This is a genomic window from Streptomyces verrucosisporus (assembly GCF_017114865.1).
In the GTDB taxonomy this organism is placed as follows: domain Bacteria; phylum Actinomycetota; class Actinomycetes; order Streptomycetales; family Streptomycetaceae; genus Streptomyces; species Streptomyces fenghuangensis.
Map to the genome: position 1 here is coordinate 1 of NZ_JADEYH010000013.1, position 113860 is coordinate 113860.

102 protein-coding genes and 3 pseudogenes (1 of these 105 cut by a window edge) are annotated in these 113860 nt (G+C 73.4%); 51 read left to right on the forward strand and 54 right to left on the reverse strand.

What is annotated here, in order from left to right; translation table 11 throughout:
• Nucleotides 1-323: 323 nt before the first annotated feature.
• A complete protein-coding gene (locus IQ279_RS15555) occupies nucleotides 324-620 on the forward strand; it encodes a YrhB domain-containing protein (protein WP_206349127.1) in 297 nt (98 codons plus the stop codon).
• A gap of 92 nt (nucleotides 621-712) precedes the next feature.
• Here the strand turns inward: IQ279_RS15555 and IQ279_RS15560 are convergent, their stop codons facing one another.
• From IQ279_RS15560 to IQ279_RS15580, 5 genes are all read right to left on the reverse strand, one after another.
• The gene (locus IQ279_RS15560; protein ID WP_206349256.1) at nucleotides 713-1255 is read right to left on the reverse strand and encodes a type 1 glutamine amidotransferase domain-containing protein; all 543 of its coding nucleotides are present in this window, start codon (nucleotides 1253-1255) and stop codon (nucleotides 713-715) included.
• A 311-nt stretch (nucleotides 1256-1566) separates the two neighbouring features.
• A complete protein-coding gene (locus IQ279_RS15565) occupies nucleotides 1567-4944 on the reverse strand; it encodes a S8 family peptidase (RefSeq protein WP_307792371.1) in 3378 nt (1125 codons plus the stop codon).
• 212 nt (nucleotides 4945-5156) lie between these two features.
• Nucleotides 5157-5894, reverse strand: a complete 738-nt coding sequence (locus IQ279_RS15570) for an ABC transporter ATP-binding protein (protein ID WP_206349129.1) — start codon at nucleotides 5892-5894, stop codon at nucleotides 5157-5159.
• A 172-nt stretch (nucleotides 5895-6066) separates the two neighbouring features.
• Nucleotides 6067-7494 carry an ABC transporter permease gene (locus tag IQ279_RS15575; RefSeq protein ID WP_206349130.1) on the reverse strand — a complete coding sequence of 476 codons (1428 nt, stop codon included), beginning with the start codon at nucleotides 7492-7494 and terminating at the stop codon, nucleotides 6067-6069.
• A gap of 225 nt (nucleotides 7495-7719) precedes the next feature.
• Nucleotides 7720-9003, reverse strand: a complete 1284-nt coding sequence (locus IQ279_RS15580; protein WP_206349131.1) for a L,D-transpeptidase — start codon at nucleotides 9001-9003, stop codon at nucleotides 7720-7722.
• A 408-nt stretch (nucleotides 9004-9411) separates the two neighbouring features.
• Between IQ279_RS15580 and IQ279_RS15585 the strand changes: the two genes are divergently transcribed.
• Nucleotides 9412-9732, forward strand: coding sequence for a hypothetical protein (locus IQ279_RS15585; RefSeq protein WP_206349132.1), 321 nt, complete (start codon nucleotides 9412-9414; stop codon nucleotides 9730-9732).
• On the opposite strand, the gene hutH is transcribed toward IQ279_RS15585, so the two are convergent.
• The 5 genes from hutH to IQ279_RS15610 form a co-directional block, all read right to left on the reverse strand.
• Nucleotides 9713-11269, reverse strand: a complete 1557-nt coding sequence (gene hutH, locus IQ279_RS15590; RefSeq protein WP_206349133.1) for a histidine ammonia-lyase — start codon at nucleotides 11267-11269, stop codon at nucleotides 9713-9715. The genes IQ279_RS15585 and hutH overlap by 20 nt on opposite strands.
• Nucleotides 11270-11384: 115 nt before the next feature.
• Nucleotides 11385-12593 (reverse strand): GGDEF domain-containing protein, encoded by a 1209-nt coding sequence (locus tag IQ279_RS15595; protein ID WP_206349134.1) that lies wholly within the window; start codon nucleotides 12591-12593, stop codon nucleotides 11385-11387.
• A 108-nt stretch (nucleotides 12594-12701) separates the two neighbouring features.
• On the reverse strand, nucleotides 12702-13502 hold the full coding sequence (locus IQ279_RS15600; RefSeq protein ID WP_206349257.1) for an enoyl-CoA hydratase/isomerase family protein: 801 nt from the start codon (nucleotides 13500-13502) through the stop codon (nucleotides 12702-12704).
• A 154-nt stretch (nucleotides 13503-13656) separates the two neighbouring features.
• Nucleotides 13657-14763: an adenylate/guanylate cyclase domain-containing protein gene (locus tag IQ279_RS15605; protein WP_307792372.1), complete on the reverse strand. Its 1107-nt coding sequence runs from the start codon at nucleotides 14761-14763 to the stop codon at nucleotides 13657-13659.
• Nucleotides 14764-14883: 120 nt separating this feature from the next.
• Nucleotides 14884-15762 carry a biotin--[acetyl-CoA-carboxylase] ligase gene (locus IQ279_RS15610; protein WP_206349135.1) on the reverse strand — a complete coding sequence of 293 codons (879 nt, stop codon included), beginning with the start codon at nucleotides 15760-15762 and terminating at the stop codon, nucleotides 14884-14886.
• A gap of 124 nt (nucleotides 15763-15886) precedes the next feature.
• Between IQ279_RS15610 and IQ279_RS15615 the strand changes: the two genes are divergently transcribed.
• From IQ279_RS15615 to IQ279_RS15625, 4 genes are all read left to right on the forward strand, one after another.
• The gene (locus tag IQ279_RS15615) at nucleotides 15887-17494 is read left to right on the forward strand and encodes an acyl-CoA carboxylase subunit beta (protein WP_206349136.1); all 1608 of its coding nucleotides are present in this window, start codon (nucleotides 15887-15889) and stop codon (nucleotides 17492-17494) included.
• A 50-nt stretch (nucleotides 17495-17544) separates the two neighbouring features.
• Nucleotides 17545-17760, forward strand: coding sequence for an acyl-CoA carboxylase subunit epsilon (locus IQ279_RS15620; RefSeq protein WP_206349137.1), 216 nt, complete (start codon nucleotides 17545-17547; stop codon nucleotides 17758-17760).
• 90 nt (nucleotides 17761-17850) lie between these two features.
• Nucleotides 17851-17970, forward strand: coding sequence for a morphogenic membrane protein MmpB (gene mmpB, locus IQ279_RS28815; protein ID WP_369126572.1), 120 nt, complete (start codon nucleotides 17851-17853; stop codon nucleotides 17968-17970).
• An 82-nt stretch (nucleotides 17971-18052) separates the two neighbouring features.
• Entirely contained in the window at nucleotides 18053-18667 is a 615-nt protein-coding gene (locus tag IQ279_RS15625; RefSeq protein ID WP_372445149.1) for a Maf family protein, read from the forward strand.
• On the opposite strand, the gene IQ279_RS15630 is transcribed toward IQ279_RS15625, so the two are convergent.
• Nucleotides 18648-19148, reverse strand: a complete 501-nt coding sequence (locus IQ279_RS15630) for a hypothetical protein (RefSeq protein ID WP_206349139.1) — start codon at nucleotides 19146-19148, stop codon at nucleotides 18648-18650. The genes IQ279_RS15625 and IQ279_RS15630 overlap by 20 nt on opposite strands.
• A gap of 380 nt (nucleotides 19149-19528) precedes the next feature.
• Between IQ279_RS15630 and IQ279_RS15635 the strand changes: the two genes are divergently transcribed.
• Entirely contained in the window at nucleotides 19529-21304 is a 1776-nt protein-coding gene (locus IQ279_RS15635; protein WP_206349140.1) for an acetyl/propionyl/methylcrotonyl-CoA carboxylase subunit alpha, read from the forward strand.
• Nucleotides 21305-21412: 108 nt separating this feature from the next.
• On the opposite strand, the gene IQ279_RS15640 is transcribed toward IQ279_RS15635, so the two are convergent.
• Both IQ279_RS15640 and IQ279_RS15645 read right to left on the reverse strand, forming a co-directional pair.
• The gene (locus IQ279_RS15640; protein WP_241028201.1) at nucleotides 21413-22417 is read right to left on the reverse strand and encodes a DeoR/GlpR family DNA-binding transcription regulator; all 1005 of its coding nucleotides are present in this window, start codon (nucleotides 22415-22417) and stop codon (nucleotides 21413-21415) included.
• Between the two features lie 158 nt (nucleotides 22418-22575).
• Complete coding sequence (locus tag IQ279_RS15645; protein WP_206349259.1) at nucleotides 22576-24024, reverse strand: NAD(P)H-quinone dehydrogenase; 1449 nt, start codon at nucleotides 24022-24024, stop codon at nucleotides 22576-22578.
• 106 nt (nucleotides 24025-24130) lie between these two features.
• On the opposite strand from IQ279_RS15645, the gene IQ279_RS15650 reads away from it, so the two are divergent.
• From IQ279_RS15650 to IQ279_RS15660, 3 genes are all read left to right on the forward strand, one after another.
• Nucleotides 24131-24568 carry a gamma-glutamylcyclotransferase family protein gene (locus tag IQ279_RS15650; protein ID WP_101256430.1) on the forward strand — a complete coding sequence of 146 codons (438 nt, stop codon included), beginning with the start codon at nucleotides 24131-24133 and terminating at the stop codon, nucleotides 24566-24568.
• Nucleotides 24569-24739: 171 nt separating this feature from the next.
• Complete coding sequence (locus IQ279_RS15655) at nucleotides 24740-25561, forward strand: purine-nucleoside phosphorylase (protein ID WP_206349142.1); 822 nt, start codon at nucleotides 24740-24742, stop codon at nucleotides 25559-25561.
• 205 nt (nucleotides 25562-25766) lie between these two features.
• Nucleotides 25767-27440 carry a phospho-sugar mutase gene (locus IQ279_RS15660; protein ID WP_443742661.1) on the forward strand — a complete coding sequence of 558 codons (1674 nt, stop codon included), beginning with the start codon at nucleotides 25767-25769 and terminating at the stop codon, nucleotides 27438-27440.
• 49 nt (nucleotides 27441-27489) lie between these two features.
• Here IQ279_RS15660 and IQ279_RS15665 read toward each other — a convergent pair whose 3' ends face one another.
• A complete protein-coding gene (locus tag IQ279_RS15665) occupies nucleotides 27490-28116 on the reverse strand; it encodes a PH domain-containing protein (protein ID WP_206349143.1) in 627 nt (208 codons plus the stop codon).
• A 169-nt stretch (nucleotides 28117-28285) separates the two neighbouring features.
• Here IQ279_RS15665 and deoC point away from each other — a divergent pair, with 169 nt between their 5' ends.
• The 3 genes from deoC to IQ279_RS15680 are packed head-to-tail and all read left to right on the forward strand — an operon-like array spanning nucleotide 28286 to nucleotide 31627.
• The gene (gene deoC, locus IQ279_RS15670; protein WP_241028204.1) at nucleotides 28286-29293 is read left to right on the forward strand and encodes a deoxyribose-phosphate aldolase; all 1008 of its coding nucleotides are present in this window, start codon (nucleotides 28286-28288) and stop codon (nucleotides 29291-29293) included.
• Nucleotides 29294-29298: 5 nt separating this feature from the next.
• On the forward strand, nucleotides 29299-30735 hold the full coding sequence (locus tag IQ279_RS15675; protein WP_206349145.1) for an aldehyde dehydrogenase family protein: 1437 nt from the start codon (nucleotides 29299-29301) through the stop codon (nucleotides 30733-30735).
• On the forward strand, nucleotides 30728-31627 hold the full coding sequence (locus IQ279_RS15680) for an aldehyde dehydrogenase family protein (protein WP_206349146.1): 900 nt from the start codon (nucleotides 30728-30730) through the stop codon (nucleotides 31625-31627). The genes IQ279_RS15675 and IQ279_RS15680 overlap by 8 nt, the downstream gene beginning before the upstream one ends.
• A 95-nt stretch (nucleotides 31628-31722) precedes the next feature.
• On the opposite strand, the gene IQ279_RS15685 is transcribed toward IQ279_RS15680, so the two are convergent.
• Nucleotides 31723-32190 (reverse strand): hypothetical protein, encoded by a 468-nt coding sequence (locus IQ279_RS15685; protein ID WP_206349147.1) that lies wholly within the window; start codon nucleotides 32188-32190, stop codon nucleotides 31723-31725.
• Nucleotides 32191-32311: 121 nt separating this feature from the next.
• Between IQ279_RS15685 and IQ279_RS15690 the strand changes: the two genes are divergently transcribed.
• Nucleotides 32312-32959, forward strand: a complete 648-nt coding sequence (locus IQ279_RS15690) for a uridine kinase family protein (protein ID WP_206349148.1) — start codon at nucleotides 32312-32314, stop codon at nucleotides 32957-32959.
• A gap of 113 nt (nucleotides 32960-33072) precedes the next feature.
• Here IQ279_RS15690 and IQ279_RS15695 read toward each other — a convergent pair whose 3' ends face one another.
• Nucleotides 33073-33843, reverse strand: a complete 771-nt coding sequence (locus IQ279_RS15695; protein WP_206349149.1) for a SigE family RNA polymerase sigma factor — start codon at nucleotides 33841-33843, stop codon at nucleotides 33073-33075.
• Nucleotides 33844-34055: 212 nt separating this feature from the next.
• Between IQ279_RS15695 and afsQ1 the strand changes: the two genes are divergently transcribed.
• From afsQ1 to IQ279_RS15720, 5 genes are all read left to right on the forward strand, one after another.
• Complete coding sequence (gene afsQ1 / locus IQ279_RS15700; RefSeq protein ID WP_206349150.1) at nucleotides 34056-34733, forward strand: two-component system response regulator AfsQ1; 678 nt, start codon at nucleotides 34056-34058, stop codon at nucleotides 34731-34733.
• 94 nt (nucleotides 34734-34827) lie between these two features.
• Nucleotides 34828-36438: an ATP-binding protein gene (locus IQ279_RS15705; protein WP_206349151.1), complete on the forward strand. Its 1611-nt coding sequence runs from the start codon at nucleotides 34828-34830 to the stop codon at nucleotides 36436-36438.
• Entirely contained in the window at nucleotides 36435-37079 is a 645-nt protein-coding gene (locus tag IQ279_RS15710; RefSeq protein WP_206349152.1) for a hypothetical protein, read from the forward strand. The genes IQ279_RS15705 and IQ279_RS15710 overlap by 4 nt, the downstream gene beginning before the upstream one ends.
• 108 nt (nucleotides 37080-37187) lie before the next feature.
• Nucleotides 37188-37742, forward strand: coding sequence for a VanZ family protein (locus IQ279_RS15715; RefSeq protein WP_206349153.1), 555 nt, complete (start codon nucleotides 37188-37190; stop codon nucleotides 37740-37742).
• A gap of 86 nt (nucleotides 37743-37828) precedes the next feature.
• Complete coding sequence (locus IQ279_RS15720; protein ID WP_206349154.1) at nucleotides 37829-38032, forward strand: PspC domain-containing protein; 204 nt, start codon at nucleotides 37829-37831, stop codon at nucleotides 38030-38032.
• Nucleotides 38033-38170: 138 nt separating this feature from the next.
• Here IQ279_RS15720 and IQ279_RS28010 read toward each other — a convergent pair whose 3' ends face one another.
• Nucleotides 38171-38539 (reverse strand): ATP-binding protein, encoded by a 369-nt coding sequence (locus IQ279_RS28010; protein WP_241028188.1) that lies wholly within the window; start codon nucleotides 38537-38539, stop codon nucleotides 38171-38173.
• A 166-nt stretch (nucleotides 38540-38705) separates the two neighbouring features.
• A complete protein-coding gene (locus IQ279_RS15730) occupies nucleotides 38706-39845 on the reverse strand; it encodes an adenosine deaminase (RefSeq protein WP_206349155.1) in 1140 nt (379 codons plus the stop codon).
• A 153-nt stretch (nucleotides 39846-39998) separates the two neighbouring features.
• Here IQ279_RS15730 and IQ279_RS15735 point away from each other — a divergent pair, with 153 nt between their 5' ends.
• Entirely contained in the window at nucleotides 39999-40754 is a 756-nt protein-coding gene (locus IQ279_RS15735) for an alpha/beta hydrolase (RefSeq protein ID WP_206349156.1), read from the forward strand.
• Between the two features lie 46 nt (nucleotides 40755-40800).
• On the opposite strand, the gene IQ279_RS15740 is transcribed toward IQ279_RS15735, so the two are convergent.
• Nucleotides 40801-41748, reverse strand: a complete 948-nt coding sequence (locus tag IQ279_RS15740; protein ID WP_372445157.1) for a LysR family transcriptional regulator — start codon at nucleotides 41746-41748, stop codon at nucleotides 40801-40803.
• Between the two features lie 119 nt (nucleotides 41749-41867).
• Between IQ279_RS15740 and IQ279_RS15745 the strand changes: the two genes are divergently transcribed.
• On the forward strand, nucleotides 41868-43118 hold the full coding sequence (locus IQ279_RS15745; RefSeq protein ID WP_206349158.1) for an MFS transporter: 1251 nt from the start codon (nucleotides 41868-41870) through the stop codon (nucleotides 43116-43118).
• Nucleotides 43119-43140: 22 nt separating this feature from the next.
• Here the strand turns inward: IQ279_RS15745 and IQ279_RS15750 are convergent.
• The 4 genes and pseudogenes from IQ279_RS15750 to IQ279_RS15765 all read right to left on the reverse strand — a co-directional run.
• Nucleotides 43141-43371, reverse strand: a pseudogene (locus tag IQ279_RS15750) (Uma2 family endonuclease); the annotation flags it as partial.
• 33 nt (nucleotides 43372-43404) lie between these two features.
• Nucleotides 43405-44601 carry an RNA-guided endonuclease InsQ/TnpB family protein gene (locus IQ279_RS15755; protein ID WP_206349159.1) on the reverse strand — a complete coding sequence of 399 codons (1197 nt, stop codon included), beginning with the start codon at nucleotides 44599-44601 and terminating at the stop codon, nucleotides 43405-43407.
• Nucleotides 44602-44611: 10 nt separating this feature from the next.
• Nucleotides 44612-45178: a Uma2 family endonuclease gene (locus IQ279_RS15760; protein ID WP_241028189.1), complete on the reverse strand. Its 567-nt coding sequence runs from the start codon at nucleotides 45176-45178 to the stop codon at nucleotides 44612-44614.
• Nucleotides 45168-46292 (reverse strand): annotated as a pseudogene (locus IQ279_RS15765) (RNA-guided endonuclease InsQ/TnpB family protein); the annotation flags it as partial. The gene IQ279_RS15760 and the pseudogene IQ279_RS15765, both read right to left, overlap by 11 nt.
• A 20-nt stretch (nucleotides 46293-46312) precedes the next feature.
• Between IQ279_RS15765 and IQ279_RS15770 the strand changes: the two are divergent.
• The 3 genes from IQ279_RS15770 to IQ279_RS15780 all read left to right on the forward strand — a co-directional run bounded on the left by IQ279_RS15770 (nucleotide 46313) and on the right by IQ279_RS15780 (nucleotide 48311).
• Nucleotides 46313-47038 carry a DUF5753 domain-containing protein gene (locus IQ279_RS15770; RefSeq protein WP_206349160.1) on the forward strand — a complete coding sequence of 242 codons (726 nt, stop codon included), beginning with the start codon at nucleotides 46313-46315 and terminating at the stop codon, nucleotides 47036-47038.
• A 9-nt stretch (nucleotides 47039-47047) separates the two neighbouring features.
• Nucleotides 47048-47248, forward strand: coding sequence for a DUF397 domain-containing protein (locus IQ279_RS15775; protein ID WP_206349161.1), 201 nt, complete (start codon nucleotides 47048-47050; stop codon nucleotides 47246-47248).
• 523 nt (nucleotides 47249-47771) lie between these two features.
• Complete coding sequence (locus tag IQ279_RS15780; RefSeq protein WP_206349162.1) at nucleotides 47772-48311, forward strand: GNAT family N-acetyltransferase; 540 nt, start codon at nucleotides 47772-47774, stop codon at nucleotides 48309-48311.
• 116 nt (nucleotides 48312-48427) lie between these two features.
• Here the strand turns inward: IQ279_RS15780 and IQ279_RS15785 are convergent, their stop codons facing one another.
• Nucleotides 48428-49501 (reverse strand): alpha/beta hydrolase, encoded by a 1074-nt coding sequence (locus IQ279_RS15785; RefSeq protein WP_206349163.1) that lies wholly within the window; start codon nucleotides 49499-49501, stop codon nucleotides 48428-48430.
• 1089 nt (nucleotides 49502-50590) lie between these two features.
• On the opposite strand from IQ279_RS15785, the gene IQ279_RS15790 reads away from it, so the two are divergent.
• On the forward strand, nucleotides 50591-51301 hold the full coding sequence (locus tag IQ279_RS15790; protein ID WP_206349164.1) for a fascin domain-containing protein: 711 nt from the start codon (nucleotides 50591-50593) through the stop codon (nucleotides 51299-51301).
• A gap of 102 nt (nucleotides 51302-51403) precedes the next feature.
• On the opposite strand, the gene IQ279_RS15795 is transcribed toward IQ279_RS15790, so the two are convergent.
• From IQ279_RS15795 to IQ279_RS15840, 11 genes are all read right to left on the reverse strand, one after another.
• On the reverse strand, nucleotides 51404-52690 hold the full coding sequence (locus IQ279_RS15795) for a thymidine phosphorylase (protein WP_206349165.1): 1287 nt from the start codon (nucleotides 52688-52690) through the stop codon (nucleotides 51404-51406).
• 43 nt (nucleotides 52691-52733) lie between these two features.
• Nucleotides 52734-53180, reverse strand: a complete 447-nt coding sequence (locus IQ279_RS28015; RefSeq protein ID WP_307792374.1) for a cytidine deaminase — start codon at nucleotides 53178-53180, stop codon at nucleotides 52734-52736.
• The gene (locus IQ279_RS28020; protein ID WP_241028190.1) at nucleotides 53180-54445 is read right to left on the reverse strand and encodes an ABC transporter permease; all 1266 of its coding nucleotides are present in this window, start codon (nucleotides 54443-54445) and stop codon (nucleotides 53180-53182) included. The genes IQ279_RS28015 and IQ279_RS28020 overlap by 1 nt, the downstream gene beginning before the upstream one ends.
• Nucleotides 54442-55578 carry an ABC transporter permease gene (locus tag IQ279_RS15805; RefSeq protein ID WP_206349166.1) on the reverse strand — a complete coding sequence of 379 codons (1137 nt, stop codon included), beginning with the start codon at nucleotides 55576-55578 and terminating at the stop codon, nucleotides 54442-54444. The genes IQ279_RS28020 and IQ279_RS15805 overlap by 4 nt, the downstream gene beginning before the upstream one ends.
• Entirely contained in the window at nucleotides 55575-57101 is a 1527-nt protein-coding gene (locus IQ279_RS15810; protein ID WP_241028211.1) for an ABC transporter ATP-binding protein, read from the reverse strand. The genes IQ279_RS15805 and IQ279_RS15810 overlap by 4 nt, the downstream gene beginning before the upstream one ends.
• Nucleotides 57102-57486: 385 nt before the next feature.
• A complete protein-coding gene (locus IQ279_RS15815; RefSeq protein ID WP_206349167.1) occupies nucleotides 57487-58551 on the reverse strand; it encodes a BMP family lipoprotein in 1065 nt (354 codons plus the stop codon).
• 482 nt (nucleotides 58552-59033) lie between these two features.
• Nucleotides 59034-60281: an amidohydrolase gene (locus IQ279_RS15820; RefSeq protein WP_206349168.1), complete on the reverse strand. Its 1248-nt coding sequence runs from the start codon at nucleotides 60279-60281 to the stop codon at nucleotides 59034-59036.
• Between the two features lie 179 nt (nucleotides 60282-60460).
• Complete coding sequence (locus tag IQ279_RS15825) at nucleotides 60461-61519, reverse strand: hypothetical protein (protein WP_206349169.1); 1059 nt, start codon at nucleotides 61517-61519, stop codon at nucleotides 60461-60463.
• A gap of 238 nt (nucleotides 61520-61757) precedes the next feature.
• Nucleotides 61758-62693 (reverse strand): N-acetylneuraminate synthase family protein, encoded by a 936-nt coding sequence (locus IQ279_RS15830; protein WP_206349170.1) that lies wholly within the window; start codon nucleotides 62691-62693, stop codon nucleotides 61758-61760.
• Nucleotides 62694-62695: 2 nt separating this feature from the next.
• Nucleotides 62696-63931, reverse strand: a complete 1236-nt coding sequence (locus IQ279_RS15835) for a cytidylyltransferase domain-containing protein (RefSeq protein ID WP_307792375.1) — start codon at nucleotides 63929-63931, stop codon at nucleotides 62696-62698.
• Between the two features lie 47 nt (nucleotides 63932-63978).
• Nucleotides 63979-65337: a DUF6716 putative glycosyltransferase gene (locus IQ279_RS15840; protein WP_206349172.1), complete on the reverse strand. Its 1359-nt coding sequence runs from the start codon at nucleotides 65335-65337 to the stop codon at nucleotides 63979-63981.
• Nucleotides 65338-65524: 187 nt separating this feature from the next.
• On the opposite strand from IQ279_RS15840, the gene IQ279_RS15845 reads away from it, so the two are divergent.
• The 3 genes from IQ279_RS15845 to IQ279_RS15855 all read left to right on the forward strand — a co-directional run bounded on the left by IQ279_RS15845 (nucleotide 65525) and on the right by IQ279_RS15855 (nucleotide 68351).
• On the forward strand, nucleotides 65525-66541 hold the full coding sequence (locus IQ279_RS15845) for a glycosyltransferase family 2 protein (RefSeq protein WP_206349173.1): 1017 nt from the start codon (nucleotides 65525-65527) through the stop codon (nucleotides 66539-66541).
• Nucleotides 66538-67908, forward strand: coding sequence for a hypothetical protein (locus IQ279_RS15850; protein WP_206349174.1), 1371 nt, complete (start codon nucleotides 66538-66540; stop codon nucleotides 67906-67908). The genes IQ279_RS15845 and IQ279_RS15850 overlap by 4 nt, the downstream gene beginning before the upstream one ends.
• A gap of 266 nt (nucleotides 67909-68174) precedes the next feature.
• Nucleotides 68175-68351: an SCO1431 family membrane protein gene (locus IQ279_RS15855; RefSeq protein WP_206349175.1), complete on the forward strand. Its 177-nt coding sequence runs from the start codon at nucleotides 68175-68177 to the stop codon at nucleotides 68349-68351.
• A gap of 139 nt (nucleotides 68352-68490) precedes the next feature.
• Here IQ279_RS15855 and IQ279_RS15860 read toward each other — a convergent pair.
• Nucleotides 68491-68655: pseudogene (locus IQ279_RS15860) on the reverse strand (4a-hydroxytetrahydrobiopterin dehydratase); the annotation flags it as partial.
• Nucleotides 68656-68758: 103 nt separating this feature from the next.
• The gene (locus tag IQ279_RS15865; protein ID WP_206349177.1) at nucleotides 68759-70369 is read right to left on the reverse strand and encodes an acyl-CoA mutase large subunit family protein; all 1611 of its coding nucleotides are present in this window, start codon (nucleotides 70367-70369) and stop codon (nucleotides 68759-68761) included.
• A 586-nt stretch (nucleotides 70370-70955) separates the two neighbouring features.
• Here IQ279_RS15865 and IQ279_RS15870 point away from each other — a divergent pair.
• The gene (locus IQ279_RS15870; protein WP_372445153.1) at nucleotides 70956-71576 is read left to right on the forward strand and encodes a L,D-transpeptidase family protein; all 621 of its coding nucleotides are present in this window, start codon (nucleotides 70956-70958) and stop codon (nucleotides 71574-71576) included.
• A gap of 296 nt (nucleotides 71577-71872) precedes the next feature.
• On the opposite strand, the gene IQ279_RS15875 is transcribed toward IQ279_RS15870, so the two are convergent.
• Both IQ279_RS15875 and IQ279_RS15880 read right to left on the reverse strand, forming a co-directional pair.
• On the reverse strand, nucleotides 71873-73021 hold the full coding sequence (locus IQ279_RS15875) for a hypothetical protein (protein ID WP_206349179.1): 1149 nt from the start codon (nucleotides 73019-73021) through the stop codon (nucleotides 71873-71875).
• Nucleotides 73018-73662: an RNA polymerase sigma factor gene (locus IQ279_RS15880; RefSeq protein ID WP_206349180.1), complete on the reverse strand. Its 645-nt coding sequence runs from the start codon at nucleotides 73660-73662 to the stop codon at nucleotides 73018-73020. The genes IQ279_RS15875 and IQ279_RS15880 overlap by 4 nt, the downstream gene beginning before the upstream one ends.
• A 620-nt stretch (nucleotides 73663-74282) precedes the next feature.
• On the opposite strand from IQ279_RS15880, the gene IQ279_RS15885 reads away from it, so the two are divergent.
• From IQ279_RS15885 to IQ279_RS15905, 5 genes are all read left to right on the forward strand, one after another.
• Complete coding sequence (locus IQ279_RS15885) at nucleotides 74283-76970, forward strand: FG-GAP-like repeat-containing protein (protein WP_505011410.1); 2688 nt, start codon at nucleotides 74283-74285, stop codon at nucleotides 76968-76970.
• Between the two features lie 238 nt (nucleotides 76971-77208).
• Entirely contained in the window at nucleotides 77209-77838 is a 630-nt protein-coding gene (locus IQ279_RS15890) for an RNA polymerase sigma factor (protein ID WP_206349182.1), read from the forward strand.
• Entirely contained in the window at nucleotides 77835-79046 is a 1212-nt protein-coding gene (locus tag IQ279_RS15895; RefSeq protein ID WP_206349183.1) for a hypothetical protein, read from the forward strand. The genes IQ279_RS15890 and IQ279_RS15895 overlap by 4 nt, the downstream gene beginning before the upstream one ends.
• Nucleotides 79047-79099: 53 nt before the next feature.
• Nucleotides 79100-81898, forward strand: a complete 2799-nt coding sequence (locus IQ279_RS15900; protein WP_206349184.1) for an alpha/beta fold hydrolase — start codon at nucleotides 79100-79102, stop codon at nucleotides 81896-81898.
• Complete coding sequence (locus IQ279_RS15905) at nucleotides 81895-82815, forward strand: ABC transporter permease (RefSeq protein WP_206349185.1); 921 nt, start codon at nucleotides 81895-81897, stop codon at nucleotides 82813-82815. The genes IQ279_RS15900 and IQ279_RS15905 overlap by 4 nt, the downstream gene beginning before the upstream one ends.
• A 71-nt stretch (nucleotides 82816-82886) precedes the next feature.
• Here the strand turns inward: IQ279_RS15905 and IQ279_RS15910 are convergent, their stop codons facing one another.
• Nucleotides 82887-84515: a beta-N-acetylhexosaminidase gene (locus tag IQ279_RS15910; protein ID WP_206349186.1), complete on the reverse strand. Its 1629-nt coding sequence runs from the start codon at nucleotides 84513-84515 to the stop codon at nucleotides 82887-82889.
• Between the two features lie 242 nt (nucleotides 84516-84757).
• On the opposite strand from IQ279_RS15910, the gene IQ279_RS15915 reads away from it, so the two are divergent.
• The 5 genes from IQ279_RS15915 to IQ279_RS15935 all read left to right on the forward strand — a co-directional run bounded on the left by IQ279_RS15915 (nucleotide 84758) and on the right by IQ279_RS15935 (nucleotide 88907).
• Entirely contained in the window at nucleotides 84758-85402 is a 645-nt protein-coding gene (locus tag IQ279_RS15915; protein ID WP_206349187.1) for a 2-oxo-4-hydroxy-4-carboxy-5-ureidoimidazoline decarboxylase, read from the forward strand.
• Between the two features lie 136 nt (nucleotides 85403-85538).
• Nucleotides 85539-85919 (forward strand): succinate dehydrogenase, cytochrome b556 subunit, encoded by a 381-nt coding sequence (gene sdhC / locus IQ279_RS15920; protein WP_206349188.1) that lies wholly within the window; start codon nucleotides 85539-85541, stop codon nucleotides 85917-85919.
• 4 nt (nucleotides 85920-85923) lie between these two features.
• A complete protein-coding gene (locus tag IQ279_RS15925; protein WP_206349189.1) occupies nucleotides 85924-86358 on the forward strand; it encodes a succinate dehydrogenase hydrophobic membrane anchor subunit in 435 nt (144 codons plus the stop codon).
• A gap of 24 nt (nucleotides 86359-86382) precedes the next feature.
• Nucleotides 86383-88137: a succinate dehydrogenase flavoprotein subunit gene (gene sdhA, locus IQ279_RS15930; RefSeq protein ID WP_206349190.1), complete on the forward strand. Its 1755-nt coding sequence runs from the start codon at nucleotides 86383-86385 to the stop codon at nucleotides 88135-88137.
• The gene (locus IQ279_RS15935) at nucleotides 88137-88907 is read left to right on the forward strand and encodes a succinate dehydrogenase iron-sulfur subunit (RefSeq protein ID WP_206349191.1); all 771 of its coding nucleotides are present in this window, start codon (nucleotides 88137-88139) and stop codon (nucleotides 88905-88907) included. Before sdhA ends, IQ279_RS15935 begins: the two co-directional genes overlap by 1 nt.
• 102 nt (nucleotides 88908-89009) lie before the next feature.
• Here the strand turns inward: IQ279_RS15935 and IQ279_RS15940 are convergent, their stop codons facing one another.
• The gene (locus tag IQ279_RS15940) at nucleotides 89010-90368 is read right to left on the reverse strand and encodes a metallophosphoesterase (protein WP_206349192.1); all 1359 of its coding nucleotides are present in this window, start codon (nucleotides 90366-90368) and stop codon (nucleotides 89010-89012) included.
• An 83-nt stretch (nucleotides 90369-90451) separates the two neighbouring features.
• Entirely contained in the window at nucleotides 90452-90700 is a 249-nt protein-coding gene (locus tag IQ279_RS28025) for an SCO4848 family membrane protein (RefSeq protein WP_307792377.1), read from the reverse strand.
• A 111-nt stretch (nucleotides 90701-90811) separates the two neighbouring features.
• Here IQ279_RS28025 and IQ279_RS15945 point away from each other — a divergent pair, with 111 nt between their 5' ends.
• Complete coding sequence (locus tag IQ279_RS15945) at nucleotides 90812-92374, forward strand: D-alanyl-D-alanine carboxypeptidase family protein (protein ID WP_372445154.1); 1563 nt, start codon at nucleotides 90812-90814, stop codon at nucleotides 92372-92374.
• Nucleotides 92375-92449: 75 nt separating this feature from the next.
• Here the strand turns inward: IQ279_RS15945 and IQ279_RS15950 are convergent, their stop codons facing one another.
• Nucleotides 92450-93034, reverse strand: coding sequence for a 2'-5' RNA ligase family protein (locus tag IQ279_RS15950; RefSeq protein ID WP_206349193.1), 585 nt, complete (start codon nucleotides 93032-93034; stop codon nucleotides 92450-92452).
• A gap of 58 nt (nucleotides 93035-93092) precedes the next feature.
• Nucleotides 93093-94106 (reverse strand): tryptophan--tRNA ligase, encoded by a 1014-nt coding sequence (gene trpS, locus IQ279_RS15955; RefSeq protein ID WP_206349194.1) that lies wholly within the window; start codon nucleotides 94104-94106, stop codon nucleotides 93093-93095.
• 272 nt (nucleotides 94107-94378) lie between these two features.
• Between trpS and rocD the strand changes: the two genes are divergently transcribed.
• Complete coding sequence (gene rocD, locus IQ279_RS15960; RefSeq protein WP_206349195.1) at nucleotides 94379-95662, forward strand: ornithine--oxo-acid transaminase; 1284 nt, start codon at nucleotides 94379-94381, stop codon at nucleotides 95660-95662.
• Between the two features lie 52 nt (nucleotides 95663-95714).
• On the opposite strand, the gene pdxR is transcribed toward rocD, so the two are convergent.
• Nucleotides 95715-97220 (reverse strand): MocR-like pyridoxine biosynthesis transcription factor PdxR, encoded by a 1506-nt coding sequence (gene pdxR, locus IQ279_RS15965; RefSeq protein WP_206349196.1) that lies wholly within the window; start codon nucleotides 97218-97220, stop codon nucleotides 95715-95717.
• Nucleotides 97221-97267: 47 nt separating this feature from the next.
• Here pdxR and IQ279_RS15970 point away from each other — a divergent pair, with 47 nt between their 5' ends.
• Both IQ279_RS15970 and IQ279_RS15975 read left to right on the forward strand, forming a co-directional pair.
• Nucleotides 97268-97762 (forward strand): carboxymuconolactone decarboxylase family protein, encoded by a 495-nt coding sequence (locus IQ279_RS15970; protein ID WP_241028192.1) that lies wholly within the window; start codon nucleotides 97268-97270, stop codon nucleotides 97760-97762.
• Nucleotides 97759-98496 carry an isocitrate lyase/PEP mutase family protein gene (locus tag IQ279_RS15975; RefSeq protein ID WP_206349197.1) on the forward strand — a complete coding sequence of 246 codons (738 nt, stop codon included), beginning with the start codon at nucleotides 97759-97761 and terminating at the stop codon, nucleotides 98494-98496. The genes IQ279_RS15970 and IQ279_RS15975 overlap by 4 nt, the downstream gene beginning before the upstream one ends.
• 7 nt (nucleotides 98497-98503) lie before the next feature.
• Here IQ279_RS15975 and IQ279_RS15980 read toward each other — a convergent pair whose 3' ends face one another.
• Nucleotides 98504-99721 (reverse strand): MFS transporter, encoded by a 1218-nt coding sequence (locus tag IQ279_RS15980; RefSeq protein ID WP_206349198.1) that lies wholly within the window; start codon nucleotides 99719-99721, stop codon nucleotides 98504-98506.
• 65 nt (nucleotides 99722-99786) lie between these two features.
• Between IQ279_RS15980 and IQ279_RS15985 the strand changes: the two genes are divergently transcribed.
• The 7 genes from IQ279_RS15985 (at nucleotide 99787) to IQ279_RS16015 (ending at nucleotide 105240) form a co-directional block, all read left to right on the forward strand.
• The gene (locus IQ279_RS15985) at nucleotides 99787-100188 is read left to right on the forward strand and encodes a MerR family transcriptional regulator (protein WP_206349199.1); all 402 of its coding nucleotides are present in this window, start codon (nucleotides 99787-99789) and stop codon (nucleotides 100186-100188) included.
• Between the two features lie 232 nt (nucleotides 100189-100420).
• Nucleotides 100421-101023, forward strand: coding sequence for a M48 family metalloprotease (locus IQ279_RS15990; protein ID WP_206349200.1), 603 nt, complete (start codon nucleotides 100421-100423; stop codon nucleotides 101021-101023).
• Nucleotides 101020-102273 carry an MAB_1171c family putative transporter gene (locus tag IQ279_RS15995; RefSeq protein ID WP_206349201.1) on the forward strand — a complete coding sequence of 418 codons (1254 nt, stop codon included), beginning with the start codon at nucleotides 101020-101022 and terminating at the stop codon, nucleotides 102271-102273. The genes IQ279_RS15990 and IQ279_RS15995 overlap by 4 nt, the downstream gene beginning before the upstream one ends.
• 31 nt (nucleotides 102274-102304) lie before the next feature.
• Complete coding sequence (locus tag IQ279_RS16000; protein WP_505011411.1) at nucleotides 102305-103279, forward strand: NsdA family TPR-like regulatory protein; 975 nt, start codon at nucleotides 102305-102307, stop codon at nucleotides 103277-103279.
• Between the two features lie 42 nt (nucleotides 103280-103321).
• Nucleotides 103322-103834, forward strand: coding sequence for a DUF3574 domain-containing protein (locus IQ279_RS16005; RefSeq protein ID WP_206349203.1), 513 nt, complete (start codon nucleotides 103322-103324; stop codon nucleotides 103832-103834).
• Nucleotides 103835-103999: 165 nt separating this feature from the next.
• A complete protein-coding gene (locus IQ279_RS16010; RefSeq protein ID WP_206349204.1) occupies nucleotides 104000-104590 on the forward strand; it encodes a Uma2 family endonuclease in 591 nt (196 codons plus the stop codon).
• 221 nt (nucleotides 104591-104811) lie between these two features.
• Nucleotides 104812-105240 (forward strand): VOC family protein, encoded by a 429-nt coding sequence (locus IQ279_RS16015; protein WP_206349205.1) that lies wholly within the window; start codon nucleotides 104812-104814, stop codon nucleotides 105238-105240.
• 28 nt (nucleotides 105241-105268) lie between these two features.
• Here the strand turns inward: IQ279_RS16015 and IQ279_RS16020 are convergent, their stop codons facing one another.
• From IQ279_RS16020 to IQ279_RS16030, 3 genes are all read right to left on the reverse strand, one after another.
• Entirely contained in the window at nucleotides 105269-105892 is a 624-nt protein-coding gene (locus IQ279_RS16020) for an AMIN-like domain-containing (lipo)protein (protein ID WP_206349206.1), read from the reverse strand.
• 271 nt (nucleotides 105893-106163) lie between these two features.
• Nucleotides 106164-106655 carry a hypothetical protein gene (locus tag IQ279_RS16025; RefSeq protein ID WP_206349207.1) on the reverse strand — a complete coding sequence of 164 codons (492 nt, stop codon included), beginning with the start codon at nucleotides 106653-106655 and terminating at the stop codon, nucleotides 106164-106166.
• Nucleotides 106652-107020 carry a hypothetical protein gene (locus IQ279_RS16030; RefSeq protein ID WP_307792378.1) on the reverse strand — a complete coding sequence of 123 codons (369 nt, stop codon included), beginning with the start codon at nucleotides 107018-107020 and terminating at the stop codon, nucleotides 106652-106654. The genes IQ279_RS16025 and IQ279_RS16030 overlap by 4 nt, the downstream gene beginning before the upstream one ends.
• A 165-nt stretch (nucleotides 107021-107185) precedes the next feature.
• Here IQ279_RS16030 and IQ279_RS16035 point away from each other — a divergent pair, with 165 nt between their 5' ends.
• Nucleotides 107186-107422: a GntR family transcriptional regulator gene (locus tag IQ279_RS16035; protein WP_206349208.1), complete on the forward strand. Its 237-nt coding sequence runs from the start codon at nucleotides 107186-107188 to the stop codon at nucleotides 107420-107422.
• A 168-nt stretch (nucleotides 107423-107590) separates the two neighbouring features.
• Here IQ279_RS16035 and IQ279_RS16040 read toward each other — a convergent pair whose 3' ends face one another.
• The 5 genes from IQ279_RS16040 to IQ279_RS16060 all read right to left on the reverse strand — a co-directional run.
• Nucleotides 107591-108562, reverse strand: a complete 972-nt coding sequence (locus tag IQ279_RS16040; RefSeq protein ID WP_206349209.1) for an ABC transporter substrate-binding protein — start codon at nucleotides 108560-108562, stop codon at nucleotides 107591-107593.
• Nucleotides 108563-108637: 75 nt separating this feature from the next.
• Nucleotides 108638-110722 carry an ABC transporter permease subunit gene (locus IQ279_RS16045; protein ID WP_206349210.1) on the reverse strand — a complete coding sequence of 695 codons (2085 nt, stop codon included), beginning with the start codon at nucleotides 110720-110722 and terminating at the stop codon, nucleotides 108638-108640.
• A complete protein-coding gene (locus tag IQ279_RS16050; RefSeq protein WP_307792384.1) occupies nucleotides 110719-111816 on the reverse strand; it encodes a quaternary amine ABC transporter ATP-binding protein in 1098 nt (365 codons plus the stop codon). Before IQ279_RS16050 ends, IQ279_RS16045 begins: the two co-directional genes overlap by 4 nt.
• 95 nt (nucleotides 111817-111911) lie before the next feature.
• Nucleotides 111912-113516, reverse strand: coding sequence for a GMC family oxidoreductase (locus IQ279_RS16055; RefSeq protein WP_206349212.1), 1605 nt, complete (start codon nucleotides 113514-113516; stop codon nucleotides 111912-111914).
• 111 nt (nucleotides 113517-113627) lie between these two features.
• Nucleotides 113628-113860 carry the 3' end of an aldehyde dehydrogenase family protein gene (locus tag IQ279_RS16060; protein WP_241028227.1) on the reverse strand. The gene runs 1252 nt beyond the window's last position, so the window shows 233 of its 1485 coding nt (coding positions 1253-1485); the start codon falls outside the window, past its right edge; its stop codon occupies nucleotides 113628-113630.

Here is a 113860-nt window from a genome sequence, read left to right on the forward strand (position 1 = left end):
CGGAGTTCGTTCGCGGCTCACCTTCCTCCACGACACGCCGGAGGTGTACGCCATGATGCGGTCATGCATCCCGCCTCCGAGGATCCCGGCCCGCTCCCCGAGCCAAGGTCCGTGCGCAGCCCCGCCCGTGGGCGGCCTTCGCCCGCGCCCTGCGGGAAGTGCCCGACGTGCTACGGGCCGGGCCGGGGGGCGCGGGCCGGTCGTATCGTCCTATGCTGCGCCCAGTCATGGCGGTGCGGTCGTCCGGAAGCGGGTTCACGCAGTCCGAGCGCCGGGGTCCGCCGGTTCCCCGAAGGTTCTGAGCGACACCAAGGAGACTTCCAGTGCTCTCACGGGATGAGGCCATCGACTCCGCCCGCCGGTTCCTCCACGAGGCTTTCCCCGAAGGGGAGTTCACGATCGTCGTGCAGGACGGGCTGACGCAGGAGCATCCGGTGGCGTGGGCGGTGCGGTTCGACTCGCAGGAGCACATCGACACCGGGAACATGGCGCTGGCGCCCTTCGTCCGCGTGGTGGTCGTGCCCAAGGACGGCAGCGGGCCGCACTTCCCCCCGACCCACCAGCCGCTGGGCGAGTACCTGGGCGAGCTGGCCAGGGACGCCTACACCACCGGCGCCTGACCGCCGGGCACCCGGCGCCGGGACGCGTGTGTGGGCCGCCCGCGCGCGGCGGGCGGCCCACAGTGGGTCGGTCGGGGAGCGGTGTGGCGGGGTCAGGCCGAGACGGTCTGGAACTCCCGCAGGAACGCCTGGTTGAACGCCTTGAGGTCGTCCGGCTTGCGGCTGCTGACCAGGGTGTTCGGGCCTTCGGTGCAGACGGAGACCTGCTCGTCGACCCAGTTGGCGCCGGCGTTGCGCAGATCCGTCTCCAGGCTCGGCCAGGAGGTGATCTTCCTGCCGCGCACCACGTCCGCCTCGATCAGCGTCCACGGGCCGTGGCAGATGACCGCCACCGGCTTGCCGGTCTGGAAGAACTCCCGGACGAAGGAGACGGCGCCCTCGTCCGTCCTCAGGAAGTCGGGGTTGGCTACGCCGCCGGGCAGCACCAGCCCGTCGTAGTCCTCGACCGCGGCCTGGCCGACCTGCTTGTCCACCTCGAAGGTGTCGGCCTTGTCGAGGTGGTTGAACGCCTGGATCCCCCCGCCGGTGGTGGACAGCAGGCTCGGGGTGCCCCCGGCGTCGATCACGGCCTGCCACGGTTCGGTCAGCTCTACCTGCTCCACACCCTCGGGGGCGACGAGAAAGGCGACCTTCACTTCTGCCACGTCCTTTCGGCAGCTCGGGTCCTCGGTACATGCTGCGTACTCCCCCGTACCTTGGTACGGGTTTCCACCGGGAGCGGTCCTATGCCGCTTTACGTGTCTTTCCGGGCGGAACGGTCGCGCGTCGCGGCACCGCGGGCATCTCCCGTCCCGTCCGCCCCGTCCGCCTCCCCCGTACACGGAGCGGCCCGCCGGAGCGGTTGCTCCGGCGGGCCGCTCTGTCACCGGTGGGTCATCGGTGGCCCCGGTGACTTCTGTGGCTTCTGTGGCTCATTGGCACGGTTTCGCCCGTGTGACCGCGGGTGTCACCTGGTGCGGTAGGCGTCGACGATCGTCTGGGAAAGGGTGTTGCCCTTGGTGTCCTTCACGTTCGCCCTGAAGGAGACCGTGCCGTTCCTGCCGGGGTTCCTGAAGACGAGATTCCCCTTCTTGACGGAGGTCTTCCTCCAGCTCCTGCCGCCGTCGAAGGAGACGTGGACGGTCAGCGACCTCAGGTTCCCGCCGGCGGCCGATCCCTGGACGGTGACCGGTACCCGCATGACGGCCCTGGCCCCGGCCGTGCCGTCCAGGGCCAGCTCCGGCGCGAAACGCACGGCCGTCGCCGGCAGGCGGGTCTCCTGGGAGGTGCGGGCCGAGGTGAAGGTGTGGGTGGCGCTCACCCTGGTGCTCAGCCGGGAGGTCTCGGCCCGGCTGAGGGTGGTGACCAGCTTGTACTCCGCCCTGCCCTTGGGGAGGGTGAAGCCGGCGTAGTCGAGGATCTCCTTCTCCTCGGCGTACTTCTTCCCGTTGCGGTACAGGGTCGTCCGCGCCGAGTCGTAGGCGACGTCGCCGTGGTGGCCGGCGCCGTCCGCGAGCGGGTTCAGCGTGCCGTGGAGCTCGTCGCCGTCGCGGAAGATGCCGCCGTACTCGCCCAGGTGGGGCCCGAAGACGGCGTTGTTGAAGGCGCGGTGGTAGGTCCTGCCGGCGGTGAACCTCCGTTCGTCGGCGTAGTAGTCGGCCTCGAAGTCGCCCTTGGGGCCGAGCTGTGTGAAGTACTGCGACCACCGGGTGCCCTCGGCCTTGACGTAGACCGTGGTGGTGCGCGGGAGTCCGCGCTCGGTCCCGAAGAAGGAGCCCACGGCGGAGGGCACGGTGGACAGCATGCCGGTGCGGCCGGGGGCCGAGGTGCCCTGCCGGACCTTCAGCCTGGCCATCCGCGACTTCTCGGTGTGTGTCCTCAGGCCGGTGTAGAAGCCGTCCTCGCGGAGGTGGAAGGTGTTGTACTCGGTGTTCCCGCGGGTCCACACGGCGGCGGCGGTCGAGGTGACCTCGACGTCTCCCGTGCCGCCGACCTGGGCGGTGCGCATACTCCGCCCGTCGCCCGCCGTGCCGCCGTAGAGGCCGACGTAGCCTTCGTCGCCGAGGGTGCCGGTGTACTCGACGGACAGACCGGTCTGCTCCGCCCCGCGGTCGTGCACCGTCATCCTCACCTCCCTGGCCCTGCGGGCGTCGAAGGTGACGGTGGTGTCCCTGGTGAGCCGGACCGCCGGGGCCACGAGCCAGTCGCTGCCCTCGTACTCCTCCTCGGTGCTGCCGGGCAGGGCGATGTCGGTGGACAGGGCGTAGGTGCCCTTGGGGACGCGGACGGTGGTGGTGCCGTCCTCGCCCGTCAGGCTCTTGAAGACATCGGTCCGGTAGCCGACGAGCATGCTGCTCCACAGGGGGGCGGGCCCGCCGTCGCGGCCGGCGGTGCGCACGGTCAGGTCGTAGGACTCCACCTCGCGGTCGACGGCGCCCGCGGTACGGACGATCTGGCCGCCGCCGATCGCGGTGACCGCCACGCTGTAGCCGCCGTTCACACTGCCGCCGAGCCGGGTGTCGGCGGTGACGGCGACCTCGGCCGTACCGCCCGCGGGGACGGTGACCTCGTCGTCGGCCAGGGTGAACATGCCCTTGGGCGCGGCCTTGCCCCGGGGGTCGGTGCCCGTGGCGGTCAGCGAGAGGGTGACGTCCTCGGTGCCCAGGTTGCGGTAGGTGATGTCCCTGGTGACCGGCTTGTCGTCGCCGTGCGGCCACTGGGCGGTGCCGAAGCCGATCGACACCGGCTCGGCGACGATCGTCTGCTTGAGCGCCTTGTTCACATCGGCCCGGCCGGAGCCCTGCTGGAAGGCGGTGTAGCCCTTGCCGGGCTTGGTGGAGGCCGTCAGCGCGCCCTTGATCCGCTCGCCGGTCCAGTCCGGGTGCCGCTGGGCCAGCAGCGCGGCCGCGCCGGCGACGTGCGGGGTGGCCATGGAGGTGCCGGAGATGGAGACGTAGCCGTCGGCGACCGGGTCGCCCTCCTGCTCGACGATGCTGCCCTTGGCGGCCGCGGCGCCGATGTCCACGCCGGGGGCGGTCAGGTCGGGTTTGACCGCGCCGTCCCCGGTGCGCGGACCGGCGGAGGAGAACTCGGCCAGGGCGTCCTGCTTGTCCACGGCGCCGACGGTCAGCGCGGCGTCCGCGCTGCCGGGGCTGGAGATGCTGGAGGCGTAGGGGCCCTCGTTTCCGGCGGCGATGACGAAGAGTGCGCCGCTGTCCTGCGACAGCCGGTTGACGGCGTCCTCCATCGGGTCGATCTCGGGGGTGTCGCCGCCGCCGAGGCTGAGGTTGACCACCTCGGCGCCCTGTGCGACGGCCCACTCCATCCCGGCGATGATCTCGGAGTCGCTGCCGTAGCCGGCGTCGTCGAGGACCTTGGCGTTGAGCAGTTTCGCGCCGGGGGCCACGCCCTTGTAGAGGCCGCCGGACTTCGCTCCGGAGCCGGCCGCGATGGAGGCGACGTGGGTGCCGTGCCCGTAGCGGTCCCCGGTGTCGTCGGACGCGGTGAAGTTCTTCTCCGCGGCTATCCGCCCGGCGAAGTCGGGGTGGGCGGCGTCGATGCCGGTGTCGAGGACGGCGATGGTGACGCCCTCGCCGTCGTAGCCGGCCTTCCATGCCGCCGGGGCGCCGATCTGCGCGGTGCTGGTGTCGAGCGCCGCCCTGCGGACGCCGTCGAGGGAGACGGTGGCGACTCCGGGCGCCGCCGCGAGCTGCCCGGCCGCGGCCGGGCGGGTCAGGGCCTTCCAGGCTTTCGCGGCGCGGTCCCCGGCGACGGCCAGCGCCTCGCCGTTGACCGACCGGAAGGCGGCGCGCACGGTCGGGTCGGCCTCGGCGTGGAGTTCGGCCCTGGCCGCGGGCTTCGCGCCGCGGTAGGTGACGATGACCGGTACGTCGGTGCCGGTCCTGTCCCGGTACTGCTCGCGGCTGAGTTCGGTGACGTCGAACAGCCGCCTGTCGAGCCTGCGTTCGGCGATGAGCCGGGTGACGTCCTGCGGGATCACATAGGTGTGGTCCCCGGTGCGGACGATCCGGACGGGTACGTCCTCACGTCCTTCGGCGTGGACCACCGAGGTGACCCTGCCGTGCCGGTCCAGCACGACCCTGTCGCCGGTGACGAGGGTGACGGAGCGCCGGCCGCGCCCGGTCCGGTCGGTTCCCCGCGACGGACCGGCCTGTAACGGCCCCGTTCCCGGCCCTGTCCTCGGTGCGGTCTTCGGTGCGGTCTTCGGTGCGGCGTCCGGGCCGGTCCTCGGGGCGGCGGACGATGCGGTGGTCAGCCCCATCGTCAGCGCGACGGCCACGGCGGTGGCTATCGCGGCGGCGCCCGCTCTCTTCCGTTGTGTCAATTCTCCCCCTGGTGAGGTCATCACCGTGCGCGGGGGACCCCTGCGGCCCCCTGCGCGATCAGTCTGCGGGAGGCCGTGACGCCCGCACCATACGGCCTCGTATGGGACAGGTGTTCTGGGTGTGACGCCCGTCGGACCCCTTCTGTGCGGGGTCGTCCCACCGGGCTCACCGGCTCTCGCGGGAGGAAGGACGCTTCCGGCGCCCTGCTGGTTCACCTCCGCGCCGCTCCTCCCGCCATCCCGCCGCTCCTCCCGGCGGCCCCGCCTTCCGGGCGGTCCACGCGCTCGGTGGTGAGCCGCCCGTTCCGGACGGTGGCCACGCGGGTCGCACGGCGGGCGATGGCGCTGTCGTGGGTGACGAGAACGAACGTCAGACCGTGTGTCCTCCACCGGCCTTCGAGCACCTCCATCACCTCGTCGCGCATCGACTCGTCGAGGTTTCCGGTGGGTTCGTCGGCGAGCAGTACGTCCGGCTGCTTGACCAGGGCGCGGGCGATGGCGACTCGCTGCTGCTGGCCGCCGGACATCTCGCCCGGGAGATGTCCGAGCCGCTCGCCGAGTCCGACGGATTCCAGCGCCTCAGCGGCACGCCGGCGCCGTGCGGCCGCCTTGACCCCCAGGGGGACGAGCGCGGTCTCGACGTTCTCCCGGGCGGTGAGGGTGGGGATGAGGTTGAAGCCCTGGAACACGAACCCGATGCGCTCCGCACGCAGCCGTGTCAGCTTCGACTCGCCGAGCCGGGCGAGGTCCGTGCCGTCGAGTTCGACGCTGCCGGAGGTGGGCCGGTCCAGCCCGCCGAGCATCTGCAGGAACGTGGACTTGCCGCCCCCGGTGGGGCCCTGGACGACGAGCCGCTCGCCGTCCTCCACGGTCAGGTCGACGCCGTCGAGGGCGTGGACGCTCTTCTCTCCGCGCGCGTAGCGCTTGGTGACGCCGGTCAGTCGGTACATGGCTGCTCTCCTGGGTGGTGGGGGAAGGGGCGGTGCCGCGTCCCGGGGGGACCGGACGCGGCACCGGGCCTGGACGGCCCGCGCGGGGCTGCGCGGGCCCGCGCGGTTCGCGCTGCTCGGGTGGTTCGCGCTGTTCGCGCTGTCCGTTCCGGCCGGCGACGTCTCGTGGCCTTCAGGCGACGCGCCGCAGTGCTTCGGCGGGGCGCAGCCGGGCGGCTCGCCAGGCGCCGAAGGCTCCCGCGACGAGGCCGCCCGCGACGGCCAGCGCGACCGCCGACGCGATGACACGGAGGTCGACGGGGGCGGTGAGCGCGATCTCCAGGGCCCGTTCCCCCTCCTGCTCCAGGAGGCGCCCGGCCCCGCGCGCCGGGCCGGGACCTGCGGTCGCCGTACCGGGGGCCGCTCCCAGCGACGCGGTCAGCGTCGGGCCGGCGACGGTCACCGCGTACGCGACCGCGCACCCGAGGGCGATGCCCAGCCCACCGCCGAGCAGCCCGTTGGCCAGGGACTCCCCCATCACCTGGCGGGTGACCCGGCCGCTGCGCCAGCCCAGCGCCTTGAGGGTGCCGAACTCGCGCACCCGGCGGCCGACAGCCGAGGAGGTGAGCAGCCCGGCGACGAGGAAGGCGGCGGCCAGCACGGCGTAGGAGAGCCATCTGCCGACGCCCTCGGCGAGGTCCGCGGCCGTGCCCAGGGAGCCGGAGACCGTCTTGGCCAGGTCCGCCGAAGTGGTGACGGTGGTGCCCGGGACCTCCTTCAGCACGGCCGACTCCACGTCCTCGATCCGCTGGGAGTCGGTGGCCCGGACGTAGACGGTGGTGATCGCGTCCCCGGCGTCGGCGAGTTCCTGCGCGCGCTCCAGGGGGATGTAGACCTGGGCAGCGGGCTGCCCGCTGTCGGCGGTGGCGATGCCGACGACCTCGAAGCCGGTTCCGGTGATGTCGAGGATGTCTCCGACGGCGATGTCCTCGCTCCGCGCGTGCGCGCTGTCCACGACGGCTACGTCGGCGCCGGTCTCGTCCTCCTGGAAACCGCGTCCGTCGGTGATGGCGGAGGATGTCAGCGGGCCCAGGCCCGGGGTGCGGACATCGGTGCCGTAGAGGGTGTAGGTGTCGACCCGGAAGTCGGCTCCGCCGCCCTCGACCCCGCCGGCGGGCTCCCCGGGTCCGCCCCGGCCGCGCGGCTCGCCGGGGGTGAACTCGCCGTCCACCGTGACGGAGTTCAGGCTCAGTCCGCCCACCGCCGCGGCCACGCCGTCCTGCTCCGCGATCGTGCCGACCGTGTCCGCGCCGAGGGTCTGGAAGCCCTGGACGGCCAGGCGCTCGTTGCTCTGCTCCTCCCCGCCCTGTCCGGCGTCGAACCTGAAGCGGGGACGCCGGGAGCGCTCTTCCTCCTCCGGCGGTTGCTGCGCCTTGGTGACGGTCATGTCCGTGCCCAGGCCGTAGAGGGACTCCAGGACCTCGTCCTGGGCACGCTTCATCCCGGTGGAGACGGAGCTGACGACGATGACCAGCGCGATGCCGAGCGCCAGCCCGGAGGCGACGACAAGCGCCGCCTTTCCGCGGCGGCGCAACTCCCGCCGGAGGTAGGTGAGGAACATGCGCGAGAACGTAGAAGCGCCCGCTGACGTTTCGCTGAGGGGCTGATGAGAGGGCCGTGAGAAGCCGCCGGCCGCGCGGAGCCGGCGGGCGGCGGGCGCGGGGAGCGCCGAAGGCGGCGGGCGCGGCGTGTGGGCCGCGTCCGCCGCCTTCGCGGGGACGGGTTCCGGCGGGGCCGGACGAACCGGGGACGGGCGGGGCGCCGGGCCACGGCGGCCGCCGGACCGTCAGAGGGCGGATCCGGCCTTCCAGTCCTCCCAGGACATGTTCCAGCCGTTGAGACCGTTGTCCGGGGTGATCTGCTTGTCGGGCGAGTTCTTGACTATGACGACGTCGCCCAGGAGGGAGTTCTCGAAGAACCAGGCGCCGTCCTGGCCGGGGTCGTCCGCGCCCTGGACGTCGTTCAGCCCGACGCAGCCGTGGCTGGTGTTGACGTTGCCGAAGACCGAGTCGGCGCCCCAGTAGTTGCCGTGGATGAAGGTGCCGGAGGTCGACAGGCGCATGGCGTGCGGCACGTCGGGGATGTCGTACTCGCCCTTGCCGTCGTCGTCGGTGAAGCCGACGGTCGCGCCGTTCATCCGGGTCTCCTTGTACTTCTCGGAGATCACCATCTGGCCGTTGTAGGTCGGGGTCTCGGGCGCGCCGGCGGAGATCTTGAAGGTCTTGACGGTCTTGCCGTCCCGGACGACCTTCATGGTCTTGGTCTTCACGTCGACCGTGCTGACCTGGGAGCGGCCGACGGTGAAGCTGAAGCTCTTGTCCTGGATGCCGGTGACGCCCTCGGCGCCCTCGACGCCGTCGAGGTTGAGGTCGACGGTGACCTTGGAGCCGGCCTTCCAGTAGTCCTCGGGCCGGAAGTCCAGGCGGGTGTCGCTGAACCAGTGGCCCACGACCTCCTGGCCGCCGGTGGTGTTGACCTCGATCGCGGACTGGACGGCCTTCTTGTCGGTGATGCCCTTGTCGAAGTTGAGGGAGACGGGCATGCCGACGCCGACGGTCGAGCCGTCCTCGGGCGTGAAGTAGCCGATGAAGCTGTTGTCGGGCGAGACGGTGGTGAAGGTGGCGTTCTCCAGTACCTTGCGGCCCTCGGGGTCCTCGGCCTCGGCGGAGATCGTGTACCGGGTGGCGCGCTCCAGCTGGCCGTTGGGCTTCCAGCCGCTGCCGTCGGCCGCGAGGGTGCCCTCGACCTCCTGGCCCGTCGCGGCGGCCTTCATGGTCACCGAGGTGAGCTTGCCGCCCTTCACCCCCACCTTGGCCGCGTGGATGCTGGCGTTGTCCGCGCCGTCCTTGGGTGTGATGAGTATTCGGGCGTCGGAGGACTTCTCCGCCGCCGCCTTGTCCACCTGGGCCTGCCCCTTTTCCGGCTTCTTCGCGGAGCCGGCGTCGGACTCGCCGCCGGTACTGCCGCTCTCGCCCCCGCACGCCGACAGTGTGAGCACTCCACTGAGCAGCGCGGCCGCAGCCACGACGCTCCTGCGGCGCTTGCCGTCCCTCATCACACGCTTCTCCATCCGCTTACGAACCTCCGGCTCCCCGTTCCGCGTCCCACGCCGTCCGGTGCGGGCGAAGCGGGACGTCCACCCCACGGCCGCACATACGAGAACGCGAGGGAACTGTGACCCGTTCCACCCAGGGTAAGACTGTGGGGTAAGACACCCTTGAGTCACCAGGGGTTGCACCGGCGGGCGGGAATTCCCCCGCGGTTCCGGATCGTTATCAGCGGACCCGTCCGCCCGTGACTCCCGATCACATCACAGCGCTTTCCTCCTGTCACGGCGCTTATGTGGCAATGTGACCGATTTCGCATGAGGTGGACGGTGGTGGAGAGTGCGGGCGCCGGCCGCCCTTCACGCCGCGCCCCTGTCGTCGTTAGCATCGGTCGCAGCACCGCCGATCCGCTGCACCGAGGGGGCTATTCCGTGCGAGCACACCGTCGACCGCTGGTGACCGCCGCCGTCGCGGGCGGCCTCCTGTGCGGCCTCTGGTTCGTACCGTCCGCGAACGCCACCGGCGACGGCGAGCCGGCCGGGACCACCGCCCCGCGGACACAGGTCCAGACCCAGCTCCGGACCGGTTCCGGGGGCGGTCCCGGGGGCGAGGTGGTGCTCGCCGACACCGGCACCTTCGACAGCACGCCCTACCTCGTCGGCGGTCTCGGCTTCCTCGGCGCGGGCGCCGCCCTGCTGGTCAACGCCCGCGTCCGGGCCGGCCGCGAGGGGCTCACGCCAGCGGCCCGGTGACGGCCTCGGCCGCCGACACCAGCCCTCCCGTGCGGACGAACGCCTCCGCCGCCGCCAACTCCGGCGCCAGATAACGATCTTCCCCCGGGCCCCGCACCCCGGCCTCGCGGGCCGCGGCCACCACCGCCGAGGCGGCGGGCGAGGGGGTCAGCCCGTCCGCCGCGCGCAGTTCGACCGCGCGGGCGGCCGCGCACAGCTCCACGGCCACCACCCGGGTCAGCCCGTCGACGGCGGTGCGCAGCTTGCGGGCGGCCGACCAGCCCATCGAGACGTGGTCCTCCTGCATCGCCGAGGACGGGATCGAGTCCACCGAGGCCGGGACCGCCAGCCGCTTCATCTCGCTCACCAGGGCGGCCTGGGTGTACTGGGCGATCATCAGCCCCGAGTCCACGCCCGCGTCGCCCGCCAGGAAGGGCGGCAGTCCGTGGCTGCGGTTGCGGTCCAGCAGCCGGTCGGTGCGGCGCTCGGCGATGGAGGCCAGATCGGCCGCGGCGATGGCGAGGAAGTCCAGTACGTAGGCGACCGGAGCGCCGTGGAAGTTGCCGTTGGACTCCACCCGCCCCGCCTCGGGGAGCACCACCGGGTTGTCCACCGCCGCGGCCAGTTCCCGCTCGGCGACGGTGCGGGCGTGCGCCAGGGTGTCGCGCCCGGCGCCCGCGACCTGGGGGGCGCAGCGCACCGAGTAGGCGTCCTGGACGCGCGGGGCGTCGTCCTGGTGGTGGCCGGTGAGGCGGGAGCCGGCCAGGACCTTGAGCATGTTGGCGGCGGAGGCGGCCTGGCCGGGGTGCGGGCGGACGGCGTGCAGCTCGGGCGCGAGCACCCGCTCGGTGCCCAGCAGCGCCTCCAGGGTGAGGGCGGCGGTGATGTCGGCGCAGGTCAGCAGCCGGGCGAGGTCGTCGCAGGCCATCACCAGCATGCCGAGCATGCCGTCGGTGCCGTTGAGGAGGGCCAGTCCCTCCTTCTCCCGCAGCTCGACGGGGGCCAGTCCGTGCTCGGCCAGCAGCTCGGCCACCGGCCTCACCCGCCCGTCGGGGCCCTCGGCGTCCCCCTCGCCCATCAGGGCCAGCGCGCAGTGCGACAGCGGCGCCAGGTCGCCGGAGCAGCCGAGCGAGCCGTACTCGTGGACGACGGGGGTGATGCGCGCGTTGAGCAGGTCCGCCATGGCGCGGGCCACCTCGGGCCGTACCCCGGTGCGGCCCGAGGCCAGGGTCTTCAGCCGCAGGAACATCAGCGCCCGCACCACCTCGCGCTCCACGCGCGGTCCCATGCCGGCGGCGTGCGAGCGGACGATGTTGCGCTGGAGCTGCACGCGCAGCCCGGCGGGGATGTGGCGGACGGCAAGGGCGCCGAAGCCGGTGGAGACGCCGTAGACGGGGTCGGGGGACGCGGCCAGGTCGTCGACGACCCGGCGGGCGGCGGCGAGGGCGGCCAGCGCCTCGTCGGACAGTTCGACGCGGGCCAGGCCGCGGGCGACGGCTACGACGTCCTCGGCGGTGGTGCCGGAGGAGCCGATCACCACGCGGTTCTGCATATCCATATTCAGGAACACTAAAGAGTGAATCGAGTTCTGTCACGACCCTGCCGGGACCGCGCCCGGCCGGCACGGGCTCCGCGCCGGCACGCGTACGCCCCCGGGCCCGCGCCCTGAGCCCTCACACGTCCAGGCCGCGCAGCCGGCGGCGGTCGCCCCTGGCCCCGATCCGCCCCTGCTCGGCCTGGTCGGCCAGGCGGACCACGGCGTCCCCGGTGTACTCGGGACCCTCCGCCTCCCCGGCCGCTCCGGTCTCCCCGCCGCCCTCGCGCCCGGCCACCACCGGCTTGTCGGTACGGGCGGCCTTGGCCCGGTACTGGGCGGCGTCGGCGAGGCGGAACAGCCGGCGGGCCGAGCGGACCGGGCCTATCGGATCGCCCGTCGAGGCGACCCCGCAGGCCACCCCCTGCCCCGTCTCCAGCTCCGCCGCCCGGCGGCACACCTCGTCCGCCACCCGGACCACCTCGTCCGCCGGCGGCCCCACCGCCAGCAGGCAGAACTCGTCCCCGCCCAGCCGGGCGGCCAGGGTGTCCGGGAGCATCGCGCCGCACAGGGACAGCACCGAGGCGAAACGTTCCAGCAGCCGGTCGCCCGCCTCGTGGCCCAGCACGTCGTTGACCCCCTTGAGCCCGTTGACGTCGCAGACCAGCAGGCTGACCACCGTCCCGTCCGCGCGGTGCCGCTCCAGCGCCTCGTCCAGCCGCACGTCCACCGCCCGGCGGTTCGCCAGGCCGGTGAGGGGGTCGGTGAAGGCCAGCCGGCGCACCTCCTCCAGCCGCTCGGTCTGGGCGATCCCGGCCGCGATCACCGACGCCAGCGCCTCGGCGAAGTCCGCGTCGGCCCGGTCGAAGACCGGCTGCCCGGTCCCGCGCGCCACGTACAGCTCGCCCCACGCCCGCCCGTCCACCACGACCGGGGCGACCACGCAGCAGCCGCGCCCCCGCCGGCGCAGCGCCGGGGACCGGCCCTCCTGGGGCGCCCCGGGGCCGTACCGGGGGGCCCGGTCCCCGCCGTCGGCCGTCTCCACCCAGGCGCGCGTCCCGGACCCCGGGCCGCCGCCGTGGCGCAGGCCGGTGATCTCGGGGAAGTCGTGGACCGGGTACGTCTCGTCCTCGGGGAATTCCTCCTCGTCCTCGCGCCGCTCGCCGGTGTTGACCAGCACCCGCAGCAGGCCGCGCTCGCGCTCCCAGACGGACAGGGCCGCGAAGGAGCCGCCCAGCGCGGCCCGCGCGCCCTCGGCGGCGGTGCGGGCGACGTCGCGCAGGGTGGGGGCGGCGGCCATCTCCTGCGCCAGCCCCACCACGGTCCTCAGCCGCGCGTCGTCACCCATGCCGTACCCGATCCACACGACCCAGGTTATGGGCCTTCACTCCGGGTCGCCGACCGGCCGGCACCGGCCCGCTCCGGCTCACCGGGCTCGTGCCCGCTCCACCCCGGGTCACTCCCCCGGCCAGCGCGGGGCCCGCTTCTCGTTGAAGGCGGCCACGCCCTCGGCCCGGTCGCCGGAGAACGCCACCGAGCGCCAGGCCGCGTCCTCGACCTCCAGACCGGCGCGCAGGTCCATCCCCCATCCGGTGCGCAGCGCCCGCTTCGCCGCCCGCAGCCCCACCGGGGAGTTGACGGCGATGCGCCGGGCCAGCTCCAGCGCCTCGGCGCGGTCCTCGCCACGGGCCGCGAGGAGGTCGACCAGACCCAGCTCGCGGGCCTGACCGGCCTCCACCCTGCGCGCGGTGAAGATCAGCTCGGCGGCGCGGGCGGCGCCCACCCGGCGCGGCAGGAGCTGGGTGCCGCCGCCGCCGGGGATCACCCCGACCGACACCTCCGGCAGGCCGACCACCGCGGTGGGGTCGGCGACGATCAGGTCGCAGGACAGGGCCAGCTCGAAGCCGCCGCCGAGCGCGAACCCGTGCACGGCCGCGATCGTCGGCATCGGCAGCTCCAGCACCCCGGTGTAAGCGGCACGGGCGTACGGCCGCTGCCGGGACAGGTCGGCGTCGCTGAAGGAGTTGCGCTCCTTCAGATCGGCGCCCACGCAGAACGCCCGCTCATGGGTGGAGGAGAGCACCACGGCGCGCACCCGCCGGTCCGCGGCGAGCGCGGCGCAGGCGTCCCCGATGTTCCGGGCCATCTCGGTGGAGACGGCGTTCATCGCCTTCGGCCGGTCCAGCACCAGCTCGGCGACGTGCCCGTCCGGCTCCCGCCGCACCGCGACCCACTCGCCGAACCGCTCCTCGCCCATGCCCTCGCCCACGCTCACGCCCTCGCTCACGTCGTCCACGCAGCCCTTCCGGTTAACGATCGCTCACTGGTGTACGGGCGCATCATGCCATCCGCCCCGCCCGGCGGGTCAGGGGCGAGCGGCGGGGCGGCGGCCGGAAACCGGGGTGAGGCGGTCAGGAACCGGGGGTGCGGCGGGTCAGCAGCCAGGGCTCGATGACGCCGAGGCCGCGCACCGGGCGCTGGTAGAGGGGGCGGAGCGCGAAGCGGTACGGCGCGTCGGCGTCCGTCTCCTTCTCCGACTCCGGCGCCTCCCCGGCGGCCACCAGTTCCGCGCGCAGCGCGCCGTCCACCAGCACCGTGTCCTTGGGCGCTATCGAGGTCAGCCGGCTGGCCAGGTTGACCGTGTTGCCGAAGACATCGCCCATCCGGGTGGTGACCGTGCCCAGGGCCATGCCCACCCGCAGCTCCGGCATCGTCGCGTCGTTGGCCAGGGTCTCGATCAGCCGCAGCCCGATCTCGGCCGCGGTGCCCGCGTCGTCGGCGACGTAGAGCACCTCGTCGCCGAGCGTCTTGATCAGCCGGCCGCCGTGCGCGGCGACCAGGTCGGCGGCGGTGGTCTCGAACGCCTCGACCAGCTCGCCCAGCTCCTCCTCCTCCAGCCGGCGCGTCAGCCGGGTGAAGCCGACCAGATCGGCGAAGGCGACCGCCAGGCGCCGGTCGACCATCTCCTCGTCGTCGGCCGCCTGCACCACCCGGCCGGTGGCGGCGGCCAGCTGCCGCCGCCAGACGTACACCAGGAACTCCTGGAGCTCCGGCAGCAGCAGCTCGACCAGCGGGTAGGCCACCTCGGTGCGGGTCATGCCCGGTTCGGGCGGCTCGGTCAGGCCCTCCAGGAAGGAGTCGATCTGCCACTCGGCCAGCCGCGCGGTGGTCTGCCCGGTGGACCGCGCCACCTGCACCGCCATCGCCTCGCTCAGCAGCCCCGCCTCCACCAGGCCGGCCAGCCGCCGCAGCGCGATCACGTCCGTCTCGGTCAGGGCCTTGGCCTGGCCGATGTCGGCGAACCCCATCGCGCGCCAGAAGCGGGCGGCCAGCTCCATGGAGACGTCGGCGGCCCGGGCCGCCTGGAAGGGCGTGTACTGCCGGCCGGCGCCGAGGATCAGCTGCTCGATGCGGAGCGCGAGGGGGTCCTCCTCCGGCCGGGCCTGGTCATGGGCCGCCTCACCGGCCGCTTCGCCGTCCGTCGCCGGCTCTTCGGCTGGGGTGCCCGAGTCGTCCACTGCCCTTCCGATCCACTCACTGCCGCCGCGCCCGCCGCGCTGGGTCGACTCAACGATACGGCAGGTGTGCCCTGGCTCACTCTCCCGGCGACCGCTCCCGCGGCTGCCCGGGCGGCCGCCCTACGCCCCCTGTGAACCGGGCCTGAGGTGCACGATGTCGCCCGCGCCCACCGGCTGCTGCACGCCCTCGGCGCCGGCCAGGACCAGCCGCCCGGCGTCGTCCACCGCGACCGCCTCGCCCAGCAGCTCGCGCTCCCCGGGCAGCACCGCGCGCACCTGCCGGCCCAGCGTGGCGCAGCTCGCGGTGTACGCCTCGCGCGCTCCGCTCGCCTCCGGGTCGCCGCCGGCCTCCCGCCAGCGGACGTACCACTCCTCCGCGGAACGCAGCACCGCGCGCAGCAGGGTGTCGCGGTCGGTGACGCGCGCGCCCGCCAGGGCCAGGGAGCCGGCCCCGGGCACCGGCAGCTCCTCCTGGCGCAGTGTGACGTTGAGGCCGATGCCCAGCACCACGGCGGCGTGGCCGCCGGGACGCTCGACCCGCTCGGAGAGGATGCCGCCGATCTTGCGCTCCTCGCCCCCGGAGCGCACCAGGACGTCGTTGGGCCACTTCAGCACCACGTCCGCCCCGGCGGTGCGGGACAGGGCGGAGGCGGTGGCGACTCCGGCCAGCAGCGGCAGCCAGCTCCACCGCTCGGCGGGCACCCCGGGGGACAGCAGTACGGAGAGGAACAGCCCCGAGCGGGCGGGCGCCGTCCAGGTGCGCTCCAGCCGCCCGCGCCCCGCGGTCTGCCGCTCGGCGACGAGCACCTCCCCCTCCCGCACCTCGCCGCGGGCGGCCCGCGCGGCGAGGTCGGTGTTGGTGGAGCCGGTGGATTCCACCACCTCCAGCGAGGTCCACAGCGATTCGGGCCGCACCAGCGCACGGCGCAGCGAGGCGGCGTTCAGCGGGGGGCGTTCCAGGTCCGACCAGGGACCGTCCGACGGGTCGTTCGGTGTCATGCAAGACAGATTAGGTGTGGCAAACGCCGCACCGCCGGATCACTCCCGCGCCGATACGCTACGAGTCGGTAGCCAGACGCCACGACGCACGACGACCGCACGCCACGACGAGGAGCCGCAGCCCGTGTCCGAGCAGCAGAGCCCAGCCCCCGAGGACCAGGATCGTCACACGACCGCGGGCAGGATCGCGGATCTGCGGCGGCGTATCGAGGAGGCCACGCACGCGGGTTCGGCGCGCGCGGTGGAGAAGCAGCACGCCAAGGGCAAGCTGACCGCTCGCGAGCGGATCGAAATGCTGCTGGACGAGGGGTCGTTCACGGAGCTGGACGAGTTCGCCCGCCACCGCTCGACCAACTTCGGCCTGGACGCCAACCGCCCCTACGGCGACGGCGTCGTCACCGGCTACGGCACGGTCGACGGCCGCCCGGTGGCCGTCTTCTCCCAGGACTTCACCGTCTTCGGCGGCGCGCTGGGCGAGGTCTACGGCCAGAAGATCGTCAAGGTGATGGACTTCGCTCTGAAGACCGGCTGCCCGGTCATCGGCATCAACGACTCCGGCGGCGCCCGCATCCAGGAGGGCGTGGCCTCGCTGGGCGCGTACGGCGAGATCTTCCGCCGCAACACCCACGCCTCCGGTGTGATCCCGCAGATCTCCCTGGTGGTGGGCCCGTGCGCGGGCGGCGCGGTCTACTCCCCGGCGATCACCGACTTCACGGTGATGGTCGACCAGACCTCGCACATGTTCATCACCGGCCCCGACGTCATCAAGACGGTCACCGGCGAGGACGTCGGTTTCGAGGAGCTGGGCGGCGCCCGCACCCACAACTCCACCTCCGGCGTGGCGCACTACCTGGCCTCCGGCGAGGAGGACGCGGTCGAGTACGTCAAGGCGCTGCTGTCGTACCTGCCGTCCAACAACCTCTCCGAGCCGCCCGCCTTCCCCGAGGAGGCGGACCTCCAGACCTCGGAGACCGACCTCGAGCTGGACACCCTGATCCCGGACTCGGCCAACCAGCCCTACGACATGCACGGCGTGATCGAGCACGTGCTGGACGACGGCGAGTTCCTGGAGACCCAGCCGCTGTTCGCGCCGAACATCCTGACCGGCTTCGGCCGGGTGGAGGGCCACCCGGTCGGGATCGTCGCCAACCAGCCGATGCAGTTCGCCGGCTGCCTGGACATCGACGCCTCCGAGAAGGCCGCGCGCTTCGTGCGCACCTGCGACGCCTTCAACGTCCCCGTGCTGACCTTCGTGGACGTGCCCGGCTTCCTGCCCGGCACCGACCAGGAGTACGGCGGCATCATCCGGCGCGGCGCCAAGCTGATCTACGCCTACGCCGAGGCGACGGTGCCGCTGATCACCGTCATCACCCGCAAGGCGTTCGGCGGCGCGTACGACGTGATGGGCTCCAAGCACCTGGGCGCCGACCTCAACTTCGCCTGGCCCACCGCCCAGATCGCGGTGATGGGCGCGCAGGGCGCGGTCAACATCCTGCACCGCAGGACGCTGGCGGCCGCGAGGACGGACGAGGAGCGCGAGGAACTGCGGGCGAAGCTGACCGCCGAGTACGAGGACACCCTGCTCAACCCGTACGTGGCCGCCGAGCGCGGATACGTGGACGCGGTGGTGGTGCCCTCCGAGACGCGCCGCCACATCGTGCGGGGGCTGCGCTCGCTGCGCAACAAGCGCGAGTCGCTGCCGCCGAAGAAGCACGGCAACATCCCGCTCTGACCGCCCCTTGGGCACCCTGTGACCGCCCGCGACAGCGAGGAGACCGTGACGTGATCAAGGTCGTACGCGGCAACCCGACCCCCGAGGAACTGGCCGCCGCCCTGGCGGTGGTGCGCACCCGGGCCGCGGCCCTGGCGGCCGCGGGCGGGACCGACGGGCCCGCCGAGCGCGGCTCGGAGTGGTCGGACCCGGCCCGCACCGTCCCCGGCCACCGTCTGCCGCACCCGGGCCCGCGGGCCTGGCGGACGGCGTACTGGCCCGCCTGACCCTCCCGCCGACGGGAGGCACCGCACACGGCCGGGCGCCTGAGTACGCGTACTCAGGCGCCCGGCCCGGCCGTGGCGCAGGATCGGGGCATGCTCTGGTCCGACCCGGCCGACGAACCCCCCGAGGAGCTGCGCACCACCCAGGCGATGCTCCGCCGTACCGGCTGGCTGCTCGCCGTCGCCATGGTGGCGGTCTTCCTGCTGCTGTGAGCGGGCGGCCCCGGTCCGGTGCGTCCCCGGTTCGGTGCGGCCCCGGCCCGCGGCTGCCGGGAGGCTTCCTAGGATGGGCCGTATGGCCCACAACACCACGCCCCGCCGCCGTCTCGTCCTCGCCTCCCAGTCCCCCGCCCGGCTCGGGCTGCTCCGGCAGGCGGGCATGGCGCCCGAGGTGATCGTCAGCGGTGTGGACGAGGACGCCCTGGACGCCCCCACCCCGGCCGAGCTGGCCCTGCTGCTGGCCGAGGCGAAGGCCGGCGCCGTGGCCGGGCGCCCCGAGGCCGCCGGCGCGCTCGTCGTGGGCTGCGACTCGGTGCTGGAGCTGGACGGGCGGCCGCTGGGCAAGCCGGCGGACGCCGAGGAGGCCACGGCCCGCTGGAAGGACATGCGCGGGCGGGCGGGCGTCCTGGTGACCGGGCACTGCGTGGTGGACACGGCCACCGGCCGCCGGGCCTCGGCGACGGCCGCCACCACCGTCCGCTTCGGCCAGCCGAGCGACGAGGAGATCGCCGCCTACGTCGCCAGCGGCGAACCGCTGCACGTCGCGGGCGCCTTCACCCTCGACGGCCGCTCGGCCCCCTTCGTCGACGGCATCGAGGGCGACCACGGCAACGTCATCGGGCTGTCGCTGCCGCTGCTGCGCCGCCTCCTGGCCGAGCTGGGCGTACCCGTCACGGAGCTGTGGGTGTGAGGGGCGGCCCGGGCGGTCCCGCGGGGGCCTGCCCGGGCCCTTCCGGCTCCTCCGGCCCGCCCGGCTCCCGTGCCTCCTCGGCACGGCCGCGGGGGCCGTACGCCACCAGGGTCAGCACCAGCAGCCCGAGCACGAGCATCATGGCCGCGAACGCGGCCCAGCCCACCAGCCCGACACCGAGCGCGCCGAGCACCCCGTGCCCCACGGCCGCGGCGACCAGCAGGGCGCGGGCCGGGCGGGCGGGCGGCCGGTCGGTCAGCCCCGTACGCAGCAGCAGCGCGGCGCACAGCAGCAGGCAGGCGCCTACGAGCACGCCGCCGGCCCATGTCGAGACGGCCATCAGACGCGGCTCCAGCCCGGCCAGGGACATCTTCTGACGGTCGGCCATGAGGCCCAGGACCCAGTGCAGCCACCCGGCACCGGCGGCTTCGGCCGCGAGTACGGCGGCCGCCGTAAGGGCCACCGCCCTTCTGTGCGCCATCCCGTCCCCCACCCGTCGTCCCGTGGGCGCGCGTGGTGCGCGGCCCCTTCGGCAGCGCGCATGCTACTAACGGGTAACGGCTCGGGAAAGGCCTCGCGCCCCGGCAAAGAATCACCCCTGCGTTTATAGGAATCCCACAAAGAGTCCGGGACTCTCGTTTCTTCGCTGGACAGTAACCTTGACCACACCGAAGATCTCCAGCCGGACGCGAGATCGCGGCGTACCGTGTACCCACAAGGGATTTGGGCTCCCCGGGACTCCCGGGGTCACATTCCGTGTGGGCAAGCTCACCCCCCTGGGCGACTCGGCCTGCGGTGTCGCCGATACCTAAACTCACATCGCTCATACTGTTGCGGCCCAGCGCCAAGGAGGAAGCCATCGTGCGCAAGGTGCTCATCGCCAATCGCGGTGAAATCGCTGTCCGGGTCGCCCGGGCCTGCCGGGACGCCGGGATCGCGAGCGTGGCCGTCTACGCCGACCCGGACCGGGACGCACTCCACGTGCGGGTGGCGGACGAGGCCTTCGCGCTCGGTGGTGACACCCCCGCCACCAGCTACCTGGACATCTCCAAGGTACTCAAGGCCGCGGCCGACTCCGGCGCGGACGCGATCCACCCGGGCTACGGCTTCCTGTCGGAGAACGCCGAGTTCGCCCAGGCCGTCATCGACGCCGGACTGAACTGGATCGGCCCGCCCCCGCAGGCCATCCGCGACCTGGGCGACAAGGTCGCCGCCCGCCACATCGCCCAGCGCGCCGGCGCCCCGCTGGTGGCCGGCACCCCCGACCCGGTCTCCGGCGCGGACGAGGTGGTGGCCTTCGCCGAGGAGCACGGCCTGCCGATCGCCATCAAGGCCGCCTTCGGCGGCGGCGGGCGCGGCCTGAAGGTCGCCCGCACGCTTCAGGAGGTCCCCGAGCTGTACGACTCCGCGGTGCGCGAGGCGGTGGCCGCCTTCGGCCGCGGCGAGTGCTTCGTGGAGCGCTACCTGGACCGGCCCCGGCACGTGGAGACCCAGTGCCTGGCCGACAAGCACGGCAACGTGGTGGTCGTCTCCACCCGTGACTGCTCGCTGCAGCGCCGCCACCAGAAGCTGGTCGAGGAGGCCCCCGCGCCGTTCCTGACCGACGAGCAGAACGCCGAGCTGTACCGGGCCTCCAAGGCCATCCTGAAGGAGGCCGGCTACGTCGGCGCCGGCACCTGCGAGTTCCTCGTCGGCCAGGACGGCACGATCTCCTTCCTGGAGGTCAACACCCGCCTGCAGGTCGAGCACCCGGTCACCGAGGAGGTCACCGGCATCGACCTGGTCCGCGAGATGTTCCGCATCGCCGACGGCGAACCGCTGGGCTACGACGACCCGCCGGTGCGCGGCCACTCCTTCGAGTTCCGCATCAACGGCGAGGACCCCGGCCGGAACTTCCTGCCCGCCCCGGGGACCGTGACGAAGTTCGACCCGCCCACCGGCCCGGGTGTGCGCCTGGACGCCGGTGTGGAGTCCGGCAGCGTCATCGGCCCGGCCTGGGACTCGCTGCTGGCCAAGCTGATCGTCACCGGCGCCACCCGGGCCCAGGCCCTCCAGCGCGCCGCCCGGGCACTGGCCGAGTTCCAGGTCGAGGGCATGGCCACCGCCATCCCCTTCCACCGCACGGTGGTCGCCGACCCGGCATTCGCCCCGGAGGTGAACGGCCGGCCCGCCGACCCGTTCACCGTCCACACCCGGTGGATCGAGACCGAGTTCGTCAACGACATCAAGCCCTTCGCCGCGCCCGGCGCGGACGAGGAGGACGACGAGCCCGGCCGCGAGACGGTGGTCGTCGAGGTCGGCGGCAAGCGCCTGGAGGTCTCCCTGCCCGCCGCGCTGGGCATGTCCCTGGCCCGCACCGCCGCGGCCGGCGGCGCCCGCCCCAAGCGGCGCGCGGCCAAGAAGTCCGGCCCGGCCGCCTCCGGTGACGCGCTGGCCTCCCCGATGCAGGGCACCATCGTCAAGGTCGCCGTGGAGGAGGGCCAGACCGTCGCCGAGGGCGAGCTGGTCGTGGTGCTGGAGGCGATGAAGATGGAGCAGCCCATCAACGCCCACCGCGGCGGCACCGTCAAGGGCCTGAACGCCGCCGTCGGAGCCGGTGTCAGCGCCGGCGCCGTCATCTGCGAGATCAAGGACTGACTCCGCACCGCCCCGGCGCACGGAAGGGGGCGGGACGGCCGCGGCCGTCCCGCCCCCTTCCGCCGTACACGCCGTATGCGCGTACGCTCCATCGGCGTGCGGCCGGTCTCAGTGGCGGCGGGGTGCCAGGTCCGCGACCCGGCCCATCGCCTGGCTCTCGCCCTGAGCGATCGACGGGGCCGTCCGCAGCTGGGCGCCGCTCCCGCCGCCCGGCGGGTGGTGCCGGCTCCGCTGACCCGGCAGCGGCACCTCGCGCCGCGGCCGGCCACCAGGACCGCCGGGCCGGCCCTCGCCCTCCGCCCCGGCCGCGGCGCCCTGACCGGAGTGGGCCACGGGCGCCGCGCCCACCGCTCCGGACGGCGTACCGGTCGCGCCGGCCACCGTGATCCGGACACCCTGGTCCGCCAGCGCCTGGAGTTCGGCCGCCGCCCGGTCCTCGTGCGGCGGGGGCTCGTCCGTCACCAGACGGGTGATGGCCTCCGGGGAGACGGTCTGGAACATGGTGTCGACGCCCAGCTTGGTGTGGTCCGCCAGGACGACCACCTCCGCGGCGGCCTGCACCAGCGCCCGGTCCACGCTCGCCGACAGCATGTTGGAGGTCGACAGGCCGCGCTCGGCCGTCAGCCCGCTGCCGGACAGGAAGGCGCGCGAGACCCGCAGCCCCTGCAGGGACTGCTCGGCTCCGCTGCCGACCAGCGCGTAGTCGGCGCCGCGCAGCGTGCCTCCGGTCATCACGACCTCGACGCGGTTGGCGTGCGCCAGCGCCTGCGCCACCAGCAGGGAGTTGGTGACCACGGTCAGACCGGGAACGCGCGCCAGGCGGCGGGCCAGTTCCTGCGTGGTCGTCCCGGCTCCGACGACGACGGCCTCGCCCTCCTCCACGAGGCCCGCGGCGGCGTCGGCGATCGCGTTCTTCTCTGCGGTCGCCAGATGCGCCTTGTGCGGGAAGCCGGACTCCCGTGAGAAGCCGCCGGGCAGCACCGCGCCGCCGTGCCGGCGGTCCAGCAGTCCTTCCGCCTCCAGCGCCCGGACATCACGACGCACGGTCACTTCGGAGGTCTGGACGACACGTGCGAGTTCGCGGAGCGACACCGCTCCGTTGGCCCGCACCATTTCGAGGATCAGTTGACGACGTTCTGCAGCGAACACAGAACAGACGGTAACCCGCGCGACCGTCTGGTTTCAGCTGTTTCCGCTGAATAACGGAAACTGTTCGTAGGCAGAACCCTGCCGTGGTATATGCGGGCGGCCCGGCGGACCCCGGGCCCCGGTCAGCCGCCCTCGGCCGCCTTCCGCGTCTGGAGCTGCCTCGCCACCTCGCCGATCGAACCCGACAGGGAGGGGTAGACCGTGAAGGTGTTGGCGATCTGCTCGACCGTCAGGTTGTTGTCGACCGCGATCGCGATCGGGTGGATCAGCTCGCTGGCGCGCGGCGCGACCACCACGCCGCCGACCACGATCCCCGTGCCCGGACGGCAGAACAGCTTCACGAAACCGTCCCGCACGCCCTGCATCTTCGCCCGCGCGTTGCGCAGCAGCGGCAGCTTGACGGCGCGGGCGTCGATCCGGCCGGCGTCCACGTCGGCCTGGGTGTAGCCGACGGTGGCGATCTCCGGGTCGGTGAAGACGTTCGCCGAGACCGTCTTCAGGTCCAGCGGGGCCACCGTCTCGCCCAGGAAGTGGTACATCGCGATCCGGCCCTGCATGGCCGCGACCGAGGCGAGCGCGAACACGCCCGTGCAGTCGCCGGCCGCGTAGACGCCGGGCACGGAGGTGCGCGAGACCCGGTCGGTGCGGATGTGACCGGAGTCCCTCAGCGCCACTCCGGCCTCCTCCAGACCGATGTCCGAGGTGTTGGGGACGGCGCCGACGGCCATCAGGCAGTGGCTGCCGGTGATGACCCGGCCGTCGGAGAGGGTGACCTCCACCCGGTCCCCGACGCGCTTGGCGGAGGCGGCCCGGGAGCGCGACATCACGTTCATGCCGCGGCGGCGGAAGACGTCCTCCAGCACGACCGCCGCGTCCGGGTCCTCGCCCGGCAGCACTCGGTCGCGCGAGGAGACCAGCGTCACCCGGGAGCCGAGCGCCTGGTAGGCGCCCGCGAACTCGGCGCCGGTGACGCCGGAGCCGACCACGATCAGCTCCTCGGGCTGCTCCTCCAGGTCGTACACCTGCGTCCAGTTCAGGATGCGCTCGCCGTCGGGGCGGGCGTCGGGCAGCTCGCGCGGCTTGCCGCCGGTGGCGATGAGCACGGCGTCGGCCGTCAGCCGCTCCTCCTCGCCCCCGGCCGTCTCCACCACGACCTGCCGAGTGCCGTCGGACGCCTGGTTCGGCTCCAGCCGGCCGCGGCCGCGCAGCACGCGGGCGCCGGCGCGGGTGACGGCGGCGGTGATGTCGTGCGACTGGGCCAGTGCCAGGCGCTTCACACGCCGGTTGACCTTCCCCAGGTCCACGCCGACGACCCGGGCGGGGTTGTCGGGGTCGGGGGTGCCGTCCTCGACGATGATGCCGAGCTCCTCGTAGGAGGAACCGAAGCTCGTCATCACCTCGGCGGTCGCGATGAGCGTCTTGGAGGGGACGCAGTCGGTCAGCACCGAGGCGCCGCCCAGACCGTCGCGGTCGACGACGGTCACTTCCGCACCGAGCTGCGCGGCCACCAGCGCCGCCTCGTAGCCGCCTGGTCCACCACCGATGATCACGATCCGAGTCACGTACCCCAGTCTCGCACGCGCCCCCGCGGCGGCCGCCACCACCCGCCGCGGGCACGGCGGCGGGCACGGGGCGGTCCGCACGGGTGGCCCGGGCCGCTGCCTATACCCTCGTCACATGTCGCTCTACGCCGCATACGCCGGAAACCTCGACGCCCGGCTGATGTCCCGCCGCGCCCCGCACTCGCCGCTGCGCGGCACCGGGTGGCTCAGCGGCTGGCGCCTGACCTTCGGCGGCGAGCACATGGGGTGGGAGGGCTCGCTGGCGACCATCGTCGAGGCTCCGAAGGCGACCGTGTTCGTCGCGCTGTACGACATCGCGCCCATGGACGAGGACTCCATGGACCGCTGGGAGGGCGTCGGCATGGACGTCTACCGCCGTATGCGGGTGCGGGTGCACACCCTGGACGGCGACGAGCCGGCCTGGTGCTACGTCCTCAACGGCTACGAGGGCGGGCTGCCCTCGGCCCGCTACCTGGGGGAGATCGCCGACGCGGCGGAGTCGGCCGGGGCGCCCCACGACTATGTGACGGAACTGCGCAAGCGCCCCTGCTGAGGCCGGGCCGGACGGGCCTCCCGCCGGACGGGCCGCCCTGGGTCGTTTTCCGGCCACTTCCGCCATCTTCAGGACATTCCGACCGACCCGGGTCCGCTTTGGCCCGCTTCCGGGACCACTCCCCGGACACCCGTCTACGCGCGTAGGCGATTACCGGCTACCCTCATCGGCGTGAACGCTTCTGCCACCACCGACTACTCCGGCGCCCCGTACGCCGCCGCCCGCACCGCGGCGGCGCGCCTGCGCGAGCTGACCGGCGCGGGGACCCACGACGTCGCCCTGGTCATGGGCTCGGGCTGGGTGCCGGCCGCCGACGCGCTCGGGGAGCCGGAACACGAGTTCCCGGTCACCGACCTGCCCGGCTTCCCGCCGCCGGCGGTCGAGGGCCACGCCGGAAAGGTCCGCTCCCACCGCCTCGGCGACAAGCGGGCGCTGGTCTTCCTGGGCCGCACCCACTACTACGAGGGCCGTGGCGTCGCCTCCGTCGTCCACGGGATCCGCTCGGCCGTGGCCGCGGGCTGCAAGACCGTCGTGCTGACCAACGGCTGCGGCGGGCTGCGCCCCGGGATGCGCCCCGGCCAGCCGGTCCTCATCCGGGACCACATCAACCTCACCGGCGTCTCGCCGATCGTCGGCGCCAACTTCGTCGACCTCACCGACCTGTACTCGCCGCGGCTGCGCGCGCTGTGCCAGGAGGTGGACGCCACCCTGGAGGAGGGCGTCTACGTCCAGTTCCCCGGCCCGCACTACGAGACGCCCGCCGAGATCGGCATGGTCCGGGCGATCGGCGGAGACCTGGTGGGCATGTCCACCGTCCTGGAGGCGATCGCCGCCCGCGAGGCGGGCGCCGAGGTGCTGGGCGTCTCCCTGGTCACCAACCTCGCCGCGGGCATGACCGGCGAACCGCTCAACCACGAGGAGGTCCTCCGGGCGGGCCGCGACTCGGCCGCCCGGATGGGCTCGCTGCTGGACAGCGTCCTGCGGCGCATCTGATCCGGGACCCCCGGCGGTACGGGCCCCGGGCCTCTGGCTCCCGGACTCCCGTCCCTGCCCCCGGACGGCCCATCCCGGGGCGGGCCGGGCGGGCGTTCCGGGTACCGGTGGACACCGAGAGCCGCCGCGCCCACCGGCGCGGGAGCGAAGCGGGAGCGGCGTACGGCGCCGCCCCACAGGCGAGACGCGAGAGGCGGAGGAGACCGTGGCAACCGTGCACGAGGACCTGACCGCGCGGGCGCGGTCCTGGCTGGCCGAGGACCCCGACCCGCAGACCCGTGCGGAACTGGCCGCCCTCATCGAGGCCGGTGAGCTGGAGGAACTGGAGGACCGCTTCTCGGGCACCCTCCGGTTCGGCACCGCCGGGCTGCGCGGGGAACTGGGCGCCGGACCGATGCGGATGAACCGCGCGGTCGTCATCCGCGCGGCCGCCGGGCTCGCGGCCTACCTGCGCGGCCGCGGACACGACGGCGGCCTGGTAGTCATCGGCTACGACGCCCGCCACCGAAGTGAGGACTTCGCCCGCGACACCGCCGCCGTGATGACCGGCGCCGGCCTGCGGGCGGCCCTGCTGCCCCGCCCGCTGCCCACGCCCGTACTGGCCTTCGCCGTCCGGCACCTGGGCGCCGTCGCGGGCGTCACCGTCACCGCCAGCCACAACCCGCCGCGCGACAACGGCTACAAGGTCTACCTCGGCGGGGGCTCCCAGATCGTGCCGCCCGCCGACGGGGAGATCGCCGACGAGATCGCCTCCATCGGTTCCCTGGCGGACGTCCCGCGCGCCGAGTCCGGCTGGGAGGTGCTCGGCGAGGAGATCGTGGACGCCTATCTGGAGCGCGCGGCCCGTGTCCTCACCCCCGGCGGGCCCCGGGAGGTGAAGGTGGTCCACACCTCGCTGCACGGCGTGGGCGGCGCCACGGTCTCCGCCGCCTTCGGGCGCGCGGGCTTCCCCGTCCCGGTGCCGGTGGCCGAGCAGGCCGAGCCCGACCCGGACTTCCCGACCGTGGCCTTCCCCAATCCGGAGGAGCCCGGGGCGATGGACCTGGCCTTCGCCACCGCCCGCGAGCACCGGGCGGATCTGGTGATCGCCAACGATCCCGACGCCGACCGCTGCGCGGTGGCCGTCCCCGACCCGGAGGCGGATGCGGGCTGGCGGATGCTGCGCGGCGACGAGGTGGGGGCGCTGCTGGCCACCCATCTGGTGCACAAGCGGGCGCGGGGGGCCTTCGCCACCACGATCGTCTCCTCCTCCCTGCTGTCGCGCATCGCCGAGGCGGCGGGCCTGCCGTACACCGAGACGCTGACCGGCTTCAAGTGGCTGGCCCGCACCGACGGGCTGCGCTACGCCTACGAGGAGGCGCTGGGCTACTGCGTCGACCCCGAGGGCGTGCGCGACAAGGACGGCATCACGGCCGCGCTGCTCGTCGCGGAGCTGGCCGCCGAGCTGAAGGAGAGCGGGCGCTCCCTGACGGAGCTGCTGGACGACATCGCGGTGGAGTACGGGCTGCACGCCACCGACCAGCTCTCGGTCCGGGTGGAGGACCTGTCCGTGATCGCCGGCGCGATGCGCCGGCTGCGCCAGGCGCCGCCCGCGGTGCTGGCCGGTCTGACGGTGACCTCGGCCGAGGACCTGAGCCGGGGCGGCGAGGCCCTGCCGCCGACCGACGGCCTGCGCTACCGGCTGGCGGGCGACCCCCGGCAGCGGGTGGCCGGCGCCCGGATCGTCGTCCGCCCCAGCGGCACGGAGCCGAAGCTGAAGTGCTACCTGGAGGCGGTCGTCTCCGTGGCGGACGCCTCGGACCTGGCCGCGGCCCGCGCCACGGCGCGGGAGGTGCTGGGCGCCCTCAGGACGGACCTTGCCGCCGCCGCGGGGATCTGATCCCGCGGCGTTCTCCGGCTCCGGGCGGGTGTCCCGGGGCCGGGGGACGTCAGCCCAGGAACAGCAGGAGCAGCAGGGCCGCCCCGCCGGCCACCGCCGGGACGAGGACCTCGTAGGCCCAGCGGACGCTCGGGGCTCCCTGCGCGTCCTCGTCGGAGGCGTGGCGCTCGGCCAGGGCGCGGATCTCGTCGATCGCCTGGTCCGCCTGGGCCCGGTAGCCGCTGTTGCCGGACAGCTCCGTGGCGAACACCGATCCGTGACCCGACAGGTTCACCGAGGAGTTGCCGCCCCCCTGGTTCTGCCGCTGCGCCTTCTTGCGCTGGCGCAGCGAGACCGGGATCGCCCACATCTGGTACTTGCCGTCGCCCGCGAAGACCTCGGCGGAGTACGCGGCCCGTACGCCCTCGACCGACGCCCACGGCAGCGTGATCGTGCGGAAGGGGTTGCGCACCCGCAGCCGCTCGCGCCCCGCGTACACGGCTGGCCGCAGGGAGAAGGCGAAGATCAGCGGCACGAGGGCCACCAGCGCGGCCAGCGAGAGCCACCGGGTGCGGCCCTCGCCGCCGACGATCCCGTCGGCGGCGAGCATCACGACGAGCGCCAGCAGCAGCGTGCCCCCCACCATCCCCATGGTCGAGCGGTAGGTGTGGTCCGCGTACCCGGTCTGCTCACTCATGCCTCCGATTCTGCACGACCGCACCGCGCGGGCGTCCGGCCGGTGGGCGCTCACCGGCCGCTCATGGGTCCGCTCATGGGTCCGCTCATGGGCCCGCCGTACGCCCGGCCGGGATACGGGGAGGGGGATGACAGTTTGCTACGCGCGTAGATATGCTCCTCTGGTGACCATGCCTGCCTCGTCTCCCACCGCACCCGCCGCACCGCCTCCCGCCGCGCCACCCGCACTGGCGGACGCGACCGCCTCCGACGCCGCGCTGCGCCGTTTCCTGCACGGCCTGCCCGGGGTCGACGCGGTCGGCCTCGAAGCCCGCGCGGCCCAGCTCGGCACCCGCTCGATCAAGACCACGGCGAAGGCGTACGCCATCGACCTCGCCATCTCGATGATCGACCTGACCACCCTGGAGGGCTCCGACACCCCGGGCAAGGTCCGGGCGCTGTGCGCCAAGGGCGTCAACCCCGACCCCACCGACCGCACCGTGCCGAAGGTCGCCGCGATCTGCGTCTACCCGGACATGGTGGCCACCGCCCGGCAGGCCCTGGACGCCTGCGGCGGGCAGGACGTCAAGGTCGCCTCCGTGGCCACCGCCTTCCCCTCCGGCCGCGCCGAGCTGGGCGTGAAGCTGGCGGACACCCGTGACGCGGTGGCGGCCGGCGCCGATGAGATCGACATGGTGATCGACCGGGGCGCCTTCCTCTCCGGCCGCTACATGAAGGTCTTCGAGGAGATCCGGGCCGTGAAGCAGGCCTGCGCCCGCGCCGGCGGCGGGGACGCGCACCTGAAGGTGATCTTCGAGAACGGCGAGCTGTCCACCTACGACAACATCCGCCGCGCCTCCTGGCTGGCGATGCTCGCCGGGGCCGACGTCATCAAGACCTCCACCGGCAAGGTCGCGGTCAACGCCACCCCGGCGAACACCCTGCTGATGCTGGAGGCCGTACGCGACTTCCGCGCCGCGACGGGGACGCAGATCGGGGTCAAGCCCGCGGGCGGCATCCGCACGGCCAAGGACTCGATCAAGTACCTGGTGATGGTGAACGAGGTCCTCGGGGACGACTGGCTGCACCCCGACTGGTTCCGCTTCGGCGCCTCCAGTCTCCTCAACGACCTGCTGATGCAGCGCCAGAAGCTGACCACCGGGCGCTACTCCGGCCCCGACTACGTGACGGTGGACTGATCACGATGAGCCCCATGTTCGAGTACGCACCCGCGCCCGAGTCCCGCGCCGTGGTGGACATCGCCCCCTCCTACGGGCTGTTCGTCGACGGCGAGTTCCGCGAGGCCGCGGGCGGCAAGTCCTTCAAGACCGTCTCGCCCTCCACCGAGGAGGTCCTGGCGGAGGTCGCCCACGCCGGCGCCGAGGACGTGGACGCGGCCGTGGCCGCCGCCCGCCGCGCCTTCGCCTCCTGGTCGGCGCTGCCCGGCGCCGAGCGCGCCAAGTACCTGTTCCGCATCGCCCGGATCATCCAGGAGCGCTCGCGAGAGCTGGCCGTCCTGGAGACCCTGGACAACGGCAAGCCGATCCGCGAGACCCGCGACGCCGACCTGCCGCTGGTCGCCGCGCACTTCTTCTACCACGCGGGCTGGGCCGACAAGCTGGCCCACGCCGGCTACGGGCCGGACCCGAGGCCACTGGGCGTGGCCGCCCAGGTCATCCCGTGGAACTTCCCGCTGATGATGCTGGCGTGGAAGGTCGCCCCGGCGCTGGCCTGCGGCAACACCGTGGTCCTCAAGCCCGCCGAGACCACCCCGCTGTCCGCGCTGTTCTTCGCGGACGTCTGCCGCCAGGCCGGGCTGCCGAAGGGGGTCGTCAACATCCTCACCGGCGACGGCTCCACGGGAGCGGCGCTGGTGGCGCACGAGGGCGTCGACAAGGTCGCCTTCACCGGCTCCACGGCCGTGGGCAAGCAGATCGCGCGCACGGTCGCCGGAAGCGCCAAGAAGCTCACCCTGGAGCTGGGCGGCAAGGGCGCCAACATCGTCTTCGACGACGCGCCGGTCGACCAGGCCGTCGAGGGCATCGTGAACGGCATCTACTTCAACCAGGGCCAGGTGTGCTGCGCGGGCTCGCGCCTGCTGGTCCAGGAGTCGGTGCAGGACGAGCTGCTGGAGGCGCTGCGGCGCAGGCTGTCCACCCTGCGGGTGGGCGACCCGCTGGACAAGAACACCGACGTCGGCGCGATCAACTCCGCCGAGCAGCTCGCCCGCATCACCGAACTCGCCGACAGCGGCGAGGCCGAGGGCGCCGAGCGCTGGTCCCCGGCGTGCGAACTGCCCGAGCGGGGCTTCTGGTTCGCGCCGACGGTCTTCACGAACGTCACCCAGGCCCACCGCATCGCCCGCGAGGAGATCTTCGGCCCCGTGCTGTCGGTGCTGAGCTTCCGCACTCCCGACGAGGCGGTGGCCAAGGCCAACAACTCGCAGTACGGCCTGTCCGCGGGCGTGTGGACGGAGAAGGGCTCGCGCATCCTGGCGATGGCGGGCAGGCTCCGGGCCGGCGTGGTGTGGGCCAACACGTTCAACAAGTTCGACCCGACCTCGCCGTTCGGCGGCTACAGGGAGTCGGGCTTCGGCCGCGAGGGCGGCCGTCACGGTCTGGAGGCGTACCTCGATGTCTGAGCAGTCCGGCAACCCCGGCGGCGCCGCGCGCACGCGGCTGGGCGTGGCGAAGACCTACAAGCTGTTCGTCGGGGGCAAGTTCCCCCGGTCCGAGAGCGGACGGGTGTACGAGGTGACCGACACACGCGGCAACTGGCTGGCCAACGCACCTCTCGGCTCCCGCAAGGACGCCCGCGACGCGGTGGTCGCCGCCCGCAAGGCGTTCGGCCCCTGGTCGGGGGCGACCGCCTACAACCGCGGCCAGATCCTGTACCGGATCGCCGAGATGCTGGAGGGCCGCCGCGAGCAGTTCACCGCGGAGGTGGCCGCCGCCGAGGGCCTGTCGAAGGCGAAGGCCGCGGCCCGGGTGGACGCCGCGATCGACCGCTGGGTGTGGTACGCGGGCTGGTCCGACAAGATCACCCAGGTCGCGGGCGGGGCGAACCCCGTCGCGGGCCCGTACTTCAACCTCTCCACGCCGGAGCCGACCGGTGTGGTCGCCGTGCTCGCCCCGCAGGAGTCCTCGCTCCTGGGCCTGGTCTCGGTGCTCGCCCCGGTGATCGTCGGCGGCAACACGGCCGTCGTCGTGGCGAGCGAGCGCGCGCCGCTGCCGGCCCTGTCGCTGGCCGAGGTGCTGGCCACCTCCGACCTGCCCGGCGGGGTGGTCAACGTGCTGTCCGGGCGGACGGCCGAGATCGCCGCGCCGCTCGCCGCCCACAGCGACGTCAACGCGATCGATCTGGCGGGCGCGGACGCGGATCTGGCCAAGGAGCTGGAGACGGCCGCCGCGGACAACCTCAAGCGGGTGCTGCGCCCGGCCGACGCGACCTCCGACTGGTCCGCCGACCCGGGTGTGAAGCGGATGCTGGCCTTCACCGAGACCAAGACCGTCTGGCACCCCGTCGGCGTCTGACGGGCCGTCCGTCCGGGGCCGCGCCTCCCTCTGAGGGGGCGGCGGCCCCGGACGGGCGCCTTCCCGGACGGGCGTCTGTCGGGCCGGGCGTCCGCTCAGCCGGGCAGCAGCCCCGCCACCGGACCCGTCACCGGCAGGGTGCGGACCGTGCCCCCTTCACTGACCGGTCCCGTGACGGCCCCGGTGCTCACCGGTCGGAAGTCGGCGATCTGGGTGCCGACCGTGTTGTCCAGCGGGTCGACGCCCGTGCCCGCCAGCGGATCGATCCGCGCGTCCTTGACCGGGCGCACCGCGCCGGCCGCCGCGTGCTCGGTGGCTCCCACACCCTCGGCCAGGCCCCGCGCGCTCGACCCGAGCGAGTCCGGCGAGAGCGCAGACGCCAGGCCCGAGAGCTGCACGGGCGCACCGGCGCCCTGCCCCGGCGCCGCGGCCGCCGCCCCCGCGCCCGATGCCACCGCGGCCCCGACCGCGGAGACGGTCAACCCGGCGCGCAGCAGGGCTCGCTGGACGCCGCTGCTCCCCGCTTGCCTCTCCCGTGCGTGACGGCGGCGCTGAGCGGTCATCGGTACACCTACCCCAAGAGAACTCGAATACTGTGACTGTCCGGTGACGCAGCGTATACGAGCCGGGCGTCACACGCACACACGTACCGGCGCCCCTGTGAATGGCCGACAATGGTCTTCCGTGAGCTCCCACGACACCGCCCGCGTGATCCTGCTGACCGGCCCCTCGGGCTCCGGAAAGTCCTCGCTCGCCGCCCGCACCGGGCTGCCCGTACTACGCCTGGACGACTTCTACAAGGAGGCCGGCGATCCGTCCCTGCCCCGGCTCTCCGGCGGCGACCGGGTGGACTGGGACCACCCCGGCTCCTGGGACGCCGACGCGGCGGTGGCCGCGATCACGGCTCTGTGCGGGGGCGGCCGGGCCGCCGTGCCGGTGTACGACATCTCCACGAGCTCCCGGACCGGCGAGGACGCACTCGACCTGCGCGGCGCGGGCCTGTTCGTCGCCGAGGGGATATTCGCCGCCGAGATCGCCGCACGCTGTCTCGAACTCGGCCTGCTGGCCGACGCGTTGTGCCTGCGCGGCCGTCCCTCCACCACCTTCCGGCGACGGCTGGTGCGTGATGTGCGCGAGGGCCGCAAGTCGCTGCCCGTCCTGGTGCGCCGCGGCTGGGCCCTGATGCGCGCCGAGGGCGGGATCGTCGCGCGCCATGTCGCCCTGGGCGCCCACGCCTGCGGCCGGGACGAGGCACTGGCGCGGATCGAGGCGCTCGGCGCGCGTCAGAGGCGTACGCGAGGGAGCGAGCGCCCGGGGGCCGTGCACGCATGAGAGCGGGCCCGGCCGGACCCCCGGCCGACCCGGCCCGCTCCCGGAGCACCCCCGTGCTCTCCCCCGTGTCCCCCCGCTTCTCCCCCCGTTCCCCGTCCCCCGGTCCTTGTGTGTCAGGCGACCAGCTCGCCGAAGCTCTCCTCCAGGTCGCGCCCGAAGCTCAGCGTCTCGTCGCCGCGCAGCCGGCGCAGGGAGCGCCAGATGCTGCTCTTGACCGTGCCGACGCTGATGTTCAGGATGTCCGCGATCTCCGGGTCGGTGCGGCCCTCGTAGTAGCGCAGGACCAGCATCGTGCGCTGGAGTTCGGGCAGCCGCGCCAGCGCCTGCCACAGCACCGCGCGCAGTTCGGTGCCTCGCATCGCGTCGCTCTCGCCGGCCGACTCGGGCAGCTCCTCGGTCGGGTACTCGTTGAGCTTGCGGCGGCGCCAGGCGCTGATGTGCAGGTTCGTCATGGTGCGGCGCAGGTATCCGCCGACCGCGGCCTTGTCGGTGATCCGGTCCCAGGCACGGTAGGTGGAGAACAGCGCGCTCTGCAGCAGGTCCTCGGCCTCGTGGCGGTCTCCCGTGAGGTGGTACGCGGTGGCGTACAGGGAGGCGCGGCGCTCGCGGACGTAGGCGGTGAACTCCGCCTCCGTCACACCCCCCCGGCGCCGCTCCCCCGAAGCCTCCCCGCGCGCTTCCTCCCCCCGGTCCGCCCCGGCCGGCTCCCCCCCGGCCGGCTCGGGTGCGGGGGCGATGTGCGCGGGCCGTCGGCGGACCGCGCCCCGGTCGCACCCCGAAGCGCCCGCGGCGCCGGACTTCCCCCCGGTCTGCGCCGGAACCACGGGAGTGTGCAGACGCGTGTGGATAACCGCGCTGGTGATGTTGCGGTGCGGTGTGTTCATCTCGCGCCCCCCTTTGTGGAACCGGCCCATGTCCTCGGTCCGTGCCGTGTACGCCGAGTACGCCCAATACACTGCCGGGGCAGTTTCATCGCCGGGTCCGCCGTCTGTCACAGGGGTGTCACAGAGGCCGGGCGGGCCGTGACCCGCCCGCGTTCGCGCTCCGTTCACCGGCCGGTCGAAGTACGGGCACCGGATGGGCCAGAATGGCGCGCGTGCCTTTCCTGTTGCTGATCGAGGACGACGAGGCCGTCCGCACCGCCCTGGAGATGGGGCTGACCCGGCAGGGCCACCGCGTGGTGACCGCTGCCTCGGGCGAGGACGGCCTCAAGCTGCTGCGCGAACAGAGGCCCGATCTGATCGTGCTGGACGTCATGCTGCCCGGCATCGACGGTTTCGAGGTGTGCCGCCGCATCCGGCGCACCGACCAGTTGCCGATCATCCTGCTGACCGCGCGCAGCGACGACATCGACGTCGTGGTCGGTCTGGAGTCGGGCGCGGACGACTACGTGGTCAAGCCTGTGCAGGGGCGGGTGCTGGACGCCCGCATCCGCGCGGTGATGCGGCGCGGCGAGCGGGAGGCGAACGACTCGGCGGTCTTCGGCGCGCTGGTCATCGACCGCTCGGCGATGACGGTGACCAAGAACGGCAGGGACCTCCAGCTCACCCCGACCGAGCTGCGGCTGCTGCTGGAGCTCAGCCGCCGCCCGGGGCAGGCGCTGTCGCGGCAGCAACTGCTGCGGCTGGTGTGGGAGCACGACTACCTCGGCGACTCCCGGCTGGTGGACGCGTGCGTCCAGCGGCTGCGCGCCAAGGTCGAGGACGTCCCCTCCTCGCCGACGCTGATCCGCACGGTGCGCGGCGTCGGTTACCGGCTGGACCCCCCGGCGTGACAGGCGTCCGCGAGGCCGGCGGGGGCCCGGCGCCGATACCCGCACCCACCCCTGCGCCCGCGCCCCGGCGCGGCCGGACCCGCCGGGAGGCGCCGTGAGCGGCTCCCTGGGCGGGATCACCGGGTCGCTGCGGCTGACGAGTCTGCGGCTGCGGCTGGTGGTGGTCTTCGCGCTGGTCGCGCTGACCGCCGCGGTGGCCGTCTCCGGCATCGCGTACTGGATCAACCGCGACGCCGTCCTGACCCGGGCGCAGAACGCCGCGCTCAACGACTTCCGCGAGTCGCTGGGCGACAGCGCCGGCTCCCTCCCCCGCCGGCCGGCCTGCGACGCGCTGCGGGAAACGGCCGGCACCATGGCCAACAGCACCCAGCGGTACGAGGTGGTGCTGATCGGGGAGCAGGCCGACGGCTCGCGCTGCGAGGCCGTGTCCGATCCCGGGTTCTCCCTGGAGGACGTGCCCGGGACGCTGCGCTCGGCCGTCGCCGAGAAGCGTCCGCTCGACGCCGTCAACAAGGCCCCCTACCACCTGTACTGGCAGCGGATCACGGTGGGCGGCGAACCGTATCTGGTGGGCGGTGCGACCGTGATCGGCGGCGGGCCGACGGGCTACATGTTCAAGTCGCTCGCCCCCGAGCGGGACGACCTCAGCTCCCTGGCCTGGTCGCTGGGGATCGCCACCGCGCTGGCCCTGGTCGGCTCCGCCCTGCTGGCGCAGGCCGCGGCCACCACCGTGCTGCGGCCCGTTCAGCGGCTGGGCGAGGCGGCACGGAGACTGGGCGAGGGGCGGCTGGACACCCGGCTGAGGGTGTCGGGGAAGGACGAACTGGCCGAGTTGTCCAGGACGTTCAACCGCACCGCCGAGGCTCTGGAACACCGGGTGGCCGAACTGAGCGCCCGCGAGGAGTCCAGCCGCCGCTTCGTGGCGGACATGTCGCACGAGCTGCGCACGCCGCTGACCGCGATCACCGCCGTCACCGAGGTCCTGGAGGACGAGATCGACTCGCTCGACCCGATGATCGCGCCCGCGGTCACCCTGGTGGTCAGCGAAACCCGGCGGCTGAACGACCTGGTGGAGAACCTGATGGAGGTCACCCGCTTCGACGCGGGGACGGCCCGCCTGGTGCTCGACGACGTCGACGTCGCGGACCAGGTGACCGCCTGCATCGACGCCCGGGCCTGGCTGGACGCGGTCGAGCTGGACGCCGACCGCGGCATCGCCGCGCGTCTCGACCCGCGCCGCCTGGACGTGATCCTGGCCAACCTGATCGGCAACGCGCTCAAGCACGGCGGCTCCCCGGTGCGGGTGTCGGTGCGCACCCGCGAGGCCGCTACGGAGGGCGAGGGGCCGGTCGACGGGCCGGTCGACGGGCCGGTCGCGGGTCCGGACGAGGACGCGCTGGTCATCCGGGTCGCCGACCGCGGCCCCGGTATCCCCGAGGAGGTGCTGCCGCACGTCTTCGACCGCTTCTACAAGGCCAGCGCCTCCCGTCCCCGCTCCGAGGGCAGCGGGCTCGGGCTGTCGATCGCCATGGAGAACGCCCACATCCACGGCGGTTCCATCACCGCCGAGAACGCGCCCGAGGGAGGCGCGGTCTTCACTCTGCGGCTGCCGCGCGACGCCAGCCGCCTCGCGCCGGAGCAGGACCGGGACACGGACACCGTCCCGGGCGCGGACGGCGGCGCACACCGGGAGGACGGACCATGAGCACCGCACGCCGTACGGCCCCCGGCCTCCGCGCGAGCGCCGCCGCCCTGGCCGCGCTCGCGCTCGGCGGATGCGGCATACGCTCCACACCGGTGCCGGTGGACGCCGGCCCGGCGCCGTCGAGGGCATCGTGCACGGCCCCCGCCGTCGAGGACGAGGGCGGTCCCGGCGACGAGGGCGTCCGGGCGGACGTCTTCCTGGTCTGCGGCGGCACCGTCTCGGCGGTGGAGCGCACCGTGGCACCGGGCGGCTCGGGGCCGGACGCGGAGCCCGGCCCGGAGGCCCGGCTGGAGACGGCCCGCGAGTTGCTGAGGGAGTTGCGCAGGAATCCGTCCCGGGCCGAGCGGGAGGCGGGCTTCGGCAGCTCCGTCCCCGGAGATCTGGAGATCGGCGGGCCCGGGGACGGCGACCCCGGGGAGGCGCTGCGGCTGAGCCGGGATCCCGGCGGGCTGCCGTCCTTCGCGCTGGCCCAGATCGTCTGCACGTTCACGGGCACGGCCGCCGTCGGCCGGGACGGCTCGGTGGTGCTCGGCGGACCGGACCGGGACGGCGGCGGGGAACCTCCGCTGCGCTACTCCTGCACCGACGCCCTGCGCGGCAGCCCCGAGGCGGCGAAGACCGCGGGCGCCCCGCTTCCGTAGGGCGCCGGGCGCCCGCCGTACCCGCGCCCGGTGCCCGGCGTCCGCGCCGCGCACCGGAGCGGGCGAAGGGGCGGAACCGCGGCGCGCGCCGTGTGCGTCTGTGTCGCCGTGCAGCGTCATCACCCCGGCGGCTCCGCCGCCCACCGCATCCGCGCAGCGGGGCTCGTACTCCTCGGCTGCCACCTGCTGTTCGTCGGCTGGCTGACGCTGCGGCCCCTGTCCGTCCCCTGGGTCTCCCCCGCGAACCTGCGGCCCTTCGCCTCCATCCACGCCGACCTGGCGGACGGCCCGCGGGCGGCTCTGGAGGGCATCGGCGGCGGGCTGGCGCTGCTGGCCCCGCTGGGGGTGCTGCTGCCGATGGCGGCGGGCCGTGCGGCGTCGCGGCTGGGCTCGTGGGCGCGTACGGTCTTCGCCGCCGCGATGATCTCGCTCGGCGTCGAGTTGGTGCAGCCCGCGGTGCCGGGGCAGGTGGCGGACGTGGACGCGCTGCTGCTCAACACCACGGGTGTGGCCCTGGTCCATCTGCTGTGCTACCCGGCACTGCGCGCCCGGCTGCGCGCAGCGGCGCGGCAGGACGGCTCCGGCGCCCGGCGTGCGGGGTCCCCCGAGAAGCGGGATCAGGGTGCGTCCCCGAGGACTCCCAGGGTCGGAATCGCACCCTAGAGGGAGGCTTTCGCCCGTAACGCTCGCCTACGGTGGATCCGTCCCCGTCGAACGACGGTGTTCCGTCAGAGCGAAGGAGTCCCGCCATGGCCGCAATCGTCCGCCCCGGCGACGACCGGATGATCGCCGGCGTGTGTTCCGGGCTGGCCCGCCGGTTCGGCACCACTCCGAACACGATGCGCGCGATCTTCCTGGTCTCCTGCCTGCTGCCGGGGCCGCAGTTCCTGCTCTACATCGCCCTGTGGGTCCTGCTGCCGGACGAGCGCAAGGTGCAGCGCACCGGCTGGTGACGCGTCCGCCGGCGCACACCCCGTGCACAGGGGAACGGGCCGCGCGCCGGGGACGACCCGGTGCGCGGCCCGTGGCGCCTCCCGTGGGCGGGGTGGAGGGAGGAGGGAGGCGCGGGAAGGGGAGAAGGGGGAGGTGCGTCAGCCCAGCAGTTTGCCGGTCTGCAGGGCGCCGGTGAGCTGACCCGTCGGCAGGTTGAGCATCGTCGGCTTCTCGGGGCTGCCCAGCGGCAGGCCGCCGAGCAGGTCCCGCACCGGGTCGTGCTGCTTGGTGTTGGGCTGCTGCCCCTGCTTGCCCTCGGCGGGCGCGGGAAGCGTCCTGGCCTGCCGGGGCGCGTCGGGGGCGGGCAGCGTCCTGGCGACCTCCTGCACGGGCAGGCTCTTCACCGCGCCCTCGGCGGTCCTGCCGAGCCCCAGGGTGTCCGCCGCGGAGGCGGCCCCGGCACCGGTGGCGGCGAAGGCGGCGCCGAGCACGGCGACACCGATCGTCTTCATCGTTCGCTGCTTCATCAGCTGGTACGTCCTCGTGTGGATGGCTTGAGCGGCCTCGCGAACGTAGCCAGGGCGCCGCACCCGCCGCAAACACCCCGAAACGGCCGGACACCCGCGTCCGGCCGCCTCGCCCGGCCGCCTCCCGCACCTTCCCCCGGCCGTCCCCGGCCGGGGGAAGCGCTGGTCACAGGCCCTTGGCGGTGGCCTCCCGGAACAGCCACTCGGCCTTCAGCTCTGCGTATCCGGGCTTGATCACGTCGTTGATCATGGCCAGACGTTCATCGAAAGGGATGAACGCGGACTTCATGGCGTTGACGGTGAACCACTGCATGTCGTCCAGCGTGTAGCCGAACGTCTCCACCAGGTGCCCGAACTCGCGGCTCATGCTGGTGCCGCTCATCAGCCGGTTGTCGGTGTTGACGGTGGCGCGGAACCGCAGCCTCCGCAGCAGCCCGATGGGGTGCTCGGCGTACGAGGAGGCCGCCCCTGTCTGGATGTTGGAGGTGGGGCACAGTTCCAGCGGGATCCGCTTGTCGCGCACGTACGCCGCCAGCCGGCCCAGCTTCACCGTGCCGTCGCCGGCGACGTGGATGTCGTCGATGATGCGCACCCCGTGGCCGAGCCGGTCGGCGCCGCACCACTGGAGGGCCTGCCAGATGGACGGCAGCCCGAACGCCTCGCCGGCGTGGATGGTGAAGTGGTTGTTCTCGCGCTTGAGGTACTCGAAGGCGTCCAGGTGGCGGGTGGGCGGGTGGCCCGCCTCGGCGCCCGCGATGTCGAAGCCGGCGACGCCGGCGTCCCGGTACCGGTTGGCCAGTTCGGCGATCTCCAGCGAGCGGGCGGCGTGCCGCATGGCGGTGAGCAGGACGCCGACGCGGATGCGGTGCCCGGCCTCGCGGGCCCGGCGCTCGCCCTCGCGGAAGCCCTCGTTGACGGCCTCGACGACCTCCTCCAGCGTCAGCCCCGCCTCCAGGTGCTGCTCGGGGGCGTAGCGCACCTCGGCGTAGACCACACCGTCGGCGGCCAGGTCCTCGGCGCACTCGGCCGCGACCCTCACCAGCGCCTCGCGCGTCTGCATCACCGCGCAGGTGTGGGCGAAGGTCTCCAGGTAGCGCTCCAGCGAACCGGAGTCGGCCGCCTCGCGGAACCAGGTGCCCAGCGCCTCGGGGTCGGTCTCGGGCAGACCCTCGTAGCCGCACTCGCGGGCGAGGTCGGCGACGGTGGCCGGGCGGAGGCCGCCGTCGAGGTGGTCGTGGAGCAGCACCTTGGGGGCGCGGCGGATCTGGTCCGGGGTGGGGACGGTGGTGACAGTCTCGCTCGTCATTGCCGCACTCTAGCGCCTACGCGCGTAGATATCACCCTTGGGCCGATCCCGCACCCGCCGGCACACGGCCCGAACACGGCGTCGCGGCTTTCGATACCCAATGGTGACCGCCCGGCACCGCCCGTACACCCCCGCTTCTGCCATCGTTTTGCCGTGACTCAGCAGGCGTTGCCGCGCCGGGATGCGCGGCTGGGGCGGGCGTTCGGTGACGACCACGCGGTACAGGGCGTGGCCTTGCTGCTCCCGGGAGGGACCGCCGGGGGCACTCGCGGCCGCTCCCGCCGGGCCGCTGCGGCGATGCTGCCGCTGGCGCGGCGGCTGGTGCGGGCGGGGGAGGGACACGAGGTGGCCGCGCACGTCCTCCACTACCGCTACCGCGGCTGGAACGGCGCGGACGCCCACCCGGTGCGGGACGCCGAGTGGGCTCTGGACGAGGTCGTACGCCGCTACGGCGACGTCCCCGTGTGCCTGGTGGGCCGGGACATCGGCGCCCGGGCGGCACTGCGGGCCGCGGGCCACCCGGCGGTGGTCTCCGTACTGGCCCTGGCCCCCTGGCTGCCGAAGAGCTGCGAGGACGGCCGCGAGGAGCCGGTGCGGCAGCTCACCGGCCGGCGGGTGCTGATCGTGCACGGCACGGACGACGAGCACACCGGCCCTGACCGCTCCTACCGGCTGGCGATGCGGGCCAAGAAGATCAACCCGGACGTCTGCCGCTTCGAGGTCCACACCGACGGCCACGCGCTGCGCCAGCACCGTTCGGAAGTCCTCGCCCTGACGGAGGACTTCGTCCTGGGCTCGCTGTGCGAACGCGGCTTCGCACGCCCGGTGGCCGACGCACTGGCGGCCCCGCCGCCGCTGGGCCTGCGGATGCCGCTGGCGGCCGGCTTCGGCCGCTCCCTGCGCCACTGAGAGCGCCGCGGGCTCGTACGGTCAACCCGCGCGCCCCTGCCCGCTCCTACGCCAGCAGCCGCCCCCGGCGGCTCAGCAGGAACGCCCGGAAAGCCGCCACCGGCGGGGTGTCCGGGCGGCCGTCCACCCAGGCCACCCCGATCTCCCGCACCGCCCGCGGCTGGGTGACCGCCAGCTCCCGCACCCCCGGCCGGGGCACGGCCGGAGGCGGCAGCAGGGCCACCCCCAGTCCGGCGGCGACCAGCCCGCGCAGCGTCTCGGCCTCCTCCCCCTCGAACGCGATCCTCGGCTTGAAGCCCGCCTCGGCGCACAGTGTGTCGAAGATCCGCCGCATCCCGTAGCCCGGCTCCAGGGTGATGAACGGCTCCTGCGCGGCCTCCGCCAGCCGTACCCGCCTGCGCCGCGCCAGCGGATGCTCCTCGGGCACCACCAGCCGCAGCCTCTGCTCGTCCAGGCGCCGCGCGACCAGATCCGGGGCGTCCGGCACCGGGGAGGTCAGGCACAGGTCCAGATCCCCGGCGCGCAGCCGCTCGATCATCGCCTCGCCGTACGTCTGCACCAGCGAGAAGCGCACCCGGGGATGGTCGGCGCGGAAGGAGCGGATCAGCCCCGGCACGGTCTCCGATCCCAGCGTGTGCAGGAAGCCGAACGCCACCTTCCCCGCCGCCGGGTCGGCGTCCGCCCGTACCGCCTCCGCCGCCTGCTCCACCGAGCCCAGCGCCCGCTCCACCGAGCCCAGGAACGTACGCCCGGCCGGCGTCAGCGCGACCGTCCGCCCCCGCCGCGCGAACAGGGCGACCCCCAGGTCGTCCTCCAGCCGCGCCATCGCCCGGCTGAGCGTCGACTGCGGCACCCCCAGCTCACCGGCCGCCCGCGTGACGTGCTCGTGCCGGGCCACGGCGACGAACTGCGCCAGCCGCGGGGTGAGTACGGCGGCCCAGGACCCGGGGTCGATGTGAGGTGCGTCACCGGATGTGCCGGATGTAACCGAGATGTCTTTTCTGTTGCCGACCGGTGACACGACACCCTCCCAGCTCGCCTTATGCGCCTGCGCATGATGACCAGAACCTTTGTGCATTGGACGCATCAGATCCCTGACCGTACGTTCGAGACATGCCTTCCGTCGATACCGGGGCGCCTGTCCGCACAGGTGCCTCTCCCGAGCGTTTCCCCTCCTCCCCCCGGCGCATCAGCCTCGCCCTCTTCGCCGTGGGCCTGGCGACCTTCGCCCTGCTGTTCTCCACCCAGCCCCTGCTGCCCGCCCTGACGGCCGACTTCGGCGTGACGCCGGGGCAGGCGAGCTGGACCGTCTCGGCCGCCACCATCGCGCTCGCGGTGGCCGTACTGCCGCTGTCCGCCCTCTCCGAGCGCTTCGGACGGCGCACCCTGATGACGGGCTCCCTGGCGGTCGCGGTCGCCGTCGCGCTCGCGCTGCCCTTCGCGCCCAACATGGAGGTCCTGATCGCGCTGCGCGCCCTGCAGGGCGTGGCGATCGCGGGCATCCCGGCCTCGGCGACGGCGTACCTGGCGGAGGAGGTACGGCCGGCCGCGCTGGTCGGGGCGATCGGCCTGTTCGTGGCGGGCAACAGCGTCGGCGGAATGACCGGCCGCGTCCTCACCGGCTGGGTCGCCGAGGGCTGGGGCTGGCGCACCGGGCTCGCGGCGGTCGGCGCGCTATCCCTGCTGTGCGCCCTCGCCTACCGGCTGCTGATCCCCCGGGCGCACAACTTCACCCCGGCCTCGCTGCGCCCCGCAGAGCTGCTGGACACCGTGCGCGGCCATCTGTCCGACGGACTGCTGGTCCGGCTGTACTCGCTCGGCCTGCTGTTCATGACCGTCTTCGGCGCGGTCTACACGGTGGTGGGCTACCGGCTGGTCTCCGAGCCCTTCGGCCTCTCCCAGGGCCTGGCCGGCTCGGTCTTCGCGATCTACCTCGTCGGCACCGTCTCCTCGGCCGCCGCCGGGCGCCTGACCGGACGGCTCGGCCGCCGCGGCGCCCTCTACCTGGCCATCGGCGCCACCGCCACCGGCCTGCTGCTGACCCTCGGCGACACCCTCGCGGCCGTACTGCTGGGCCTGGTCCTGGTCACGGCCGGCTTCTTCGCGGGCCACGCGGTCGCCTCCGGCTCGGTGGGCCGCACGGCGAAGACGGGCCGGGCCCAGGCCTCGGCGCTCTACCAGATGGCGTACTACGTCGGCAGCTCCCTGGGCGGCACGCTGGGCGCGATCGCCTACCACGCGGCGGGCTGGAGCGCGACGGTCGCCTTCTCCCTGACCGCCCTGGTCCTGGCGGCGGGCGTCACCCTCTACGCCACGCGCCGCGCGGTGGTCCAGCGCCGCCTGGCGGTCGCCCGCGGCTGCTGAGCCCCGGCGCGAGCGCCGGAACTCAACCGGCGGGGAAGACGCCCGTGTCCACAGCGAGCCCGAAGGGCTCGGGAAGGTGGATGGTGTCCCCGAACTTCCCCGCGTGCAGCACCCGGTAGACGTCCTCCTTCGGCTCCCCGTAGAGCGTCACGGTCGGGCCGCCGGGCGCCCAGCGGTCGACCAGCAGGTACAGCGGCACCCCGGCCTGGGCGTAACCGGCGGGCTTGCTGACCCGGTCGTGCCGGGCGTTGGTTGACTTCCTCCCCCTCCTGAAGGAGGGGGATTCCTACGGCTCGCGCCGTGGGGTTTTCCGCTTCATCACCGGCTGCCCGCCCGGAGTGCTCCGTTTGGGTCTTACACCAGCTCCACAGACAGACGCCGTCAGCCCGACGGCCAGGATGTTCTTCGCCGCGTTCACGTCCCGGTCGTGGGTCGTCCCGCAGTCGCACGTCCAGGTGCGGACGCTCAGCGGCACCTTGTCCCGCAAGGTGCCGCGGGTCGAGCACAGCTTGGAGGAGGGGAACCAGCGGTCGATCGCGATCACTTCGCGGCCGTACCACTGGGCCTTGTACTCCAGCATGCTCCGGAACTCCGACCAGACCGCGTCACTGATGGCACGGGCCAGGCTCCGGTCCCTCACCATGCTCCGCACGGTGAGGTCCTCGATCACGATCGTTTGGTTCTCACGAACGAGCCGAGTGGTGAGCTTGTGCGGGTGGTCACGCCTGCGGTCGGTGATGCGGGCGTAGACCTCGGCGACCTTCCGGCGGGCCTTGGCCCGGTTCGCTCCGTCACCCCTGGCCTTGCGGGCCAGCTGCCGCTGCGTCTTGGCGAGGCGGGTACGGTCACGCCGCTCATGCCGGGGGTTGGCGACCTTCTCCCCGGTCGAGAGGGTCAGCAGGTGGTCGAGGCCGACGTCGATGCCGACGGCCGCGCTGGTGGCGGGAAGCGGCTTGACGGAGGGGTCCTCGCACAGCAGGGACACGAACCAGCGTCCGGCCGCGTCCTGGGAGACGGTCACCGTGGACGGCGACGCACCCTCGGGGAGGGGACGGGACCACACGATGTCGAGCGGTTCCGCCCTCTTCGCCAGGGTCAGCTTCCCGTCGCGGAACCGGAACGCGCTGGTGGTGTACTCAGCCGACTTCCGCGACCTCTTCCGCGACTTGAGGCGCGGGTACTTCGCCCGCTTGCCGAAGAAGTTCGTGAACGCCCTCTGAAGGTGGCGCAGGGCCTGCTGGAGCGGGACGGAGGACACCTCGTTGAGGTAGGCGAGTTCCTCGGTCCTCTTCCAGGCCGTCAGCATCGCCGACGTCTGGTTGCAGTTCACCCGCTCCTGCCGCGTCCACGCCTCGGTGCGCGCGGCCAGGGCCAGGTTGTAGACCTTCCGCACGCAGCCGAACGTGCGCGACAGCTCGGCTGCCTGCGCATCGGTCGGATAGAAGCGGTACTTGAACGCCCGCTTCACGTGGGCGGTCTCCACGGCTCACACACTAACCCCGTCGGCTTGTGGCGGAGTGCGGGCGGTTGCGGGTGGACACCGGTCCGCCCTGGCGGCGAACCGGCGTTCCCTGCCCTGCTCCGCAGGAGCCTCGTTTCCTCCCCGCCCCAAAGGACGGGGTATCCACAAAGGAGAGCCCCAATGACGAGGTGATCTCCACGACGAGTTCCGCATCGTCCGCCGGGACGGAGCTGCCCTCGGCCTTCTCGACCACAGCCTCCGGTATGACCAGCAGGTCGGGAACGTAGATACCGCTGCGGAAGGGGATCGAGACGCCCTGCGTCCGGTAGACGTACCAATCCTCGGGAATCGCCCTGTCCAGCAGCCGCTGCAGCCTGGCGGCGATGACATTCCGGTTACCGGCGGGCGGTGGTGACACGGTGATGACCCCATCGATGATCTCCACCCTGCAGCCCTCGGGCCAGTCCGTCTCCTCCCAGAGGCGGACCAGGTCGTCCCAGTCGCAGGCAGGCCCTGGTCCTGGATCGACGGTGAGTGCGCTCGTGACTCCACCCGCGCGTGACCGCGCGGGCTTCCTGCGGTCGCGGCTAGACCACATCGCAGAGGGCCAGCCCGGCCCTGTCGAGGATGTTCGCCGCGCCGACGTGATCCGCGTTGGCGGCGAAACCGCACGCCGTGCACCGGAACGCCGCCTGAGTGACGCGGTTGCTCTTGTCCACGTGCCCACAGCCGCCGAGGCTCGGCGGGCAGGTGACTGAGGTGTTGCGGGGGTCCACCAGGATCACGCGGCGACCGGCACTCTCAGCCTTGTTCGCCAGGATTCCCAGGAACTGCCCCCAGCCCGCGTCGAGGATGCCGCGGTTGAGTCCGGCCTTGGCGGCGGCGCCGTTCGGCAGGAACGCGCCGTCGTTGCCGGGGTCGGCCTTGGGCGCGGGGCTCTTGGTCATCCCGGCGGTGTTCAGCCGCTCGTGCGCGATCACGTCGTGGTCGGTGATGAGTGCGCGGGCGGTCTTGTGGTGGAAGTCGAGCCGCTGCCGCCGGATCTTGGCGTGCAGCTTGGCGACCTTGCGGGCGGCGGCGCGGTGGCGCTTGGTCCGCTGCCGGGTGCACCTGGGGAACGCCGCGAGGTGCCGCTGTGCTGCGGCCAGCTCCTCGGTCGCGGAGGCGAGGAAGCGCGGATTCGCCTCGTGCTCGCCCTCGGAGGTGGTCAGGAAGTGCGTGACGCCCAGGTCGATGCCGACGCTTCTTCCGGTGGGCGGCAACTCCTGGGCGGGCACTTGGTCGCAGACCAGGACGGCGTACCAGCGCTTCCCCTCGCGCTTCACACTGATCGTCTTGACCCGTCCCTGTACGGGCCGGTGCTGGTGGACGCGCACATGCCCGACGCCTTGGAGGCGGAGGCGGGTCCGCCCATCGTGCGAGGTGGAGTTCCAGCGGCAGCCGTCGCCGTCCCGGGGGAAGGTGACGGTGTCGAAGTGCCCGGTGCCCTTGAAGCGTGGATACCCGGGAGTCCGCCCGGCCTTAACCCGCTTGAAGAATGCGGCAAACGCCTTGTCCAGCCGGCGCAGGGTCGCCTGCTGCGAGGAGAACGACCAGCGGCCCTGCCGCTCGGGGTCGAAGGCGCGGATGTCCTTGAGCTGCGCGGACTGGTCGCCGTAGCGGACGGTGGTCTTCGAGGCGTGCCGCCAGGCATCCCGGCGCTCCTGCAGCGCTCGGCGTACAGCAAGCCCGTATGAGCATGATCGAGGCGGGCCGGTACGCGGTGAGCGCGGACCGCGTACGAGGCATGGCTCGCGCCTACTCGTGCACGGACCAGGAGTTGATCGAAGCCCTGGCCGGAATGACCGGTGGGCGAACACGTGGCTGGTGGGAGGAGTACCGCGACATCCTCCCGCCCGGGGCGCTCAACCTCGCCGAGCTCGAGCACCATGCCACCGCAGTGCGTGTCGCATCGGTTGTCCACGTTCCCGGCCTGCTTCAGACCACCGACCATGCCCGCGCGATCATGACCGACGCCGTACCGCCCTTCGCTCCGCACGAGGTGGAGCACCGGGTGTCCCACCGCATCAAGAGGCAGGGCATCCTCTACAAGGACACCCCGACGCCTCTGACCGCAGTCGTCCACGAAGCCGCCCTTCGCATGGGCTTCGGCGGCGCAGCCGTGGCCCGTGCCCAGCTCGGGCACCTCATCGAGATGAGCGAACGGGAGAACATCACCCTCCTGGTGATCCCTTTCAGGGCGGGCAACTTCCCCAGTTCAGGGCAGCCCATCGTCTACTACCGGGGCCCGGTACCGCAGCTCGACACCGTTCAGCTGGACACGGATCACGGGTCCGAGTTCATCGACGCCCAAGCGCGCCTGGTGAAGTACCGGACGATCATGGATCGTATGGAGCGGTGTGCCCTCACGCCGGCGGAATCCCGTGACCTGATGCACCACATCGCCCAGGAGACCTAAGGAGCGAGCATGCCCGACCTCTACTGGCAGAAGTCCACCTACAGCGCTGAGGCCGCCAACTGCGTCTACGTGGCCGCGAGCGACGACGGCACCATCAAGCTGCGCGAGAGCGATCGCCCCGGCAGCATCCTCACCACCACGCCCGAGAGCCTGAGGACCTTCATACGCGGCATCAAGGCGGGCGAGTTCGACCGCTTCACCAAGTCCTGACCTGGGCGAGGTGCGGTGGGGGCCGGGGGTGTGCGGGGGGGGTCGGGGCCGGTCCGGGGCGAACATTCCGGACGGCATGATTTACGGCCCTTGCCGCGCACCGTTGCCCGGACCGGCGATTGGCCGCAAATCACGCCCCTGGCCTCCGGCATGGGGAACCCCGGAGTGTCCGGAACGTCCGCCCCTCCCCGTCCCCTCCCGCCGTCGCCCGGCTGCGGCTGGTTCCCGGCTGTCCGTCGCGCGGTACCGCTCGGGGTCAACTGGTCAGATCCTCGTCTTGTGGGGTGGAGCTTCACCGTCGCGGAGACGCTCAATCGCCTCGCTGCCGCCGACCGGCCGGCACCGGATGCACCATCGGAATGAGCGCGGGCGGCATCGGCAGATCAGGTCCCGTCCCGAAGCGCAGCCCGGGTCAGGGCGCTTCGTTCAGCTTGGAGGCGAGCCGCGGATGCCCTGTCCGCGCAGCCGTGTCGCCCCGGAAAAGGGATTGCCCCGGAGGGAGGGCTCACGTTGGCTGGGCAGCATGGCCGAACTGCATACCGATCGCCTCGTCCTTCGTCGATGGCGTGACTCCGACCTCGGACCATGGGCGGCGATGAACACCGATCCCGAGGTCCGCGAGCACTTGGGCGATGTACTCAACCGTGAACAGAGCGATGCCTCCGTGGCGCTGTTCCAGGCCGACTTCGACCGGCGAGGCTATGGGTGGTGGGCGGTCGAGGTGCGGGCCACAGGCGAGTTCATCGGCTTTGCGGGCCTGGACGAAGTGGATGACGGCATGCCGTTCACCGGAGTGGAGATCGGCTGGAGGCTCGCCCGGTCGGCCTGGGGCCAGGGCTACGCCACCGAGGCCGCACTGACGGTACTGGCCTACGGCTTCGACACGCTCGAGGTTCCCGAAGTCCTCGCCGTGACCACAGCCACCAACCTTCGTTCACAGGCGGTCATGCGCCGGATCGGTATGACCCGGGACCCGGCCGACGACTTCGACGCCCCCGCCGCACCCGAAGGACCACTGCGCCCGACCGTGCTGTACCGGATCGCCCGCGGTACGAGAATCTGACGTTCGCCGCGGCGGCAGGGGCATGTACACGGAAGACGCGGTACGGCATGCGGGGAAGTCGATCCGCACCCCGCAGTGCGCCGGACGGCATGGCTTACGGCCGCCGCTGCGGCCCGTCAGCCGGCCGAGCCGGTGACCCAGGCGGAAACCTCTCCGTCGAGTTCCTCGGGCGCCTTCGTATGGCCTGGATACCTGTAACCCAGACGGTCGGCGTCGGGGTACTTCTCGGCCCGTGCTTCCGCCGCATAGGGCGGATTGACCGGGTCCAGGGAGTTCACGAGGAGAAGCAGTCTCGGTGCTTCCTCCGCATCGGGCATCGTCCATGTGGAGTCCGCACCGGCAGACATCACCGAGCACGGACGGTGCATGCCCGAGAGCGCGGCTCCGAGGGGATTCCTCTCCGGCGATCCCGCGCCGACTCCCCACCCCGGGTACGCCGTGCAGACATTGGCGAGGTACCCCACGAACTCCGGGAGCACCTGGCCGTCACGGTCACGGCGGGTGTAGCTACGACTGTCGGACTCTACGACCCCTTTACCCGCCTTGCCGATATCCGGCCAGTTGGCCAGGATCTCGCGCAGTGGTTCAGCGTTTTTTCCGAGGTCGCGGGAGAGGGAGAAGAGAGCGGTCATCCGCTCGTACTCCTCGGCGCCGTCGGCGAGACCGGTCTGCGTGCCGTCGTAGCCCATGTCCCGGAGCGTCCGGTGAAGCTTCTGCCGGCAGTCGGAGGCCGCATCGCTTTCGTCGCATTCCATGACGTCCTGCAAGCCCGCCTCCACCGTGAGGCTCCGCCCGACCATGAGCGTGGTCGCGAACGTGCCCGGCGGAGGCGCGGGAGCGTCCATCACCGCCCAGCCGCCGGCGCGTTCCAGTTCGGGCATCACAGCCGTTGCCCGGACCGCGCCGAACGACTGCGCGTACACCCCCGATATCTTCCCCTCCTTCTCGACGAGTTCCTTGAACGACTTGTGGTATTCCGCACGGTCGAGGCGGTAGAGGTCCATGTCGCAGGAGTTCCGGAAACCTTCGGGCCAGTTCTTCGTCTGCCATTCCGAGAGTTCGCCGCCCTTCGACACGCCAGTGACGATTTCGAGGCATTCGGTGCCGACCCCGTGAACAGCCCAGGGCTCGACGAATGTGGCCACCGCCCGGTGGCGCAGCCAGGAAGGAAGAAGCGATCGGGCGGCCACGGCGTCCAGCGGACGCGGCCCGGTCCTTCCCGGGTCCCAGAGGACCAGTCCGTCCCGTTCTCCAGGTGTGCGAGCGGTCGGCGCGCCATCCTCACCGGGGGTGTGTAGATCACCGCCCACACCCCCGTGGGGAGCAGGTGGCAGCGGACGGTCTCGTCGGCACACGGCTGAGGCTCGGGAGCCGCCGACTGCCCGCGCTCGTCGGCCCGGTACACATACAGGCCGACGAGGACGACGACGGCCAGGGCCGCCACGCCGGCGAACCAGGGGACGGCCGTGGCGCGGCCGGGGTTACGCGCCCCCGGCATGCCGCGCTTGCGTCGCACTGGTCACAGGTGTCCCTGGTCGAGGTCGGGGCTTCCGGGAGGTCAATGGACCGAGGGCTGACCGTATCGCGCGAAGCGGGAGACGAGACCGCCGGGAAGCGGTGCCGACGGAAGCGGCGATCGTCTTCGCCCCGCGCCCGCAGCCGGGCGACGGGCCGATACCGCCCTCGGGGTCCGGACCGCACCGCCGTCCGCCCGCAGCCGGGCGACGGCGGGAGGGGACGGGGAGGGGCGGACGTTCCGGACACTCCGGGGTTCCCCATGCCGGAGGCCAGGGGCGTGATTTGCGGCCAATCGCCGGTCCAGGCAACGGTGCGCGGCAAGGGCCGTAAATCATGCCGTCCGGAATGTTCGCCCCGGACCGGCCCCGACCCCCGCACACACCCGGCCCCCACCGCACCCGCACCCGCACCCGCACCCGGAAAACAAACGCCCCCCTCCGCGTTAACCCGAAGTTGCGGAACCGGTCTCACCGAGAGAATTCCTTTCCGATTCGGAAATCGAACGGAATGAGCCCGCTGAAGGGCGGCGTCCGCCGATAGCCTGGCGCTGCCTCGTCGATCAGCGCGGGGCAGCCGCGGGAGTGCCCGAGGGGAGGGCGTTCCGATCGCGGTTCCGGGGGTGCGGTGGAGGCAGGGGGAAATCGCCGCGCGGACAACCGCGCGTTCCGGCACACGCAGGCGCACGAAGGCGCTGAATTCGCTTCTCCGCCACCCCGGAATCACCACCGATTCACCGAAGGTGAGGACGACCCGTGCGACGCATGACCTCCGTTCTTCTGGCCCTGAGCGCTCTGGTGGGGGCCTCCGCGCTGACCGCCCCGGCGGCCGCGGCCGCCGGGCAGACCGGCCGTCCGGCCGCCGCGCAGACCGCCGTACCGGCCGGCTGGGAGGTGGTCCGGGGTGGTGAGGTGGCCGCCCTGAACGGCGGGGCGGACGGCGAGCGCTCCTCCGCCCCCCAGGGCCCCGCCGCCCGGAACCTCACCGCTCAGGACCTCACCGAGCAGGGCTCGGAAGCGGACGAGACCTCCCTCATCGCGATGCAGTCGGTCCGCAACAAGCGGTTCGTGACGACCGAGAAGACCTACCCGGCTCCCAACACCGGTGCGCTGCGGGCCCGTTCCGCCGAGTACGGCGGCTCCTGGGAGGGCTTCGCCTTCGAGTGGGACGAGACCACCGAGACCTACGCCCTGAGGTCGCTGGCCAACGACCTCTACGTGGCGGTGGAGAAGAACTTCACCGGCAGCTCCCAGAACCTGCTGCGCGCCCGCTCCACCGGTGTGGGCGGCTGGGAGCGGTTCGTCGTGTACTACAACGAGGAGCTGGACCGCTGGGCGCTCCAGTCCACGTTGAACGGCCTGTTCGTCGCCATGGAGAACGGCTACACCGGCTCGCTCCAGTACGCCCTGCGCGCCCGTTCCGCCGAGATCGGCGGTTCCTGGGAGGAGTTCGTCCTCTACGACCTGGGCGCCTGAGCCCCGGCCGGACGGACGGAAAGGCGCCCGTACCCCACGTCCCGGGGGTACGGGCGCCTCCGTGTGCGCGCCGCCCACGGCGTACGGCCGTGAGGGCGGGTGTCAGGCGATGCGGTCGAGGATCAGAGGGGTCGGGGCGAAGGAGGCGCCCTCGGCTTCCCCGGCGATTCCGATCGCGTCGCCGGTGAGCGCTTCGAGGGCGTAGTCGAAGCGCTCGGGGGTGTCGGTGTGGAGGGTCAGCAGCGGGGCGCCGGCGGTGACGCGGTCGCCGGGCTTGGCGTGCAGCTCCACCCCGGCACCGGCCTGCACCGGGTCCTCCTTGCGCGCGCGGCCCGCGCCCAGGCGCCAGGCGGCGACGCCGACGGCGTACGCGTCCAGCTTCGTCAGGACGCCGGAGGTCTCGGCGCGCAGGACGTGCCGCTCGCGGGCGGTGGGCAGGGGCGCGTCCGGGTCGCCGCCCTGGGCGGCGATCATGCGGCGCCAGTGGTCCATGGCCGAGCCGTCGGCGAGCGCCTTGGCCGGGTCGGCGTCCGGCAGTCCGGCGGCGGCGAGCATCTCGCGGGCCAGCGCCAGCGTCAGCTCGACGACGTCGGCCGGGCCGCCGCCGGCCAGGACCTCGACCGACTCGCGGACCTCCAGGGCGTTGCCGGCGGTCAGGCCGAGCGGGGTGGACATGTCGGTGAGCAGGGCGACGGTGCGCACCCCGTGGTCGGTGCCGAGCCCGACCATGGTGGAGGCCAGTTCGCGGGCGTCGCCCGGGTTCTTCATGAACGCGCCGGAGCCGACCTTGACGTCCAGGACGAGCGAGCCCGTGCCCTCGGCGATCTTCTTGGACATGATCGAGGAGGCGATCAGGGGGATCGCCTCGACGGTGCCGGTGACGTCGCGCAGGGCGTAGAGCTTCTTGTCGGCCGGGGCCAGTCCGTCGCCGGCCGCGCAGATCACCGCGCCGACCGAGCGCAGGACGTCCATCATCTCGTCGTTGCTCAGCAGTGCCCGCCAGCCGGGGATGGACTCCAGCTTGTCCAGCGTGCCGCCGGTGTGGCCCAGGCCGCGGCCGGAGAGCTGGGGGACGGCGGCGCCGCAGGCGGCGACCAGCGGGGCCAGCGGCAGGGTGATCTTGTCGCCGACGCCGCCGGTGGAGTGCTTGTCCGCGGTGGGCCGGGACAGGGCGGAGAAGTCCATCCGCTCGCCGCTGTCGATCATCGCGGCGGTCCAGCGGGCGATCTCCTCGCGTTCCATGCCGTTGAGCAGGATCGCCATGGCCAGGGCCGACATCTGCTCGTCGGCGACCTCGCCGCGGGTGTAGGCGTCGATGACCCAGTCGATCTGGGCGTCGCCGAGGCGGCCCCGGTCGCGCTTGGTGCGGATGACGGAGATGGCGTCCATCAGGGGGTTCTGCTCCTTGGGGGTCGGGGGCGCCGGGCGCGGGTCAGGGGCCGGTGGAGCCGGTGGGGCCGTCCGCGCCGGCGAGGTGCTCGGGGCCGAAGGCGTCCGGCAGGAGGTCGGACAGCGGCCGGACGCCGGTGGCGGTGTCGACCGCCAGGTCCGGTCCGCCGTGCTCCCACAGCAGCTGGCGGCAGCGGCCGCACGGCATGAGGATCTCGCCGCGGCCGTCGCAGCAGGTGAAGGCCACCAGCCGGCCGCCGCCGGTGGCGGCCAGCTCGGAGACCAGGCCGCACTCGGCGCACAGCCCGATGCCGTAGGAGGCGTTCTCCACGTTGCAGCCGCCGACGATCCGGCCGTCGTCCACCAGCGCGGCGGCGCCGACCGGGAACTTGGAGTACGGGACGTAGGCCCGGGACATCAGCTCCCGGGCCCGCTCCCGCAGCGCCGGCCAGTCGGCCCGGCCGGCGCCGGTCGCGGGGGAGTCGCTCACTACTTGCCCTCGCCCTTCCGGTAGGCGTGCCCGTTGGCCTTGGGCATCCGCAGCCGCTGCGCGGACATGGCCAGCACCAGCAGCGTGGCGACGTACGGGGCGGCGCTGACGAACTGGCTGGGCACCTCGTCCACCGAGGAGTACCAGAAGAACAGCGCCAGACCGGTGACCGCCGCGACCGCGCCGGTCAGGTACTTCTTCCGGTAGATCGCCCAGGCGGTGGCCAGGACCAGCAGGATCGCCAGCAGCAGGAGCAGGGCGTGGACGTTCTGGCCGCCGCCGCGCAGGTTGAGGCTGTCGGTGTAGCCGAAGAGGCCGGCGCCCAGGGCGAGGCCGCCCGGCATCCAGTTGCCGAAGATCATCGCGGCGAGGCCGATGTAGCCGCGTCCGCCGGTCTGGCCCTCCAGGTAGATGTTGGAGGCGACCTCGGCGAGGAACGCGCCGCCCATGCCGGCGAAGCCGCCGGAGATCATCACGGCGATGTACTTGTACTTGTAGACGTTGACGCCCAGGCTCTCGGCCGCGATCGGGTTCTCGCCGCAGGAGCGCAGCCGCAGGCCGAAGCCGGTGTTCCACAGCACCCACCGGCTGAGCGGGATCATGGCGACGGCCACGATCGTCAGCAGGGAGAGGTTGGTGACCAGTCCGCCCACGAGTCCGGCGACGTCGGAGACGACGAACCAGTGCTTGGCGTTGAGTGTCGCCATCACGTCGGACAGCCCGGGGACGGTGATCTGGCCTATCGACTCGATGGGCGGGGACTGCTTACTGGTGCCGCTCTCCATCTCGGCGAAGGTGAAGCTGGACAGGTAGCGGGTGGCGCCGACGGCGAGGATGTTGATGGCCACACCGGAGACGATGTGGTTGACGCCGAAGCTGACGGTGGCGATCGCGTGCAGCAGACCGCCCAGCGCGCCGCCGACGATGCCCATGACCACGCCCGTCCACGGGCCCCACTGGACGCCGGCCCAGGCGCCGAACCAGGTGCCCAGGATCAGCATGCCCTCCAGACCGATGTTGATCACGCCGGCCCGCTCGGCCCACAGGCCGCCCAGGCCGGCCAGGCCGATGGGGACGGCCAGCCGCAGGGCGGCGGAGGTCTGCCCGACGGAGGTGATGCCGTGGGCCCCGGTGATCAGCCGTACGGCGGAGACGAGCACCAGCAGGCCCGCGATCACGAGCATCCATTCGGCCAGGGTCAGCCGGCGGCGGGCGGACTTCTTCGGCTGCTGTGCGGCCGGCCGCTTGTCGAGGACGGTGCTCATGCCGACACCTCCTTGCGGTTCTTCGGACCGGTGCCGTCGCCCTCGCCCGCGGCGGCGGCCTCGGCGGCGAGTTCCTCGCCGACCTTCTGCTGCTGGCGGCGCAGGCCGTAGCGGCGTACGGACTCGTAGCTGATGACGACCGCCATCACGATCAGGCCCTGCATGATCGTGGCGATCTCCTTCTCGTAGCCGTTGTAGTCGAGCGTCGGCGACGCCTTGTCGAGGAAGGCGATGAGCAGCGCTCCGAGGGCTATGCCGAAGGGGTGGTTGCGGCCGAGCAGGGCGATGGTGATGCCGGTGAAGCCCACGCCCGCGGGGAAGTCCAGGCTGTAGGTGTGGGCGTCGCCGAGCAGGACGGGCATGCCGGCCAGGCCGGCGACCGCGCCGGAGATCAGCATGCTGGTGAGCACCATGCGCCTGGCGTCGACGCCGCTGGCGGAGGCGGCGCTGGGGCTGGCGCCGGTGGCGCGCAGGTCGAAGCCGAACCGGGTGCGGTTCAGGACCAGCCAGTACAGCAGGCCGCACAGGGCGGCGACGGCGGTGAAGCCGTAGATCTCGCCGGCCGCGCCCATGTCGATGCCGGGGAACCAGCCCGATTCCGGGATCTGTCCGGTGGTGAGGTTGTTGCCGCGCTGCTCGCCGAACTGGGCGGGCAGGACGAGGTAGGCGATGATGCTGGTGGCGATGGAGTTGAGCATGATCGTCGAGACGACCTCGCTCACTCCGCGGGTGGTCTTCAGGATGCCCGCGATGCCGGCCCAGAAGCCGCCCACCAGCATCGCGACGACCATGATCAGCACGATGTGCAGGGGGCCGGGCAGGGTGACCGAGGCACCGATGACGGCGGCGGCCATCGCGGCGAGCCGGTACTGCCCGTCGACCCCGATGTTGAACAGGTTCATACGGAAGCCGACGGCCACCGCGAGCGCCGCCAGGTAGTACGTGGCGGCCTGGTTGACGATGAGCACCTGGATGTCGGCGTGCATCGCGTACTCGGCCATCAGCACGTACGGCTGGACGGGGTTGAGGCCGGAGGCGATCAGCACCACCGAGGTCAGCAGCACGGCGACGACGATGGCCAGCGCGGGCCCGCCGAGGGCCAGGACCATCCGGTCCCTGTCGAACTTCTTCATCGGTCCTCTCCCCCGTCCCGGCCCGTGGTGGCGGTCCCGTCGGCGGCCGCGGCGGCTTCGAGCGCCGCCCCGTCGTCGAGACGGCCACAGGCCGCGCCGGTCATGGCGGAGCCGAGGGCCTCAGGGGTGATCGTGGCGGGGTCGGCGTCGGCGACCAGTCGGCCGCGGTACATCACGCGCAGGGTGTCGGACAGGCCGATCAGCTCGTCGAGGTCGGCGGAGATCAGCAGGACGGCCAGACCGGCGCGGCGCGCGGTGCGGATCTGGTCCCAGATCTGCGCCTGCGCGCCGACGTCCACGCCGCGCGTGGGGTGGGCGGCGATCAGGAGCCGGGGCTCATGGCTCATCTCGCGGCCCACGATCAGCTTCTGCTGGTTGCCGCCGGACAGGGAGGCCGCGGTGACGTCGATGCCGGGGGTGCGCACGTCGTACTCGGCGACGATCCGCTCGGTGTCGGCGCGGGCGGCCTTGATGTCCAGCCAGGGCCCCTTGCTGTTGGGGGGCTCGGTGACGTGCCCGAGTATGCGGTTCTCCCACAGGGAGGACTCCAGCAGCAGCCCGTGGCGGTGGCGGTCCTCGGGGATGTAGCCGACGCCGCCCTCGCGGCGGCGGCGGGTGGGCCAGCCGGTGACGTCCTGCTCGCCGAGGACGATGGTCCCGCCGTCGGCCTGGCGCATGCCGACCAGCGCCTCGATCAGCTCGGTCTGGCCGTTGCCCTCCACGCCGGCCAGGCCCAGCACCTCGCCCTTGTGGATGGTGAAGGAGACGTCGTCCAGGATGGTGCGGGCGCCGTCGACCGGGTCGTGGCCGGTGAGGGTGAGGCCGTCCACCCTCAGCATGGGGGTGTCGGTGACGGTGGACTCGCGGGTCTCCGGGGAGGGCAGCTCGGCGCCGACCATCAGCTCGGCGAGCTGCTTGACGGTGACGTCGCCGGGGGTGACGGAGGCGACGGTGGTGCCGCGCCGGATGACGGTGATGTCGTCGGCGACCGAGAGCACCTCGCCCAGCTTGTGCGAGATGAAGATGACGGTCAGTCCCTCCGCCTTCAGCTCGCGGAGGTTGGCGAAGAGCGCGTCCACCTCCTGCGGCACGAGCACGGCGGTCGGCTCGTCGAGGATGAGGATGCGGGCGCCGCGGTAGAGGACCTTGAGGATCTCCACGCGCTGCCGGTCGGCGACCCCGAGGTCCTCCACCATGGCGTCGGGGCGGATACCCAGGCCGTAGGCCTCGGAGATCTCCCTGATCCGGGCGCGGGCCTTCGCCCCGATCCCGTACAGCTTCTCGCTGCCCAGGACGGTGTTCTCCGCGACGGTGAGGTTGTCGGCCAGCATGAAGTGCTGGTGGACCATGCCGATGCCGCGGGCGATGGCGTCGCCGGGGTCGGAGAAGGCGACCTCCTGGCCGTCGACGGCGACGGTGCCCTCGTCCGGCTTCTGCATGCCGTAGAGGATCTTCATCAGGGTCGACTTGCCCGCGCCGTTCTCGCCGACGATGGCGTGCACGGTCCCCTTGCGGACGGACATGTGGATGTCGTGGTTGGCGACGACACCGGGGAAGCGCTTGGTGATCCCGGTCAGTTCGACGGCGGGAGGACTGCTGGACGCGTTGATGGTGCACTCTCCTCGGGCTAAGGAGTGGCTCGTAGGGAGCACGGCGGGGGCGGACGGCCACAGGGGACCGGGGGCCGTGCGGGTGAGGGCGACGCTACCGTCTCGACGGTCGACTACGCGCGTAGAGCTTTTTCCGTGCGGTGGGCCCGGCCGGAGGAGGGCCGCCGCCGCGGGCGGTGCGGTCCTCCTCCGGCCGGGCCCGTGCCGGGGCCGTGCGGGCGGCGGCCGGACGGCCCGGGGGACGTCCGGCCCCGCTTCTCGCTCCGGCACCGGGCCGGATCAGGCGGGCGGGCGGGGGTCAGGACCCGGTGCTGACCTTGATCTCGCCGCTGACGATGCCCTCCCTGGCCTTCTTCACGGCCTCCTGCAGCTCGGTCATCTCGGTGAAGGCCGGGTTGGAGTCGGACAGGTTCACACCGCCGGACTTCAGGTCGAAGCGACTCTCACCGGTCATCGGCTCGCCGTTCTGCACGGACTCGACCAGGTTGTAGACCGCGCCGGAGACATCCTTGGTCATGGAGGTCAGGATGTTGTCCTTGTACTTGGCCAGCGTCTTCTGCTCGTACTGGTCGGAGTCGACGCCGATGACCCACTTGTCCTTGGCCGCGGCCGCCTCGATGACGCCCTGGCCCGCGAGGCCGGCGGCGTGGTAGATCACGTCGGCCTTGGCGTCGAGCTGGCCGCGGGCGGCCTCCTTGCCGAGGTCCGGCTTGGAGAAGCCGTCCATGTTCGGCGGCTGGGTCAGGTACTGGGTCTTGACCTCGATGGACTTGTCGGTGTCCTTCACGCCCTGGACGAAGCCCGCCTCGAACTTCTTGATCAGCGGGACCTCGACGCCGCCGACGAAGCCGACGACCTTGGACTCGGTGGCCTCGGCCGCGGCCACGCCCGCCAGGTAGGAGCCCTCCTCCTCGCTGAAGACGAGGTTGGCGACGTTGTCCGCCTGGACGGTGTTGTCGTCGATCAGGCCGAAGGTGGTCTTCGGGAACTTCTCGGCGACCTCCTCGATCGGCTTGGCGTAGGCGAAGCCCACACCGATCACGGGGTTGTAGCCCTGGCGGGCGAGGTCGGTGAGGCGCTGGACCTTGTCGGCGTCCGACTCGCCGTCGGAGGGCTCGACGTCCTCGCCGCCGATGCCGAAGTCCTTCTTCGCCTTCTCGAAGCCGGCGTAGGCGGCGTCGTTGAACGACTGGTCGCCACGGCCGCCGACGTCGTAGGCGAGGGCTATGCCCTTGCCCTTCTTGGCGGAGTCGGAGGAGTCCGAGGAGGCGGACTCGGTGGACGTGCTGCCACACGCGGTGGCGCTGAGGGCGAGGGCCGCGGCGGTGCCGACCGCGGCGGCGAGCTTGCTTACCCGGCGCAAGAGGACTTCCCTTCGCTCGAAGCGCCTCCGTTGGCGCTGGCTTCCGCCGCATCGTAACGCGCGTAGATGCCAGGAAAAGGGCTCCTGCGGAGCCGTTATCAGTTCGGTGTTAACGGGTGGTGCCCGCACCCTTGTGGAGGGTGACGCGTAGGCGTCCCGCGGGGCGCCGGGCATCGCGGGCACCGGACGCGGGCCCGGGTCGAGGAGGGCGGCGCCGAGACCGCGCCCTTCCGCCCGGCCGTCTCCCACCTGCGCTTTCCCGCCCGCCGCAAGGGCCGGGCGGCGGAGGCGGCGGGCCCGGGGGCGCGAGGACCGGAGAGTGGGGACGTCCCGCCGACCGCCGTCCGGGGAGCGGCGTGAGACTGGTCACGTGCCGGCTGCGCACCGGCCCCCTCCCGGCCCGGGCCGGGCAACCGCCCGCGGGACCGCGGCCCTTGGGCGTACGTCCCGTACGGTCGCCGTACGGTCCGCGCGTCCGCGCCCTATTCGCGCTCGGCGTCCAGCAGGGCGGCGGCCGTGAACAGCTCGACGCCCGCCGCGATGGCGCTCTCGTCGACGTCGAAGTCGCCCTGGTGCAGGTCGCGCGGCGCGCGGTCGCCCGGCGGACGCACTCCGAGGCGGGCCATCGCGCCGGGGACGTGCTCCAGGTACCAGGAGAAGTCCTCGCCGCCCAGGCTCTGTTCGGTGTCCTCGACCGAGCCGTGGCCGCGACGGGAGACCATGGCGTCGCGCAGCAGCTCGGCGGTGATCCGCTCGTTGACCACCGGGGGGACGCCGCGGATGTAGTTGAGCTCGAACTTGGCGCGGTGCAGCGTGGCGACCTCGTCGATCGCCGCGTGCACCAGGTCGGGCGCGATCCGCCAGGCGGGCAGGTCCAGGCAGCGGATGGTGCCGGACAGCTCGGCGTGCTGCGGGATGACGTTGGGGGCGTGGCCCGCCTCCAGCCGTCCCCAGGTCAGGGCGAGCCCGGCGCGGGTGTCCACGCGGCGGGAGAGCACCGCCGGGACCTCGGTGACGATCTTGGCCGCCGCCGTGACCAGGTCGGTGGTCAGGTGCGGGCGCGCGGTGTGGCCGCCGGGGCCGTCGAGGGAGAGCTCCAGCCGGTCGCAGGCGGAGGTGATGGGGCCGGCGCGCAGGCCGATGCGCCCGGCCTCGACCTTGGGGTCGCAGTGGACGGCGAGGATCCGGCCCACCCCTTCGAGCACTCCGGCCTCGATGGCGTCGGTCGCGCCGCCCGGCAGCACCTCCTCGGCGGGCTGGAACAGCAGCCGCACCGAGTGAGGCAGCCCGCCTCGGCGCGCCAGGTCGGCCAGGACGATCCCGGCGCCGAGCACGGCGGTGGTGTGGACGTCGTGGCCGCAGGCGTGCGCCCGGTCGGGGACCGTCGAGCGGTAGGGGACGGTCTTGGTGTCGGGGATGGGGAGCGCGTCGATGTCGGCGCGCAGCGCCAGCATCGGGCGCACGCCTCTCTTCGCGTCCGCCCCGCCGGGGTGGATGTCGCAGATCAGTCCCGTGCCGCCGGGGAGTACCCGGGGGGTGAGCCCGGCCTTCTCCAGCCGCTCCCGGATGGCGGCGGTGGTCCGGAACTCCTGGTGGCCCAGCTCGGGGTGCATGTGCAGGTCCCGGCGGAAGGCGATGAGCTCGGCACGGAGGGCCTCCGGCACGGCGCCGGGCAGCGGCGTCTCACCGGCGGTCCGGATACTGGACTCTGGCGACAACAACTGGCTCACCCTGTCGAGGGTAAGCCCAGGTGACAGCCGTGTGCAGGGAGAACGGTGAAAGTTCACCCTCCGTAGGGGAGAAAAAACGAATCAGCGGTCGCATACGGCCTGGTGCGGATGGGTATGACCTCCGATTCCGCTCGTCCCGGACCGTTCCGCTATGTGGGACGGAGGCGCGGTGGCCGCGGTCACGAGGCGGGTGGGGCCGACGGCAGCCGCCGCACCCCCCGCGCGGTGCCGGTGACGCCCGAGAGGAACCCCCGGGCGCGCGGTGAGGCGCCCTCCGTCAGCCAGGCCGGGTCCACATCGCAGACCGCGACCGTCACCCCGGTGCCCGCCAGGGCCAGCGGGAGGGTGTGGACGACGGTGGAGGGGAAGCTCACGATGGTGCGGCCGATGGGTCCGCGGCGGGCCACCAGTTCCAGCGGGAGGTCCGGCCGTACGATCTCCAGTCCCGTCCCGGCCGCTATCCGGTGCAGCTTCTCCGCGCTCTCGCGGCGGTGGGCGAAGTAGCGGGTGGCGCCGTGCTCCCGGGTCAGGGAGGCGACGGCCTCCAGATAGCGTTCGGGGTCCACCACACCGGTTTCGACCAGCGAGGTGCCCACCAGATCGGTGCCGCCGGTGAGCGCGGGCGGGCCGAAGCGGGCGCGGGTCCAGGCGAAGTCGTTGCGGGTGACCGACACGTGTTCGGGCGCCTCGACCGGCATCGAACTGAACACCTCGACCCGCTGCCGCGCCGACGGTGTCATCCGGCGGCGGGCGGAGGCGGAGACGGGCGCGAAGAGCGCGGCGCGCGCTCCCTGCGCTCCCTTGCGGTGCCAGCGCACCAGGCGCTCGCCGCGGGCGAGCTGGGTGACGAACTCCATGGTGGCCGTCCCGTCGTCGACCACCACCACTCCCCGCGGGCCCCCCGGTGCGGCCGGTCCCCCCGGCACGGCCCCCTCGGTGCGGGCCAGGGAGAGCAGCAGCTGCACATAGCGCGAGAACGGGTCGCCCACCACTATCCGCGCGGCGCGGCGCAGCGGGCCCAGCAGTGAGGCCACCGTCCTCAGCGGCGCGCCCGCGCCGCCGCGCGCCTCCTCCCAGCGGACCGCGATCCCCTCGTCGCGCGCCAGCTCGGCCATCCGCCGCAGCTGGCCGCGCGTCATCGCCTCCCGCGGCGGCAGGACGACGACGGTGAGGCCGCCGTCCTCTTCCTCCGCGCCCCGTACGGTGTGGGCCCACTCCAGGACGTTGAGGAGCTGCACCGGGCTCTCGACGAAGGCGAGGGTGCCCGACCGGCGCCCGGCGCGCCCGAGGGCTCCCGGAGCGCGGCCGGTGCGCCCGAGGACTCCCGGAGCGCGGCCGGGGCGCGCCCCCCGACGCGCCTCGGCCGTGCCCGGCGTGCCCGGCCTCCGGGCCGGCTGGGGCGGGACCCCGCCCGGGGTCCCGCCGGGGACTGCGCCTGCGCTCACCCTGGATCGCCCCGTCAGCCCGTCGTTCCCGTCAGACCGCTGCCGGCTCGCGGCCGGCGGCGGACTCCTCGGCCTCGGCCACGACGCCCTTGACCCGGCGCAGCTTCTTCATCGGCCCGATCTCGCTGTCGTAGACCTTCTTCACACCGTCGCCGAGGGACTCCTCGATGGTGCGGATGTCGCGCACCAGGCGCTGCAGGCCCTGCGGCTCGACGGAGGCGGCCTGGTCGGAGCCCCACATCGCGCGGTCCAGGGTGATGTGGCGCTCGACGAAGGCGGCACCCAGCGCGACGGCGGCCAGCGTGGTCTGCAGGCCCGTCTCGTGGCCGGAGTAGCCGATCGGCACGTTGGGGTACTCGGCCTGCAGGGTGTGGATCATCCGCAGGTTGAGCTCCTCGGCCTTGGCCGGGTAGGTGCTGGTGGCGTGGCAGAGCACGATGTTCTCGCTGCCCAGGACCTCCACCGCGTGCCGGATCTGCTTCGGCGTGGACATGCCGGTGGAGAGGATGACGGTGCGGCCGGTGGCGCGCATGGCGCGCAGCAGCTCGTCGTCGGTCAGGGAGGCGGAGGCCACCTTGTAGCAGGGCACGTCGAACTTCTCCAGGAAGTCGACGGACTCCACGTCCCACGGGGAGGCGAACCAGTCGATCCCCCTCTTCTTGCAGTAGGCGTCGATGGCCCGGTAGCCCTCCTCGTCGAACTCGACGCGGTGGCGGTAGTCGATGTAGGTCATCCGGCCCCAGGGGGTGTCGCGCTCGATCTCCCACTGGTCGCGCGGGGTGCAGACCTCCGGGGTGCGCTTCTGGAACTTCACGGCGTCGCAGCCGGCGTCGGCGGCGGCGTCGATCAGGGCGAACGCGTTCTCCAGGTCGCCGTTGTGGTTGATGCCGATCTCGCCGGTGACGTAGACCGGGTGGCCCGGGCCCACGGTCTTGGCGCCGAGGGTACGGAGGCGGGGGCTGGTCATGCTCAAGACAGTTCCTTTCCGAGGATCCACGAGGCGATCTCGCGGATCGCACCGGCCCCTCCGGGAGTGGAGGTGACCGCGCGGGCTGCGCCGCGTACGACGTCGTGGGCGCTGGCCACGGCGACGGGCCAGCCGACCAGGCCGAAGCACGGCAGGTCGTTGACGTCGTTTCCGACGTAGAGCACGCGCTCCGGCGCGATGCCCTGCTCCTCGCACCACTGCTTGAGGGCGAGGTCCTTCCGGTCGACACCGTGGAGCACGGGGATCCGCAGCTTGCGGGCCCGTGCGGCGACCACCGGGTTCTCCTCCGTGGACAGGATCAGCAGCGGCAGTCCGGCGCGGCGCAGGGCGGCGATGCCGAGCCCGTCGCCGCGGTGGACCGCGACCGTCTCCCGTCCGTCGGAGTCGACGTACACCCGGTCGTCGGTCTGGGTGCCGTCGAAGTCGAGTACGACCGCGTCGACGTCGTCGCGGTCCGGAAGCGCGCCGGGGCGCCCCTCCGTCCCGCCGTCGAGCAGCGGCGCCAGCGCGCGGGCGCGGGCGAGGTCGTGGGGATCGTCGACCTCCAGCACGCGCGCCGGGTCGGTGCGCACCAGCTCGGTGCGGCCGAAGAAGCGGTGTCCGGCCTCGCGGAAGCCGCCGGCGCGCATCGCGTAGGCGGCGCCGGTCTCCAGCAGGTCCTGCGGCCGGTCCTGGCGGCGCGGGCGGTAGGCCTTGTCGTGGTTGACGCCGTGCCCGCCGCCCGCGGCGCCGTCAAAGTCCCCGGCGTCCCCGGCGTCCCCCTCGCGCCAGACGAAGCCGTGGAAGGGGGCGACGGTCAGCGCGCTGTCGGCGCCGCCGGCCACCGCGGCGGCCACGCCCTCGACGTCCTCGCGGGTGAGGAAGGGGCTGGTGCACTGCACCAGCAGCACCGCCTCGGCCTCCCGTCCGTGCCGCTCGGCGTGGACGTCCATGGCGTGCAGGACGGCGGCCTCACTGGTGGCGGTGTCGCCCGCGATGCCGGCGGGCCGCCGCACGACCTCGGCGCCCGCGCCGCGGGCGGCCTCGGCGATGGCCTCGTCGTCGGTGGAGACGACCGTGTGCGTCACGCCCCGCGCCGCCAGGCACTCCCGTACCGCGCGGACGACCAGCGGCACTCCCCCGACGGTGGCGAGGTTCTTGGCGGGCACGCCCTTGGATCCGCCGCGGGCGGGGATCACGGCCAGGACGACGGGGCTGCCGGGGGTACTCGGGGACACAGGAGGGGCTCCTTGCCGGTCTGCGGTCTGCGGGGTGTCGGGCGCGCTCACAGCTCCCCCATCCGGCGGATGACCGGCGCCACGCGCTGGACGCCGTGGCGGTACGCCCCGCGCGCCGCGTCCCGTACGGCAGCCCGGACGGCCCGGCGCAGCCCGGAGGCGGGCCGGCCGGCCTGCGCTCCCGGCCGGGGCGCGCCCGAGGGGTCGAGCCCGTGGCGGGCGAGGATGCCGGGGAGGTAGCCGGGGGCGGTGGCGGACGTGTAGTAGGGGGCGACCGGCGGCAGGGCGGGGCGGGCCAGGAGCTCCGCGACGCGCTCGCGGGCGGCGTCGAAGGCCGCCTCGTAGGGGCCGTCGGCGACGACGCCCTGGCGGGCCGTCCACGCCGGGTCGGCCTTCGGCAGCAGCCCGGAGTCGAGCCGGTCCCAGGAGGTCAGGCAGCCCGAGCCGATGAAGTGGTGGTTGCCCAGCGCCTCGCGGACGCCGAGGTCGGTGAGGATCGCGGTGGGGATGCCCCGGTGCAGCGACTCAAGGGCGGCGGTGGAGCTGACGGTGACCAGCAGGTCGGTGCGGTCCAGTACCTCGCCCATGTGGCCGTAGACCAGGCGGAAGTTGTCCGGCAGTCCGCCGGGGATCCGCGCCGCGAGCTTCTGGTAGGGCTGCTCCTCGATGTGCGTGGTGTGCTCGCCCGGCCTGCTGCGCAGCTTCACCAGCACCTCGCGGTCGGGGTGGCGTCGGGCGTGCCCGGCGGCGCGGCGCAGCAGGTACTCGCGGTCGGCGCGGGAGGCGGGGACGGAGGGCTGGACGGCGAAGACGACCGTGTACGGCCGCTCGCCGGACTCCCGGTACGGCTCGCCGCCGAGGAAGGGCAGCGCGCACTCCACGACGGCGCCGGCGTCCGCGCCGACCCCCTCGTAGACCGCGCGGAAGCGCTCGGCGTCGTGGGCGGAGTTGGCCAGGACGACGTCCGCGCCGTGCCGCAGCAGCAGCCCGTCGGCGAGCTTCTCGTAGACGACGCCGACGTAGCCGGTGACGGTGACCGGGCGGCGGCCGTCTCCGCCGAGGCGGTGGGACAGGCCGTGCAGCATCGCCTGGACGGTGCCGCCGACGCAGGAGAGCACCACCACGTCGTACGCGTCGCGGTCGGCCCGGCCCAGGAACTCCGCGGCCGTCACCTCGCGCAGCGAGGCGGCGCGCACGCCCACCTCGTCGAGCTGGCGGGCGGTCGGGGTGGCCCGGCCGCGCAGCAGCAGTCCGTCGATGCGCGCGCCGGGGACGATGCGGTGCGCGGTGAGCGCACCCCATTTCCAGCGGGTGTCGGAATCGGCGAGAACGGCGATACGCGTTGCGCTGTCCGAGGCGCTGTCCGGGGCGTCGTACGGGGAATCCGAAGCGGTACGTGATGGCACGTCGAAGACGCTAGAAAGACATTCCGATTCTCGGCCCAACACGAATACAACAGACGGTTAACAGCACACCGACGGAAGGCCAACCGGCCTCCCGGAAAGCGGGGTTCACCGTTCCGCCACCGCGATTTCACCCGCCCGTACACCCCTGGACAGCACCGATGGCGGTCGGGCCCCTAACCTCTGCGGAGTGGTCAAGCTCTCCGTCATCGTGCCGTTCCGCAATGTTCGGCCGTACGCCCCCGACGCGCTCCGGAGTCTGCACGCCAACTCGGCGGACTTCGGAAAGGGGGACATCGAATTCATTCTGGTCGACGACTTCTCGACCGACGGCACCTCGGAACTCCTGGAACGCGCGGAAAAGGAAATCCCCGGCTCGGTCGTCGTGCGCCACCGGACGCAGGGCGGCGTGGCCCGCGCCCGCAACACCGGTCTGGACGCGGCGCGCGGACGGTACGTCGCCTTCCTCGACGCCGACGACTGGGCCGCCCCCGGCCACTACCGCGAACTGCTCGCCGCCGCCGAGGCCCTGGGCTGCGACTTCCTCCGTACCGACCATGTGCGCAGCACCGGCCGCCGACGCACCCTGGTCCGGGTGCCCGAGGGCCGCCGGGGCAGAGTGCTGGACCCGCGCGACGCCATCCTCCCCGCGCACCGCACCACCGCCGTCGACTACGCCTACGCCTGGGCGGGCGTCTACCACCGGCGGCTGCTGGACCGCGGCCTGCTGCGCTTCGACGACGGTCTGCACACCGCCGAGGACCGGCCCTGGATCTGGCGGCTGCACCGCGAGGCGGCCTCCTTCGCCGTGGTCGGCCTGACGGGCGTCTTCTACCGGCGCGGGGTGGCGACCTCGCTCACCCGGATCGGCGACGAGCGGCAGCTCGACTTCCTGCGCGCCTACGACCTGCTGGTGGAGGAGACCTCCCGGGACCGGGAGGCCGCCGCGCTGCTGCCGAAGGCCGTGCGCACCTACTGCGCGGTCATCCACCACCATCTGACCGGCGACCGCTTCGAGCCGCGGCTGCGCCGCACGCTGCGCGCCCGCTGCGCGGCGGCCCTGCGCCGGATGCCCGGCGACCTGGTGTCGCAGACACTGGACTCCATGGACACCGAGCGCGCCGCGCCGCTGCGCCGGCTGCGCCGCCGCCCTGCCGTGTCCTCCGCCGTCTCGCCCGCCGTGTCCCCGGCGGAGGCCGCCCGATGACCGCCGAGCGCCGGAACGGTTCTCCCGTGCGGCTGCTGGTGGCCTCCACCCCGCACGGCGCGGCGCTGCTGGCCGCCGCGGCGGACGCGGGCCTGCTGGGGGCGACGGCCCGCGAGCGGCTGCTGCTGGTCGCGAACACCGCCCCGGTCCCCGAGACCGTCCCCGCCCCGGACGCCCTGCCCGGCTTCCGGCCGCTGCGCGACCGCTTCGGCCGGGTGCTGTCCTGGAACGCCGCCCTCGCCCCCCTCCACCCCGCCGCCTGGGCACCGCGTTCTGACGACGCGCCCCTGTGGGAGAGGCAGTTGCGCTCCCTGTGGGGGCTGGGCGACGCTGCGGTCGAGCTGGTGGTGGAGCGCGTCGAGGCGGGCCCCGGGCAGGCGCTGGCCCGGGTCTTCCCCGACGCGCCCCTGACGGTGTACGCCACCGGGCTGTCGGCCTACGGGCCCACCCCCGGCAGGCTGGACCCGCTGGTGGGTGCCCGGGTGCGGCGGCTGCTCCACCCCGGCCTGGTGCCCGGTCTGCGTCCGCTGCTGCTGGCGGAGTTCGGCGTCGAGGCGGAGACGGTGCCCGGCGAGGCGCTGCGGGCCGTCGCCGCCCGGGCGGCGCGGGAGCTGCCGGACCCGGGCGCGCCCGAGGGTGCGGTGGTGCTGCTCGGACAGGACCCGCACGCTCCCGGCGCGCTCCCTCCGGGTGAGGAGGAGCGGACTTACGGGCGGCTGCTGCGCGGTCTGCGGGAGGCCGGCCACCGCGCGGTGGTCCTCGCGCCCCACCCCGCCGACCCCGCGCACCGGGTGCGGGGCATCGCGCGGCGGGCCGCGGAACTGGGCCTGGAGCTGTACGAGCCGCAGGAGGCACAGCCGGTGGAGGCGCTGTACGAGCGACTGCGCCCGGCACTGGTGACCGGGCGCTCCTTCGGGGCGCTGCTGGCCGCGAGCACGGTCCACGGCCTGCCCGCCTCCCACGGCGGCACGGCCGGCGCCCCTGCCGGCGCGGGCGCGTACGAGGGGGGCGGGCCGGTCGCGGCGGTGATCGCGGACGCGCTGCTGCCGGGCGGGACCGACGCGCCCGGAGAGACGGAGCCGGCCGACCCCTCCGAACCGGCCGACTCCTCCGAACTGGCCCGGCTGGTGCGGGCGGTGGCGTTCTGCGCGCAGCCGCGGGTCAATCCGGAACTGCGCGGCGAGGCCGAACGCTTCCTGGCCGCCCGTCCCGAGCAGCGCGTGCGGCGCTGGTTCCCGCGCCGCCTGCTGGCCTCCCTCGCCCTGCCCGGCGGGCTTCCCGCCGGCCTGGGGCCGGTCGTCCGCAACCCGGTGGTGCGGCGCGCGGCGCGGCGGGCCCGCGCGCTGGGGCGGCGGGCACGCCGGTGAACGGACCCTGCGGGGAAGGGTGCGGCCGTCGCGCCCCGTGTCGTTCGTCACAGCCGCACGGCCGCCCGGGCCCCGCCGAGCCCATCGCCGCAGGGTGGGCGGTGTGTTGGGGACGGCTTCGCCGCCGGTGCCCGGCCGCGGGGTGATCTGCGTCTCTGTTTAAACGGCGCGGGCCCCCTCATGCTGGGGATCCGCGACGCCCATTCGCGGCGATCACGGACACAGGCACACCAACGGCGCACCGGCGCCCCGCACACCGGCGCGCCATGAGGCGAGACGAGGACACCACCATGGGTCACACGATGGCGGCGAGACTCCCGGCACTCCGGCTCCGTACCGGCGGACCGTCCGAGGAGGACCGCGAGAAGCTGGTCGAGCAGGCGCTCGGCTGGACGCTCACCGTGCTGGTCTCCGTGATCGTCACCGGGCTCGGCCTGCTGTAACGCGCATCCGGCGGGGCCCGCCCCTCGCACCACGGACACGGGGACGTCCCCCGGCGGAGGACCGCCGGGGGACGTCGACGGCGTACGCGCCGCCGGACGCCGCCGCCCTTCCCGAACCGCACAGCGAGGGCCCGGCTGTTCACAGGGGTTTCGCGCTGTGGGCTGCGGCGATCTGGTCGATCCGCCCGGCCAGGTCGAAGTCGTCCCCGGTGAGCCGGTTGCCGGCGTCGTGTGCGGTGATCGCGAACCGGACCCGGTCCCAGCGCGGGTCGATGTCCGCGTGGTGGCCGACCAGTCGTTCCACGCGGCGCCGCCCGAACCCCGGAGCGTGAGGAACCGGCCGCCCCGCCGTCCCCCGAAGCACGGGACCAGCGGGGCGGGTGAGCCGGCGAGGTCGAACGGCGGGCTCAGAAGGCGTCGGTGGGGACGTAGGCGCCCCACACCTCCCGCAGGGTGTTGCAGACCTCGCCGACGGTGGCGCGGGCCCGCAGCGCCTCCTTCATCGGGTACAGCACGTTGTCGCTGCCCTCGGCCGCCTTGCGCAGCTCGGCCAGCGCCCCGTCCACGGCCGCCTGGTCGCGCTCGGCGCGCAGCCGCGCCAGCCGCTCGGCCTGCTGCGCCTCGATGGCCGGGTCCACCCGCAGCGGCTCGTACGGCTCCTCCTCGTCGAGCTGGAACCGGTTGACGCCGACGACGACGCGCTCGCCGGAGTCGGTCTCCTGGGCGATGGCGTACGCGCTGCGCTCGATCTCGCCCTTCTGGTAGCCGTGTTCGATGGCGCTGACCGCGCCGCCCAGCTCCTCGACCTTGCCCATCAGCTCCAGCGCGGCGGCCTCGACCTCGTCGGTCATCGACTCCACCACGTACGACCCGGCGAAGGGGTCGACGGTGGCGGTCACGTCCGTCTCGTAGGCCAGCACCTGCTGGGTGCGCAGCGCCAGGCGGGCGGACTTGTCGGTGGGCAGGGCGATGGCCTCGTCGTAGGAGTTGGTGTGCAGCGACTGGGTGCCGCCCAGCACCGCGCCCAGGCCCTGGACGGCCACGCGCACCAGGTTCACCTCGGGCTGCTGCGCGGTGAGCTGCACGCCCGCTGTCTGGGTGTGGAAGCGCAGCATCATCGACTTGGGGTTCTTGGCCCCGAACTCCTCCTTCATCACCCGCGCCCAGATCCGGCGGGCGGCGCGGAACTTGGCCACCTCCTCCAGGATCGTGGTGCGCGCGACGAAGAAGAACGACAGGCGGGGCGCGAAGTCGTCCACGTCCATGCCGGCCGCCACCGCCGTGCGCACGTACTCGATGCCGTCGGCGAGGGTGAAGGCGATCTCCTGCGCGGGCGTCGCCCCGGCCTCGGCCATGTGGTAGCCGGAGATGGAGATGGTGTTCCAGCGCGGGATCTCGGCCCGGCAGTACTTGAAGATGTCCGCGATCAGCCGCAGCGAGGGCTTGGGCGGGAAGATGTAGGTGCCGCGGGCGATGTACTCCTTGAGCACGTCGTTCTGGATGGTGCCCGTCAGCTTCTGCGACGGCACGCCCTGCTCCTCGGCCACCAGCTGGTAGAGCAGCAGCAGCACGGCGGCGGGGGCGTTGATCGTCATGGAGGTGGAGACCTCGCCCAGCGGGATGCCGTCGAACAGCACCCGCATGTCGTCGATCGAGTCGATCGCCACGCCGACCTTGCCGACCTCGCCGTGCGCGATGGGGGCGTCGGAGTCGTGGCCCATCTGGGTCGGCAGGTCGAAGGCGACCGACAGGCCCATGGTGCCGTTGGCGATCAGCTGCTTGTAGCGGGCGTTGGACTCCACCGCCGTGCCGAAGCCGGCGTACTGGCGCATCGTCCACGGCCGCCCGGTGTACATCGTCGGGTAGACGCCCCGCGTGTACGGGTAGGAACCGGGCTCGCCCAGCTTCGTCTCCGGGTCCCAGTCCCGGAGTGAGTCGGGTCCGTGGACCGGCTCGATCGGCAGCCCGCTCTCGCTGAGCCGGTCCTTGCCGGTCCCGCGGCCAGTCTCGCGTGCCATGTTCGGTGCCTCCCGCTTGGTCGCCCTGTCCGATACGGACTGTAGCGATCGGCGGGAGAGCGGCGGGAGAGCCACAGCCTGGGACCTTGCTCACAAACGAGCGGGGTGGTGCGCGGAAGGGCCCGCGCGGGTGACACGCGCGGAACCGCCGGGGAGTGGTCCGGCGTCCCCGGTTCGGGCAGTCTGGCTGCCGGGAACGTACACAGGTGGGGAAAACCGGTCAAGGTCCGGCGGATCCGAGGGGGTTTCGATGTCCTGGGGGGAGTCCACGCGGCGTGGGCCTGCGGGCCGTGCCGCGCTCGCCGCGGCGGCCGCGGTGCTGCTGGGGGCGGGGTGCACGGCGCAGCAGACGGATGCGGGGGCGCGATCACCGGCGGCGGTCACGGCGTCGCCGCCCGCGCCGTCCGGGGCGCGTAGCACACCCGCGCCCGATCCGACACCCACGCCCACGCCCACGCCGTCCGCGAGCGATGAGGGGGAGCGGCGCACCTCGGCACCGCCCGTTACTCCGCCGGTGTCCGCCTCACGGCCCCCGGCGCCGCCCGGGACACCGACGGCGTCCACCGCGCCGCCCGCGCCGGCGCCGATGATGCGGGAGGGCGCGCAGGGCGGGAAGGTCCGCGAACTCCAGGCGCGGCTGCGCCAGGCCGGGCACTTCGACCTCAACCCGACCGGCTACTACGGCCCGGTCACCACCGCGTCCGTGTCCGCCTTCCAGAAGCGGCGGGGTCTGACGGCGGACGGGCAGGTCACCCGTGCCACCTGGAACGACCTGACGGCGCGGACGAGGACCCCCACCCGGGCGGAGCTGTACCCGCCCACCACCCGGCCGATAGCCGACCCCGATCCCAGGTGCCTGACGGGCCGGGCGCTGTGCATCAGCAAGGAGAGCCGGACGCTGGCCTGGATGATCGACGGGAAGACCGTCTCCGCCATGGACGTGCGCTTCGGCTCGGAGCTCACCCCGACCCGCGAGGGCGAGTTCGGCGTCACCTTCAAGAGCCGGGACCACCACTCCACGCTCTACGACACCCCGATGCCGTACGCGATGTTCTTCAGCGGCGGCCAGGCGGTGCACTACTCCGCCGACTTCGCCGCCAACGGCTACAACGGGGCCTCGCACGGCTGCGTCAACGTACGGGACAGGGAGAAGGTCGCCGCGCTCTTCGAGCAGGTGAGGGTGGGCGAGAAGGTGATCGTCTACTGACGCCCCGGGCGCCCTCCCGAAACGGGGCGCGGGCCGGTGTGCACCGGAGTGAAGAGGCGCGGGCGGGACCGGGGGAACGTGTCCCGCCCGCGCTACGCGCATCCCGCAGGTACGGGGGGAACCTTGGGTGGCGCGCTCGCCGATGACCAGTCGGCTTGTTCTGTACTGCGTCCGCGGCCCGAAAAGTGTCACACCCGCTGGGCGGCGGCCCCGGTGAGGCCGGTCACACGGCCGTCGGCGCGTCTTTCGGGGCGTGTTCCGGGGCGTGTTCCGGAGGCCGGTCCGGTCAGGTCGCGTCAGGAAGCGGGACCGGCCGTCGCGGCGCCCGCGGAGGTGGCCGGAGCGTCCGGGAGCCGTCCGGGGTCCGTGGGGGCGGCGGGACTGCCGGGGGCGGTGGGGTCGGTCGTCCCGTCCCCGGCGGGGAAGGTGTCACCGTCCTCGGTGTCGGGCAGCGTGTCGCCGCTCTCCTCGGGGACGGCGTCCCCGCCCTCGGTGCCGTCCCCGGTGCCGCCCTGGCCGCCGTCCGTGGCGGGGCGCCCGGAGTCGCCCGTGCCGGAGGAACCGCCCGACGACTCGCCGGACGACCCACCGGAGGCGCCGCCGACCGCCGCACCGGACCGGTCGCAGTAGCCGTCCACCTTCTCCGGGCCTCCCGCGGCCCGCTCCAGCTCGGTGCGTTCCCGCCGGTCCAGCTCACCGCCCGGCAGCTTCTCGCACAGTGCCCGCAGACGCGCTTCCTCCTGAGGGTGCCCGGGGACGACGTTTCCGGCCCGGTCGCCCGCACCACCCGTTCCCGGGGTGGGCGAGCCGGTCTCCGCCGGCCGCCCGCCGGGGCCGGTACCGGCCGGGTCGCCTTCACCCGCGGCTCCTTGGCCGCCGCGTTCCCCGTCCTCTCCCGCGCCGTGCTCCCCTTCGCCGTCATCCCCCGGCCGGCCGGAGAGCGATTCGGCGGTGCCGGCCGGCGGCGGGAGGAGCCCGTCCGGCTCGGTGGACACACCCGTCGACGGGGCGGGCGCGCCGCTCCCTCCCCCGAACGGCCCGGGCAGCACTCCGCTGCCGGCCGCGATGGCGACCCCGCCGAGCACCCCGCCGAGCGTCAGCCCTGCGATGCCCATCCGCAGGGGGCGGCCGAGTGACCGCAGCCGGCTCCGGCGCCCGGCGGCGCCGGCCTCCGCCCCGGCTCCGGGCCGTGCGCGGGCCGCCCGGAAGGCCGCCAGCGCGGCGGCCTCCCCGGGCAGCTCGCCGTCGTCACTCGCGCCGGGCACGGCGGTGCGACCTGCTGTGGCGGCAGCGGTCGCGGGGACGGCGGCGAGTCCGTCGAGTGCCTCGGCCAGTGCCGGCGCGCCCGGTTCGTCCGCGTACGGCGAGGGGTGGGCCGACCGTCCGCGCAGCAGACGCTCCGCGGCCTCCTCGTCCAGCCAGTTGTACCGGTCGTCGGCCCTCACGTTTCCCTCAGCGTCCGTCTGGCCTTTTCCGTCACACTCCGTGCGGTTCCGGCCCTGGGTGCGGGCACCCCGTCACCGGCTCCTTCCTCCCCATCCAGCAGTTCCGCGAGCTTGCGCAGCCCCCGGTGCGCGGCGGTGCGCACCGCGCCCGGTCTCTTGCCCAGCACCTGCGCGGCTCCCTTGGCGTCGAGGCCGACGACCACCCGGAGCACGACGGCCTCGGCCTGGTCGCGCGGCAGCCGGGAGATCAGGGCCATGGTGTGCCCGGTGCCGATCGACTCCAGGGCCTCGTCGAAGGTGTCGGATCCGGCGGGCAGCACCGCCAGTTCGTTGTCGTCGTCGACCGGGCTGGAGACGGGCCGCCGCCCCCGCGCCCGGATGTGGTCGAGCGCGCGGTTGCGGGCGATCCGCGCCGTCCAGCCGCGGAAGCGGTCGGCGTCCCCGTCGAACCGGTCGATGTCCCGGGCGATCTGCAGCCACGCCTCGGATGCGATGTCCTCCGCGTCCGCGTCCGGAACCAGCGTCCGCACGTATCCCAGCAGGCGGGGATGGACGGCGCGGTAGACGGTACGGAAGGCGCATTCGTCCCCCTCGCGCGCCGCCCGCACCGCTGCGGTGAGTTCCGCGTCTTCCCCCTGCACGCCTTAGTCCTGCCCCACTTCGCGATGTAGCGCTCGCCCGCGCCCCTGGCCGAGCGCGGTCCCGCCGTGATGCTTCGATCTGCGTCTATGCGAAGCAGAACGCTACGACCTAGTGTGCGCTCCCGTCCATGCGGACGGGTCGGTAGTTACCGAGTTGAAGGCGGAGGGCAGGGCGCGCGAACGGGAGGCGAAGACGGGGCGGAGGGAGTGTGGGGAAGAGGGCGAGCGGGGGAGTAACAGTTTTCGGCCTCCCGGCGCTGAGGTGTGTGACGGACCTCGCTCGGCGCGGCGGTCCGTACTCGACGACGGCCGGGGTCTCTCCTGTGGGGGGTGGCGACCCCGGCCGTCTTCGCACTCACGGCCCGGCCGCGGGCCGCCCTGTAACGGTTGAGTACCTGTCTCTGCCCCGGAGTGACGTTTCCTCTACGGTGAGCGCCTACCGAAGGGTCCCGTGACGGACGCGGGGCGAGCGAGTCTTTGGACGAACGATCCAGACCGACAAGGGGCGGGACTTGAGTCCGCGAAGAACACGAGCGCGCAGAACATTGAGTCTGAGGAGGCGGACCTGGCTGACCCTGGGTGCCGTCGCGGTGGGCGGAGCCGGTGTGGTGACCGTCGCCGTGGCCGGTCCGCCCGAGGACAGGGGGAACCCCGTGACCGTGTCGCCGGTCAAGGTGTACTCCGTGAGCCTGAAGACCAGGGGCGAGGGGCACAGCGGCGTGACGCGCCGCGACACCAAGCCGTTCAGCCTGCTGGGCATCTCCTGGCCCCGGGCGACCGCGGAGATCGGCGGCCGGGCGGAGGTGCGCACCCGCGACATCGAGACCGGCCGGTGGACGCCGTGGCAGGAACTGGACCTGGACATCCACGTCCCCGAGGGCGAGGAGGGCCGGGAGGCCACGGCCCGCGGCGCGACCGCGCCCCGCTGGGTCGGCCCTTCCGACGGCGTCGAGGCCCGGGTGGTCTCCGCCGACGGGCAGACCGGTGACGAGTTCCCCGCCGGTATGCGGCTGGACCTGGTCGACCCGGGCGTGACGCCGCGCGAGGCGAAGGAGGCCAACGCGGCCGACCTCGGCCCGGCGGCCTTCGAGACGGCCGTGGACACGGGCATGCGGCCCGCCGCCTACGTCGCCGAGGACCCGGCGCCCACCGCAGCCGCGAGCGACCCGGCCGGCGCCTCGGCCTCGCCCGCCGAGCCGGAGCCCACCGAATCGGCCCCCACCGGAACGGAGTCCACCGCTCCGGGCACCACCGAGCCCACTCCCACCGGGACGGAGCCCACCGAGCCGGGCGCCTCCGGGAGCCCGACGGCCGGCCCGTCGCCGACCCCGACCGTGCCGACCGCGCCCGAGTCCACGGTCACCCGGCCGCCCATCGTCTCGCGCGCCGCCTGGGGCGCGGACGAGTCCATGGTCGAGGAGCCGTCGGCGTACCTGGAGGACGGCATCCAGGCGGCCTTCGTCCACCACACGGCACTCGAGGACATCAACTACACCTGCTCCGACTCGGCCGCGATCGTGCGGTCGCTGATGACGTTCCACGTCGAGGGCAACGGCTGGAACGACCTGGGCTACAACTTCCTGGTCGACAAGTGCGGCACGATCTTCGAGGGCCGGCACGGCGGCGTCGACCTGCCCGTGGTGGGCGCGCACACCTACGGCTTCAACAGCTACTCCACCGGCATCGCGGTGATCGGCAACTACGCCGCGGGCGACGTGCCCACTCCCGACGTGACCGGCGCCGTCGCCAGGATCGCCGCCTGGAAGCTCGGCCAGTACGGCGTGGACCCCACCGGCAGGGTGACGCTCACCGCCATGGGGAACACCGGCGTGTGGGAGGAGGGCGAGCAGGCCACCCTGCGCACCGTCTCCGGCCACCGCGACGGCTACAACACCGCCTGCCCGGGCCAGACGCTGTACGACGCGCTGCCGGAGATCCGGCGCTTCGCCGCGAGCCCGGCCGCGAGCTCCGCGGCCCCCACCGCCGACTTCAACCGCGACGGCATGGGCGACATGGCCGTGGGCACCCCCCGCGCCGCCGTGGGCGGCAGGGACAAGGCCGGCACCGTCAGCGTGGCGCCCGGCGGCGTGGACGGCCCGGTGGCCTCCGCCAGGATCACCCTCTCCCAGTCCAGCCCGGGTGTCCCCGGCGCCTCCGAGACCGGTGACAGCTGGGGCGCGGCGGTCGCGTACGGCGACGTCAACGGCGACGGACACGCGGACCTGGCGGTCGGCGCGCCCGGCGAGGACGACACGGTGGGCAACACCGACTCCGGTGCTGTGACCGTCCTGTACGGCCCCGGCTTCACCGAGGCCAAGTGGCTGGAGGCGGCCGACGCGGACCGCACCGGCGGGGCCCGGTTCGGCTCGGCCGTCGCCGTGGGCGACTTCGACAGCGACGGCACCGCCGACGTCTTCACCGCCTCCACCCGCGGCCCGGCCACGTGGTGGGCGTTCGACGTCGCCGGCGGCACCGTGCGCAAGGGCACCCTGAAGACCGGCACCACCGGCACCATCGACTCCCTGGCCTCCACCACCGGCGACTTCAACCGCGACGGCTACGCCGACGTGGTCCTGGGCCACCGGGACTCCGGCGGCACCGGCCGGCTCACGCTCCTCAACGGGTCGGCCGACGGCCTGACCTACGTGGGCATGTCGTCCGTCAAGGGCGGCCGTTCGGTCGCCGCGGCCGACATCGACGGGGACGCGTACGCGGACCTGATCGTCGGTCAGCCGTACACGTCCGAGTCCGGCGCCCACAGCGGCGGCCAGATCACCGTGCTGCCCGGTTCGCCCGACGGACCGACCACCACCGGCCGGAAGGTGATCCACCAGGACACCCCCGGCGTCCCGGGAGGCGCGGAGGCCGGCGACGCGATGGGCTGGTCGGTGTCGGCGGGCGACGTCGACGGCGACGGACACGCCGACGTCCTCGCCGGCCTGCCCTTCGAGGACCTCACCCGCGACGGCACAGGCCGCAAGAACGCGGGCATGTCGATCCTGCTGTACGGCACCTCCTCGGGGCTGAGCACCTCCGGCGCCATGAGCCTGCACCAGGACACCTCCGGTGTCCGCGGGGTCTCCGAGACCGACGACCGGCTCGGGGCGGGCGTCCTGCTCGCCGACATGTCCGGCTGGGGACGGGCGGACCTGGCCGTCGGCGCTCCGGGGGAGAACTCCTTCGACGGGACGATCCTCCAGTTCGACGCCGGCAGCCGGGGCGTCTCGACCTCGGGCGCCGTCTACTACAGCCGCTCGGACATGGGCACGCCCTCGGGCGCCTGGCTGGGCTATCCGCTGGCTCCCTGAGCGGGAGGGCGGCGCGCCGCCGCTGAACGGCGGCGCGCCGGACGGCTGTTCGGCGGCCGCGGCGGGAACGACAAGGGACCGGACGGGATACCCCGTCCGGTCCCTTCCCCGTTCTCCCGGGCGGGGCAGGGGTGTTCGCCTTCGCCCCGCACCGGGTCCGCACGGGTGGAGCCCGCGCGAAGCCCGCGCGAAGCCGCCGTGTCGACGCGCCGCGCGGGAGCGTGGAAGGATCCCGTCCGTGAGTGATGCGGCGGATGTCGGCAACCGGCTCCACCCCGAGCACACCGGGGACCTGAACGCTGCGGTTCTCGGTGTGCGGCGGGGCGACGAGGCCGCCTTCCGCGCCGTCTACCGCCGCCTCAACCCCGAACTCCTGCGCTACGCGGCCGTCATCGTCGGCCAGGACGCGGAGGACGTCGTGGCCGAGACGTGGTTACAGATAGCCCGGGATGTACTGCGCTTCGAGGGGGACGGCGCCTCCTTCCGCCGCTTCGCCCTCGCCGTCACACGGAACCGGGCCCGCGACGTCCTGCGTCGCAGGAGGAGGCGTCTGCAGGAGATCACCGTACCGACCGACGAGTTGCCCGAACCGCGCACGTCCGGCGCCCCCGGCTGGGAGGCCGCCCCGGACACCGCGGAGGTGGCCGGGGCGAAGATGTCGACACGTGAGATCGTCTCCCTCATCGGCACTCTGCCCGTTCCGCAGGCCGAGGCGGTACTTCTGAGAGTGGTTCTGGACCTGGACACGAAGAGCACGGCCGAGGTCCTCGGCAAGCGGCCGGGGGCGGTGGCGATGGCCCTGTCGCGCGGTCTGAAGAAACTGGCCCGGTTGGTGGAACGGCCCGAGGCAACGGCGGTACGGAGGTGAACGAACCGATGCGGGACGGGGAGGAAGGCGCCCGTGTGGCCGAGGCCGCGCTGCGCCGTCTGATCGCGGAGGGCTCCCGGCCCGGCTCCGGTCCGCGGGGCTCCGGCGACTTGCCGTCGGACGACAGCCTGCGTGCCCTCGCGGCCGCCCTCGACGCCGCGGTGCCACCGGTGCCGCCACCGGGCTCCGGTGCCCTCAAGGGCGAGGAGGAGGCCCTGGCCGCCTTCCGGGCGGCCCGCGAGGAGCGGGCGGCAGCCGCCACCGGAGCGGCCGCCGGCCTGCGGGGCCGCCTGGCCCGGCTGACACGGCGTCTGGGCCGCACCCGTACGGGTGCGCTCGGCGTGGTCGCGGCCGCCGTCCTCGGCAGCGGGGTCGCGGTGGCCTCCGGCGGGGTTCCGTTCCTGTCCGGCGGCGGCCCCGGCGGCACGCCCAGTGCCTCCCGGGCCCCGGACACCGCGTCCACTCCCCCCGTCCCCGCGTCCCCGAAGGCCCCCACGACCGGGGAGGCCGGCCCGGCCCGGCCTCGCCACGAGGACTTCGGGCCCGGTGCGGTGCCGCCCTCGAAGGCGTCGCCGCGGATCGTCGCGCTGTGCCGGGACCGGCAGCAGGATCCGGACGGTCCGGGCAGCCCGAACGGTGCCGGGCGGAGGCCGCTGGCCGCCGCCGCGGGCGGACGCGACCGGGTGGCCGAGTACTGCGACGCGGTCCTCGAAGGACCGGCTGCGCGGCCCTCTCCCGCCGACGGCGGCCGGGGCGGCGGAGACGGGGACGGCGTCGGCGGGGACCGTGCGACGCCGGACACCCCGGACCTGCCCGACCAGGCCACCGGCGGCAACGGGGACAACGGCGGGGCCGGCAACGGCCGGGGGGACGCCGGCCCCGGAAACCCCGGCAACGGCAGCGGAAACCCCGGCGGCCGGGGCGACGCCGGCCGGAACGGCGACCGCCCCGGCAACGGCGGCACCGGCGGCGGAAGTGGTGGCCGGGACACCGGGAACCCCGGCAGCGGAACCGGCGGCGGTACCGGCGGCCGGGACAGCGGTGCTCCGGGCAGCGGGAACGGCGCCGGCAACGGAACCGGGAGCGGGAACGGCAGCGGGAACGGCAGCGGGAACGGCAGCGGCGGCCCCCGGGCCGAAACCGCACAGGACCGCGGCGCCCCCGCGGGCCACCCCGCGCCCGCCCCACCGCGTAACACCAGCCGCTGACCCCGCCCCGGGGCGCTCCGTGCACCGGGCGGGGCACCCCGTAGGGTCGGGCCATGGATCTCCGACTGCCCAGGCCCCGCGGACGGCTGGTCGCGGCGGCCGCCGTCGTCGCCGTCCTCGTGGGGGGCGGTGTGTGGGCGGCCCTCCCGGACGACGCCCCCGCCGTACGCCACACCGAGCACAGACTCACCCTGCCCGAATCACCGGACGACGGCGGCGAGGGCGGTGGGAGCGGTGGGGACGGCGGGGACACCGTCCGGATCGACACCTCCTACTTCACCGCCGGCGACCCCGGCACCCGCCGCCCCGCGGTCCTGCTGGGCCACGGCTTCGGCGGCAGCAAGGCCGAACTGCGCGGCCAGGCCGAGGAGCTGGCCCGCTCCGGCTACGCGGTGCTGACCTGGTCGGCCCGCGGCTTCGGCGCCTCCACCGGCCGGATCGGGCTGAACGACCCCGACCGCGAGGTCGCCGACGTCAGCGCCCTGATCGACTGGCTGGCGAAGCGGCCCGAGGTCCGCCTCGACGGCGAGGGCGACCCCCGGGTGGGCGTGGCCGGCGCCTCCTACGGCGGCGCGGTCTCGCTGCTGGCCGCCGGGTACGACGAGCGGGTCGACGCCGTCGCCCCGCGCATCACCTACTGGGACCTGTCCCAGGCCCTCTTCCCGGACGGCGTCTTCAAACAGCTGTGGACCGGGATCTTCTTCACCACCGGCTCCACCGTCGCGGGCAGTGGCGCCCCCACCGCCGGCCCGGTCTCCGAGCGGGCGGGCTGCGGCCGGTTCACCACGGAGCTGTGCGAGATGTACGAGCGGGTGGCCGTCGCCGGGGAACCGGACGAGGAGGCGCGCGAGCTGCTGCGCGAGCGCAGCCCGGCGGCCGTCGCGGACCGGATCGACGTACCGGCGCTGATCGTCCAGGGCCGGTCCGACTCCCTCTTCCCGCTCGGCCACGCCGACGCCATGGCCAAGGCGATCCGTTCCAACGGCGCGCCGGTGGCGGTGGAGTGGATCGCGGGCGGCCACGACGGCGGACCCGACGAGACGCAGCGGCTGGACGACCGCACCCGCGCCTGGTTCGACCGCCACCTCAAGGACGAGAGGGGGACGGACACCGGCCCGGCCTTCCGCGTCACCCGCACCGGCGGCATGGACACCACCGACGGCGAGACGCGGCTGCGGGCCGCCACCGCCGGGCGCTATCCCGGCCTGGACTCCGGCGGCCGGACCGTGGAGCTGCGGGGGCGTGAGCAGACCTTCGCCAACCCGGCCGGCGGCGGCCCGCCCGCCGTCTCCGCCGTACCCGGGCTGAGCGCCGTGGGCGGACTGTCGGACCTGGAGGTCGGCCTGTCGGTGGACTACCCCGGCCAGCACGCCCGCTTCGAGTCGGCGCCGCTTCCCGAGGCCGTCCAGGTCACCGGCGCGCCCTCGGTGCGCGTGGAGGTCGCGTCCTCCTCCGGGGAGGCGGTGCTGTTCGCCAAGGTCTACGACGTGGGCCCCGACGGGCGCCAGGTGCTGCCCTCCCAGCTCGTGGCACCGCTGCGGGTCACCGGGACCGGGGAGGGCCGGAGCGTGGAGGTGCGGCTGCCGGCGGTCGACCACCGCTTCGAGGCCGGGCACCGCATGCGGGTGGTGCTCTCCGCCACCGACCTGGCCTACGCCTCGCCGGTCGAGCCCGCCGCCTACACCGTCTCCCTCGCGGAGGACGGGCTGAGCGTGCCGACCGCGCCCGGTCTGGCCGTGGAGGCGGCCGCCACCCCGTGGTGGGTGTGGGGCATGCCGGCGGCCGGCGCCGCCGTGGCGGTGGCGCTGCTGCTGACCGGCCGCCGCCGCAGGACCGCGCCGGCCGCACCTGCCGCGCCGCCCGAGGCCGCTCCCTCCGCCGAGCCCGGCACCCCCGCCGAACCCGCCGACGCCCCGCAGGCCGGCCCCGCACGCGAGGACGTCCCTCTGGAGATCACCGGCCTGTCCAAGCGATACGCGGGCTCGGCAGACCGCTACGCGGTGCGCGATCTGTCCTTCCGGGTGGAGCGCGGCCAGGTGCTCGGCCTGCTCGGACCCAACGGCGCGGGCAAGACCACCACCCTGCGGATGCTGATGGGCCTGATCACCCCCGACAACGGTGGGATCAGGGTCTTCGGCCACACGATCCGCCCGGGCGCGCCCGTGCTGTCGCGGGTCGGCGCGTTCGTCGAGGGCGCCGGCTTCCTGCCGCATCTGTCGGGCCGGGCCAATCTGGAGCTGTACTGGAGGGCCACCGGCCGCCCCGGGAGGGACGCGCACACCGAGGAGGCGCTGGAGATCGCCGGGCTCGGCGACGCCCTGGAGCGCGCGGTGCGCACCTACTCACAGGGCATGCGGCAGCGGCTGGCGATCGCCCAGGCCATGCTGGGCCTGCCGGACCTGCTGATCCTGGACGAGCCGACCAACGGCCTGGACCCGCCGCAGATCCGCGAGATGCGGGACGTGATGATCCGCTACGCGGAGGCCGGCCGTACCGTGATCGTCTCCAGCCATCTGCTGGCCGAGGTCGAGCAGACCTGCACGCACCTGGTGGTCATGGACCGCGGCGAGCTGGTGCGGGCGGGCCCGGTCGAGGAGATCACCGGCTCCGGCGACACCGTGCTCGTCGGGGTGCGGGGCCGGGTTCCTCAGGCGCTGCCGGAGAAGGTGGCGGCCCTGCCCGGTGTGGGCTCGGCCGTGGCCGTCGACGAGGGGCTGCTGGTGCGGCTGGACGGCGCCACCACCACGCAGCTGCTGACCGAGCTCCTGCGGCTGGAGGTGCCGGTGGAGCGCGCCGGACCGCACCGCCGCCTGGAGGACGCCTTCCTCACCCTGATCGGAGGAGAGCGATGACCGCCAACGCCCCCACTCCCCCTCCCTCGCCCGCGCCGAACCCGCCGGGCACGGACCCGTCGGGGACGGACCCGTCCGGCGCGGCGCCCGGCTACCGCCCGCGGCACACCCTGCCGCTGCGGGTGGAGGCGGTGCGCCAGCTGCGGCGCCGCCGCACCCTGGTGACCGGCCTGGTGCTGGCCGCGCTGCCGTTCGTGCTGATCGCGGCCTTCGCGATCGGCGGCGAGCCCGAGCGCGGCGGTCGGCGCATCAACCTGATGGACACCGCCACCGCCTCCGGGCTGAACTTCGCCGCCATGGCGCTGTTCGTCTCCGCCGGCTTCCTGCTGGTGGTGCCGGTGGCGCTGTTCTGCGGCGACACGGTGGCCTCCGAGGCGAGCTGGTCCTCGCTGCGCTATCTGCTGGCGGCCCCCGTGCCGCGCTCAAGGCTGCTGCTGAGCAAGCTGGCGGTGGCGCTGGCGTTCAGCGCGGCGGCGATGGCGCTGCTGCCGCTGGTGGCGCTGGCCGCCGGCTCGGCGGCGTACGGCTGGGGTCCGCTGGAGCTGCCCACCGGCGGCACGCTGCCGACGGACGAGGCGCTGGGCCGGCTGGCGCTGGCGGTGGTGTACGTCTTCGTCGGCCAGCTGGTGACGGCCGGGCTGGCGTTCTGGCTGTCCACGGTCACCGACGCGCCGCTGGGCGCGGTCGGCGGCGCGATCGGGCTGACGATCGTGGGCAACATCCTGGACGCGGTCACGGCGCTGGGCGACTGGCGGGAGCTGCTGCCCGCGCACTGGCAGTTCGCCTGGGCCGACGTCTTCCAGCCGGAGCTGGAGACGGGCGGGATGCTGCGGGGCGCCTCGGTGTCCGTGGCGTACGCGCTGGTGCTGTTCGCGCTGGCCTTCCGCCACTTCCGCACCAAGGACATCGTCTCGTGAGCCGCCCGGTCTCCTGAACCGCCCGGTCTCGTGAGCCGCCTGCCGGGCCGCGCGGGCCCCCTCCCCCAGGTCTACGTCACCCGGTCCGACAGGGCCCGGAAGTCCTCCCACTCCAGGGCGGGCGGGGAGGGGTCCCACAGCTTCTGCGCCACGGCCCGCAGCGGCATGCGCACTCCCCGGGCGACCTCGGCCGTCGTCTGCGCGTCCGACAGGTCGCACCAGACGGCCAGCCGTCCGCCCACCACCCGGTCCGGCCCGGTCAGCTCCTCCGGCTCGGGCTCGGTGCCGCGCAGCACCGCCGGGGTCCACTCCTCGTAGATCCGCTCCCCGGTCGGATAGGTGAACTCGTTGGGCTCGCCGAGGACGTAGTAGAGGTACTCGTCGTTGAGGTTGACCACCTCCCAGCCCTCGCGCAGGTACTCCCCGGGCGGCCGGGCGCCGATCTCCTTGCCCGTCCAGTAGGCCACCTGCCGGGGGCGGCTCGATTCGACGACTCCGCCGGCGTGCTGCCCGTCGTTCCACACCTGGGGTGTGAAGCCCGCCTTCCGCACGGTCTCGGCGCGGTCGTTGAGCCAGGCCGTGGTCAGGTCCCGCACCCGGGCCCGGGAGCCGTGCTCCCGGCGGGCGGTCTCGGCCAGCTCCGGGTAGGCGGCCTCGGGGTCGGAGCGCATCAGCGCCCGGTACTCGTCGCCGCCCAGGTGCCAGTAGGGGCCGGGACCGGGCTGGTCGCGGAAGAGGGGGGCGTACTCGCGCAGCAGGTCGTCCACCAGGCGTGCCGAGCGCGGGTCGGAGATGTCGATCGCGCCGGGGGCCGGGTCGCCGTCGGCGTCGCGGAGCTGGAGTTCGGGGTGGGCGTCGAGCACCGCGCCGAGGTGGCCGGGCGAGTCGATCTCGGGGATGACGGTGATGTGCCGGGAGTTGGCCAGCTCGACGATCCGGCGCAGTTCGTCCTTGGTCAGGTGGGGGTCGGAGACGACCTCGGGGTGGGAGTCGCTCTCCACCCGGAAGGCCTGGTCGTCGGAGAGGTGGAGCTGGAGCTGGTTGAGCTTGAGGTCGCCCATCTCGCGGATGCGGTCCTCGATCCACCGGGCGTCGAAGTGCTTGCGGGCGATGTCGAGCATGAAGCCGCGCTGCGGGCGGTCGGGCCAGTCGCGGATGGTGCCGCGGGGGATCGAGCCGCCGCCGCGGAGGGCCTGGACGAGGGTGCGGGTGCCGTGGAAGACGCCGGCGTCGGTGCGGCCGGTGACGGTGACCCGGCCGGTGTCGGCCCTCAGCACATAGCCCTCGCGGCCTCCGTATCCCTTGTCGGAGCCGGCGGAGTCCAGTCTCAGCTCGATGTCGCCGGGCCCGGCCGGTCCGCCGGAGTGCTCCACGTCCAGCTCCCCGGCGAGCAGCCCGGCCTCGTCGGCGAGCGGTCCGCCGGGGTCGGCCACGACGCGGGTGCCGGGGGCGGGCTGCCAGCCGATGCCGGGCTCGGGCTCCCACCGGCGTACGGCGGGGACGGTGGCGGGGGCGGCGGGCAGGGTGACGGCCGGTACGCCGGGGGTCCTGCGGGGGTCCTCGCCCGGCTCCGCGCCGCCGTCCCCCGCGCCGTCCGGCAGTACCAGGAGGGTGACGGCCGTGACGGCGGCGGCCGCCGCGGCCACGACCGTGATGGCGGCGGTCTTCCTGCGGGGATTGCGTCTGCGCCTGCGTCCCATGAGGTGACCGTATTGCCCCTTTCCAGCCTTCGTCCGTCAACCATGCGCCCGGGGCTCGTCCCGTCCGGGTGAAAAGAATCTTCCCGCCGACCGCCTTCTCCCACTTATCGTTACCGTGACGTCATCCTCCGTCACACGATCGCCCCGGCCGCCCGGCCGCTCCTGTCACCCGCACCCACGCTCTCACCCGCACTCCCGTCGTCCCGCGACGTCCCCGACTTCTCCCCGCGCCCGAGGAGCCCATGCGCCTGCCCCCTCAGCGAAGCGAGGCAACGCCGCTCCACCGCCTCAACGACGCCTCCCCCGCCGACCTCCGAGGAGCCCTGCTCACCTGCTGCGGCAGCCGGCGGTGGGCCGAGAGCATCGCCGCCCACCGCCCCTACCCGGACGTCGAGGCGCTGCTCGCCGCCGCCGACGAGGCCAGCTACGACCTCACCGACGAGGACCTGACCGAGGCCCTGACCGGGGAGTCCGCCGCCGGAGCCGGACCGGGCGGCCCGCTGTACGGCGGGCGGCACATCGCCATCACCGGCCCCGGCGCGCTCGCCGCTCACACCGCCCTGCGCGCCGCCCACGCCGCGTACGAGAGCCGCTTCGGCTACGCCTTCGTGCTGTGCGTGGACGGAGTCCGCGAGGAGGAGGCGCTCGGCCACGTCCTGGCCGCGATCCGCACCCGGCTGGGCAACGAGGCCGAGCAGGAGCGCGCCGTGGCCGCCGAGGAGCTGCGCCGCATCGCGCGCGGCAGGCTGCTGCGGCTGGCCCGGGACGGGGTGCTCCCGGGCCGGCCCCGGCAGCCGCTCCACCCGGCCCCGCCGGGCGCCCGCGTACCGGCCCCGGCCCGTACCACGGCCCCCGGCCGGACTCCTAGCCCGTCCGTGCCTGATTGATCACATCTGACCCCCCGGAGGGACCACACCGACGGGACGTCGTTACCATGGCCATCGGCCGGTGGACCGTACCCGGCCGGGCCAGACCGACACCGAAGCCGGCCGGCCCCGTAAACCGCTCCCGGAGGGTATTTCCGTGCCGGCTGGAACGCTGTACCGCGGCCGGGAAGGCATGTGGTCCTGGGTGGCTCACCGAGTCACCGGCGTCCTCATCTTCTTCTTCCTGTTCGTGCACGTCCTGGACACGTCGCTCGTCCGCGTCTCCCCGGAGGCCTACGACGAAACCGTGGCGGTCTACAAGACGCCCATCGTCGCGCTGCTGGAGTACGGCCTCGTGGCCGCCGTCCTCTTCCACGCGCTCAACGGCCTTCGGGTCGTCGCCGTCGACTTCTGGTCGAAGGGCACCAAGTACCAGCGCCAGATGCTGTGGACCGTCATGGGCATCTGGATCGTGCTGATGGTCGGGGCGCTGTACCCGATCCTCGGGCACGCCGTGAGCGAGCTGTTCGGGAGCTGACGACATGGCCTACGACGTAGACAACCCCGCCCCCGTCATCGAGCCGCCCCGCGCCCGCACCGGCCGGACGGCCAAGAAGTTCACGCCCGGCAACTTCGAGATGCACGCGTGGCTGTTCATGCGGCTGTCCGGCATCGTGCTGGTCGTGCTGGTGATCGGCCACCTGCTGATCCAGCTCGTCCTGGACGGCGGCGTCAGCAAGGTCAACTTCGCCTTCGTGGCCGGTCGCTGGGCCTCGCCCTTCTGGATGACCTGGGACCTGCTGATGCTGTGGCTGGCGATGCTCCACGGCGCCAACGGTCTGCGGACCGTCATCAACGACTACGCCGAGCGTGACGGCACCCGCTTCTGGCTGAAGATGCTGCTGTACACCGCCACGGTGTTCACCGTCCTGCTGGGCACGCTGGTGATCTTCACCTTCGACCCGAACATCCGCTAGAGCCGGGGCTGAGGCGCTTTCATCATGAAGATCCACAAGTATGACACCGTCATCGTCGGCGCAGGCGGCGCCGGGATGCGCGCCGCCATCGAGGCGACCAAGCGCAGCCGCACCGCGGTGCTGACCAAGCTCTACCCCACCCGCTCCCACACCGGCGCCGCCCAGGGCGGCATGGCCGCGGCCCTCGCCAACGTCGAGGAGGACAACTGGGAGTGGCACACCTTCGACACGGTCAAGGGCGGTGACTACCTGGTCGACCAGGACGCCGCCGAGATCCTGGCGAAGGAGGCCATCGACGCCGTCCTCGACCTGGAGAAGATGGGCCTGCCGTTCAACCGGACCCCGGACGGCACCATCGACCAGCGCCGCTTCGGCGGCCACTCCCGCAACCACGGCGAGGCCCCGGTGCGCCGGTCCTGCTACGCCGCGGACCGCACCGGTCACATGATCCTCCAGACGCTGTACCAGAACTGCGTCAAGGAGGGTGTGGAGTTCTACAACGAGTTCTACGTCCTGGACCTGCTGATGAGCGAGGTCGACGGGGTCAAGCGCACCGCGGGCGTCGTCGCCTACGACCTTGCCACCGGCGAGATCCACGTCTTCCAGGCCAAGGCCGTCGTCTTCGCCTCGGGCGGGAACGGCAAGTTCTTCAAGGTCTCCTCCAACGCGCACACCCTGACCGGCGACGGCCAGGCCGCCGCGTTCCGCCGGGGCCTGCCGCTGGAGGACATGGAGTTCTTCCAGTTCCACCCGACCGGCATCTGGCGCATGGGCATCCTGCTCACCGAGGGTGCCCGCGGCGAGGGCGGCATCCTTCGCAACAAGGACGGCGAGCGCTTCATGGAGAAGTACGCGCCCGTCATGAAGGACCTCGCCTCGCGCGACGTCGTCTCCCGCTCGATCTACACCGAGATCCGCGAGGGCCGCGGCTGCGGTCCCGAGGGCGACCACGTCTACCTCGACCTCACCCACCTGCCTCCGGAGCAGCTCGACGCCAAGCTGCCGGACATCACCGAGTTCGCGCGCACCTACCTGGGCATCGAGCCGTACACCGACCCGATCCCGATCCAGCCGACCGCGCACTACGCGATGGGCGGCATTCCGACCAACGTCCAGGGCGAGGTGCTGGCCGACAACACCACGGTGGTGCCGGGCCTGTACGCGGCCGGCGAGGTCGCCTGCGTGTCCGTGCACGGCGCCAACCGCCTGGGCACCAACTCGCTGCTGGACATCAACGTCTTCGGCCGCCGGGCGGGCCTCGCCGCCGCCGAGTACGCCGCGACCGCCGACTACGTGGACCTGCCGGAGGACCCGGCCGCGTTCGTCCAGGGCCAGGTCGAGGCGCTGCGCTCCTCGGAGGGCAGCGAGCGGGTCACCGAGATCCGCAGGTCGCTCCAGGAGACCATGGACAAGAACGTCATGGTCTTCCGCACCGAGCAGACGCTCAAGGAGGCCGTCGAGGAGATCGCCTCCCTGCGCAAGCGGTACAGGAACGTGTCGGTCCAGGACAAGGGCAAGCGGTTCAACACCGACCTGCTGGAGGCCATCGAGCTGGGCAACCTGCTCGACCTGGCCGAGGTGACGGCCGTCTCCGCGCTGGCCCGCAAGGAGTCCCGCGGCGGCCACTACCGCGAGGACTACCCCAACCGCGACGACGTCAACTTCATGCGCCACACCATGGCGTACCGCGAGGTGGGCGACGACGGCACCGAGTCGATCCGGCTGGACTACAAGCCTGTCGTGCAGACCCGCTACCAGCCGATGGAGCGTAAGTACTGATGGCCACTCCCGTCATGGAGAAGTCCCAGGCCGGTGCCGGCGGCACGGCTGCGGACTCCCCCTACATCACCGCGACCTTCCGGATCCGCCGGTTCAACCCGGAGGTCTCCGACGAGGTCACCTGGCAGGACTTCGAGCTGGAGATCGACCCCAAGGAGCGCGTCCTGGACGCCCTCCACAAGATCAAGTGGGAGGTCGACGGCACTCTGACCTTCCGGCGCTCCTGCGCGCACGGCATCTGCGGCTCCGACGCGATGCGCATCAACGGCCGCAACCGGCTGGCGTGCAAGACGCTGATCAAGGACATCAACCCGGACAAGCCGATCACCGTCGAGCCGATTAAGGGGCTCACGGTCCTCAAGGACCTGGTGGTCGACATGGAGCCGTTCTTCCAGGCCTACCGGGACGTGATGCCCTTCCTGATCACCAAGGGCAACGAGCCGACCCGCGAGCGCCTGCAGTCCGCCGAGGACCGCGAGCGCTTCGACGACACCACCAAGTGCATCCTGTGCGCCGCGTGCACCTCCTCGTGCCCGGTGTTCTGGAACGACGGCCAGTACTTCGGCCCGGCGGCGATCGTCAACGCGCACCGCTTCATCTTCGACTCCCGCGACGAGGGCGGTGAGCAGCGCCTGGAGATCCTCAACGACCGCGAGGGCGTCTGGCGCTGCCGCACCACCTTCAACTGCACGGAGGCCTGCCCGCGCGGCATCGAGGTCACCAAGGCCATCCAGGAGGTCAAGCGCGCGCTGATCACGCGCCGCTACTGACGTCCCCCTCCGGTCCGTCCGCCACGGGCGGACCGGGGCCCGAAGGCGCCCGGCCGGGGAGACCCGGCCGGGCGCCTTCGTCGTGCGCACGGTCCCCGCGGGTCAGGCCTGCCTGGAGGCGAGTTCGACGACGGTGATGTCGGATTCGGCGCCCACCCGCACCGGCGGGCCCCAGGCGCCCGCGCCGCGGGTGACGTAGAGCTGGGTGTCGCCGTAGCGCTCCAGGCCGGCGAGGGTGGGGTTGGCCAGGGCCGCGAGGTGGTTGCCGGGCCACATCTGGCCGCCGTGGGTGTGGCCGGAGAGCTGGAGGTCGACGCCGTGGTCCACCGCGTCGTGGATCATGACCGGCTGGTGGGCCATGAGGACCACCGCGCGGGAGGCGTCGCGGTCGTCCAGCGCCCGTGCGAAGTCCGGGCCCTCGCCCTCGGCCTCGCCCGCGAGGTCGTTGACGCCGGCCAGGTCGAAGTGGCGCAGCTCGCGGCGGGCGTTCTCCAGCGGCTGAAGGCCCAGCTCACGGACGTGGTCGACCCACTCGCCCGCGTCGCCGAAGTACTCGTGGTTGCCGGTGACGAAGTAGGAGCCGTCGCGCGAGCGGAGCCGCGACAGCGGCTCGGCGGCGCTGCCGAGCTCGGCGACGGTGCCGTCCACCAGGTCGCCGACGACGGCGACCATGTCGGCGTCGGCCCGGTTGATGGTGTCCACGATCCGCTGGGTGTGGGAGCGGCCCAGGACGGGGCCGAGGTGGATGTCGCTGACGACGGCGATGCGGTAGCCGTGGGCGGCGCGGGGCAGCTTGGCCAGGGGGACGGTGACGCGCTTGAGCTTCGGGCCGCGCATCACGCCGTACGTGCCGTAGCCGACCGTCCCGGCCGCCGCGACGCCCGCTGCGGCGGCCACGGTGCGGGACACGAACAGCCGGCGCGACGGACCGGCCGGCGGGCGCTCGCCCGTTCGGGGACCGGTGCCGGAGCCGGTTCCGGGGTCCGCGCCGTCGCGGTCCGCGACGGCCGTGCGCGCCGTCCCGGCCGGGGCACCGCCGCCCACGCTCCCCTCCGCGGAAGCGGTGGCGGGGCCCGACGCGGCGGTGGCCTCGCCGGAGGCGCCCGCGGCGCTGTTCCCGCCGGCCGCCCGCCGCGCGTCCCGCCGCTCCAGCAGGCGGCGCAGCAGCGGCCGCACCGCCTCCCCGGCGAACAGGGCCAGCGTCAGGTAGAGCACCATGGCGAGCCAGAGGAGACCCGGCCAGGCGAGGATCTGCTTCAGGAGGAAGGGCACGTCCGCCCGTCCGGCGATCTGCGCCGCGACGGTGATCAGCGGCAGCAGGACGAGCAGGGGCGTGCCCACCCGTCTGTACCAGGTGCCGCGCGCCGCCACGTCGCGCACCAGACGCCGCCACAGGTACCAGTGCACCGCCGCCAGGACGGCGATCACCAGCACCAGGACGCCCACGAACACCACGGCCATGCCCCGCTCCACTCCCCTGCCCTGTTGTCTGTCCTCAGCCGAACGTACCGGCGGCCGTCATCCGTTCCGCGGCCGCCCTGCCGTCAGCCGTCGCGTGAGGCGCGCAGCGCCAGCAGACCGCGCAGCCCGATGACCCCGATGGCCGTGCCCAGCGCCAGCGAGACCGCGGCCAGCACCAGATGGATCCAGAAGTACGTGGTCGGGTCACCGACGTCGTCGAACGCCAGGCCGCCGCTGTCCTTCCACAGGTTCCTGGTGAAGTTGGTCCACACGAACCAGCTCCACGCCCCGAAGGCGAGCAGGAACCACGAGATGGGGCGAGAGAGTTTCACACCTACAAGTATGTCTATCGGCCCAACGGAATCACTGACAGGGGCGTCTCCCGCCACCGCGATGGTCCTCTCGGAGGTTCCCCTCCGTCGCCGAGCCGATACGTTCGCTCCGTGTCGAAGACTCACTGCGTAATCGCCCGCGCGCGCCGAGTGCGCAGCGCCCGCGGCCCCGCCGCCACCGCCCTGCTCCTGCCCTGCCTCCTCGCGGGCGCTCCGGCCGCGGCACACGCCGTGTCGGACAAGCCCAGGGAGCCCTCCCCGCCCTCGCGGATGTCCGCCGTCGGCGGCGAACGCCTGGGCCTTCCCGGTGTCCAGATAGAACCGCGGGCCGGGGCCCCCGAACTGCCCGAATCGATCACCTCGCGCGCGTGGATCGTCGCGGACGCCGAGACCGGCGACGTGCTGGCGGCGAAGAACGCGCACTGGCCGCTCGCCCCGGCCAGCACCATCAAGATGCTGTTCGCCGACACCCTGCTCCCGAAGTTCGACAAGGACCGGGTCCACCGCGTCTCGCGGGAGGAGCTGCTCCGGGTCGGCCCGGGCAGCAGCATGGTCGGCCTCAAGGAGGGCCTGACCTACACGGTCGACGACCTGTGGAAGGGCGTCTTCCTCCGCTCGGGCAACGACGCGGTGCACGCGCTGGCCGAGCTGAACGGCGGCGTGGACAAGACCGTCCGGGAGATGAACGAGCACGCCGGACGGCTCGGCGCGACGGACACCCATGTCGTCAGCCCCGACGGCTACGACGCCGAGGGACACGTCTCCTCCGCCTACGACCTCACCCTGTTCGCCCGCTCGGGGATGCGGAAGCCGGACTTCCGCGAGTACGCGGCCACCGTCCGCGCCCGGTTCCCCGGGGACGTGGAGAAGGGGGAGGACGGGAAGAGGAAGCGCGAGACCTTCGAGATCCAGAACACCAACCGCCTGCTGACCGGCGCCCCCGGCCTGGAGCCGTACGAGGGCATCGCGGGCGTCAAGAACGGCTACACCACCAACGCCGGTTCCACCTTCACCGGCGTCGCCCAGCGCGGCGACCGGGTGCTGCTGGTGACCGCCATGCACCCCGAGGGGGGCGGCCTCAGCGTCTACGAGGAGACCGCCGACCTCCTGGACTGGGGCTTCGAGGCGGCCGGGAGGACCGAGCCCGTGGGAGAGCTGGTGCCGCCCGAGGGGGCCGCGGACGGGCTCGGCAAGAACACCGACGACAGGCCCGGCAACCAGGCGGGCGGGGCCGGCGAGCAGCCCGCCGGGCCCACCACGCCCACCGCGTCCAGGACGCACGGGTCGTCGGACGGCGCCGGTACGGCCCTGATGATCGTGGCGGCGTCCCTGGTCGCGCTCGGCGCGGGTGCCTACGGGGTGCACCGGCGCTGGCCGCTGCCGGGCATGGCCGGTGTGCCCCGCCCGGGGCGCGGCCCGCAGGGTCCGGCGGTCCTGGGCGGCCCGGGCAACCCCGGCGCCCTGGAGAGGATCGTGACGAGGCCGCCGGCCCCCGGGAGGCCGGCGGGTGCCGGAGGCGCCGGTGGGGCCGCGGTGGGCGGGAAGGGGAGGGCAGGCTCCCCGGAGGAAGGGGAGAGCTCCGGGGAGAGGACCGCCGCCGGATCCGGTGAGACCGCGGTCTCCGAGCCCCCCGAGCCCCCGGCACCCCCGGCGAAGGACGCCGGGACGCCCTGAGCGCTCCGGGCGCCCTGAGCGTTCCGCGGCCCGGGAGGGCCGTGGTCGGCCCCCTGCTCCGCGCGCCGAGGCGCGTCAGAGCGAGGGGGCCGGAGGCCTGAAGAAGTCGGGTTGCGGAGGCAGGGGCAGAGGCGTGGAACCGCCGAAGGAGAACTCTCTGCGGAGCCGCCACACGCAGTCCTCGCCCTGCTCGTACAGAGCGAAGCCCGTCACCGTCCAGGCGGCCTCGAAGTCGGCCAGCTCCGCGTAAGCCCGGTCCATCGCCTCCTCGGCGATGCCGTGGGCGACCGTGACGTGCGGGTGGTAGGGGAACCGGAGATCGCGGGCGAGCGGGCCGTCCTCGGCCCGGATCCGCTCCTGGAGCCATCCGCAGGCCGAGGATCCCTCGACTACCTGGACGAAGACCACCGGCGACAGCGGGCGGAAGGTGTCCGTACCCGACAGCCTCATCGGGAAGGCCCGTCCCCCCGCCGCCACCCGGGCGAGGTGCTCCTCGATCTCGGGGCGGCACACGGGGTCCACCTCGGTCGGCGGCAGGAGGGTCACGTGGGTGGGGATGCCGTGGGCCGCGCTGTCACCGAAGCCGGCGCGCCGCTGCTGGAGCAGGCTGCCGTAGGGCTCCGGGACCGCGATCGATACACCGAGCGTGACGGTCCCCACGTGCTTCTCCTTCCTCGTCCCTGCCGTTTCCTTCTCCCCCTGGCCGCCTGCCGCCCTGTCAGTGCTTGGCGGGTACGAAGCCCACCTTCTCGTACGCCGCGGCCAGGGTCCGCGACGCGACCTCGCGCGCCTTCTCCGCTCCCCTGGCCAGCACCGAGTCCAGCGTCTCGGGGTCGTCCAGATATTCCTGGGTGCGCTCCCGGAAGGGCGCCACCCAGGCGGCGACGACCTCGGCCAGGTCGGTCTTGAGGGCACCGTAGCCCTTGCCCGCGTACTGCTGCTCCAGTTCCGGGACCCCGGTACCGGTGAGGGTGGAGTAGATCACCAGCAGGTTGCTGACGCCGGGCTTCTCCTTCTCGTCGTAGCGGATCTCGGTGCCGGTGTCGGTCACCGCGCTCCTGATCTTCTTGGCGGAGGTCTTCGGCTCGTCGAGCAGGCTGACCACGCCCTTGGGGGAGGCGGCCGACTTGCTCATCTTGACCGTCGGCTCCTGCAGGTCGTAGATCTTCGCCGTCTCCTTGAGGATGAAGGCCGAGGGGACGGTGAAGGTGTGGCCGTAGCGGCTGTTGAAGCGCTCGGCCACGTCGCGGGTCAGCTCGATGTGCTGGCGCTGGTCCTCGCCGACGGGGACGCTGTCGGCCTGGTAGAGCAGGATGTCGGCGACCTGGAGGACGGGGTAGGTGAACAGGCCGACCGTCGTGGCCTCGGCGCCCTGCCGCGCGCTCTTGTCCTTGAACTGGGTCATCCGGGAGGCCTCGCCGAAGCCGGTGAGGCAGTTCATCACCCAGGCGAGCTGCGCGTGTTCGGGCACGTGGCTCTGGACGAACAGGGTGCAGCGCTCCGGGTCGAGCCCCGCGGCCAGGAGCTGGGCGGCGGCCAGCCGGGTGGAGGCGCGCAGCTCCTTCGGATCCTGCGGGACGGTGATGGCGTGCAGGTCCACGACGGCGTAGAACGCGTCGTGGGTGTCCTGCAGATCGACCCACTGGCGGACGGCACCGAGGTAGTTGCCGAGGTGGAAGGAGCCCGCGGTGGGCTGGATGCCGGAGAGTACACGGGGACGGTCAGTGGCCATGGCGCCATTCTCGCAGAGGGCCGCCGCCGGGATCACCCGTGTTCCGCCTCCCGTGCGGGGCCGGGCACGGGAGGCGGACGGGCCCCGGAAGCGGCCCCGGTACGGCCTCCGGACATGGGCCGTACCGGCGTGACGGCGCACCGGAACACGCCGCGCCGGATGGTTTCGGTGCGAAGCGGACGTACGACGATAGAGATAGGCATCACACGCGGCGACCGCCGCACGATCGCCGGTGCACACGTCCACTCCGCCCACCCGACACGGAGCGTTCCATGGCCACCTCGGCAGAATCGTCCGCCTTCCCCGCCCCCGCCGCGCGTACCGCCCCCGCGGGCACCGCGCGTACCGCCTCCGCCGAACTGATCGCCGCCGCCGACGCGCACAGCGCGCACAACTACCACCCGCTGCCGGTCGTGGTCTCCTCGGCCGAGGGGGCGTGGATGACCGATGTGGAGGGCCGGCGCCACCTGGACATGCTCGCCGGCTACTCGGCGCTCAACTTCGGCCACGGCCACCCCCGGCTGCTGGCCGCCGCCCACGCGCAGCTGGACCGGCTCACCCTCACCTCCCGCGCCTTCCACCACGACCGCTTCGCCGCCTTCTGCACGGAGCTGGCCGAGCTGTGCGGCATGGAGGCGGTGCTGCCGATGAACACCGGAGCGGAGGCGGTGGAGACGGCGGTGAAGACGGCCCGCAAGTGGGGCTACCGGGTCAAGGGCGTCCCCGACGGGCGGGCGCGGATCATCGTGGCGGAGAACAACTTCCACGGCCGCACCACCACGATCGTCAGCTTCTCCACCGACCCCGAGGCGCGTGCCGACTACGGCCCCTACACGCCGGGCTTCGACATCGTCCCCTACGGCGACCTGGAGGCGATGCGGGCCGCACTCGACGAGAACCCGGACGACACCGTCGCCGTGCTGCTGGAGCCGATCCAGGGCGAGGCGGGCGTGCTGGTGCCGCCGCCGGGCTATCTGGCGGGGGTACGCGAGCTGACCCGTGAGCGGAACGTGCTGTTCGTCGCGGACGAGATCCAGTCGGGCCTGGGCCGCACCGGCCGGACGTTCGCGTGCGAGCACGAGGACGTGGTGCCGGACGTGTACGTGCTGGGCAAGGCGCTCGGCGGCGGCATCGTGCCGGTCTCGGCGGTGGTCTCCTCGGCCGAGGTGCTGGGCGTCTTCCGGCCCGGCGAGCACGGCTCCACGTTCGGCGGCAACCCGCTGGCCTGCGCGGTGGCGCTGGAGGTGGTCGCGATGCTGCGGACCGGCGAGTTCCAGCAGCGGGCGGCCGAGCTGGGCGAGCACCTCCACCACGAACTGGGCCTGCTGGCGGGCCGCGGCGCGGTCGAGGCGGTGCGCGGGCGCGGGCTGTGGGCGGGCGTGGACGTCGTCCCGTCCCTGGGCACGGGCCGGGAGATCTCCGAGCGGCTGATGGAGCGGGGCGTCCTGGTCAAGGACACCCACGGTTCGACGATCCGCATCGCCCCGCCGCTGGTGATCTCCAAGGAGGACCTGGACTGGGGCCTGGAGCGGCTCGGCGCGGTGCTGGGCTCCTGAGGTACGGGCGCGGGTTCGCGCGGCGTCCTCCGGCGGGCCGCCTCTCGGCGGGTCATCCCCTGACGGGCCGTCCGAGGGCGCCGCGCAGCACCGCGCACAGCGCCTCCACCGCCGGGGAGAAGCCGTGCTCGGGCGGGGTGCCGTAGCCGACGACGAGCGCGTCGCGTCCGGGGCCGGGCGCCGGGGCGGCCGCCGGGTGGCGGAAGCGCGCCAGCCCCTCCAGGGCCACCCCCGCCCGCCGTGCCGCCTCCAGCACCGGCTCCTCGGCGCCCGGCGGCAGTTCCAGCACGGCGTGCAGTCCGGCCGCGATGCCCGTGACGCGTACCGCGGGGGCGTGCTCGGCGAGCGCGGCCACGAGCTGGTCGCGCCGGCGCCGGTAGCGCAGCCGCATGGCGCGCACATGCCGGTCGTACGCCCCCGAGTCCAGGAAGTCGGCGAGGGTGAGCTGGTCGAGGACGCCGCAGGTCTCGGCCGTCTCGCGGCGGACGGCCAGGACGGGGCCGAGCAGCGCCTCGGGCACCACCATCCAGCCCAGCCGCAGCCCCGGCACCAGGCTCTTGCTGGTGGTGCCGAGGTAGACCACCCGTTCCGGATCGAGGTCCTGGAGCACGCCGACGGGCCGGCGGTCGTAGCGGAACTCACCGTCGTAGTCGTCCTCCAGGACCACCGCCCCGGTGGCCCGCGCCCAGTCGACGACGGCCGTGCGCCGGTCGTGGTGGAGGGGGACGCCGGTGGGGTACTGGTGGGCGGGGGTGAGGAGGGCGGCGCGCGCTCCGGCGCCGTACAGGGCGGACACGTCGGCGCCGCGGCCGTCCACCGGCAGCGGCACGGTGCGCGCCCCGGCGCGGGCCAGCAGGTCGCGGTGGATCCACAGGCCGTACGACTCCACCGCCACCGTGGTGCCCAGCACCTCCCCCAGCAGCGCCAGCCCGCGCACGAACCCGGCGCAGACCACGATCCGTTCGGGGTCGGCGCGCACACCCCGCGCGCGGGAGAGGTATCCGGCCAGCGCACGGCGCAGTTCGGGCCGGCCGCGCGGGTCGTCGTAGCCGAGGGCCGCGCTGGGCGCGGCGGTCAGGGCGCGGCGGGCGGAGGTGAGCCAGGCGGCGCGGGGGAAGGCGGAGACGTCCGGCCGCCCGGAGCGCAGGTCGTGGAGGACGCGCGGGGGCGTACGGGCGGGAGCGGATGGGCGTGGGGATCGGCGCTGGGCGGCGGGGCGCGCGCCCGACGGGTCGGTCGGCGCGGCCGGTTCGGCGCGCGGCGCGACGCGGGTGCCCGAGCCCTGACGGGCCGTCAGCCAGCCCTCGGCGACGAGTTCGGCGTACGCGTCGGCCACGGTGTTGCGGGCGACGCCCAGGTCGGCGGCGAGCGAGCGGGAGGAGGGCAACCGGGTGCCGGGGGCGAGGCGGCCGGTGCGGACGGCGTCGCGCAGGGCGCGCATCAGACAGGCGCGCAGGCCCCCCGGTCCGCCGAGGTCCAGATGGAGGTCGCTGCCGGCGGCCGGTCCGGCCGACGGTCCGGCCGGACCGTCGGCCGGATTGGCCCAGGATTCCCGCATGGAAGTGGACCATACCCCTGGGCTACCGCCCGCCTAGGGTCGTCACCATGACGACAGTTCACGAACACGGCCCGCGCATGAACCTCTGGAAGCTCGTCCCCGAGGTGTACAAGGGGATGGCCGCCTTCGAGGCCGCGGCGTCGAAGGGCCTGGACCCGGTCATCGCCGAACTGGTCAAGATCCGCGCCTCACAGCTCAACAAGTGCGCCTTCTGCATCGACATGCATCTGACCGACGCCCGCAAGCTGGGCGTCGACCGGCTCAAGCTGGACCTGCTCGACGCCTGGGAGGAGGCCCACGGCCTCTACACCGGCAGGGAGCAGGCCGCTCTCGCCCTCACCGAGGCGGTCACCCGGCTGGACGGCGGCACGCCGCAGGGGCACTACGTTCCGGACGAGGTCTACGAGCGGGCGGCGAAGAACTTCGAGGAGACCGAACTGGCCCATCTGATCTCGCAGATCGTCTCCATCAACGCCTGGAACCGCTTCCAGGTGGCCACCCGCGCCGTGCCCGGCTCGCTCATGGACAAGGGCCGGGAGTGACCGACGGCGGCCGGGGCGCGGTGGACGCCTTCCGCGCCCTCCAGCACCGTGACGCACCCCTGGTCCTGCCCAACGTCTGGGACGCGGTGAGCGCCCGCGCCTTCGCCGGCGCGGGCTTCCCCGCGCTGGCCACCTCCAGCAGCGCGGTGGCCGCCACCCTGGGGTACGCCGACGGCGAGGACACCCCGCCCGGCGAGATGTTCGCGGCCGTCGCCCGGATCGTCCGTGCGGTGGACGTCCCCGTCACCGCCGACATCGAGCGGGGCTACGGACTGGCCCCCGAGGAGATCGCCGAGCGGCTGCTGGAGGCCGGCGCGGTCGGCTGCAACCTGGAGGACTCCGGGCCGGCCGATCCGGAGTTGGCCGATCCGGGGCGTCAGGCGGAGCGGCTGGCCGCGGTGTGCGCGGCGGCGGACGGAAGACTGCTGGTCAACGCCCGGATCGACACCTATCTGCGCGGCGCGGACGATCCACTGGCGGCGGCGGTGGAGCGCGGGCGGCTGTACGCGGCGGCCGGCGCCGAGTGCGTCTACCCCATCACCGCGCCCCCGGACCACCTTCCGGTGCTGGCGGCGGAGATCGGTGTCCCGGTCAACGCCCTGTGCCACCCCGGCGCCCCCTCCCCCGCCGAACTCGGCGCCCTGGGCGCCGCTCGCGTCACCTTCGGCGGCTCGCTCCACGCCCGCGCCTCCGCCGCCGTCGCGGATCTGGCCGCCGGGCTGCGTGCGGGCTGAGGGCCGTTCAGACCCCGGCACCCGCGCGCCCGGCGGGGAAACCGTGCGTGCGGGCGGCGAGCACGACGGCCGACACCGGCACCAGGAGGACGAGGACGCTCCAGGGGAGCGAGGAGACGCCGGCCGCCCCGAGGAGCAGGCCGCCGACGAACCCGCCCCCTGCCATGGCCGCGTTCCACAGGGTGACGAGCATCGCCTGCGCGGAATCCGCCTGTTCTCCGGCGGCGTCGCCCGCGGCGGTCTGCAGGAGGGTCGGGGCGCCTCCCCAGCCCAGGCCCCACAGGATCGCGGCGGTGTAGACGGGTACGGCGCCGCCGTCCGCCGCCGCCAGCACGGCGGACGCCGCGCCGACCAGGAGGACCCCCGCGACGGCGAGGACCCGCAGACGGCGGTTGACGTGAGCCCCCACGGTCCAGATGCCCACCAGGCAGGCGGCGCCGAACACCAGCAGCACCAGGCCGGTGGAGCCGCCCATCCCGAGCCGGTCGAGGAGGACGGCGACGTAGGCGTAGAGAATGGTGTGGGCCAGCACGAACACCAGGGTGACGAACAGGACCGGCGCCACCCCGGGGACGGTGAGGACCCGCAGCGGCGGAGGCCGGTTCCCGGCCCGCTGCCCGGGGAAGTCCGGCACCACCGCGGCGATCCACACGAGCAGGCCGAGGGTGAGCCCGGTCATGATCAGGAAGGCCGCTCGCCAGCCCAGCGCTCCGCCGACGAAGGTCCCCGCGGGCACGCCCAGGGACAGGGCGACCGGGATGCCGGCCATGGCGACGGCGATCGCCCTGCCCTGGAGGTGGACGGGCGCCATGCGGCGTGCGTACCCGGCCAGCAGCGCCCAGGCCAGCCCCGCGGCCACCCCGGCGGCGAACCGGGCCGTCATGGTGAGGGCGTAGGAGGACGAGAGCGCCGTGACGGTGTTGGCGACGGCGAAGCCGGCCATCGCCGCCGTCAGCAGCCGCTTGCGCCGCCATCCGGCGGTCGCCGCGGTGAGGGGTATCGCGGTGAGCGCGGTCCCGAGCGCGTAGACGGTCACCGCCTGGCCCGCCGCGGACTCGCCCACGCCCAGGTCCGCGCTCATGGCGGGCAGCACCCCCGCGGGCAGCGTCTCGGTCAGGCTGGTGACGAACACGGCCGTGGCCAGCGCGAGCAGCGCGGGCATGGGAAGCTTCCGGTCCCCGGCTTCCTCTCCGGAAGCGGTCGTCGGCATGGTGTCGGTGGTCATGCCGTGCATGCTCGGACCCTCACATCGGTGTGAGGGTCAACGCGGAACACTGTGAGGGCGGTCACATGCGCATCGGAGAGCTGTCGGAGCGGACCGGCGCATCCCGGCGGCTGCTGCGCTACTACGAGGAGCAGGGGCTGATCGTCTCCAGCCGCTGCGCGAACGGCTACCGCTCGTACGACGAGGCCACCGTGGACCGTGTCGCGCAGGTCAGAGGACTGCTCGACGCCGGACTGCCGACCCGGATCATCCGGCAGATCCTGCCATGCCTCGACAAGCCACGGGCCATCCACTTCCCCGACGCCACACCGGAGATGCTCGCGACCCTGGAGGAGGAGCGCGACCGCATGACCGCGCGCATCAGATGCCTGACCCGCAACCGGGACGCCATCAGCGAGTACCTCGAAGCGGTGCGCGCCGGTGCCCGCGCGGACGCGGCCTCCGCGCCCGGCGGGGGCGGAGGCTGAGGCTGAGGCGGGAGACCGCCGTACGGCTCGGCGGCCGGGGGCGCCTTTGAGCCAACTTGCCGGTGGCCGTGCCGCGATCGCGGCATCGGGTTGCGTACGGCCCGGCGGTTTGTGACGATCTATCAGGAGGCGTCGGGAACCGACACCCGGCCGACCACTCCGCGGCGCCCTCCCCCCAGGACTCCCGAAGGCGACACCGCGCGAAGCGGGAGGCGCCGGAAAGGACACATCGGTGGCAGCGTCCCCCCTGCGCTTACCGGGCCGCCGCCGTGCCCGGTTCCGGGAGATGCAGCGCGACTGCGAGAGGCGCCTGGCCGAGATCGGCGTCGTCCCCGGTCACGACGGCACCGCGGGCGCCGCGGGCAGCAGCGGCACCGAGGGCATCACGGACGTCTGCGAACAGGTGGGCCGGCGGCGCGGGCGCGCCATCCGCCTCGTCCCGATGGAGCTGGAGGAGCCGCTGCTCCACGGCCTGTGGATCGCCCTGCCGGACACGGACGTCATCGTCTACCGGGCGAACACCAGCAGGCCCCACCAGGAGCACATCATCGCCCACGAGCTCTCCCACATCATCTGCGAGCACGACTTCGGCGCGCTCCCCGGGCCGGCCGTACCGGCGCACCTCTTCCCGGAGGCCGATCCGGACCTCGTCCGCAGGTCGCTGAAGCGCTCCGCCTACGACGACCGGGCCGAGCAGGAGGCCGAGATGATGGCCTCGCTCCTCCTGGCCCACGCCCGCCGCAAGGCCGCCCCCGGCCCGGAGGACGCCGACGCCCTGCCACCCGAGGACGCCACCGTGATGGCCCGTGTGGAAAGCGTCGTCGGCCGCGGATGATCTACGACGTCCTGTCCCACCTGTGCGCCCTCGTCGGGCTCGCCGCGTTCTGCTACAAGCTCCCCGAACTCCTTCGGCGCAGGGGCGACCCGGCCCTGTGGGCCCTGGAGATCTACTTCCTGTGCTCCGGGATCAGCTTCCTCGTCGACCTCAACTGGCTGCGCGACGACGTCTCCCGCCTGTTCGGCTACCCGAACCTCACCACGCTCCTGACACAGGCAGCGGTGGTCGTGCTGACGGCCGCCCAGCAGGTCGTACTGGTCCACTGGTCGCACCCGCCCGAGCGGGCGGCGGCCCTGGCCCGACGGCGCGTGCTGGCGTTCTCCGCCGCGCTGGTGGTCCTGGCCGTGCTGTTCTTCGTCGTGGAGCCCTACCGGCAGACCGCCTCGGCCGAGGGCACCCTGCTGAGCAACATGCAGGACCGCGACTACGCGGGATATCTGCTGCTCTACATCACCGTCTGCGCGGTGGGGCAGGTCGGGGCCGTACGGCTGTCCTACCGCTATGCGCACATCGCCCGCCGCACCTGGCTGCGCGCGGGCATGTGGACGGTCACCGCCGGCGCCTCGCTCATCCTGCTCTACTGCGCCATCCGCTACACCCAGATCGCCGGCACCCAGCTCGGCCACGACATGAGCGCCTGGGAGCCCGCCTACTGGCTGGCCGGGAGCGTGGGGGCGCTGCTGCAGGTGTTCGGCTGGACGGTGCCGTCCTGGGGGCCCGCCCTCTCCGGCCGGCTGCGCGGCTACCACTCCTACCTGCGGCTGCGCCCACTGTGGTGGGCCCTGTACGAGGCGGTGCCGGCGATCGCGCTCGAACCGCCGCCCAGGCGGCCGCTGGACCTGCTCCCTCCGGCCGGCCTCGACTACCGGCTCCACCGGCGCGTCATCGAGATCCTCGACGGCTACCACGCCCTGGGCCCGCATCTGCCGCGCGGCGCGGAGCGGAGCTCTCCGGCCGGCGAGGCCCGGCTGCTGAGGTCCGCCCTCGACGCGCGGGCCGGGGCCCCGGCGGACCCCCCGTCCTCCTTACCCGCCGCGCCTTCTCCACCGGCCGAACGCCGGGGCGGCTCGGGCGAATCCGGTGGCTCCGGTGGCTCCGGTGACTTCGCGCAGGAGGTGGCCTGGCTGTCCGAGGTGGCCAGGGCCTTCGCCCGGCTCCCCGCCACCCGTCCGGCCGCCTCACGGACCGCAGCCGGACAGGCCGCCTCCGAGCGGGCCGCGGTGCCTCGGGGAAGCGATCACACCTGAGCGCTGCTCCCCGATCACCGGCTCCCGCCTCCTGACTCATGCCCTCCGACTCATGCCCCCTGGCTCCGCCAGGACCGACCCCGCCAGGAAACCGATGGAACCCCGCCCGCCCTCTCCGCCGGACGTCCGCGCCATGACGGCCGAACTCCTCGCGCTCGACCGGACGCCGGGAGCGCGCCACGCCGCCCCCGTGGCGCTGCGGTCCGTGCGGGCGGTCGAGGCGGCCGAGACGGTTTACGGGGAGGTCGCGGACCCGGCGGACCTCGCGGAGCTCTTCGAGGTCGCCGCCTGGATCCTGTTCGACGCCGAACGGCACGGGCCGTCGTACCGCCTCAACCGGCGGGCGCTCGCCCTGATCCGCCGCCTGCCCGAGGACGAGCGCTCCATCGAGCTGCTGGTGCTCTCCGTGCTGAGCATGCAGCAGGCCCACCTCATGCGCCCCCGCGCGTCCCTGCGGACCTCGGCGGCCGTCCTGGCCCGGCGGGATCTGCCGCCACGGGTGGCCGCCCTGTTCCATGTGCGCCAGGCGCGCGCGTACGCCCAGCTCGGCGCGCGGGCGAGGGCGCTGCGCTCCCTGGACGCGGCCCGGGAGATGTCCGCGGACGGCCCCTCGAAGAGGGACCCCGCCTGGAGCTGGTGGTTCGACCGAGCCGAACTCGACGGCCACCACGGGCTCGTCCTGGCCGACCTGGGGGATGCGGAGGGGGCCGCGGCCCTGCTCCACGCGGCCGTCGCGTCCGACGGCGGTCCCGCCTACCGCGCCCTGTTCGCCGCCGACCTCGCCCGCGTCCTGGCCCGCGCGGGCGCGTGGCGGGAGACGGACGCCCTGCTGTCCGCCCTGGCGGAGAGCGCTCCCCGCATGGGGTCCGTACGCGCCCTGAACTCCCTGCGGCAGGCGGTCGCCGCCGTCGGGGAGGGCCGCCGGGTGCCGCGCGCGCTGCGCGGCACCGCCGAAGACCTGGCCGGGCTGCTCGCGCGGGGGACTTCCCCGCGAGCGGCCCGGTGAAGGAGAAGTCCACCCCCAGCCCACCGAGTCACCGGAGCTTCGATGACACCGCGCACCTCCCGTCCCGCCCGCCGCACCCGCCTCGCCGTCCTGCTGGCGGCCCTGCTCTGTGCGGCGGGCGCGTCCACCGCGTTCACCACCACGCTCCAGGCGGGGGACGCCAGACCCACCGCCGCCCGCGCCGAGGTGTCCGGGACGTCCGGGACGTACCAGTCCCCCCACACCAAGCCGTACGTGCGCACCCAGCTCTTCTTCGGCACCGGCCGCCACGGCGGCGAGCCGCCGATCACCGAGGAGCAGTTCATGGACTTCCTGAACAAGTACGTCACCCCGCGCTTCCCCGACGGCCTCACCCTCCAGGAGGGCTACGGCCAGTGGCGCGACAGGACCGGCTCCATCAACGGCGAGCGCTCCTACGAGCTGATCCTGCTCTACCCCCGCGAGCGGGCCGAGGCCCGCGACGCCGACATCGAGTACCTCCGCGACCGGTACACCGAGATGTACGAGCTGGAGTCCGTCGGCCGGGTGGACGAGCAGGTGCGCGCCGACTTCTGAGGCCCTCCGCCTCCCCATCCCGCCCCGCCCGTGTCCCGCCGGATCGTTGTCCCGGCGGGGGGCGGGTTCCGGCATCGAGGCCCTCGCCTGGCGCATGATGGTGGCGTCCCCCGTGAGGCAGGCAGTCCGGCACGAACGTGCACAGCCACAGAGAGGGGGCCCACCATGGGAGGTCTCGTGATGACGGCGCCGCTGCCCGACCAGGAGTCGCACGACATGCTCCGGACCTATGCGCAGATCGAACTGCCAGAGGGTCAGCGAGCCGAGCTCATCGGGGGGGAGATCGTCATCTCACCGACGCCCACGAACTACCACAACTGGGTCTACGCCCAGCTGCACCGCTTGCTGGACCGGGGCACTCCTGACGAACTGGTGGTCACCAACACCACCACCGTCGCCCTCCCGGCGACCGGCGAGCGCTACGTCCCCGATCTGCTGATCTGCGAGTCGGCCGTGCTGCGCGACGCCCGGGAGTGGCAGGTCCCCGCCGAGGACGTGCTGCTCGTCGGTGAGATCACCTCGATGTCCACGGTCCTGCGCGACCGCAAGAACAAGGCGCAGGGCTACGGCCGGTCACGCGTACCGCTCTACCTGCTGGTGGACCCGCTGGACGGGGAGGGGAGCGCGACGGTGTTCGCCGAGCCGGACGGCTCCGGCCGTTACCGGGTGGAGCACCGCGTGCTGTTCGGCGAGAGGTTCACGCTCCCCGAACCGTTCGGCCTGGAGATCGACACCTCGGTCCTCCGCCAGGAGTGACCCCCGCGCCGGCGCCGCCCCGATCGCGGACCGCGCCGGCGACCGTACGACCGTCGGCCGCTCCCCCGGCCAGGCCCCGTACGGCGGGCGACCTTCCGGGCGCGTCCGTACCGGTTCCCCCGCCGCACGGCACGGCGGCGGCCGTGAAGGGCTCCCTCCCGCCAACGGCCCTTCCCAAAAATGGAGTTGAGCGAAGGAATCACCTTGCTTACGGTGACCCGATGGCATCGGTCAGACAGCTCCAGGTCACCTTCGACTGCGCGGAACCCGAGCGCCTCGCCCGCTTCTGGTGCGAGGTGCTGGGGTACGTCGTACCGCCGCCCCCGGAGGGGTTCGCCACCTGGGACGACTACAGCAGCTCGCTGCCGCCCGAGGAGCGGGACTCGTGGTTCGCCTGCGTCGATCCCTCCGGTGCGGGCCCGCGACTGTTCTTCCAGCGCGTCCCCGAGGGCAAGACCGCCAAGAACCGGGTGCACCTCGACGTGCGGGTCGGCACCGGCCTGGTGGGCGAGGAGCGCCTGGCCGCGCTCGAGGCCGAGTGCGCGCGGCTGGTCCCGCTCGGCGCGGTACGCGTACGGCTCCTGTACGACGGCCACGACTCGTGCATCGTGATGCGGGACATCGAGGGCAACGAGTTCTGCCTCGACTGACCGCCCTCCTCGACTCCTCCGGCCGGTGTCAGTCCTGCGGGTCCGCCCGCCCGTGCGCGATGTCGACGACGATCCGGTTCTCTTCGACCTTCACCCGGAACCCCACCCGGCCGTCGCCCTCGGGGTCCACCCCGATCCCCACGCCCATCTCTCCCTCGAAGACCCCCAGGTCGCGTATCTCGCGGACGACGGAGGTGCCTTCCCGGTCCTCGAAGGTGCTCCGCGGCGTGACTCCAACGAAGACGATCTTCAACCGGTGCTCGCCGGTGACGCGGACCTCCTCGCCCAGCCCGCCGTGGCGCAGCGTGTCCACGTACTCGGCGAAGTAGCCCGGCACTCCGTCCGCGAACTCGAAGCTGACCCGGTCGTACGCGTCGTGGCCGCTCACCCGTACGTCCTTGAGCGCCGGAGCGGCGGACGCGCCCGTCCACCGGCCCTCTCCCGACTTCCTGGACGCGTCCTGCGGGACTCCCACCGGCCGGTCGCCCACCTCCGGGGACGGCGAGGAGGTATCGGGGCCGGAGACGTTCGCGGACTCCTCGGCCGTGGGGACGGGCTCCTCCGCACCGTTCGGGCCCTCGCCACCGCCGCAGCCGGCCGTGAGCAGGACGGCCGCGAGGGCGGTCGCGGACAGGACGGAACGGCGCGGCATGGTGAACTCCTTGGCGTGGGCGGCCGGATGAGGACGGGCGGGGGAACCCGCAGGTAAACGGTCGCACAGGGGGTGATCCTCTACCAAGAGCGGACGCCCCGCCGGGTGGGGAGGGCATGCCCTCCCCACCCGGGGCGGTGTGCGTGGGAGCGTACGGGTCAGCCGCGGTGGGCGGCCTGGGCGAGCAGGACCACGGCCACGGTGGAGACGGTCACCAGGAGGGTGGTCCAGGTGCACGACTCCAGCCGCCCGCGGCGCGTGCGGTGGGACATCACCCGCGGCACCCCCTCCGGTCCGGGCAGCCGAACAGGGCTGTGCGGTCGGCGGGTTCACCGGGTCCGGCCGGTTCGGCGATACGGCGGGCGCGGACGGTGAGGGCGGCGGTCTCATACGTCCAGCCGCGCCCGGTGTCCGCCTCGGCACGGACGCGGGCCGGGTCGTGGAAGACCGGCGGGGCCAGGCAGCCACGCATCCCCCGCAGTATCGCGGACACGTCCTGCCCGAGCAGTACGCCGTGGAGCACACGCGGCAGGAGTCGGTGTGGGTCCTGCTCCGGCCGTACGGTCCAGCACAGCCGGTACCAGCGCCCGGCGCCGGGCGGGGGCGCGGCGGCGGGTTCTGGCGCCTCCGGCGCGGGGTGGCACGGGCAGGCGCACACCAGGTGGCGGACGCCGGGGACACCGCTGTCGCGCGGTTCGCCGTCGGCGCAGTGCCCGTGCCGGCCGATCACGCAGGACGGGGAGCGGTACTCCGCCTCGCTCACCACCGGGCACCCCCGGCCGCCGCGTGGATGTTCCGGGTGTCCAGGTCCAGCCCCATGGTCGCCAGCCACAGCACCCGCCGCCGTCGCCGACGCGCCGCCTGCTCGTGGGCCGTCCGCTCGTGGGCCGCCCAGTACGGCCGCACCAGCGCCGAGTCCGCCCCGTCCAGCGGCCGGGCCTGCTCGCGGCTGTACGGCGAGCGCGGCGCCGGGATCCGGGCGGGGCCCGTCCGGTGCAGGGGCGCCGGGACAGGGGTGGGGGTGGGGTTCCTGCGGTGCCGGCCGCTGGCCGGAAGCAGCCGGGCGAGCAGCAGCACGAGGACGGGACGGCGTGCCCGTCCGAGGGCACGCGCGATAAGGTCGCGCACGTCATCAACTCCTGTGTAGTTGGTGGCCACGCCCCCGGACCGGTTCCAGCGGTCGCGGGGGTTCTCTGCGTAGCCGAGCTTAGGAGACCTGTATACCCCTGTCTACTCATAGCTATAGCTGTCAGCTTCTATGTCCTGGTGTATGCCGATACGTACCCTCGGCAAGTGACCGAGTTCGAGTTCGACCCGACCCAGCCGAAGTGGGAGCAGATCGCCGATGTGGTGCGAAGGCGCATCCGCAGCGGCGAGTATCCGCCCCGCCACCTCATCTCCGAAGTCCGGCTCGAAGCGGAGTTCGGAGTCGCACGGGTCACGGTCCGGAAAGCGACGGCGGCCCTACGCGAGGAGGGCTTGATCACCACGAGGCCGGGCATGGGCTCGTTCGTCGCCGACAGGGATTGAGCGAACGGGCGGGGAGAGCGACGGACACCGAAGCTCGTTCCAAACCTGACGGCCAACGCCCGGGGGCCGTCGGCGGATACTCCCGCAGACAGAACGCCGGGCCCGGAACGCACCTCGCGTTCCGGGCCCGTGGCCGTGGGGGCTGCCCCTTGCGGGGCGGCCGGCTCCTTACGGGAGCCACTTCTCCCAGGTGGACTTGTTCTCCTTGACCCACTTGGCCGCCGCGTCCTCGGCGGACATGCCGTCGCCGGCGATCCACTTGGCGACCTGGTTCTGCTGCTCGGTCGACCAGTTGAAGTTCTTCAGGAACTGCGCGGCGTCGCCGCCGTCCTTCGCGAAGTCGGCGTTGAGGTACTTCTGCAGCGGGGTCTCGGGGTAGGCGCAGGCGACCTTCTCCGGGTCGGCGTCGCAGCCCTCGGTGTGCTCGGGCAGCTTCACCTCGACGAAGTCGATCTCGGCGTTCAGCCACTGCGGCGTCCACCAGTACGTCAGGAAGGGCTTCTTCTCCTTGACGTACTTCTTGATCTGGGTGATCTGGGCGGCCTCGCTGCCCGCGTAGACCGTCTTCAGGTCCAGGTCGAGGTTCTTGATGATCGCGTCGTCGTGGGTGGTGTACGACGGCGAGCCCTCCAGGAGCTGGCCCTTGCCGCCGCTCTCGGTGGTCTTGAGTTCGTCGGCGTACTTGTTGAGGTTCTTCCAGTCGGTGACGTCGGGGTTCTCGTCCGCGAAGTACTTGGGCACGAACCAGCCGATGTGGCCGGTGACGCCGAGGTCGCCGGCCTCGACGACCGTCTCGCGCTCCTCGACGTAGCGCTTCTCCTTCTTGGGGACGCCGCCCCAGTCCTCCAGGATCGCGTCGACCTTGCCGCTGTCGAGCGCGTCCCAGGCGACCGGCTCGTCCATCTGCTGGAGCTTGGCCTTGACGCCCAGCTCCTCCTCCAGGATGTGCTTGGCGACGGCCGCGTTGGCCTCGGCGCCGACCCAGGAGGGGACGGCGATGGTGACGGTGTCGCCGCCGCCGGAGGAGACGGAGGCGGAGGTGTCGGCGGCTCCGCAGGCGCTGAGCGCGGTCATGCCGAGGACGGCCGATCCGGCGGCCAGGGCGGTGCGGACGCGTCTGCTGTTCTTTCCGGTGTTCATGCCGGATCTCTCTTTCCGTGGTGCGTACTTGTGCGTGTTTATGGGGGGATGGTGGGGGTGGTGGGGGGCCTCGGTTCAGCGCCGGTCGCGGGAGGCCGCGGGCTGGGTGACGCGGTCCAGGAGCACGCCGAGGCAGACGATCGCCGCGCCGGCGGTCAGGCCGATGCCCAGCTCGCTCTTCTGCAGGGCGTAGACGACGTCGTAGCCGAGCGCGCCGCCGCCCACCAGGCCGCCGATGACGACGATGGCCAGGACGAGGACGACCCCCTGGTTGACGGCCAGCAGCAGGGCGGGCCGGGCCAGCGGGAGCTGGACGTGGCGCAGCTGCTGGCCGGTGGAGGCGCCCATGGAGCGGGCGGCCTCCAGCGCGCCGGGGTCGGTCTCCCGGACGCCCTGGGCTGTGATGCGGATGACCGCGGGCAGCGCGTAGACCACGGCGGCGATGATCGCGGCGGTGCGGCCGACGTTGAACAGCGCCACCACCGGGATGAGGTAGATGAACTGCGGCATCGTCTGCATCACGTCGAGCACCGGCCGGACGGCCCGGTCCACCCAGGGCACCCGGGCGGCCAGGACGCCGATCGCGACGCCCGGCAGCAGGGTGACCACCAGTGCGGCGAGTACCTGGGAGAGGGTGTTGAGCGAGGTGGGCCACAGGCCCATCGCGCCGATCGCCGCCAGCGCGGCCACCGCGGTCACGGCGGTGCGCCAGGTGCCCGCCAGCAGGGCGAGGGCGGCGGCGGCCAGGAGCAGCAGCCACCAGGGGGCGCCCTGGAGCCCGTCGCGCAGCGGGTTGAGCACCCAGCGGGCGAAGTTCTCCGACCAGGTGGCGGTGCCGCCGATGAGGGGGATGCCGGAGCCGAGGTTGTCGGTGATCCAGTCGACGGCGGTGTTGACCGGGGCGGAGATGCTCACGGTCCACTGCTCGGGCCACCGCCGGCCCAGGGCGGCCGAGCCGGCCACGGAGGCGGCGGCGACGGCTGCCGCGGCGGCGGCCCGTACCGTCCAGACGCGCCCGCGGCTCGCGCGAACGGAGGTGTCGTCCAGTCGCGCGCCGGCGGCGGCGGTGGTGCGGTCCAGCCAGATCGCGATGAGCACGATGGCGATGCCGGGGCCGAGCGCCTGGCCGACGTCCACCCGCGACAGGGCGGTGAAGACCTCGTCGCCCAGGCCGCCCGCGCCGATGACCGAGGCGAGGACGACCATCGACAGGCACATCATGATGGTCTGGTTCAGCCCCAGCAGCATCTGCCGGCGGGCCAGCGGCAGCCGGGCCGTGAGCAGCCGCTGCCAGGCGTTCGCGCCCAGCGAGGCGGAGGCCTCCAGCGCGGCCGGGTCGGCGCCGCGCAGGCCGAGCGAGGTGAGGCGGGCCATGGGTGGCGCCGCGTAGATGACGGTGGCGATCAGGGCCGAGGGCGTGCCGATGCCGAAGAGGAGCACGAACGGCAGCAGGTAGGCGAACGCCGGCATCACCTGCATGGTGTCGAAAACCGGGCGCAGCAGCCGCTCGCAGCGGTCGGAGAGTCCGGCGGCCAGGCCGAGCGCCGCGCCGATCAGCGCGGCGGCGGCGACGGCGACGGCCATCAGCGCCAGGGTCTCCATGGCGGGCGCCCACAGGTCCAGCAGGCCGATCACGGCGAAGGCGCCCAGGGCGGTCGCGGCGGTGCGCAGGGCGCGGCGGCCGAGGTCCGCGCCGCCGGCGAACCAGGCGAGGGCGGTGGCGCCGGCCGTCACGCCCGTCCAGCCGAGCCCCTGGAGGAGGGCGAGGACGCCGTCGACGGCCAGGACCGCGTTGTTGCTGATGTGCAGCAGGAAGTACAGGAACAGCCAGTGCGACTCGCGGTTGTCGACCAGCCAGGCGTCCAGTTCGTCCAGCGGTGAGCGGACGTCGAGGGTCAGGGCGTCCGGCCAGCTTCCGCTGCCCCAGGCGAGGGCGGCGAGAGGTGTCGCCACGAGGGCCAGGAGGGCGAGGACGAGGAGTCTTCGGGCGGCCGGGCGGCCGGGGGCGCGGGCGGTCAGGCGGCGCAGGGCGCCGGGGCGGCCCGGCGGTCCGGACCGGTCCGGACCGGAGCCGGATGCGCTGGAGGCCGTCCTGCCGGGCTTGTGCCGGTTCCCCGGTTCCGGGGTCCGGGAGGCGGGGGCGGGGGTGGCGGTCGTCATACGGCGGCCACCTCCCCGCCGGTGGTATGGGAGCCGCCGGGGTCCGTGCCCGCGTCCGGCTCCGTGCCCGTGTCCGTATCCGGGTCCAGTCCGGCGACGACGGCCAGCAGCCGGGCGTGGTCGACGACGCCGAGGGTGCGGCCGTCCTCCACCACGCGGACGTGCTCGCCGCTGCGCGCCACGGCCTCGATCGCCTCGGCGACGACCGTGCCGGGAGCGAGGGCCACACCGGTGCCGGCCTCGCCGGCCAGTGCCGGGCGCATCGCGCGGCGCACCGAGATGACCTGCTCGCGCGGCACGTCGCGGACGAAGTCGCGCACGTAGTCGTCGGCCGGGGCGGCGACGATCTCCTCGGGGGTGCCGAGCTGGACGATCTCGCCGTCGCGCATCAGCGCGATGCGGTCGCCGATGCGCAGCGCCTCGGACAGGTCGTGGGTGATGAAGACCATCGTGCGGCCCTCCTCGCGGTGGAGCCGGATGACCTCCTCCTGCATGTCGCGGCGGATCAGCGGGTCGAGCGCGCTGAACGGCTCGTCGAACAGCAGGACCTCGGGGTCGACGGCGAGCGCGCGGGCCAGGCCGACGCGCTGCTGCTGGCCGCCGGAGAGCTGGCCGGGGCGGCGCCCGCCGAGTCCGGTGAGGCCGACCTTGTCGATCATCTCGGCGGCGCGGGCGCGGCGTTCGGCCCTGCCCATGCCCTGGATCTCCAGGCCGTAGGCGACGTTGTCGGTGACGGTGCGGTGCGGCAGCAGGCCGAAGTGCTGGAAGACCATGGCGGCGCGGGTGCGGCGCAGCTCCCGCAGCCGGGCCCGGTCCATGGCCAGGACGTCCTCGCCGTCGATGTGGAGGGTGCCGGCGGTAGGCTCGATCAGCCGGGTCAGGCAGCGCACCAGGGTGGACTTGCCGGAGCCGGACAGGCCCATGACGACGAAGACCTCGCCGCGGGCGACGTCGAAGGAGACGTCGCGGACGGCGGCGGTGCAGCCGGTGCGCTCGCGGACCTCGGCGGCGGACAGACCGGTCAGGGAGGTGTCGCCGGGGACGCGGCCGGCCTTGGGGCCGAAGACCTTCCACAGGTTCCGGACGGAGAACACCGGGTCGCCGGCCTTCGATGTCGCGGTGTCCGTCTCGGACGGGGCGGACGGGGCGGACGGGGCGGACGGGGCGGACGGGTTGGCTGGGGCTGCGGTCACGCGGCGCCTCCCGGTGTCGTGGTGTCGTCGAAGTCGCCGCCGGTCCCGTCACCGGACTCGTCGCGGTCGTCGCGGAGCAGGTCGGCGGCCTTCTCGCCGACCATCAGCACGCCGATCATGGGGTTGACGGCGGGGATGGTGGGGAAGACCGAGGCGTCGGCGATGCGGACGCCGTCCAGGCCGCGGATGCGCAGCTTCGGGTCCACGACGGCCAGTTCGTCGTCGGCCGCGCCCATCCGGCAGGTGCCGGCGGGGTGGTAGACGGTGTGGGCGACCTTGCGGGCGTACTCGCTCAGCTCCTCGTCGGAGGTGATGTCCGGGCCGGGGCAGATCTCCCGCTTGAGCCAGGAGTCCAGCGGCGCGGTCCTCGCTATCTCGCGGGCGATGCGGATGCCGTCGACGAGGGTGCGGGCGTCGTGGTCCTCGGCGTCGGTGAAGTAGCGGAAGTCCAGGGCCGGTTTGACCGAGGGGTCGGCGCTGGTGAGGTGGAGCCGGCCGCGGCTGCGGGGCTTGGGGATGTTGGGGGTCATCGACACGCCGTGGGCGGGGCGTTCGTAGCCCAGCCGCTCGGGGTTGTCGGTGAAGGGGATCTGGTAGAAGTGGAACATCAGGTCGGGGCCGGGGGACTCCGGGTCCCGGCGGACGAACAGGCCCGCGTCGGAGTCCATCGCCGAGTTCTCGGGGATGGGGCCGTCGGTCTCCCAGACGATGACCGACTCGGGGTGGTCCAGCAGGTTCTCGCCGACGCCCGGCAGATCGTGGACGACCGGGATGCCCAGGGCCTGAAGATCGCCGGCCGGTCCGACGCCGGAGTGCAGCAGCAGCCGGGGGGTGTCCACCGCTCCCGCGCACAGCACGACCTCGCACCGGGCGGTCACCAGCGTCTCCTCGCCGTCGGCGGTGCGGACGTGGACGCCGGTGACACGGCGGCCGTCGTCCCCGCCGAACTGGAGCCGGTACGCCCAGGTCTCCAGCCACAGCTCCAGGTTGGGCCGGTCGCCGGCCTCCATGTGGGGGTGGAGGTAGGCCACGGAGGCGGAGGAGCGCTTGTTGGTCTCCGGGTGGTAGGCGAGGTCGAAGAAGCCGACGCCCTCGGTGAACGGCCTGGCGTTGAAGCCCTCCACGCGCGGCACTCCGAGGGCCGCCCGGGCGGCGTCGACGAAGTCGCGGGCGATGGCGTTGCGGTCCTTCTCGTCGACGGCGACGATGTTGTTGCGCAGCCGGTGGTAGTAGGGCTCCATCGCGATGGCGTTCCAGCCGCTCGCCCCGGCGTCCTCCCACTCCTGCCAGTCCGAGGGCAGGGGCTTGAAGGAGATCAGGGTGTTGTGCGAGGAGCAGCCGCCGAGCACGCGCGCCCGGCTGTGCCGGATGTGGGAGTTGCCGCGTGGCTGCTCGGTGGTGGGGTAGTCGTAGTCGAGGTCGCCGCCGAGCAGGCCGAGCCAGCGGCGCAGGGTCAGTACGTCGGGGCGGTCGACGTCGGAGGGGCCGCCCTCGATGAGGGCGACGGTGGTGCCGGGGTCCTCGGCGAGCCGGGAGGCGATCACCGAGCCGGCCGTACCGCCGCCGATCACCACGTAGTCGTAGGTGGTGTTGCTGGACATGAAGGTGGTGCTCCTACAGGGGTGTCGCGTCAGGGATGCGCGGGGGTGAGCAGGGGCGCTCGGGAGTGAGCAGGGCGCGTGGAGGCGCCAGGGCGCCGGTGCGGGGGCGCGTCAGCTCGCGAACCAGCGCACCGGCGCGGGGCGCAGGTTCTCGTAGACGTGCTTGGTCTCGCGGTACTCGTCCAGCCCGGAGGGACCGAGTTCGCGTCCCACGCCGGAGCGGCCGAAGCCTCCCCACTCCGCCTGCGGCAGGTAGGGGTGGTAGTCGTTGATCCACACGGTGCCGTGGCGCAGCCTGGCGGCGATCCGGCGGGCGCGGGCGGTGTCGGCGGAGAAGACGGCGC

Bases quoted from the DNA above. Each gene is read 5' to 3' on its own strand.
- IQ279_RS15570 (WP_206349129.1), bottom strand. From the start codon at position 5,894: ATGTACCGACTGACCGGCGTCACCAAGCGCTACGCGCGCGGAGAGAAG.
- IQ279_RS15575 (WP_206349130.1), bottom strand. From the start codon at position 7,494: ATGTTCCTCACCTACCTCCGGCGGGAGTTGCGCCGCCGCGGAAAGGCG.
- IQ279_RS15580 (WP_206349131.1), bottom strand. From the start codon at position 9,003: ATGGAGAAGCGTGTGATGAGGGACGGCAAGCGCCGCAGGAGCGTCGTG.
- hutH (WP_206349133.1), bottom strand. From the start codon at position 11,269: ATGGATATGCAGAACCGCGTGGTGATCGGCTCCTCCGGCACCACCGCC.
- IQ279_RS15595 (WP_206349134.1), bottom strand. From the start codon at position 12,593: ATGGGTGACGACGCGCGGCTGAGGACCGTGGTGGGGCTGGCGCAGGAG.
- IQ279_RS15600 (WP_206349257.1), bottom strand. From the start codon at position 13,502: ATGGGCGAGGAGCGGTTCGGCGAGTGGGTCGCGGTGCGGCGGGAGCCG.
- IQ279_RS15610 (WP_206349135.1), bottom strand. From the start codon at position 15,762: ATGACACCGAACGACCCGTCGGACGGTCCCTGGTCGGACCTGGAACGC.
- mmpB (WP_369126572.1), top strand. From the start codon at position 17,851: ATGCTCTGGTCCGACCCGGCCGACGAACCCCCCGAGGAGCTGCGCACC.
- IQ279_RS15625 (WP_372445149.1), top strand. From the start codon at position 18,053: ATGGCCCACAACACCACGCCCCGCCGCCGTCTCGTCCTCGCCTCCCAG.
- IQ279_RS15630 (WP_206349139.1), bottom strand. From the start codon at position 19,148: ATGGCGCACAGAAGGGCGGTGGCCCTTACGGCGGCCGCCGTACTCGCG.
- IQ279_RS15640 (WP_241028201.1), bottom strand. From the start codon at position 22,417: ATGGTGCGGGCCAACGGAGCGGTGTCGCTCCGCGAACTCGCACGTGTC.
- IQ279_RS15650 (WP_101256430.1), top strand. From the start codon at position 24,131: ATGTCGCTCTACGCCGCATACGCCGGAAACCTCGACGCCCGGCTGATG.
- IQ279_RS15665 (WP_206349143.1), bottom strand. From the start codon at position 28,116: ATGAGTGAGCAGACCGGGTACGCGGACCACACCTACCGCTCGACCATG.
- deoC (WP_241028204.1), top strand. From the start codon at position 28,286: ATGCCTGCCTCGTCTCCCACCGCACCCGCCGCACCGCCTCCCGCCGCG.
- IQ279_RS15675 (WP_206349145.1), top strand. From the start codon at position 29,299: ATGAGCCCCATGTTCGAGTACGCACCCGCGCCCGAGTCCCGCGCCGTG.
- IQ279_RS15680 (WP_206349146.1), top strand. From the start codon at position 30,728: ATGTCTGAGCAGTCCGGCAACCCCGGCGGCGCCGCGCGCACGCGGCTG.
- IQ279_RS15685 (WP_206349147.1), bottom strand. From the start codon at position 32,190: ATGACCGCTCAGCGCCGCCGTCACGCACGGGAGAGGCAAGCGGGGAGC.
- IQ279_RS15695 (WP_206349149.1), bottom strand. From the start codon at position 33,843: ATGAACACACCGCACCGCAACATCACCAGCGCGGTTATCCACACGCGT.
- IQ279_RS15710 (WP_206349152.1), top strand. From the start codon at position 36,435: ATGAGCACCGCACGCCGTACGGCCCCCGGCCTCCGCGCGAGCGCCGCC.
- IQ279_RS15720 (WP_206349154.1), top strand. From the start codon at position 37,829: ATGGCCGCAATCGTCCGCCCCGGCGACGACCGGATGATCGCCGGCGTG.
- IQ279_RS28010 (WP_241028188.1), bottom strand. From the start codon at position 38,539: ATGAAGCAGCGAACGATGAAGACGATCGGTGTCGCCGTGCTCGGCGCC.
- IQ279_RS15730 (WP_206349155.1), bottom strand. From the start codon at position 39,845: ATGACGAGCGAGACTGTCACCACCGTCCCCACCCCGGACCAGATCCGC.
- IQ279_RS15745 (WP_206349158.1), top strand. From the start codon at position 41,868: ATGCCTTCCGTCGATACCGGGGCGCCTGTCCGCACAGGTGCCTCTCCC.
- IQ279_RS15760 (WP_241028189.1), bottom strand. From the start codon at position 45,178: ATGTGGTCTAGCCGCGACCGCAGGAAGCCCGCGCGGTCACGCGCGGGT.
- IQ279_RS15770 (WP_206349160.1), top strand. From the start codon at position 46,313: ATGAGCATGATCGAGGCGGGCCGGTACGCGGTGAGCGCGGACCGCGTA.
- IQ279_RS15775 (WP_206349161.1), top strand. From the start codon at position 47,048: ATGCCCGACCTCTACTGGCAGAAGTCCACCTACAGCGCTGAGGCCGCC.
- IQ279_RS15780 (WP_206349162.1), top strand. From the start codon at position 47,772: ATGGCCGAACTGCATACCGATCGCCTCGTCCTTCGTCGATGGCGTGAC.
- IQ279_RS15790 (WP_206349164.1), top strand. From the start codon at position 50,591: ATGACCTCCGTTCTTCTGGCCCTGAGCGCTCTGGTGGGGGCCTCCGCG.
- IQ279_RS15795 (WP_206349165.1), bottom strand. From the start codon at position 52,690: ATGGACGCCATCTCCGTCATCCGCACCAAGCGCGACCGGGGCCGCCTC.
- IQ279_RS28020 (WP_241028190.1), bottom strand. From the start codon at position 54,445: ATGAGCACCGTCCTCGACAAGCGGCCGGCCGCACAGCAGCCGAAGAAG.
- IQ279_RS15805 (WP_206349166.1), bottom strand. From the start codon at position 55,578: ATGAAGAAGTTCGACAGGGACCGGATGGTCCTGGCCCTCGGCGGGCCC.
- IQ279_RS15810 (WP_241028211.1), bottom strand. From the start codon at position 57,101: ATGTCCGTCCGCAAGGGGACCGTGCACGCCATCGTCGGCGAGAACGGC.
- IQ279_RS15830 (WP_206349170.1), bottom strand. From the start codon at position 62,693: ATGACCAGCCCCCGCCTCCGTACCCTCGGCGCCAAGACCGTGGGCCCG.
- IQ279_RS15850 (WP_206349174.1), top strand. From the start codon at position 66,538: ATGACCGCCGAGCGCCGGAACGGTTCTCCCGTGCGGCTGCTGGTGGCC.
- IQ279_RS15855 (WP_206349175.1), top strand. From the start codon at position 68,175: ATGAGGCGAGACGAGGACACCACCATGGGTCACACGATGGCGGCGAGA.
- IQ279_RS15865 (WP_206349177.1), bottom strand. From the start codon at position 70,369: ATGGCACGCGAGACTGGCCGCGGGACCGGCAAGGACCGGCTCAGCGAG.
- IQ279_RS15870 (WP_372445153.1), top strand. From the start codon at position 70,956: ATGATGCGGGAGGGCGCGCAGGGCGGGAAGGTCCGCGAACTCCAGGCG.
- IQ279_RS15900 (WP_206349184.1), top strand. From the start codon at position 79,100: ATGGATCTCCGACTGCCCAGGCCCCGCGGACGGCTGGTCGCGGCGGCC.
- IQ279_RS15905 (WP_206349185.1), top strand. From the start codon at position 81,895: ATGACCGCCAACGCCCCCACTCCCCCTCCCTCGCCCGCGCCGAACCCG.
- IQ279_RS15910 (WP_206349186.1), bottom strand. From the start codon at position 84,515: ATGGGACGCAGGCGCAGACGCAATCCCCGCAGGAAGACCGCCGCCATC.
- IQ279_RS15915 (WP_206349187.1), top strand. From the start codon at position 84,758: ATGCGCCTGCCCCCTCAGCGAAGCGAGGCAACGCCGCTCCACCGCCTC.
- IQ279_RS15925 (WP_206349189.1), top strand. From the start codon at position 85,924: ATGGCCTACGACGTAGACAACCCCGCCCCCGTCATCGAGCCGCCCCGC.
- sdhA (WP_206349190.1), top strand. From the start codon at position 86,383: ATGAAGATCCACAAGTATGACACCGTCATCGTCGGCGCAGGCGGCGCC.
- IQ279_RS15935 (WP_206349191.1), top strand. From the start codon at position 88,137: ATGGCCACTCCCGTCATGGAGAAGTCCCAGGCCGGTGCCGGCGGCACG.
- IQ279_RS15940 (WP_206349192.1), bottom strand. From the start codon at position 90,368: ATGGCCGTGGTGTTCGTGGGCGTCCTGGTGCTGGTGATCGCCGTCCTG.
- trpS (WP_206349194.1), bottom strand. From the start codon at position 94,106: ATGGCCACTGACCGTCCCCGTGTACTCTCCGGCATCCAGCCCACCGCG.
- rocD (WP_206349195.1), top strand. From the start codon at position 94,379: ATGGCCACCTCGGCAGAATCGTCCGCCTTCCCCGCCCCCGCCGCGCGT.
- pdxR (WP_206349196.1), bottom strand. From the start codon at position 97,220: ATGCGGGAATCCTGGGCCAATCCGGCCGACGGTCCGGCCGGACCGTCG.
- IQ279_RS15970 (WP_241028192.1), top strand. From the start codon at position 97,268: ATGACGACAGTTCACGAACACGGCCCGCGCATGAACCTCTGGAAGCTC.
- IQ279_RS15980 (WP_206349198.1), bottom strand. From the start codon at position 99,721: ATGACCACCGACACCATGCCGACGACCGCTTCCGGAGAGGAAGCCGGG.
- IQ279_RS15985 (WP_206349199.1), top strand. From the start codon at position 99,787: ATGCGCATCGGAGAGCTGTCGGAGCGGACCGGCGCATCCCGGCGGCTG.
- IQ279_RS15995 (WP_206349201.1), top strand. From the start codon at position 101,020: ATGATCTACGACGTCCTGTCCCACCTGTGCGCCCTCGTCGGGCTCGCC.
- IQ279_RS16005 (WP_206349203.1), top strand. From the start codon at position 103,322: ATGACACCGCGCACCTCCCGTCCCGCCCGCCGCACCCGCCTCGCCGTC.
- IQ279_RS16010 (WP_206349204.1), top strand. From the start codon at position 104,000: ATGGGAGGTCTCGTGATGACGGCGCCGCTGCCCGACCAGGAGTCGCAC.
- IQ279_RS16015 (WP_206349205.1), top strand. From the start codon at position 104,812: ATGGCATCGGTCAGACAGCTCCAGGTCACCTTCGACTGCGCGGAACCC.
- IQ279_RS16020 (WP_206349206.1), bottom strand. From the start codon at position 105,892: ATGCCGCGCCGTTCCGTCCTGTCCGCGACCGCCCTCGCGGCCGTCCTG.
- IQ279_RS16040 (WP_206349209.1), bottom strand. From the start codon at position 108,562: ATGAACACCGGAAAGAACAGCAGACGCGTCCGCACCGCCCTGGCCGCC.
- IQ279_RS16045 (WP_206349210.1), bottom strand. From the start codon at position 110,722: ATGACGACCGCCACCCCCGCCCCCGCCTCCCGGACCCCGGAACCGGGG.
- IQ279_RS16055 (WP_206349212.1), bottom strand. From the start codon at position 113,516: ATGTCCAGCAACACCACCTACGACTACGTGGTGATCGGCGGCGGTACG.